The sequence below is a fragment of the Acinetobacter sp. NIPH 284 genome, from assembly GCF_000369425.1.
Lineage (GTDB): Bacteria > Pseudomonadota > Gammaproteobacteria > Pseudomonadales > Moraxellaceae > Acinetobacter.
Map to the genome: position 1 here is coordinate 30,713 of NZ_KB850009.1, position 85,594 is coordinate 116,306.

Genomic DNA, 85,594 nt, shown 5'->3' on the forward strand with positions numbered 1-85,594 from the left:
ACAAGTTGCTCTAGAAGCATGTTTAATTCGTCTGATCACAGATACTTTATAAAGTATTTTAGTACTTTTTTGAATCCGTCAATGCGTAAGTCCTAGAAATTTTACAAGAGCAAGGGGCTGCTTCTTTAGTGGAGGCTTTGCGAAATACTCCTGGGATTACCCTACAAATGGGTGAAAATGGAAATACCAGTGCAGGCGACACTTTCCAAATGCGTGGTTTTTCGACTCAAACTTCGACTTATGTAGATGGAATTCGTGATCTTGGTGCTGTAAGTCGTGATGTATTTAACTTAGAGCAAATTGAAGTTGTCAAAGGTCCTTCAGGTGCTGAAGCTGGTCGTGGCTCTGCTTCTGGTTATATCAATTTAGTCACTAAACTACCTAAAACTGAAAATAGCCGTGAAGTCTCTGCACGTTATAACACAGCAGAAAATGCGCGTTTAACGGCTGATATTAATCAGGCAATTAGCGAAAGTACCGCAATCCGCTTAAACGTAATGGGACAAGATGGTGGTGTAGAAGGTCGAAATGTTATAGAAAATAACGGTTGGGCAATTGCGCCATCAATTGCATTCGGATTAGACAGCGATACTCGTCTGTATTTGTATTCTCAACATATTCGTCAGAATAATATTCCTGATGGTGGTATTCCAACTATAGGTATGAAAGGCTTTTATGGATACACCTCTAGCTACGCAAACGATAAAAATCTTGCGTTAAGAGATCAAATCCGTGAAGCTATTAATAACTCTGCTGATATGCAGAAAGTGAATAAAGCTTTACAAAATGCGCCTGAAGTTGATCGTAGTAACTTTTATGGAAGCGTAAATGACTATGAAGATATTAGCTCGGATATGATTTCGGCTAAAATCGAAAGTGACTTTAGTGAAAATATCAAATTTACCAATATCTCTAGATTAGGTAAAACCAGCATGAAAAGAGCATTAACTGGAATTAATGCAATTAATGCTCCATCAGCTACAGTTACCGTGAATCCAGATAATAGCTATAGTTACAAATTTAACTATGGGTCATTTGACCCTGATAATAGAGATACATGGGCAATTTCTCGTTCCCATCAAGGCGTAGATCAAGAAAATAAAATCCTTGCGAATACATCAAATTTGAATATTAATTTTAAAACTGGTGCTGTTGAACATGATTTAGTTGCTGGCTTAGAATTTTTGCGGGAACAACAAATCTCTCGTACCTTATCTACCCAAAAACCAGGAACAAAAGCTCCTACAACGCCTGCTGCGAATCTCTATAATCCTAACCATGATGATGTAATGCCTGAATTGGTTTATACAGGTGCATATAATGATGGTGAAACCAAAACAGCCGCAGCTTATTTATTTGATACCGTAAAACTATTAGATAATCGTTTACAGTTGAATGGTGGCGTACGCCTTGATTACTATCATACCGATTATGAGGCTTTGGCTGTTGCAACAAATGCAACCACCCTTGCGATTACGAAAACTCCCACTCATCTCAAAGCACACGATACTTTGGTGAGCTGGAAATTAGGTAGTTTATTCAAACCAACCAAAAATAGCAGCCTTTATGTGTCTTACGCTAAATCATTGACTCCGCCAGGAAGTGCAAACTTTAGCTTATCGGACACAGGAGCTAATAGTTCAGCAGCTAAACCACAAAAAACTAATCACTATGAAGTGGGTGGAAAATGGGATGTATTAAAGAATAAATTAGCATTAACTAGTGCGATTTATCATACTGAGAATGAAAACCAGTTTACCCAAGATCCAATTACGAAAGAGTCTATTCAAGAAGGCAAAACACGTGTTCAAGGCGTAGAACTTGGAGTTGTTGGTCAAATTACAGATGCTTGGAATATTTCTGCGGGCGTTGCTCATATGAAAACTAAGCAAAAAAATCAACAAAGTTTCAATACTACGACAGGTGAAAAAACTGTCACTGATTCGGTACGTTGGTCTCCAGATTGGACTGCTTCATTATGGGCAACCTATGATATTGCAGGTTTTAAGTTAGGCCTAGGCGCACGTTATGTTGATGAACAAAAACGTGTGATCACAGATAGTACAGCGCCAGCAAATATGCCTAAAGTTCCATCTTATGTTGTCTTTGATGCAATGGCGGGGTATAGCTTGAACAAGAATGCTTCTGTGAATCTAAATGTCTATAACTTAGCTGATAAAGACTACATTAGTGCTTTAAATAATGGCGGTAGTCGTTTCGTACTTGGTCAGCCACGTTCTGCTGCTTTAACCTTTAACTACAAATTCTAAGTCATTTTATTTAATTCATCATGATTGAATAAATGAACACAGCCTGTCAAAAAAGCTATAATTTTTGACAGGTTGTATTTTTTGGAAGATTCAAAATATGATGTTGCATATCCCCCAAGTACTCAATAAGCATCAAGTTGCTGAGCTACGCGAACAAATACAACAACAATCAGTTTGGATTGACGGTACACATAGTGCAGGTCCACAAGCACAAAAAATTAAAAATAATTTACAAGTCGATATACAGAGTAATGTATATGAATCTGTTAGCCATTCTGTTTTGAATGCATTACAACAAAATCTGCTTTTGCGTTCAGCTGCCCTCCCTAAACATACGTTATTGCCAATGTTCAACTGCTATCAAAATCAAGGCAATTATGGCAACCATGTTGATAATTCGATTCAATATTCTGCAAAAACAGGGCAAATGATTCGTACTGATGTGTCTATCACCGTCTTTTTATCTGAACCTGATGAATATGAAGGTGGGGAACTGATTATCGAAGATACTTATGGCAGCCATGAAGTCAAACTCGATGCAGGAGATGCAATTGTTTACCCAGCAACAAGTTTGCATCGTGTTGAACCTGTGACACAAGGACGTAGAATCGCAGCATTCACATGGATTCAAAGCATGGTTAAAGATGACTGGCAGCGAACGATGCTATTCAATTTAGACATGACTATTATCAAACTCAGACAACAATTAGGCGATACAGAAGAAGTTGTTAGTTTAACCAGTCATTATCATAATTTATTAAGACAATGGGGGGATTTATAATGCATGACCAGATCCCTACACCCGCTTTGAATACTATTCCTTCGTATATTCAAACCATTCACGACTATCAACAACAAGCTCAGCGACACGTTTCTGAAGATGTTTGGGGATACTTAAATGGTGGAGCGATGCATGAAATTAGCGTGCAAAATAATTGCCAACAATTTCAAAATATTCAATTGATTCCTAGACATCTAAACGACTTAACACAAGGTAATACTCGTTTTCATTTATTTGGGATGGAATATCCGCATCCTATTTTTCTTGCACCGATTGGCCACCAAGCACTTTTTCATCCTCAAGCAGAAGCTGCATCTGCTCTCGCAGCTGAACTTATGCAAAGTAACTTGGTATTAAGTACATTCACAAATACTCATATGGCACAGTTGAAACCAGAAAACCCGTATAAATGGTTTCAATTGTATTGGCAAGGATGCAGAGAAAAATCATTAACCTTGATCAAACAAGCTGAACAATCAGGTTATCGTGGAATTGTGATTACGGTCGATGCTCCCCATGTGGGTATCCGAGATCGGGAACGTAAGTTATTCTTTCAGTTACCAGAAGAAATGCAACATCCACACACCCCTACCCATTTAAGTTTTCCTGATGTATCGCCATCCGAAAGCCAACTATTTCAAGGCTTAATGCAAATTGCACCTAAGTGGGCGGATATTGCTTGGGTGATTGCAAATACACATTTACCTGTAATCTTAAAAGGAATATTACATCCTGCCGATGCTCAAAAAGCCCTCGATCATGGTGTATCTGGGATTATTGTTTCTAATCATGGTGGGCGCATTGTAGATACGACTATTCCACCCTTAATTGCATTACAAAAAATTCGCGCAATTGTTCCTCCTGATTACCCTGTATTATTAGATGGTGGAATTCGACGTGGTACAGATGTCTTTAAAGCAATTGCATTAGGTGCAAACGCCGTATTGATTGGACGTCCTTATATTTATGGTTTAGCAACAGCAGGCGCTTTAGGTGTTGCTCATGTCATCCGCATGTTAAAGGAAGAATTTGAAATTACGATGGCACTCATGGGAACCGCTACCATAAAGGACATTAATCAAGACTATATTTATCAGCCTTAAGCATATTAATGGGAAATATTTTCTTTAAATTTTATTTTTATGCAAAAAATAGGAAAATATTTCCCATCCATTCAAATTAAAATAAATTATAGACCACTGCAGTCGCTTGTATTTTCACCTAGACTGATTCAAATTAGGTGATTAAGATAACTGCAAAACCCAATACTTTTGCTTTGAACGGTAGATGATGAAAACGAGTGATGATTTTAGCCATCCGTCTGATATAAAAAACCTCACTGCTCTCCTGATGCTGCGCCTCGCGCGCGTATAAATTTTTACCTAGATTTTAGGTACTCAATACATATTCTCTTTAAATTGATTCTTATAGACACCATATATATTCGTAGCACGTTGCATTTATTTTGAAGCAGCAACCATGCTACAACAAGGAGTTATCTCATGATGTTGGCTGACCCAAGCAAAAAATACCGCCGTATGTATCAACGAGTGGATTTACCAGATCGTCAATGGCCGAATAACGAAATCAACCAAGCACCGATTTGGATGAGTACCGACCTTCGTGATGGTAACCAAGCGATTTTTGAACCAATGAATATGGATCAAAAATTAAAGATGTTCCACATGTTAGTCAAAATCGGCTTTAAACATATTGAAATTGGTTTCCCTTCAGCATCTCAAATTGACTTTGACTTTACTCGCAAGTTAATTGAAGAAGATTTGATTCCAGAAGATGTGTATATCGAAGTTTTGGTTCAAGCTCGAGATCATTTAATTGCGCGTACTTTTGAAGCGTTAGTTGATGCTAAACGTGCGATCGTGCATATCTACAATTCAAACGCACCAACATTCCGTCAAAAAGTGTTGAATGTAGATGTAAATGGCGCGAAACAACTTGCGATTAATGCTGCGAATAAAGTGAAAGAATATGCAGCACAATATCCTGAAACAGAATGGATTTTCCAATATAGCCCTGAATGTTTCTCAGCAACAGAATTAGAAGTTGCCAAAGATGTTTGTGATGCGGTCACGGAAATTTGGGAAGCGTCTCCAACCAATAAAGTGATCTTAAACTTGCCTGCAACGGTTGAAGTTTCAACACCAAATGTCTATGCCGATCAAATCGAATGGATGCACCGTAACTTGGCGCGTCGTGATGGCGTGATTATCTCAGTTCACTGTCACAATGACCGTGGTTGTGGTATCGCTGCTTCTGAATTGGCGATCATGGCGGGTGCTGATCGTGTTGAAGGTTGCGTGTTTGGTAATGGTGAACGTACAGGTAACGTCGATGTTGCTGCGATTGCCTTGAACATGTATACCCAAGGTGTTGCACCAAACTTAGACTTCTCTAATATCAATGAAATCATTGCAACTGTTGAAGAATGTACAGGTTTACCTGTGCACCCACGTCATCCATATGCAGGTGATTTAGTCTTTACCGCATTCTCTGGTTCACACCAAGATGCGATTAAAAAAGGCTTCGAATTCCAGAAAAACGAAGAGATCTGGGATATGCCGTACTTACCAATCGACCCTAAAGATTTAGGTCGTGATTATGATGCGGTGATTCGTGTCAACAGCCAATCTGGTAAAGGTGGTATTGCGTATTTATTGGAATCAAATTACAACGTTGCTTTACCACGCCGAGTACAAATCGAGTTCAGCCAAATCGTACAGCAACATACTGATGAAAACGGTACAGAAATCAGTGCACATGAAATCTGGACCTTATTTCAAAATACCTATGTGGATGTGAAAAATAGCCATTACCAAACCAAACATTATCAGTTGTCTGATATCAATGGCACACAAATCATTGAATTAGATATTGAAATTAACGGTGAAGTACAACGTTTACGCGGTGAAGGTAACGGTCCAATTTCGGCGATGCTCGATGCGTTACAATTGCCAATTGATGTTGTAAATTATGAAGAACGTAGTATCAGTTCTGGTGCAAATGCTAAAGCACTTGCCTTGATTGAACTTCAAGTCAAAGGCACAGGTAAAAATGCTTTTGGTGCAGGGATTCATGACAACATTGTCACCTCATCGATTGAAGCGATTATTGCATGTACCAATCGTTTAATTGAACAAGGTGTACTTACAACTGAGCAAGTTGCTGCTGCGGCAGTTTAAGCAAAGCTGAGTTGTAATATCAGAAAAAATGACTTTTGAAAGGATACCTGAATTGGTATCCTTTTATTATTGATCAAAGATTTATACAAGGCGAATCATTCCAGTGTCTTTTCCATCGGATTCAGTGGGTTTAGTCACACCACAAAAATTTCAATTTGAGCAACCATTAGAGCTTGAATGTGGGCGTATCCTGCCACGTTTTGATTTGATGGTTGAAACCTATGGAACACTTAATGCAGATAAATCCAATGCAATCTTAATTTGCCATGCATTATCTGGGCATCATCATGCTGCGGGTTATCATCATGCAGATGATAAAAAAGCAGGTTGGTGGGATAGCTGTATTGGTCCCGGCAAAGCGATTGATACCAATCATTTTTTTATTGTTTCTTTAAATAATATTGGTGGTTGTAATGGTTCAACAGGTCCAACATCGCCAAACCCTGAAAATGAAAATCGTCCTTATGGTCCAGATTTTCCATTAGTCACTGTTCGTGACTGGGTGAAGACCCAAGCCATGTTGTCTGATCGCCTCGGAATTGATGTTTGGTTTGCCGTGATTGGTGGTTCTTTAGGTGGCATGCAAGCACTACAATGGTCATTGGACTATGCTGATCGTTTAAAAAAATGTGTCATTATCGCCAGTGCACCAAAATTATCAGCTCAAAATATTGCCTTTAATGAAGTTGCTCGCCAATCGATTCTCTCTGATCCCGATTTCCATAATGGACGTTATCTGGAAAATGACAGCTATCCAAAACGTGGGTTAATTTTGGCACGTATGGTCGGCCATATTACGTATTTATCTGAAGAAGCCATGAAACAGAAATTTGGTCGTGATTTAAAATCTGGCAAATTTATGTATGGTTTTGATGTCGAATTCCAAGTGGAAAGCTATTTGCGTTACCAAGGCGAACAATTTAGCCGCAATTTCGATGCAAATACTTACTTGATTATGACCAAGGCCTTGGATTATTTTGATCCCTCTCGTGAATATGAGCATTCATTAACAAAAGCAATGAGTCAACCAAAGTGCCAATTTTTGGTGGTTTCATTTACGACTGACTGGCGTTTTAGCCCAAGTCGTTCACAAGAATTAGTTGATGCTTTAATTGATAATCATAAGCCCGTCAGTTACTTAGATATTGATGCGGAACAAGGTCATGATTCGTTCTTGTTCCCGATCCCACTCTATGTGAAAACATTAAGAGCATTTTTAGGTGGAGAACAACAGTTGCAAGCTACACCGCAGGAGCAGCACTAATGCGAATAGATCAACGACTCGCTGAAAAATGGATCAGTCCGAACTCTAGCGTATTAGACTTAGGCTGTGGTGATGGTGAATTACTGGCTCATATGAGCAAACAGCACAATATTCGTGCTTATGGCTTAGAAATTGATCAAGAAAAGATTGCAATTGCCATCAGTCGAGGGTTAAATATTATTCAACAGGACTTAAACTTAGGTTTAAGCCGTTTTGCCGACCAATCTTTTGATTCTGTAGTCATGGCACAAGCTTTGCAAGCTGTAGATGCACCTGATGTATTACTTCGTGATATGGTGCGTGTTGGCAAACAGGCAATCATTACTTTTCCAAACTTTGCATATTGGAAGACACGTTCTTTTCTTGCATTAAAAGGTAAAATGCCTGTTTCGGAAGCTTTACCCTATATGTGGTATAACACCCCGAATATTCATTTATGTACTTTCCGTGACTTTGAAGCTTTATGTGCTGAGAATCGGATTAAAATTATTAATCGACTTGCCGTTAATGGTGACCAACAAGGTAGTATGCTCAGCAAGCATATGCCGAACCTATTTGGTGAAGTCGCAATTTATCGAGTGAGCGCTCTATGAAAAAGACATTTATCAGCACATTTTTATTTGGTCTGATCAGTATACAAGCGCATGCTGACTATGTTGCTCAACCACAGTCAGTAGCAACACAAGCAGCTAGATACTCTGTGATGAGTATTGGTGAGTTACAAAGCGCTGCAAAAGCTGGTCAAGCTGGGGCGCAGTTTTATCTAGCTACACGCTATCAATATGGTAAAGATGTCGCTAAAGACGAGAAACAAGCTTTTGCATTGTTTAAGGCTGCTGCCGATCAAGGTATCTCTGCGGCTCAACTGAATGTTGGTCGTATGTATGCAGATGGCATTGGCACAAAGAAAGATGAAGTATTGGCTCGCAAATATTTCGAAAAAGCGGCAAGTAACGGCGACAATCGTGCAAGCTTCAATCTTGCCATGATGGAAGAGCAAAAGAAAAACTACGTAGGTGCGTATCAGTGGTATGAGCTTTCAACACGTGATGGCATGCTCGATACTAAAGTGATTAGTCTTTCTGAAGGTAAGAAAACAGCTTTGGCTGCAAACTTAACCCAAGATCAAATTCGTGCTGCACGTGATCGTGCTGATAAATGGATTCAAGCACAATAGTCTTGCTTAGATCTATTGAGTGATTTAAAAACCGACTTGTAAGAGTCGGTTTTTTATTATACTGATCACATTCATATTTAATTAAGTTTATTAAATGAGCGATATAGAAAAGGCAATATTCAAAGTAAAACTAGAATTGGAAACAATAACACCAGAAGAAATCCAAAGGTGGGCAATTGAGACATTAGAAAAAAATTCATCAAATGATTTAGCTTTAGATATCTGTTTCTTATCAACCTCAGACCAAGTTACAACCTATTTTAATCAATTATCCCGAAGTCTATTTAATACAGATTTAACAAAGGAATCAGTCAATAACCTCTTAAAAGATTATATTGAAAAACATCTAGAGTTAGTAAAAAGCCAAGAGCTTCTATTTCCTTTTCTTCGGAAGCTCTTGGCTTTATCTAAGGCTATAGAGAATGAAGATTTATATGAATTATTAAACTATTATGATGATGAATTTTACTTCAGCTTTGAAGGATATTCACTTTCGGAACCAGATGAAGTTTTTAAAAGTTTCATCGAAGATTTAAGAAAATTGTATCAAAATTAGATAAAATAAAAGGAAGCGACTTTTTTAGATTTTAGAATACAACCATTAGTTCTACCCTATTCTATAAAAACACCCTAAAATTCTACTCAATCTAAGCGAATTTAAAATTTTATATGTCTACTCCATCATGGCTCAACCAAGGCAGTCTTGTCCTTGCAAGTAACAACAAAGGCAAAGTTGTCGAATTCGAACACCTCTTTAAACAACTCAATCTTCCTGTTGAAATCATTCCTCAAGGCAAACTAGATATTGAAGATGCCATCGAAGACGGTCTCAGCTTTGTGGAAAATGCCATTATCAAAGCACGCCATGCGTCTAAGCTTTCAGGCAAACCTGCACTTGCAGATGATTCAGGGATTTGTGTTCCGATTCTAGGCGGTGCACCAGGCATCTACTCTGCACGCTATGCAGGTGAACATGGTAATGATGCTGCCAATAACCAAAAATTATTGGCTGATCTCGCACCTTTCCGTAAAGACGGCGAAGTGATTGAAGGTATGTTCGTGTGTGTATTGGCTTTAGTTACGCATGCAGAAGATCCGCTGCCACAGATTTTCCAAGGCATTTGGAAAGGTGAGATTTTAGAAGCAGCGCGCGGTGAGAATGGGTTTGGCTATGATCCATTGTTCTGGCTACCAGAACTCAATCTTTCAAGTGCTGAACTGAGCAAAGCTGACAAAAATAAAATCAGTCATCGTGGTCAAGCAATGCAGCTGTTTAAAGCAAGTTTGATTTAAAGATCATTTGCTCTAGCTAAACCCTAGGGCAAATTATTTAAATTTAGATTGAATAAAAATACTGAATAATGAGTAAAAACTCACTTCAACGAAACATTGATTACAAACCAAAAAGTAAAAAATTATCTATCAACATACTTAATCTCATAATTTTTTGTCGCAAAATTGCAATATAAGTGTCACATCTTTGTCATGCCAAACTGTTGAGATATAACCAAAGTTATATAGGAATAGAATTATGGCTGGTTTATCAATTTGGCACGTCGTTATTTTTGCAATTGTGGTGATTTTACTATTCGGTACATCAAAGCTTAAAAATTTAGGCAAAGATGTTGGCGGTGCTGTTAAAGATTTCAAAAAGTCTATTAAAGAAGATGAAGTTACTGTGCCACTCAATGAGCCTCGTACCATTGATGCTCAAGTTAAAAATGCTGAAAGCTCAGTAAAAAGCTAAGCGAGCGGAATTATGCTGAACTTGGGAATGACTGAGATTTTTTGCTTTGCAGTTATTGCATTATTGGTTCTCGGTCCTGATAAATTACCTGAAGCTGCTCGATTTGTAGCAAAATGGTATGGGAAAATTAAAAAATTTATCAACAATATTCAGAATGAAATTGATCGAGAGCTCCGTCTTTCTGAGTTCCGCGAAGAAATGCAAAAAGAAATTGAAAAGATTACTGAGCTTGAACGTCGGCTACAAAAACAATTAGATGAATTAAAAACTAAAAATCATGAGGTAGAGACTGCGCCATCAGTAACTAAACCTCAAAATTCGATTCGCTATGTGCCATATCACTCAAGTTCTATTATTCCTTTTTGTGTTCAATACCAAAAATCATCTGTGATTGGTATGGAAGCATACCCATCGTTGAATCAGTTTGATAACGAATTAAAGATTGCCGTATGAGCCAATTACCATCAACTTCAGTCAGTACTGAAGAAACCCTACAACAAATGCCGGTCATGCAGCATTTAATCGTACTTCGCCAATATCTTTTTAAGATTGTTGGCGTAACAATTTTTCTGTTTTTTTGTTTATTACCTTTTAGAAATCAAACCTATCAATGGCTGTCTGAACCGCTAAGGCAGCAATTGCCAGCCACTTCAAGCATGATCGCCACAGATGTCACGGCGACATTTATGGCACCGTTTAAACTCAATTTATTCGTTGCATTTATGTTGGCAATGCCCTATATCATTTATCAAATTTGGTCATTTATAAAACCTGCGCTATATGAAAAAGAACAACATTTAGCGATTCCTTTGCTATTTGGCAGCATTATTTTATTCTACTTAGGTGTCGCATTCGCCTATTTCATTACCCTACCTGCTATTTTGCATTTCTTTATTAGTGTGTCTCCTGAAACTGTTGCACCTATGACAGATATTAATAGTTATCTGAGCTTCTGCTTAAAACTATTCTTGGTTTTTGGTTTTACCTTTGAAATTCCAATTATTACTCTAGTGCTGATTTTGATTGGTGTCGTGAGTACACAAAGCCTCATTGAAAAACGCCGTTTTATTGTTGTTGGATGCTTTTTCGTGGCGATGTTTGTTACCCCACCTGATGCTTTATCCATGATTATGCTGGCTGTTCCGATGTGGATGCTCTTTGAAATCGGTTTACTTTTTGGAAAAATATTAGAAAAGCGTAAAGCAGTTTCAGAATAATAATATCTCTGTTGAATCCCTGAATAATCTCAGGGATTTTTTTATTTTAAAATTATATTTTTCATAGATTTATAAAAATTAAATTGTCTTCAAACTGCCTTAAAAGTGTCAAAAAAATGTCATCTATCAAGCATAAAATCAATCTAGATTTATTTACCATTTATTAAAGATATGGATTTATTATGACAACCAATACAAATCAGCCAAGTCGTCGTGATATTTTAAAGTGGTTCGCGGGTGTTCCGTTTTTACCACTCGGGGCAATGGGCACAGCAGCAGCTTTAGCAGGTTGCAATGATAATAACGATACTACCGTTACCCCAACCGTACCTGCTGCAAAATTTAAAAATGCAAAATTTACACCTATGGCGGCACCTTCAACTGTACCAGAGATGGCTACAACTTCAGTTAAATCTGCTTTGACGATTACGTGGGATGACAATACAACCACCGAGTACAAACTGGGTTATCAGGAGTTTTTCCGTACAGGTGCGGAAGTTGATAACATTGATGGTGGAAAAATCATTGCAGGTAGTTATTATGATATTAATAATCAACCGATTAAAGATACTTCTGTAATCGGTCAAGAACGCCAGTTTTTCTCTGACTCTCCTGATGGTTCATCTTTAATCCACATCAATGGCGCTTCTGTATCTGGTGTGGCTAACCCTGTATTCCACGTTGTTCAATTTGAATACACGACTAAAAATCTGGCAAATCAAAATATGTACGGCAAGTTGCCATCACCAATTGCGGTGCTTACGCTGGATCAGGATCAAAAGACGGGTCATCTGGCATTGAAGAAATACCACAATGTCGATATGTCTAAAGTTCATGGTCTATGGATCACCTGTGGTGCTAGCCTTTCTCCGTGGAATACTCACCTTTCAAGTGAAGAATATGAGCCTGATGCATTTGACCAAATCGGTTCAGATCTGGCAATGCTCAAAGCATATAGTAAAAATCTATATGGCAATGAAAATACTGCAAATGCCTATAACTATGGTCATTTGCCAGAAATCATCCTTGATGGCAAAGGGCGTGCAAAAGCAGTTAAACACTACTGCTTAGGTCGTATTTCACATGAACTGATTCAAGTCATGCCAGATAACCGCACTGTAATCATGGGTGACGATTACACTAACGGTGGTTTCTTCATGTTTATTGCAGACAAAGAAAAAAACTTATCTGCTGGAACATTATATGTTGCGAAATACACATCAGAATTGAATGAGACCTCTACCGCCGCAATCAAATGGATCAAGTTAGGTCATACTGATAGTAAGACCATCGAAGACCTCGTGAATGTTCGAGGAATCAAATCTGAACACATCATGGAAAGCCTGAAAGCTGAACCTGCTGATGCAACAGGCTATACCAAGATTGTGTTAGATGGAAAATCGCTGTGGGTTAAACTGAAAGAAGCCAACAACGGCTTTAGCAAGGCTGAGATTGAGCTTGCTGCTGCATTCCTAGAAACACATCGATATGCTGCCCTAAAAGGCGGTAGTATGGCTTTCACAAAAATGGAAGGTACTACCGTAAATATTAAAGATAAAGTTGCTTACTCTGCACTTGCCAATATTCAAGAATCAATGATTGGTGGAAATGCAGCTTGGGTTGAATCACATAATGTTAAGTTTAAGAGCACGCTAAAAGCAGGTGGTGTCCTTGGACATGACCTCAAAGGTAGCCAAGTTGATCATCTTAACAATGTGATCAATAGTGAATGGACACCTTACCAAAGCCATATGGTTCTTATGGGTAAAGATATTACTGTGGATAGCTTAGGTAACACGGCAGATCCAAATAATATTGCAAGCCCAGACAATTTAAAATTCTCTGAAACTTTACGTACATTATTCATTGGTGAAGACAGTGGTAACCATACCAATAACTTCCTATGGGCATATAATGTTGATACTAAGTCTTTAGATCGTATCCTCTCTACTCCAGCAGGTGCAGAGTCAACAGGTTTACATGCGGTGGATTCGGTCAACGGCTGGACTTATATCATGAGCAATTTCCAGCATCCAGGCGATAGCTCAAAGATTCCAGCAGATGTAAAAACAGCAGTGCTAAAAAACTATAACAATGGCTTTAGCGCGTGCGTGGGCTATATCACGGCGGATGTTTTGCCATCAGTTGAGAAAAAGGCTGCAACTACAAAGTAAGCCAGATTATTCAATGCAGATGCCGACCTTATGTCGGCATTTGTTATTTCAACAAGTCAATCTTCTTTTCCACAATATTTCCCTGATCTCCACCCTGTTGGGACTTTTCCAGCCACAGCCATTGCTCAGATGTCAGCCTTAAAAAATTTGAACAGCGTGTGCCATAAATTGGGCTTTGAATAAAAGTCGAGGACAGCAACGCTTCCATTTCCACACTAATCCCTGTATCTGGCAACAAATCAGAAATGACTTTTCGTTCATCTTCCAAAATATCCCAGACTGAATATTGCAAATCAGATTCTGTAATCGTTGATTGTTGCAACATTGGTAATAATTCTTGCGTAAAGCGTTTACGTAAATGTTTGGTTTTCTCCCAATCTTCTGACATTAAACAGTTGGAAACAACATAAACACCATTCGCTAAGACTTGTGGTGCTTCCCCCCGATTACTCATATAAACCGCTTGCTCTCGATCACCAACAAACAAATTAAAACCAGCGTAGTCTTGTTGTTGCTGTTCTAATTGTTGTGCAAAACGAAAGGGGGCTAAATCACTTTCTAAAAAAGACTGGATTAAATGCCCACGTGAAGTTGAATATTGGCTCTTATCTCGTCCATTGCGAAAATTAGTCACGATTGCCCAACGCCCAGACTCAGTGACCCCCATCCATGCCCCACCTGACTGTAAATCTTGCCCAGCAATTATCGAACTGTTATCCCATCGATGTAAAACAGCACTTGGTCGATGATAAAATTCATCACGATTTGAAATTAAACACAACGGCATATCATCAAGAACATGCCATGCAAAAGCGACAATACACATTAATTCTGTTCTCACATCTTTACACATTGAATGTACAACATTTTTCACATCATTCCGCTACAATCTTCTCAAAACTTAATTTCAAATTCTAAATTGAGGAACAGCAATGCTGACCTATCCAAATATTGATCCAGTGGCACTGAGTTTAGGGCCAGTCAAGGTACACTGGTACGGATTGATGTATCTCTTGGCATTTTTATGCGCTTGGGGCTTAGCCTCTTATCGTGCTAAACAACGTGATGGTTGGACTGCCGATATGGTCTCCGATCTGGTGTTTTATGGCGCTCTAGGCGTCGTACTTGGTGGTCGTATTGGCTATGTCTTGTTTTATGAGTTTGGCAAATTCTTAGAAAACCCACTTTGGTTATTCCAAGTCTGGACAGGTGGGATGAGCTTTCACGGCGGTTTCTTGGGTGTCATGATCGCAATGCTATTCTGGTGTAAGAAATATCAGAAAACATGGTTTCAAACTTTGGACTTTATTGCACCATGTGTACCGACAGGTTTGATGTTTGGTCGTATCGGTAATTTTATTGGTGGTGAATTGTATGGTCGTCAAGTTCAAGACCTTAGCTATCCATTTGGTATGATTTTTCCAACTGATCCTTTAGGTTTAGTTCGCCATCCGTCGCAAATTTATCAAGCGCTCTGTGAAGGTCTGATTCTATTTATCATACTTTGGTGGTTTAGTGGTAAACCACGTCCCCGTATGGCGGTTTCAGCATTATTCCTGATCGGCTACGGAGTTGCACGTTTCTTTATGGAGTTCTTCCGTCAGCCCGATGCAGATCAAGGTTTTATTCTATTCGGTTGGATGACTAAAGGTCAGATTCTCACTGTACCAATGTTACTGATTGGACTGTGGATGATGTGGTATGCCTATCAGAAAAAAATCTACGATTGGCAAATTAAAAAATAAAATAATGGGAGCTGATGCTCCCATTCTTATGCGAATTCTTAGAGCAGTTTCTTAACCACTTCACCCAGACGTTTGCCCTGCGCTTCACACAGGATTTTTTCATCCTGACTTAGGCTCTGGTCATGGCAAGGCCCACTGACATGGCTTGCACCATAGGGTGTGCCGCCTGTTTTGGTATTGGATAATGCAGGGATTGAGTTGGGTAAGCCCAGTATCACCATGCCATGATGAAATAATGGCGGTAACATGCTAAGCAAAGTACTTTCCTGCCCACCATGCATCGAGCCAGAAGAAGTAAAAACACATGCTGGTTTATTATGCAAAGCACCATTCAACCATAAACTCGTGGTTTGATCCCAAAAGTATTTCATCTCGCTCGCCATATTACCAAAGCGAGTAGGTGAACCAAGTGCCAAACCTGAGCAATACGTCAAATCATCTAAAGTACAATAAACATCCCCCTCTGCAGGAATGCTCGGTTCTGCTTGGGTAACAACAGTTGCGAGATTAGGAACGGTTCGAATACGAGCTGTGATACCAGAAGACTCAATTCCATCGGCAATTAGATGAGCCATTTCTCGAGTTGAACCATATTTACTGTAATAAAGAACAAGAACGTAAGGTTGCATCACTTTAATAAATTTTGTTAAAAAGAACACTATACGACATTTTTCTTCTTTTGAGCCGTAATTAATCCTGTGCTGACACAGGATTTTATTAAAAATAACTAGGATAGAACCCATGATCTTAAATCGTTATCTAAAAAATCTGTCTTTTTTAGAAAAAACATGGTTTCAATTTATTGTATTTGTGTTACGGCGTTTCGAAGCTGATCGCTGCAGAGAACAAGCTGGAGGACTCACCTACACCACCTTGTTTGCAGTTGTTCCGATGCTGACCGTTTTCTTAGTCATTATCTCCTCAATTAAAGCTTTAGAGCCTGCTCGACAACAACTACAGCAATTGATTTACAGTAATTTTTTACCAAAAAGTACCATTGCCTTTGACAAAGCATTGAACGCATTTACAGATAAATCCAGTAATCTCACAATTATTGGGGTGCTATTTCTGTTTGTGACCACCGTACTTATGCTCACCTCAATCGAAAATGTCTTTAATCGTATTTGGCGTGTCAAAGAAACTCGAACAGGTCTTGTTGGTTTTATGCGTTATTGGACAATAATCTCTTTAGGTCCAATCATTCTAGGCAGTGCTTTTGTACTTTCATCTACTGTCGCCTCAATGAATATTCTGAGCAATAATTTTGCGGGCTATCAATTAGATGGCTCCTTCCTTTTAGGGCTTATTTCATTCCTACTTACAATTGTTGGCTTTTTCATTCTTTACTGGACCATTCCTAATCGTAGCGTCCCTATTCTTTCCGCTGTTATTGCTGCATGTTTTAGCGCAACAGTATTTGAAATTTTAAAAAATTTCTTTGGCTGGATTATGAGTAATTTCACCAGTTATGAAATTGTGTATGGTGCTTTTGCTGCTGTTCCAATCTTCCTTCTGTGGATTTATTTGTCTTGGAACATTATCTTATTAGGCGTAGAAATCAGTTATGCACTGACTGCTTTTCATTCAGATAAAGAACAAAAGCGTCATCCTATCTTAATGTTATTAGACATATTGGAGTTATTTTATAAAAAGCAACAAATTGGAGAAAGTGTCAGTGAACAAGAACTTCTTGGGATTATTGGACGTGGTGAATTAGGACGTTTACCTGCATATATCTTACAGTTAGAAAAACAGAATTTAGTCAAACGTACAGACAACGATGAGTATGTATTGGCTAGAAATCTTGCGCAAGTCGATTTCTGGAGCTTTTTTACAGCACTCCCTTATCCCCTACCATTACGTCATGATGTCGCCAATATCCATCAAGATGATGAATGGATTGAGCGTTTAGGGCCATCCCTCATCGAGAGTAATGATTATTTAGCTGCAAAACTTTCGATTCCTCTTTCGACGATCTTTGAACAGAAGTAAAAGAAAGACCTCTACTGAGGTCTTTCTTTTACTGTCTCGCTTATACGAAATTAGGTAGACGCTATTTATTAACAGCACTTGTTTTTAATCATTATGCTTGAACAAATGTATCCCAATCATATTCTCCTGATTGGGTTATTAGTTTCATGGTTAATTGATCATTTGGGTGTAATGCCCCGACGCCAGCAGGCGTACCCGTCATAATGACATCACCCGCTTCCAAACTAAATGACTGATTAATTTCAACCAATAATGCACCAATATCAAAAATCATGTCTTGGCTAAAACCATGTTGGCGTTCAACGCCATTAATCATTAAAACAAGCTCTAACTCTTGTAAATCGCCAATTTCATCTGCTTCAACCCAGTCTGCCAAGATACATGCACCGTCAAAAGCTTTTGCTCGCTCCCAAGGCTGCCCTTTCGCTTTTAAGTCATTCTGCAAATCACGTAAAGTTAAATCCAATCCTAAAGTCACAGCGCCAATCGCTTCTAAAGCTTTGCTTGGATTGGTTTCCTGCGACAATCGATGTGCGATCTGCAAACAAATTTCACATTCAAAATGACATTCACCCAAAGCCTGATTCCAACGGGCGCCTTGGGCTAAGCTACTCAAACTACTTGGTGGTTTGATAAATAAAATTGGGCGATCAGGAATTGCATTACCTAGTTCTTTCGCATGTTCAGCATAATTTCTGCCTACACAAACAATTTTTGATGGACGTGTGCCCATAAAAGCTCCTTGTTCCTTAAATCGCGAATGAAGTTATTTTTTAAAACTATTTTCAAATTTGGTTTGATCTGCTGGATCATTGAATGAACGCTTTGGAACAATAATAACGGTATGATTCTTCAGCTCTAACATATACGTGAGCTTTCCAACTGCAAAAGATTGCACCTCAGCATACTGCGCTATTTGCTTTTTACCTGTTGAATAAAGTTCAAAATGATCTTGATAAAGGTCAATTCCCTGCTCACTTTTTCCAAATTGGTAGCGAACAAATTGACGTTTAAACAACATCGGTAACAACCAATAGCGCATCAATCCTTGCATAATCAGAAAAAAAGCACCTAATGCAACGTAATAACGACCAACGTCTGAGAAACCTAAATAGATTCCCCAACCAATAATTGCAATACTAATAACAGGTGTTAGAAAACGACTAAAGGTCTTTTTACCAAAAGTGACAAGAGCAAAACCATCTTGTGATTCTTCTAAATTAAGATAATAGCGCACAGATACAGTTGGACGTTGTTCAGACATTTTTGATTTCTAAGATTTGAAAAAACTCATCTATTAGAACATAAATGACTTGAGCGTAAATCAGATTTATAGCGATTTTATACAAAATTCAAATACGGCGTAGCACTACTCTAAATTGCTTTTTAACAAAGAGATGGAATTTCTAATTCAGTAATAATGAAATTACACTTAACTGATCAACATTAACCGCTATAAGTATTTACTTGCATAGATAACGCTTTGTCTAAGGTTTCGATGCTCAAGAAAGTTTTACACAATACGACTGTTTTTTAAACAAAAAAACTTTTATTAATAGCAAGGCTCTATCATTTACTGATGAATACCACTGACTATATCACTAAGAAAAATCAAAGGAATGTGATGTTTTATTTGAATGGATTTATATTAACGACTCTTGTTTTTAGCATAACGCAAACTTGCTTTGCACAAATGCTGACTTGGAATGACAATATCCCAAGCGCTTTACAACCTTTTCAAAATAACCCCCAGCTTTTGGCAAGCTACACGCAAAATAATATTTTCATTTATGCGCATACAACAACTAAAACTAACCTCCCCACTCTCAAATCCAATTCACAACCAAACGCCAGTTTTACATCCGCAGCACTTATTGTTCCTACCAATGTACAACAGGTTAGTAAGACCCTGACTGACTTTAATCACTATGTCGGTCTATTTCCAACACTTAAATCGGCCAAAATACTAGAACAATCTGGCAATACTGTAAAAATGAAATATCGTGTCTCCATTCCAACGCCTATTCCAGTGCTCAATTTTAATGAAGACGTTACCTTACAGCATCAGATTAAATCGAACAGTATTTCCAGTTTAGTGATTGATTCTCCTATTCCATACGGTTTAGGAAAGTTTGAATGGTTTGCCTTAGATGATCATCGAACTTTAATTACGCTCACCCAGTGGGGAGATTTAAATCAACCTAAAGGTTTTATTTTTAAAAAAATTCTGAATGCGATTCCAGAGGTCAAATTAGGGATTCCAAGCTCAACCAATGCTTTTATCCTAGAATCACTTCGAACACGCTTTATTAAACAGAATATCGTTGCCTTAAATTCAGGACAAATACCAAGCCCTCAATTAAATGAAGCTCAATTGGCTAAGATTGCACAACTGAGTCAAAATGCACAGCAGCCTGTAAGCTACCTACATGCACCGACTAGCATTTTGTACACCCATGGACGTGAAGCCATGCGCTTCACCACCACCTATCAATTTTATCAACAGCCAACACAGCAATTAAATAAATGGTTAAACCCTTTAGCCTATCAAGAATTATTTCCAAGACAAATCAAGAAAATCATCACCTCTCCAATCCAAAATCAGGGTCAAGATGCAGATATTCAAGTGAATGTGGGTTTAGGTGTGATTAATATTCCTTTTGCATTTAAGCTGCATTTCAACTATCCAAATACTGTTGAAAATAACTTTTATGCCAATGGTGGTGATTTACGATTGATTAAAGGAAAAATGATTGCCTCAGAGCTTAATCAAGGTACTTTATTTAAAATCACTAGCTCAATGAAAATTGATGGAAAAGCACCCTTTTTATTAAGGGCTATGCGAAGTTTACCCTATCATGATGTACTACCCGCAGTTGGTGGTAATACTGTGTTTGTTCAGAAAATTAAAGCAAAAATGTAAGACACAAAAAAACCGCACTTAAGCGGTTTTTTTCAATCTTTATCTTTCGATAAATTCAAATTGGTGCGCTCAGAGAGATTCGAACTCCCGACCCCTTAGTTCGTAGCCAAGTGCTCTATCCAGCTGAGCTATGAGCGCATATTTGATGGAGCGCATTATACCCATTTTTTCCCTATTGATAAGTGTTTTTTAATAAAATAGAAATCAAATGCTGATAGATTGATCGTTACAAATTTACAACGAAATAGTTATTATATTTAAAAACAACATAAACAACTGATTTTATTATCAATAAAAAAATGAAGCGCCTTAATTTGAACATCAAATAGATATTTTATAGTTTAACGACTTCAACTTACAGGCACAAAAAAACCGCAATTAAGCGGTTTCTTCTATTAAGTTGGTGCGCTCAGAGAGATTCGAACTCCCGACCCCTTAGTTCGTAGCCAAGTGCTCTATCCAGCTGAGCTATGAGCGCATTACTTATATTGCCAATTTAGGCATGTGTTACTTTAAATCTTTACTTGGTGCGCTCAGAGAGATTCGAACTCCCGACCCCTTAGTTCGTAGCCAAGTGCTCTATCCAGCTGAGCTATGAGCGCTTTAAGTAAAGTGGCGGTGAGAGAGGGATTCGAACCCTCGGTACAGTTACCCGTACGCATCCTTAGCAGGGATGTGGTTTCAGCCACTCACCCATCTCACCGTAACACGAGCGCAATAATACAAACTAAAACCACATTACACAAGGGATGATCCTATTTTTTTCTGTTTTTTTAAATCAATCAAATGTTTTTTAACCAATTCTTATATTTTTTCGGCATTTTTTAGCTCAACGCTTGTTAATATAGTGTTCTCTCCTTTATTCAGATTGGACAATAAACAGAATCTTGCAATCTTTGACGTGCAGTTAAAGTTTGAATGACTTATGCTAAACCGATCTGCCAGATGTGAAATGAAACGATATGACTACAAATTGGGTTGATCCCGAAGCAAAAGCAGAAGCGCAACGTTACGATAATCCTATTCCTAGCCGAACTCTTATTCTAACTACATTAGAACAATTAAAAACTGCACAGTCTCATGCAGAACTGGTTGATCACTTTAATATCCCAGATCAAAAAAGTATTGATGCATTGAATCATCGTTTAAGTGCAATGGTTCGCGACGGTCAGTTAATGAAAGATGGTTTTAAATACCAACCTGCAACCGATTTACCAAGCCATGAAGCAACGGTTTATATCAATAGCAAAGGACTTGGCACGGCCAATATCGCAGGTCAGGATGATGTACTATTACCTGAACGTGAATTACGTCTAGTCTTTAATGGTGATCGCGTTAAAGTACGCCAAACTTCTGTTGACCGTAAAGGTAAAGCTTGGGGCTTTATTACCGAAGTCGTTCAACGTCGTGTCAAACAAATTATTGGTAAAGTCGCTGAACATGAAGGTGAATACTTTATTCAGCCAAGCAATCCAAATCAGCACCAACCAATTACCTTAGAAAAAGAATTGATTGAACATGCCAATGCCAAAGTTGGCGATATGCTGCGAGTTGCGATTGATGATTACCCGACTCGTGAAGAATTAGCGACAGGTCATGTTGTACAGTCGATGGCGGACAAAGCTGACACTGAAATTATTATTCCGCAAACCATTTTAGAATTTGGTTTACCTTATGAATTTCCAGAAGCCGTCATTAAAGAAGCTGAAAGTTTTAAAGAACCTTCAGAACAAGATCACAAAGGTCGTGTTGATTTACGCGATTTACCACTCGTCACGATTGATGGTGAAGATGCACGTGACTTTGACGATGCCGTATTCGCAGAGAAGCGTGCAGGCGGTGGTTACCGTGTTGTCGTGGCAATTGCAGACGTGAGCCATTATGTCCGTTTAGACTCACCTTTAAATGAAGAAGCTGAAGAACGTGGTACATCGGTTTATTTTCCACACTTTGTTTTGCCAATGCTGCCAGAAGCATTGTCGAATGGATTGTGTTCTCTCAATCCACATGTTGACCGTCTGTGTATGGTCTGCGATTTAAAGTTGTCTCGTGCAGGTAAAGTCACAGGTTATGAGTTCTACCCTGCGGTGATGCATTCCAAAGCACGTTTGACCTATAATCAGGTGGCTGCTTATTTTGACGGCGCAACCGATGCCATTCCACAAGATAAAAGCGTTCATAAATCGTTAAATACCCTATTCCAGCTGTATCAGACACTAAAAGAACTACGTGCTAAACGTCATGCGATGGAATTTGAAACCATTGAAACCTATATGACCTTTGATGAGTTGGGCGGCATTAAAGAAATCTTGCCACGTACTCGTAATGATGCGCATAAACTGATTGAAGAATGCATGTTATTGGCGAACGTTGCCGCAGCTGAATACTCATTAGAACATGATATTCCGATGTTATATCGTGTACATGAAGCGCCAGAATTCTCACGTATTCAAAAAGTCCGTGATTTCGTCAAATTACTCGGTTTGCCATTCCCAGAGCAACCAACCCAAGCTGATTACCAAGCCGTGATTGAAGCGACCAAAGATCGTTTAGATGCGCCAAGTATTCATGCGGTGTTATTACGCTCAATGATGCAAGCCTATTATGGTGCGAATAATGCAGGACATTATGGTCTTGCTTATGAAGCTTATACGCATTTCACTTCACCAATTCGTCGTTACCCAGATTTATTGTTACACCGTGCCATTAAAGCCTATCTCGATAAGAAAGCTTATCCATTGTCTGGTGCAGCTTTAGATGATGCAGGGGAGCATTTTTCACAAACTGAACGTCGTGCCGATGAAGCTTCACGTAGCGTCACCACATGGTTGAAATGCCATTATATGCAACAGCATTTAGGCGATGAGTTTGTTGGTATTATTAGTGCGGTGACTGAGTTTGGTCTATTCGTTACACTCAAAGATTTATATGTGGATGGTATGATTCATGTCAGCCAACTGGGTGAAGATTATTTCTTATATGATCAAGCCAGCCAAAGTTTGATTGGTCAGAATCGTGGACAGTCATTTAGTCTCGGCGATGAAGTCAAGATTCAGGTTGCAGGCGTCAATCTGGAAGAACGTAAAATTGACTTCAAATTGGTTCAACAGTTGACGCATTTGGGGCGTGTGATTCGCCATAAAGCCCCCCGCACCACATCTACCAAAGCTCTAGCTACTGAAGAGGTTTTTAGTAAACCATCCGCAACTTCTCAAATCAGTGAAGATGGTGAGAAGCCTGTACGCAAGAAAAAGGATAAGAGCAAACCAAGTTCTTATACCAAAAAGCCTGCTAAAAAAGCTTCAACCAAGCCTGAAAGCAAAGAAAAAGCCAAGAAGAAAGTAAAAAAGAAAAAGTCCAATGCGAAAGCTAAGCAGGACTAATTTAGCTCAATATTTTCCGTGTTCCACAATAGCCCTATTTTAATAGGGCTATTTTATTTGGATTTAACATCTCTCTTACTTGATTTCTCCCCCTCTAAGCCCTACATCTATACCTATGTTTAAAGATGATATGGCAAAAATACAATGACACTCCAACAAGCGACACTTCCCGTTCCTCAATTTGATCAAATTCAACTTGCTGACCTAAAACAACAAATTGAACAAACCATTCAAAACGGTCAAAACTTCTTAAATCAACTCAAGGAAGTGCCACAAAACAGCGAGGCACAATTGGCAACCTTGACCGAAGTTGATCAGCTTGAAAATAACATGAGTGAGTCATGGGGCATTTTGTCGCACCTCAATGCCTTGATGAACAATGCCGAAACCCGTGAAGTTTACCAATCACTACTCCCAAGCCTCAGTGAATACTATACACAACTGGGGCAACACACGGCGCTGTATCAAACCTATCAACAGATTCATGACAGTAGCATTTTCCAGACCCTCAGTGAAGCACAGCAAAGCGCCATTAAACTCGCGCTACGTGACTTTAAACTGTCGGGTGTTGCACTCCAAGGTGAAGCGAAAAAACGTTATGCAGAAATCTCGGCACGTTTATCACAACTGTCTTCAGACTTCTCGAACCATGTGCTCGATGCTACCCAAGCCTACTTTAAACCGCTAACAGAAGCGCAACTTAAAGGCTTACCGCAAAGCAGTGTTGAACTGTTAAAACAATACGGACAACAACGTGAGCTTGAGCAAGCCGTTGCCACACTGGATTTCCCTGCTTATTTTGCGATTATGACCTATGCCGATGATCGTGAATTAAGAGAAGAACTCTACAAAGCTTATGTGACCCGTGCATCTGAGCAGTCCGACAAGACTGAATTTGACAATACACCTGTGATGGAGGAAATCCTGAGCTTACGTCAGGAGATGGCGCAACTGCTTGGCTTTAATAACTTCGCTGAATATTCCCTTGCCAGCAAAATGGCACCTGATGTTGAAACTGTTCATCAATTCTTAGTGGATTTGGCAGAGCATGCGCGTACGCCTGCACTGGCTGAAATTGCTGAACTAAAAAGCATTGCACAACAAGATGGAATTGAGGAACTCAAACCTTGGGATGCAACCTATTATTCTGAGAAGTTGAAACAGCAGCAATTCAATCTTTCTCAAGAAGCGCTTAAACCGTATTTCCCTGCGCCAAAAGTGGTGGACGGTTTATTCCAGATCGTGCAACGTCTTTATGGTATTCAAATCATCGAACGCCAAGCCCCTGTTTGGCAAAATGATGTACGTTATTTTGAAATTGAAGATCAAGGTCAAGTGGTCGGTGGTTTCTATTTTGACTTATATGCCCGTAACGGCAAACGCGGTGGCGCATGGATGAGTGGTTTCCGTTCTCGTGTGCAAACGGTCAATGGTCTACAAAAACCAATTTGCTATATGGTGTGTAATTTTACCCCACCGATTGGCGATCAACCTGCGCTACTCACCCACGATGAAGTCATTACTTTGTTCCATGAATTTGGACATGGCTTACACCATATGTTGACCGAAGTAGATAACATCTATGTTGCAGGCACACACGGCGTGGCTTGGGATGCGGTGGAGTTACCAAGTCAGTTTATGGAATTCTGGGCATGGGATAATGAAAGTTTAGATGTACTCAGTGAACACACCGAAACTAAGCAAACTTTGCCACAAGAATTGCTATCTGCGTTACTCAATGCGCGTTTCTTCCAATCAGGCATGCAAACCTTACGTCAGATTGAATTTGCATTGTTTGACCTAAGCATTCACCGTCAGGCACCTGCCTTAAACAGTCAGCAAATCCAAGCGACACTGGACGATATTCGCGATAAATTTGCCGTGGTTCCTGCGGTACCTTATAACCGTTTTCAACATAGTTTCAGCCATATTTTTGCAGGCGGTTATGCGGCAGGCTATTACTCTTATAAATGGGCAGAAGTTTTAGCGAGTGATGCCTTCGATCGCTTCGAAAGTGAAGGTATTTTTAATACTGAGACAGGCAAAGAGTTTAGAAAGTTTATTCTAGCAGTTGGCGGAAAAGATACTGCACTTGATGCATTTCGCAATTTCCGAAAAAGAGAACCAAAAATAGATGCATTATTACGCCATCAAGGTTGGACGAACACCAATAAAACCGCTTAAACTACGCCATTATTGTTCACAGGGTGGTAATTAACTGACATGAAAAGACAGTTCATCGCGGGTGCAAAATGCCCTAAATGTGGCGCCTTAGATCGTGTGGTTAAGATCATCACTGTGGATGACGAGTGGATTGAATGTATCGAATGTGCTTATAGCGAAAAACGCCCGACCCACGTGGAAGAGCAACAAACCGCTGAGCAAGATGAAATTGGGGTGATACAATTCAAACCTCGTCATTTTGACTAGAAGGTTAAAAATGATGTCCACATACCAAACTCAAAATTCCAAATTATTATGGATGATAATTGGTGGAATTAGCGTTGTTGTGGTTTTGTTTTTTGCAATTCAATGGTTTTTATCACAAAAAGATCAGCAATCGACAAGCACAGCTACACAACCAATTGCCGAAAAAACAATTATATCCAAAGCAGAAACAACTGTTAGTCCAAATATAAATACGGCGAGCAGTGAAGTTGCTGCACCAATACAATTAGTCGAAGAGTCAATTGTCAAATCACCACTTCCGAGCAATGACAGTTTAGCCAAAGAAGAGATTGCAAAGCTAGATGATATTCAACAGCAACTGCAAGACCAACAGCGTGACTTGAAACAACAAAATAATGATGTTGATACTTTACTTAAGCTCAAAGAAGATCAAATTAAACTTTTGGAGGCTCAGATCTCCGCACAACATAAATCTTAAAACAACAAAAGCTTTAATCCAGTTTAAAGCTTTTTACTCATTGAAATATCAATCTCATATTTCTAATCGCGATTTTTCATACAGACCCTCATAAGTTTGTATTTACACTGATTGCGGTATGATGGATATAAGTCACTCAACAAATCTAAAATCCAGTTTAAAAGCACATTTCTTTCATCCGTTGAGAAGCATAGAATAACTTTAGTCTCAAAGCCTCGCGTCTAATATGAATTCACTTCAAACTAATCGTAACCTTTTACTTGCGATTGGTTGCCTAACAATCTCGGCCCTTCTCTTTTCGATCATGGGTATCTGTATTCGTTATGCATCACATACGGTTGATAACTATACAATTGTATTTTTCCGCAACGTGGTCGGACTCATCCTGTTTCTGCCTTTTATTTTTAAACAAGGTATTGGCTTTGTAAAAACAGAAAAACTATGGATGCATAGTTGGCGTAGTATTGTTGGACTTGCAGCTATGTATGGTTTCTTTTACGCAATTGCGCATTTAAAGCTATCAAATGCAATGGTATTTACCTACTCTTCCCCAATTTTTATTCCAGTTATTGCATGGTTATTTCTAAAAGAAAAAATCACCATTGCTATGCTTTGTGCCGCGGGACTCGGCTTTATTGGGGTGTTCTGTGTGGCTAAACCCGATCAAGGTCTACTGAACTGGATTTCTGTGATTGGTATCGCCTCAAGCTTACTTGCATCAATGGCTTTTGTAACCGTTCGAGCACTCACTCAAACCGAACCACCTGAACGCATCGTATTTTATTTCTGCTTGATAGGATCAGCACTTTCTGTGATTCCAATGTTTTGGATGTGGCGAACCTATCATGTAAAAGAATTATTATTTTTGATTGGCGCAGGGATACTTGCTAATGTCAGCCAAATTTTTATGTCTCATGCTTATCGACTTGCGCCAGCAGGACAAATTGCACCTGTGAATTATATGGCCATTATTTTTGCAGGTGTATGGGGATTCTTACTTTGGAATGAAGTACCTGATTTATACAGCGTGATTGGATTTTGTATTATTTTGCTGGCAATTTTATTATGTAGTCCATTGACTCAACGTCAAAAGAAAATGATTCAACGCTAAAATATTTGATCTTTAAAAATAACTTATCAACATTAATAATGTCTAAAGCATTTTAAATCTGAGAAATAAAAAAGCACCCGAAGGTGCTTTTTTATTCCAACACTTAGTGTTTATACCAACCAAACATTTGGAAGATATATGGTGCATAGGTCACCAACACTAAGGATGAGAACAATACGATAATCGGTAATAACCAACGCTCATAACGATAATAGAAACTTGTGTATTTCTCTTTTGCTTCCTTATCAGCGGCTGATACCTCTTCATCCCCGACAGAGAGTCGCGTCAACAAATGGTTTAATGCAACAGGTGGTGTTACATAACCAAATTCGAATGCAACCAATACGATCATCCAGAAGTGAATCGGATGAATACCGTTCTCATAAGCAACTGGCGCTACTGTCGCAGCAACTAAGATTACCGCACCAAATGGATCTGTAGTCATACCAATAATTGCAAGTAACATTGCAATAAAGGCAAGAGAAATATAGATATTATCCAAGTGAGTTGGTAATAACTCAACCACTTCAGCACGCTCGATTAAACCACCAACGCTCGCAGATAATGCCATCAGTAGAATCAAGGCACCGATATGACCCACTGTTTCTGAAGTTGCAAAACGTAATGCTCCACCAAAACCAAAACTCTTACCACCATGAGGATCATGGCTTTTTAAGAAGTCTGATTTCTGTTCATGTTCAAGAACTAACGCCTCATGCTTTGCATCAATAACTGGAGCTGGTGCAAGTTTTGCTGCAAACAATTTGTCAAACAAAATCATTGCAATCAACACCAATGGTAAAATCATTGGCGCTGTAAATTCATTGATTGATGTATCTAACGCAAGTTTATAGAAAATCACAACTGCAAAACCAATGATTACATAAGGAATCACAGGTACACATGCACGTAACATACCAGGTACAGCAACTTTTGGTGAAGCAACACGGAACTTTTCTTCAGCAAGAATCAATGAAACGCCAAGGAAAATAAATGCAGTTAACCAGAAAACATAGATACCATGATCAAATAATTCTGTAGACGTTACATGGCGGCTATCTAGCATTGAAATCAAAATTACAAGTAAGCATGGACGAATCACCACACCTAAAGAACCCGACATTGCCGATACAGCTAATGCATATTGACGGCGCGCACCAGAGTTCCAAACCTCTTTATAAATAATTGCACCTGCGGCAATAACGAAAATACCAGAAGCGCCTGTATATGCTGTTGGAATTGCCGCTGCAATTAAGATTAACCAAGTTAAAGTTTCAGGTGCTAGATTCCACGGACGCAGGATATTTAAGAATAAATCCATCACACGCGTTTGGGTCAGTAACATACCTGCCCAAATAAACAATGCAAGGTTTAAGAAAATACCAGAGAACTCAACAATAATTCCCAAGTAGATCCCTTGCCCCATTGGATAATCCATGAAGAAAGTAAAGATTATCCCCGTGATCAGTGACATCTGTGCATACAATGGTACGCTCAGCACCGCCAAACCAAAATTACCTTTAGGTTGCGCTGTTTTAGGAATTAAAAATAATTGCACTAAGCTGATTACGGTTAAAGAGACAAAGAGTGCTATCCATAACCATGAAATCGCCAATGTCTTCGTAGTCAATTCTACGCCAGAATTCAGCAACGAGTTATATTGACTAATTGTCGATAAACTCAGTAGAGCATTACCTACAACCATATATGCTGAATAGACACGATAGTCCATCTTCGTTTTAGGTGCACGTAAACCAATGTGGTGATAGCGTAAAGAAGCTGTGATAGATGTAAACAACACCATAATCAGTAAAAGTACAGTCTGGTTTTCAGAACCTAACTTAAAAATACCGAAGAATGTGGTTTCAACTTGACGATAAGTACGAATACTTGGATGAGCTTCCAAGTGCTTCATTGCTTTATCATAGAACTGATATTTTTCTTCACACTGTTGTTGTGCAGCTAATAAAGAAGCGCGTACATCTGATTCAGATGCTGTACCAAACATACTTGCAAACTCATCAGCAGCATTTGCTTTCATCTGCTCTTGAACTTGCGCTTCAATATTAGGATGTCGATCACAAGATGGTTTTTCAGGTTCAGCTCGTAAAAACGAATACTGCATTCCTATTTTTTCATCACCATACAAACGCTCCCCCATACGGAGCATTTGACCGTGAATCATCTCGCCAGTACCAATAAGCAAAGTCATTAGCAACAAAGCAAGAATGATGAATGTTGATATCCAATCATTCCAGATATAACCCAGTCGGGCTAATCCAGACTTTTTCTCTTGATCATTTTGCATGTATATTCCAGTTTATTGTTATCAACACCCATCCAAAGATGTTGAATCATGCGATGTCCATGGTTGATAGATAAGTGAATTTACCCTCTTCGTAACCAATCCCTTTTAACCGCCTAAATTTGCAGCAATCTTTCCCAAAAAAGAATGACTACAATCATTTTTTTGTTGGTTTTTTTTATCAACTTATATGTTCTCTCTCTATCCTTCTTAACAATAAATAACCTAACCCACAGAACAAACCACCAATCGCACCAATCAAATGAGCTTCTGTCAAAACAGGACTACCAATTAACTGTGCAGTACCCGTCTGGCCAAAAGTATTTTCCCATATTAATTTTGCTGAGATCAGCAACAAGACCAATAAGGCAAATTTTCTTTCTTTAGGATATTTCAGATACACGAGACCAACAGCAACATATAATCCATGCAACACGCCAGAAAGACCAGCATATGCATCGATATAAGGTAAGTAGAAATAAAAGATAAGACTAATAAAGGGAGGAAGGATTAAAAGCAGAACACATAAGTGCCAATTACGAGCATGAGGAAAAATAAAAGGTAAACATGCAAATGCCAGCATATTTAAGAAAAAATGCATCCATCCAACATGAACCCAATGTGCAGTCCATAAACGCCAAAACTCAGCGAATAAACTAGGTTTCCAATAAATGAAGTGATCTGCAAATACTTGCAAGCACGCTGATATAGAAACACATACAGCGATTAAAATAACTTTCGGTATCCATACGTGATCTTTCATCCATTACCACCCCATGAAAAAACTGACCTTTTACCAGTTTAAATGTTTCACTTGTAAAAGGTCGTTTAATTCAAGTTTACTCTGCTGGTGCTGATGCGCCATCTCCACCATCAAATAAAGCATCCAATTCAGATGAACTTTCTTTCTTATCGTCCCAGAAAGAAGTCAAACCTTCATCACTAGAACGTACACCTGTATTTTCAGTCCAATAACGATCAGCTATACCCTGGACCATCAAACCAGCCATCTTATCGATCAATCTAAATTGAGGATTTACTGGTTTGTCTTCACCTGTTGCAGCAGCATAAGAACGGAAAGCATCACGCAGTTTGGCATCATCACCACTTGCTTGTGCAGCAACTGCATATAATGCATGTGATAAACGAACACCTTTTTTCTCACCAATTTGCATTGATTCTTTCATGGTTGCATAAGGTTCAGGTTTACCGTCACCCGCACCTGGTAATAAAGTCCAAATCACTGCTCGCGTCGCCATCGGCGCGCCCCAGAATTTTTCATTATCCAAACAGGTCATGCCACGCTCAACAATACCCGCAATATCTTTCGGGACATTAACCGCACCACCAGAGTTAATATCATTGGTCATCGCTTGCAGACCACTTACCATCCCTAAAAGGTAAACTGTCTGATCTAAATCATTGCGCATTGTTGGGCATGAATCACCCAATTTATATTTATATTTTGATTCCCAACGATTTGCAAAAAGTTGATAACCTGCATATTGACGTTCAGCAGCAATCCCCGCCCAACGTTTTTGTTCAATACGAGCATCTTGAGCTTCAGAAACTTGACCTGCTTTCGAAGCACGCAAATAGCGGAGTTCCGCTTCTAAGGCTTTATTTTCAGCACAAATACCTGCTGAGGTATACAATAACACCGCCATACGTGTTGGATCAGCCCCCATATCCTTGGTTGACATCACCGCTGGAGTTAAGGCATTACCTGAATTACACACCATTTCGGCGTCATCCATCGCCAAAATTGGTGGAACAATATGATTTTCACTAAAACTTAATGCGACATTAGCCCCTGTTTTAATGATTTGTGAACACCCTGATAATAGTGATGTTGTGAGTAACGCAACCGCCACACCCTGTCCCATTTTTTGGAATTTAGACATTCTTCCTGTCCTCTAATTAATTTGTTTTTCCTTTTAGGCGTACCTTATCAGATGCAATACTTGAATTAAAGAGTAATTGCTCTAATTTAACATGCCCATTCTGACACAATTCACAGATAAGCGAATTGACAGAGAGTTGAAAATACAAAAATTTTAGGCAAAAAAAAGTAGCATTGCGACGGTTCAGCACATGCTACTTATTAACTGGTAAAAACCTGAAACTCTTTATCTTTTAGTTTTGTTGAAAGTAATCCTTGAGTAAAGTTCCTGCTCTTCCTATAACGATTGCGAAAACCACTGCAATCACCAGAAACGACCATGTTGGAATTTCCATCATTTTGGACCTCCACCATACTTTACGTTGGTGTTTGTACTTTAACGAAAAGAAGTATGAGTTCAGGTCTGGATTGTCTGACAATCATAATTTTCATGAATTTTTAGAGAACTTAATCTAACAATTTTACAAAATCTTATTCAAAAAAAAATTAAGCTATTGATATATTTATTTTTATTAATTTTATACAGTTATAGAATTGTCAAACAATTAGCATAGTTTTACCAGTGTTTTTAGGTTTTTCCACTGTGTAACGGGCAATTGATCCCACCAAATGATACAGTTTTTATTCTGGGACGAAGAAAAATACAGAACAATATAGCAATGATGATCGATCATTTTCACAATTTGCCAACGCTGTACAGGCAAATCTGAATTGGCAAACTCAAATGACCAATCCTGACCATCCAGATGTTCAAAACGCCTGACCTGAGGTTGCTGAAGAAACCTGAACCAGACAATGGCCATGATCGCCAGACAGAGCAACCAAATCCCCAAAGACAGTACGTGATAAAGTAAAACTGCAAGGAAGATAAAAATTAAAAGTTGCAAAACAATCATAAATCGACTGTATTGCAACTCAAAAACACGATTAGCCATGAACATAATGTTTTAATTTTAAAATAAAATCTTTTAACTCAGCACGAGGTGGCTCACCCACCTCCATAAACCAATCCAATAAATCTGGATCTTCTTGATCAACCAACTCTGCAAATAGCGCCTTTTCATCAGCATCGGCGGTTAAATAATAGTTTTTAACATAAGGATCGAAATACACATCAATTTCTTTTAAACCACGACGTGCGCGATAAACGACCTTACGCTCTTCCAAACTTATTTCATCAGACATTATTTGTTCCACTATGCAACAATTTTATAGTCATAGTGTACTCGATCCCCCATTAACTTCGCAGCGTTTTTTCTCAAGTGACCAAATACATCAATCAAATTGAGCATTGATCACATTGTTCACTATTTTCAATTTCTTGTATCGTGGCAATGAATGTTTAAATCCAACACTCTAGGGAAAAAATAACAAATGCAATCAGGTGCAATTCGTCCAATTCCAAATATGCTCCCACGTAAGCTATTTACTTCTGATCATGAAGCATTTCGTGAAACTGTACGTAAATTTTATGAAAAAGAAGTTGTGCCAAATATTGAAAAATATGAGAAACAACAACATGTTGACCGTGACTTATGGAACAAAGCAGGTGAACTAGGTTTACTCTGTACCACAATGCCAGAACAATATGGTGGCTCTGGAGTTGATCGTTTGTACAGTATGATTCTCATTGAAGAACAAGCTTATGCAATGGACTCAAGTACAGGTTTCTCATTACACTCAGACATCGTTGCCAATTATGTCAATAACTTTGGTAATGAGGAACAAAAACAACATTGGTTGCCAAAAATGGCAACAGGTGAAACAGTTACAGCGATTGCCATGACTGAACCGGGTACAGGTTCAGATCTTCAAGCAGTTCGTACTACAGCTGTGCTTGATGGCGATGAGTATGTCATTAATGGTTCAAAAATCTTCATTACCAATGGCTACCTTTGTGACATGGCAATTGTCGTCTGTAAAACAGGCAACAATGAAAAAGGCTCAGCAAATTTATCATTAATCATCGTTGAAGCTGATCGTGCTGGTTTTAGTAAAGGTAAACCTTTGAATAAAATCGGAATGAAAGGGCAAGATACTTGCGAATTGTTCTTTGACAACGTACGAGTACCTAAGGAAAACCTACTTGGTATGGAAGGTATGGGTTTCATCATGTTGATGAAAGAACTGGCTTGGGAACGTATGTTGGTTGCGATTATTTGCCAAGCAGGTGCAGAAGCAGCATTTGCGCATACTCTTCAATACACCAAAGATCGTAAAGCATTTGGCAAAGCCATTAGTACATTCCAAAATACACGGTTTAAATTAGCTGAATTACGTACTGAAATTGATTTCTGCCGTACTTATTTAGATCGTTGTATGGAATTACAACTCGAAGAAAGCCTAGGTGTAGATGCCGCAGCAGCAGCTAAATACAAAATTTCAGATATGTTCTCAAAAGTTGTAGATGATTGCTTACAGTTACATGGTGGCTATGGTTATATGTTGGAGTATCCAATTGCACGTGCCTACATCGATAACCGTGCTAACCGTATTTATGCGGGAACAAATGAAATTATGAAAGAATTAATTTCTCGTACACTTTAAACATAAATGGGAAAGTTAAAGGGATCGTGTTTAATTACACGATCCTTTTTTATTTATTTAGTTTCAGATTTTTCAGTTGTTTGAGCTGGCGTAGGCGTTGGATTCATTCGTGCCATTAGTTGCTTTACCGTTGGATTATCAATATGTTGTTGCATAGTGACATTTAAAGCAGTGCGTGCATTTTGCGTAGTGAAATGTGCAACTTCACTTCCTATCTCACTGGCTTTTTTAGCCCACGCTTTCCCTTCTGTAGATTGATAAAAGGTTAATGCGGCTTGTAGTTCCTGTTGACTGAATGTTTCAACATAACGTTGGATAATGAATTGCTTACGCTGTTCACTGTTTAAATTTTTAATCAAATCTACGTAAAAATTTTCAGGTATATCTTTAGGCAAACGCATTCGGATTTGCTCTAAAATCATTTTATCAGTGTTTTGTAAACCTTGTTCGGTTCCATCTACAGATACCAATTTTTGAGCAATAACTTCTTTCTTTTTCACATCATCAGCAAAAACAAATGTACTGAATAATAATGTCCCCAAGATTAATAGCTTTTTCACTCAGTCATCCCTGTTTTAAATGTTATTGCGCTCAATATACGCGATATTTTTTATATTTAAATAGCCACTCAAATAAAAAACCCTATGCAACTGCATAGGGTTTCAAAACATTCAAGCAAAAACTTATGATACTAATTTTGGCTTACGATTTGTTTGATCGCCACGCTTATGGAATTCTAAAACCCCATCATTAAACTTAGCATCATTCAGTTCTTTACGATCAGCTAGGTAATTATTGGTGATCTTCCACGGTGCTTGTTTACCTTGTTTAGGCATTACATCAGCTGCACGTGCGATATAACCAGAAGACATTTTACCCATGATCGTATCATTTTCACGCTGTAAAGGATCAGCATGTGCAATCACTTCATCAAAACCATTTTTATCCATATGATTGATCAAGCGACAGATATAATCAGCTGCAATATCAACTTTTAATGTCCAGGATGCGTTGATATAACCAATGATCATTGCCATATTCGGCACATCACTCACCATTACCCCCTGATACAGCATATGTTGTGAAGTGTTCATTGGCTTGCCATCAATCGAGCCTTTCACACCACCCAAAATCTGAATTTCCAAACCAGTTGCAGAAATTGCAATATCCGCTTCCAGATGTTTACCAGATTTCAGTTGAATACCATTTGCAGTAAATTTTTCAATTTGATCTGTTTCAACACTTGCCTGACCTTCACGTAATGCCTTGAACAAATCTCCATCTGGCACAACACATAAACGTTGATCCCATGGATTATAGCTTGGCGTAAAGTGTTTCATATCCACTTTACCTTTAAGCTGTAATTCAATTCCTTTCAACAATAAACGACGTACAGTTTTCGGATATTTTTGAGCTAATGCATAAATAGCACGTTGCATACCAATATTACGTGCACGAGTAAATTTATACGCCGTTTCCTCAGACATAAATTTACGTGTTTTCTCATAAATAAAGTCAATTGAAGGAATCGTAGCAATATAAGTTGGTGAACGCTGTAACATGGTGACATGCCCTGCTCCACCTTTGACCATTGAAGGTACAAGCGTAATTGCAGTTGCACCACTACCAATGATCACCACTTTCTTACCCGTATAATCTAAATTTTCTGGCCAATGTTGTGGGTGAATAAACTGACCTTTGAAATCTTCTTGTTTAGGGAATTTAGGTGCATAACCCTGATCATAGTTATAGTAGCCGGTACAACCGATGACAAAATTTGCAGACCAATTTTGTTTTTTCTTATTGTTATCTTCGATCTCAACTAACCATTTTTTCTTTGTAGAATCATAGTTTGCTGAAATAACACGATGGCCAAAGTGAATTTTATCTTTTAACTGATTTTCACTAATCACATCGCTTAAATAGCCCTTGATCTCAGCGCCACTTGCCAATACTTTATCTTTTGCCCACGGTTTAAAATTAAAACCAAAAGTCGACATATCCGAATCAGAACGAATACCAGGATAACGGAACAAATCCCAAGTCCCACCAAAGCTATCACGACGCTCTAAAATCTCAAAGTTACGTTGTGGACAGTTTTTAGAAAGATGCACGGCTAACCCAATCCCAGAGATACCAGCACCAATAATTAATACATCAACTTGCTTTTCCATTGTTTTTATACCCTGTATAAACCATGACTTTATTAAAGCACAAATTTGACAATACACAATGTCAAGTTTAGTCATTCATCGTTTTTTTTATATCACTTCGGGACATTTTGAAGAAATATGAGGTAAAAAATCTTGAGATTTTCACCTGGATTTAGGTGTTTTTAAAATATCTCTTATAACAACCTAATGCATTTTTCGAAGATCATCATGTCTTCAAATTTTTTAGTTATGGAACTCTACACAAAAGACAAGTCATTACAGTTCCAACTTTTTCATGAGCCATCTTTAGCTAAAAATTAGGATGATATACATGCCACTCGAAGACAAATGATCAATATTTGCTGTTTCAAATAGACAATAAAAAAGGTCGGAATAAACCGACCTTTTTTGGAACAACTGACTGTTCTACACGTAGAAGTATTATTTTACTTCACGGTCAACGAGTTCAACGTAAGCCATCGGTGCAGCATCACCTGCACGGAAGCCCGCTTTAAGAACACGAAGATAACCGCCGTTACGTTCTTTGTAACGAGGGCCAAGAACGGTAAATAATTTACCAACAGTTGCTGCTGAACGAGTACGAGCAAACGCTAAACGACGGTTTGCAACAGTATCGTTTTTAGCCAAAGTGATTAAAGGCTCAGCAACACGACGAAGTTCTTTCGCCTTAGGCAAAGTTGTCTTAATTAACTCGTGCTCTACTAAAGCATTTGTTAAGTTTTGAAACAACGCCTTACGGTGGCTGCTTGTACGGCCTAATTTCACACCACTATTACGATGACGCATGGTGATAGTCCTACTTAATTAACGGCTACGATAGGCAAATCGGTCATCCATACGGAGACTAGCTGGTGGCCAGTTCTCTAAACGCATGCCGAGTTGTAAACCTTTCGATGCCAAAACATCTTTGATCTCAGTTAACGATTTTTTACCTAAGTTAGGAGTTTTTAACAACTCAACTTCAGTACGTTGAACAAGATCACCAATGTAGTAAATATTTTCTGCCTTCAAACAGTTAGCAGAACGAACAGTAAGCTCGAGATCATCTACTGGACGAAGCAAAATTGGGTCAACTTCTTCGCGAGGTTCTTGAGCGACAGGAGTTTGATCTTTCTGAAGATCAACAAAAATTGCAATTTGTTGTTGCAAGATTGTTGCCGCTTTGCGGATAGCTTCTTCTGGATCAACAGTTCCGTTAGTCTCAAGATCGATCACTAACTTATCAAGATCGGTACGTTGTTCTACACGAGCATTTTCTACTGTGTAAGAAACACGCTTGATTGGGCTATAAGAAGCATCTAACTGTAAACGACCTACTGGGCGTGTTTCACCTTCTGGGAAACGAGAGTCAGATGTCTCATAACCACGACCTTGAGCTACTTTAAGGCGCATTTTCAATGAACCAGAAGAACTCAAAGTACCGATTAAATGATCAGGGTTAACCACTTCAACATTATGAGGTAAACGAAGGTCAGCTGCTGTTACGTCACCTGCACCTTGCTTCTCTAATGTTAAATATGCTTCATTTTGATCGAACAGCTTAATAGACAATCCTTTTAGGTTCAGCAAGAGCTCGACGATGTCCTGCTGCAAGCCTTCTAAAGTACTGTACTCGTGCTCGACGCCTTCTATCTCAACTTCAACCACAGCAGCGCCAGGTAAAGAAGACAATAGAATGCGACGTAAAGCATTACCTAGAGTATGGCCAAAACCACGCTCTAAAGGCTCAAGAATCACTTTTGCCGAGGTCCCGCTCACCGCTTCGACCTTGATCGCTTGCGGAGTTAGAAACTCGTTTGCAGTACGCGTCATTTATTGCTACCTCAAGGATTATTTAGAATACAATTCTACAATCAAGCTTTCGTTGATTTCAGCAGGTAAATCAGAGCGATCTGGTGCAGCTTTAAACGTACCTTCCAACTTAGAATGATCAACTTCCATCCAAGCAGGGATACCACGTTGAGCAGCTAATTCAATAGCGTTTTTGATACGCAATTGTTGTTTAGCACCTTCATGCACTGCAATTACATCACCTGCTTTTACTTGAATAGACGCAATGTTTACACGACGACCATTTAAAGTAATAGAACGGTGAGATACTAACTGACGAGCTTCTGAACGTGTAGAACCAAAACCCATGCGATAAACTACGTTATCAAGACGGCTTTCAAGCAATTTCAACAAGTTTTCACCAGTTGCGCCTTTAACACGAGCTGCTTCTTTATAGTAGTTACTAAATTGACGCTCTAACACACCGTACATACGACGTACTTTTTGTTTTTCACGTAATTGTAGTGAATACTCAGATTGCTTACCACCACGAGCCTGACCATGTTGACCAGGTGCTTTATTGTGTTTTTTGGTTTTTACATCAAACGGTTTAACGCCTGATTTAAGTTGCAGGTCTGTCCCTTCGCGGCGAGAGAGTTTGCATTTTGGACCAATATAACGAGCCATGAATGTTTCTCCTTACACGCGACGTTTTTTAGGTGGACGGCAACCGTTGTGAGGAATTGGAGTCACATCGGTAATGCTGTTAATCTTATAACCCACTGCGCCTAATGCACGAACCGCAGACTCACGACCTGGACCAGGACCTTTTACAAGGACGTCTAGGTTTTTCAAACCGTAATCTAAAGCTGCTTTACCAGCAACTTCAGCAGCTACCTGAGCAGCGAACGGAGTTGATTTACGTGAACCACGGAAGCCTTGTCCACCTGAGGTAGCCCAAGCCAATGCATTACCTTGACGATCGGTAATCGTTACAATGGTGTTATTAAAAGACGCGTGAATGTGTGCAACACCTTCAGAGACGGTACGAGTGACCTTCTTGCGTGTGCGAGTATCTTTAGCCATCTTTTAGCTTCCAGAAATCTTACTTTTTAATCGGTTTGCGCGGACCTTTACGGGTACGTGCGTTAGTTTTGGTGCGTTGTCCACGAACAGGCAAGCTGCGACGATGACGAAGACCGCGGTAGCAGCCTAAATCCATTAAACGTTTAATGTTCATGGAAATTTCGCGACGTAAATCACCTTCGGTCGGAACCTTAGCAACTTCTGCACGAATCGCATCAAGCTGAGCATCATCTAATTCACGGATTTTTGTAGTCTCAGTGATACCTACAGTCGCTAAGATGTTCTTAGCAGTGTGGCGACCGATACCAAAAATATACGTGAGAGAGATAACAGCATGCTTGTTATCCGGAATGTTTACACCGGCAATACGAGCCATTCAATTTTCTCCAAAAAGGCAGTCAAGATAATCAACCGCCCCACAAAAATCTTGAGGGGCGGATAATAACCTAATTAGCCTACTGAAATCAACAGGTCTTAATTAAATTAACCTTGACGCTGCTTATGACGAGGTTCTGCGCTACAAATCACGCGAATAACCCCATTACGACGGATAACTTTGCAGCTACCACAAATTTTCTTTACAGAAGCTTGTACTTTCATGATGAAACCTCTAAGTGCGCTTATCCCTTAGGATGAGCAGTCGTTTTTCTCATTAACGTTTGATTATCGTATTGATGCGAAGTAAGGTGCGCTTGAAGTTGCGCCATAAAGTCCATTACTACTACAACTACAATCAGTAAAGATGTTCCACCCAAATGGAATGGAATACTAAACGAACTTTGTAGCACCATAGGCATTAAACACACTACAGTAATGTAAATTGCACCAATAAAAGTCAAACGGTTAAGAATATGATCTAAATAACGAGCCGTTTGCTCACCTGGGCGGATACCAGGCACATATGCTCCGCTGCGTTTTAAGTTCTCTGCAACTTCTTTCGGGCTAAATACTAGCGCTGTATAGAAATAACAGAAGAAAATAATTAACGCACCAAACAGCATTAAATACAACGGCTGTCCAGGCGATAACACCAATGCCAGATCTTGTAGGCTACGCTTCACAATCCCTGCATTTGGATCAGCACTACCTAACCATTGTCCCAAACTCGCTGGAAATAATAACAGTGAGCTTGCAAAAATCGCTGGAATCACACCTGCCATATTAATTTTTAATGGCAAATGCGTTTGCTGTGCAGTAAAAACACGACGACCTTGTTGCTTTTGTGCATAGTTCACCGGAATACGACGTTGTGCTTTTTCAATAAACACAATCGCAGCTAAAACGGCTAATGAGAGTAAGCCAAATACAGCTAAACCAATTAAACTACCTTGACCATTATCTACAGACGTAAACGACTGTATTACAAGATTTGGCAAACCAGCCACAATACCTGCAAAAATGATCATCGAGATACCATTACCAACACCACGTTCGGTAATTTGCTCTCCTAACCACATCAGAAACATTGTTCCCGCAACTAACGAAGTAACTGCAGGAACATAGAATGCTAAGCCTGATGTCAAAGTAATACCTTGACTGATCAAACCAGCACACATCCCTACACCTTGCACGAGTGCAAGGAATAAGGTGCCATAACGTGTATATTGATTGATCTTTCGTTTGCCTTGCTCGCCTTCTTTTTTCAAAGCTTCTAACGAAGGAACAACCGTAGACATTAACTGCACGATAATCGATGCAGAAATGTACGGCATAATCCCTAACGCTAAAATCGACATGCGTTCTAATGCACCGCCAGAGAACATGTTAAATAAGCCTAAGAAGGTACCTTCATTCGCCTTAAAAAACCGTGCTAGCGCTATATTATCAATACCTGGCAACGGAATATGCGCTCCTAGTCGAAAGACCAATAACGCGCCAATCAAAAACATTAATCGACGAATAATTTCACGATATTTCACATGAAACGGTTGGCCTTTCATCATGTTTACATGACCTGAAGAACTAGGAGTCATAGACACTCGAGATTACTCCTCGACTTTACCGCCAGCAGCTTCAACAGCAGCTTTAGCGCCTTTAGTCAACACAACACCTTGAACAGTGAATGCGCGAGTGATTTCACCAGAAAGAACGATGCGAGCACGAATTTGATCACGACGAACAACGTTCGCAGCTTTTAAAGTTTCAAGGCTAATTACATCACCTTCAACTTTATTCAATTCAGACAAACGTACTTCAGCAGTTTTCAAAGCGATTTGGCTAGTGAAACCGAATTTTGGTAAACGACGATATAACGCTGTTTGACCGCCTTCAAAGCCTGGACGAGTACCACCACTTTTACGTGAGTTTTGACCCTTGATACCACGACCACCAGTCTTACCAACGCCAGAGCCGATACCACGACCTAGACGACGATTTTCACGCTTAGCACCTTCAGCAGGCGCAAGTTCATTTAAACGCAGAGTCATGGCTTATTCCTCTACACTAACCATATAGTAAACTTTGTTGACCATACCACGGTTAGAAGGCGTATCTTGCACTTCTACAGTATGACCAATACGACGCAGACCTAGACCTTGTAAGCAAAGTTTATGATTTTTTAAACGATGCGAAGAAGATTTAGTCTGGGTAACTTTAATCGTTTTCATGATTGATTACCCTTGAATTTGTTCTACTGAAAGACCACGTTTCGCAGCGACTTTCTCAGGAGAAGTCATATCACGCAAACCTTTGAAAGTTGCGTTTACTACGTTAGCAGCATTTGTAGAACCATAACATTTAGCAAGTACGTTATGTACACCTGCAGCTTCGAGAACAGCACGCATCGCGCCACCAGCAATTACGCCAGTACCTTCTGAAGCAGGTTGCATGTATACACGGCTTGCACCATGACGAGCATTCACAGGGTGTTGTAAAGTAGTCCCCGCAAGGTCTACAGTAATCATGTTACGACGTGCAGCTTCAAGTGCTTTAGAAATAGCAGCTGGAACTTCACGTGCTTTACCACGACCAAAACCTACACGACCATTACCATCACCCACAACAGTTAATGCTGTGAAAGAGAAGATACGACCACCCTTAACAACTTTGGCTACACGATCAACGGCAACCAGCTTTTCAACGAGACCTTCGTTTTGTTCAACTTTCGCCATGATTAGAACTCCAAGCCGCCTTCACGAGCAGCATCAGCCAAGGCTTTGATACGACCATGATATTTAAAACCAGAACGGTCAAATGCAACTTTAGTAACGCCAGCTGCTTTAGCACGTTCTGCGATTAAAGCACCAACCTTAGTTGCTGCATCGATATTACCAGTCGCACCACTACGCAAAGATGCATCTAAAGTTGAAGCTTGCGCTAAAACTTTGCCACCATCTGCTGAAATAACTTGAGCATAGATGTGACGCGGAGTGCGGTTTACACACAAACGAGTCGCACCCAATGCACGAATGTGCAAGCGTGTGCTTTTTGCACGACGCAAACGGGTTTGTTTCTTTTCGTTCATAAGAACCTCGCGCCTTATTTCTTCTTAGCTTCTTTACGAAGAATAACTTCATCCGAATAACGAACACCTTTACCTTTATATGGTTCAGGAGAACGATATGCACGGATTTCCGCTGCTACTTGACCTAACAACTGCTTGTTTGCTGATTTCAAAATGATTTCAGTTGCAGTTGGAGTTTCCGCTGTTACACCTTCTGGTAAAGCGTAGTCAATTGGGTGTGAATAACCTAAAGCAAGGTTAACGACAGTGCCTTTAACTGCTGCTTTGTAACCAACACCAACTAGCTGTAACTTACGTTCGAAGCCTTCGCTAACACCTTTTACAAGGTTGTTCAATACAGCGCGAGCAGTACCAGCTTGCATCCAAGCATCTTTCGACTCTTTAACTGGAGCAAGTTGAAGTTTACCTTCTTCCTGTTTTAGCTCGACCAGCGCATGCAGGTTGAAAGACAATGTACCTTTAGTGCCTTTCACTTCGACCTGCCGGCCGTTCTGAGTAACTGTTACACCATTAGGTACAGCTACTGGGGCTTTAGCCACACGAGACATGAGGAATCACCTATTAAGAAACAAAAGCAATAACTTCACCACCAACGCCCGCAGCACGTGCAGCGCGATCAGTCATGATGCCTTTGCTTGTAGAAACAATTGCAATACCTAAACCTTGCTTAACGCTTGGAAGTGCATCTTTACCGCGATACTGACGTAGACCAGGACGGCTTACGCGCTTCACAGTTTCGATAACTGGTTTGCCTTCGAAATATTTTAACGTAATAGTCAAAGTAGCTTTTGCATCTTCTTGAGCAACTTCTACATTTGAAATATAACCTTCTTGTTGAAGAACGTTTGCAATAGCAACCTTCAACTTAGAAGAAGGCATAGAAACAACTTGTTTCTTTGCCATTTGAGCGTTACGAACACGCGTTAACATGTCGGCAACGGTATCTTGCATACTCATTATAGTCGCTCCTTACCAGCTTGCTTTAACAACGCCTGGTACATCACCCTGCATTACTGTATCGCGTAATTTGTTACGGCTTAAACCGAACTTACGGAAGTAACCATGAGGACGACCAGTTAAACCACAGCGGTTACGAAGACGTACTGGAGATGCATTACGTGGTAATGCTTGTAACTTCATCATCGCTTCGAAACGTTCTTCATCAGATGCATTTACGTTTGCAATCGTTGCTTTTAATTCAGCACGTTTTGCAGCGTATTTAGCAACTGTCTTTTCGCGTTTCAATTCGCGATTAATCATACCTTTCTTAGCCATATCGACCTCTTATTTGAACGGGAAGCCGAATGCACGCATAAGCGCACGGCCTTCGTCATCGCTACGAGCAGTGGTCGTAATCGTGATATCTAAACCACGGATACGATCAATTTTGTCAAAATCGATTTCAGGGAAAACGATCTGCTCTTTTAAACCCATAGAGTAGTTACCACGACCATCAAATGATTTTGAAGAGAAACCACGGAAGTCACGGATACGAGGGATAGCGATCGAGATCAAGCGATCCAAGAATTCGTACATTTGGTCGCCACGTAAAGTAACTTTACAACCAATTGGCCAACCATCACGGATTTTAAAACCAGCGATTGATTTACGTGCAAGTGTCACAACTGGTTTTTGACCAGCAATGAGTTGCATATCAGCAACAGCACCATCTAATAATTTCTTATCAGTTGCAGCTGCGCCTACACCCATGTTAAGAGTGATTTTCGTGATGCGAGGAATATCCATCACATTCTTAACGCCAAGTTCTTCTTGTAACTTCGCTTTAAGTTCGTCGTTATAACGTGCTTTAAGTCTGGCCATCGCCTATTCAACCTATTACTTCGCTACCGCCACTGATTCACCATTTGATTTATAAACACGAGTTTTCGCGCCATCAATCACTTGATAACCAATACGGTCAGCCTTTTGGGTTGTAGCATTAAAAATTGCCACGTTTGAAATATGAAGCGTTGCCTCTTGAGTAACGATACCGCCTTCAGCGCCAGTTACACGGTTTGGCTTTTGATGCTTCTTCACTAAGTTAAGACCTTCGACCTTAACTCGATCTTCAGAAACAGACAAAACAACACCTTGTTTGCCTTTTTCTTTACCTGCGATCACAATTACTTGATCGCCTTTTTTAATCTTAGCCATGATTGCCTCTTATAAAACTTCAGGAGCCAATGAAATGATTTTCATGAACTGTTCAGTACGAAGTTCACGAGTCACTGGTCCGAAGATACGAGTCGCAATCGGAGCTTTGTTGTTGTTCAAAATAACAGCTGCGTTATCGTCGAAACGAATAACTGAACCATCTGGACGACGGATGCCGAATTTTGTACGTACAACTACAGCATTCATCACGTCACCTTTTTTAACACGTGCGCGCGGAATTGCTTCTTTTACAGTAACTTTAATAATATCGCCAACTGAAGCATAACGACGGTGTGAACCACCAAGTACTTTAATACATTGTACGCGGCGTGCACCACTGTTGTCTGCTACGTCGAGCATACTTTCGGTTTGAATCATTGCCCTACTCCAAAACCGAGCATCACCGGTCGCAATTTCGAAAGGCTCAAAGAGTACTCGAAATTGTCCGATGATGCAACAAGAACGTCTAATTACTCAGCAGCTGCTTCAACGACTTCCACTAAAGTCCAAGCTTTAGTTTTAGAAATTGGGCGGCTTTCTTTGATGGTCACTAAGTCGCCAGTTTTAGCAACATTGTTCTCATCATGAGCGTGTAATTTAGTTGAACGGCGGATTGATTTGCCGTACAACGGGTGTTGAACGCGGCGTTCAATAAGCACAACAATAGACTTGTCCATTTTGTCACTTACAACTTTGCCGGTTAACGTGCGGACTGTTTTTTCACTCATTGTCCGTTCCCCTGTTTTTCGGTAAGGAGTGTCTTGATACGAGCAATTGTCTTACGAGCAATTTGCACTTCATGCGATTTGCCTAATTGACCAGTTGCTTTCGCCATACGAAGACGGAATTGGTTAAGCTGTTGCTCATCAAGCAAAGCTTTCAACTCTTCTACCGACTTTTCACGTAGATCTTTAATTTTCATTACATCACCGTCCGAGTCACGATAGTGGTTTTAAACGGGAGTTTAGCAGCGGCTAAAGCAAAAGCTTCACGCGCTAACTCATCGCTAACACCTTCAATTTCGTACAGGATCTTACCTGGCTGGATCTGACAAACCCAGTATTCCACACTACCTTTACCTTTACCCATACGAACTTCTAATGGTTTTTCGGTAATTGGTTTGTCTGGGAATACGCGGATGAAGATTTTACCACCACGTTTAATACGACGGCTAATGGTACGACGTGCAGCTTCAATCTGACGCGCAGTCATACGACCACGTTCAGTTGCTTTAATTGCAATCGAACCAAATGATACTGTACTACCACGATGCGCTAGACCAGTGTTACGGCCTTTGTGCACTTTACGGAATTTGGTACGTTTAGGTTGCAACATGGATTATTCTCCCTTGTCAGCAGCACGGTCACCGCGACGACCACGACGCTCTTGACCTTCACCACGACCACGACCGCGTTTAGCTGGACGCTCTTCAGCAGGAGCAGGGTTCATGACTTGTTTCATGCCACCTAAAATCTCGCCACGGAAAATCCAAACTTTAACACCGATCGTACCGTATGTTGTTTCTGCACGCATAGTAGCATAGTCGATGTCAGCACGAAGTGTATGCAAAGGTACACGACCTTCACGATACCACTCAGTACGAGCGATCTCTGCACCACCTAAACGGCCAGAAACTTCAACTTTGATACCTTTAGCGCCAGCACGCATTGTGTTTTGAACCGCACGCTTCATAGCACGACGGAACATAACACGTTTTTCTAATTGAGAAGCAATTGCTTCAGCAACTAAACGTGCATCCAAGTCAGGGCGATCAATTTCATTGATGCTAACTTGAGCTGGAACACCCATAATGTTGGTGAGTTCGCGCTGTAATTTCTCAATATCTTCGCCTTTCTTACCGATCACGATACCAGGACGAGCAGTGCTAATTGTTACTTTAGCAGCACCTGTAGGACGTTCGATAAGAATATTGCTTACCATCGCATTCTTAAGTTTTTTAAGCAAAAACTCACGAACTTGAAGATCTTTAAGCAAGTATTCAGCGTATTGTTTCGGACTCGCATACCAGTTAGCGTTATGACGTTTCACAACACCTAGGCGGATACCGATTGGATGAACCTTCTGACCCATATCAAACCCCTACCTTAACGGTGATGTGACAAGTACGCTTAGTAATACGATCTGCACGGCCTTTAGCACGTGGCATGATACGTTTAAGGCTCATGCCTTCATCAACGTAAATCGTAGTTACTTTAAGGTCATCAACATCTAAGCTGTTGTTGTGTTCAGCATTCGCGATTGCAGATTCAAGTGCTTTTTTAACGAGCACAGCTGCTTTCTTGTTACTGAAGTTCAAAATGTCTATCGCACGTGCAACCGACTTACCACGGATCAAATCAGCAACTAAACGTGCTTTTTGTGCCGAGATAGCGGCACCGCGTAATTTAGCAGTTACTTCCATCATAGCACCTATTAACGTTTAGACTTCTTATCAACACCGTGACCACGATAGGTACGAGTTGGCGCGAATTCACCCAATTTATGACCAACCATGTGTTCAGTAACAATTACTGGAACGTGGTTACGGCCATTGTGAACAGAAATTGTTAAACCAACAAAGTCTGGAAGGATCATTGAACGACGTGACCATGTTTTGATCGGCTTACGGTTGTTAGCAGCAATCGCAGCTTCAACCTTAGCGAACAAATGCGCGTCGACGAATGGACCTTTTTTTAATGAACGAGGCATTATTCAGATTCCCTTACTTGACGCGACGGTCGCGAATAATCATCTTAGTCGTACGCTTATTGGTACGTGTCTTGTACCCTTTAGCTTTTTGACCCCATGGACTTACAGGTTGAATACCTTTACTACGTCCTTCACCACCACCGTGCGGGTGATCTACCGGGTTCATCGCCATACCACGAACGGTAGGACGAATACCACGCCAGCGCGCAGCACCAGCTTTACCCAATGAACGAAGGTTGCTTTCTTGGTTAGAAACTTCACCAATTACAGCACGACATTCAACGTGTACTTTACGCATTTCACCAGAACGTAAACGAACGATAGCGTAAGAACCATCACGACCCAACAACTGAACTGAAGTACCAGCAGAACGTGCTAATTGAGCACCTTTACCGATTTTAAGTTCAAGGTTGTGAAGCGTAGAACCGATTGGCATATTGCGAAGTGGCAAGCAGTTACCTGGACGAATTGGAGCATCGTTACCAGATTGTACTTTATCACCAGCACGTAAGCCTTTAGGTGCAATGATGTAACGACGTTCACCATCAGCATATTTCAATAAAGCAATATGAGCTGTACGGTTAGGATCGTATTCGATGCGCTCTACAGTCGCTGGAATACCATCTTTGTTACGTTTAAAGTCAACAATACGGTAGTTTTGCTTATGACCACCACCCACGTGACGTGTAGTGATGTGACCATTGTTATTACGACCACCAGTACGTTTTTTAGCTTCTACCAACGGTGCATAAGGAGCGCCTTTGTGAAGATGGTCATGAACCACTTTCTCTACAAAGCGACGTCCTGGAGACGTTGGCTTACATTTTTGAATTGGCATAATTCTCGTCCTTATTCCGCTGCGTTTTCAGCGGTATCGCCCAAGTCAGCCATTTCTACATCTTGGCCAGCTTTCAGGGTGACGTATGCTTTTTTCACATCAGAACGACGTCCTAATGTTTTACCAAAGCGTTTTGTTTTACCTTTAGTGATCGTTGTATTGATTTTTACAACTTCAACACCAAAGAGCTGCTCAACTGCTTTTTTGATTTCAAGTTTGTTTGCATTTAATGCAACTTTGAACACTTGAACACCAGCAGTATCACCTAAAACTTGTGCTTTTTCTGAGAATACTGGTCCTAATAGGACTTGATAGATACGTTCGTTGTTCATCCGAGTTCTACCTCAATTTTCTTAGCAGCAGCTACAGACATTACAACTTTATCAAATGCAATCAAGCTAACAGGATCAATAGCAGTAGCATCAACCACATCAACGTGTGGAAGGTTGCGAGCTGCAAGATACAAGTTCTCATCTACAGCATCTGTAATGATCAATGCACGAGTTGCATTCAAGTCTGTAAGTTTTGCAAGCAAGTCTTTAGTTTTTGGAGCTGCAACAGCAAACTCTTCAACTAATACAAGACGATCTTGGCGAACAAGTTCAGCTAAGATACATTGCATTGCACCGCGATACATCTTACGGTTTACTTTTTGAGACCAATCTTGTGGGCGAGCAGCAAAAGTTTTACCACCACCAACCCAGATAGGGCTACGAATAGAACCCGCACGAGCGCGACCAGTACCTTTTTGACGGAATGGTTTTTTACCACCGCCAGAAACGTCTGCACGTGATTTCTGAGCTTTCGAACCTTGACGACCACCAGCTAAGTAAGCTGTAACAACTTGGTGTACAAGCGCTTCGTTAAACTCACGTCCGAAAGCAACTTCAGACAATTCAACAGCAGAGCCGGAAACAGTTTTTAAATTCACAGTATTTCCCCTCAGGCCTTGATGGTAGGACGTACAATAACGTCACCATTCGTTGCACCAGGAACAGCACCTTTAACAACTAAAACAGAACGTTCAGCGTCAATAGATACAATTTCAAGACCTTGAACTGTTACGCGTTCATCACCTAAGTGACCAGCCATTTTCTTGCCTTTGAACACGCGACCAGGAGTCTGGTTTTGACCTGTAGAACCTAATACACGGTGAGATACAGAGTTACCATGAGTAGCATCTTGCGTACGGAAATTCCAACGCTTAACACCACCTTGGAAGCCTTTACCTTTTGATTGACCAGTTACATCAACAATTTGACCAACTGTGAACAAATCAACACCGATAGAAGCACCAACTTCACGGCCTTCAAGCTCAGCTTCAGTAACACGGAACTCTTTAACTAAACGACCAGCAGCAACACCCGCTTTCGCGAAGTGACCTTTCTGAGCGTTAGTTACGCGCGATTCGCGACGTTCGCCAGTAGTTACTTGGATTGCTTGATAACCATCAGTTTCAAGTGTTTTGATTTGCGTAATGCGGTTTGGATCGACTTCGATCACTGTTACTGGAACAGAAACACCTGCTTCAGTAAAGATGCGAGTCATACCACATTTGCGACCGACTAAACCAATAGCCATGTGCATAAACCTCTAAAAAAGCGGCCTAATTAACTTAGAGTTAATTAACCGAAAGCCTTAACCCAAAGCGATCTGAACATCAACACCAGCAGCAAGATCTAACTTCATCAATGCATCAACAGTTTTATCTGTAGGTTGAACGATGTCGATCAAACGTTTATAAGTGCGGATTTCGTACTGATCACGAGCGTCTTTGTTGACGTGTGGTGAAGTAAGAACGTTGAAGCGTTCGATGCGAGTAGGCATCGGGATTGGACCACACACTTGTGCGCCAGTACGCTTAGCGGTTTCTACGATCTCTTGAGCAGATTGATCAATCAGGCGATGATCAAAAGACTTCAAACGGATACGAATTCTCTGGTTAGACATACCAGTAAACTCCAAGCCAAAAATATAAAGAATCACCCATGACGCACCTCACCTTATTGGCAAGTGTCAAGGGCAGTGAAAATCACTAAGGTCATGATCGATGCCACGACTGTAATGCGTTAACTACTTTCTTCGTAGTGAACGCCCTCCATTTGAGGGTCGCCCATTATAACGATTGTTTAAGTCTTATGCAATTCTTCTTTTATTTTTTTAGTTTTATAGTTGATTAAGCATTCACCACATACTCTATTGCCCGATTTAGCAATTGATTACCCTGTTCAAACTTACTTTTAATCGTTTTTTTTAATTCTGCGATTGGCTGAACATATTCACCATTAAATACCGCACTATCTTCTTCATTTTCAATCAACAATTGCAAAGCATGTGGTGTCATTTCAGGATGAAATTGAAACCCCAGTACATTGCGCCCAATTTGATACATTTGATTTTGACAAACATTATTCTGCGCTAAACGGACTCCTCCACGGGGTATTTCGAAGGTTTCACTATGCCACTGCATAATGTTAATTTTTTCTGGTATTTGAAAGTAATTTTCGGGTACGTGTGAAACACGACCCACGTCCATCCAACCTAACTCTTGATGTTGATTTCGACTCACAGATGCACCGAGTGCATTTGCAATCAGTTGCCCCCCTAAACATAAACCAATTGCAGGTTTACCCGCAGAGAGATAACGTCTTAACCATCTTTTTTCCAATTTTAACCAAGGATAATTTGCTTCGTCATTCACACTCATGGTTCCCCCCATAATGATCAGCAAATCAACTTCATCAATATTAGGTAGGGCCTCCAATTCAAGAGATAAATCAACGGGTAAAGCAAAGAACTCTGTGGCGGTAATTTTTGCTTGATGTGCCTTTAAATAGTCATAGCAACTGCCAAAACCCTCGCCTGCAATGTGCTGAAAATAATGCACTCTTAAATGCGACTTCATGCGCGTAAACCTATTGTAGTTAGAATGATAATTAGTCTTAGCAAAAATAAAGCCAGTTTTGACTAAAAGCTTTGATTCGTAACGATTCTGTACAAAATATGCAAATGACTAGCAGGATTCGATATTTTCTCTTAACCTAAATCATTCTATTGATTTAATGTTGCCCCATGACTAAACAAAATAGCTTACAAACCACACTCATTCATGCACCACGCAAAGCTCCCCAATACATAGAAACGATTCAACCTCCCCTATTTCGTGCATCAACGATTATTTTTAAAACAACAGCGCACCTTTTTGATCGCCACTGGACTGACCCTTATGATTATAGTTATGGCACACACGGTACACCGACGACGTTTACATTAGGAGATAATATTGCTCGAATTGAAGGTGGAAATTATTGTTTACTTGCACCCAGCGGCTTATCTGCAATCAATTTAGTGAATAGTACTTTTTTAAGTTCAGGGGATGAAGTTTGGGTTGCAGACAATATTTATGGCCCAAATCTGGAACACTTAAAGAATCTGCAAGACCGCTACGGCATTCACGTCAAAATCTACAACCCAATTGATGCAAATAGCTTTCAACCGACTGAAAAAGCTAAACTAATCTGGCTTGAAGCAGCAGGTTCTGTCACCTTAGAATTTCCCGACCTCAAAAATCTGGTTAAAAAAGCACAGCAAGCGAAGGTTCTGACAGCATTGGATAACACATGGGGTGCTGGACTGGCCTTTAATGCCTTTGATTTCTCAGATGAGCATCTCTCCGTAGATATGACGGTTCATGCATTGACCAAATACCCAAGTGGTGGTGGCGATATTTTAATGGGTTCAGTGGTTACACGAGATCCGCAATTACATCATAAACTGTACCGTATGCATGCAACCCAAGGGATCTGTGTTTCAGGCGATGATACCGCACAAATTCAACGTAGCTTGGCTCATATGCCACTTCGTTATGAACAACAATCTAACAGTGCAATAGCAGTGCTTGATTGGCTAAAGCAACAATCTCAATTTTGCCAAGTTTTACATCCAAGTGATGCCAACTCAGCAGGCCATTTATTTTGGCAACAAGTCTGTGAAACAGGAAAAAGTGCAGGTTTAGTCAGTGTCATTTTCAAACCTGAATATGATCTCGCAGCGATTCGAAAATTCTGCGATAGCTTAAACTTATTTAAGTTGGGATTCAGTTGGGGCGGCCCTGTCAGCCTTGTTATGCTTTATAATTTAAAACAGATGCGAGAACTAGAAAATACACATTTACAACAAGGTTTATTGGTTCGCTTCTGCATAGGACTAGAACATCCAAACGATTTAATCCAAGATATTCAAAACGCACTAAAACAACTCGAATGAAATAAAGCATAGGTGAAGAATGAATACACCCATTATTATTGCAAAAAAAACCACAGATACAACGCAAGATATTGTTTTACATTCTCAATTTGCAAACCGCCACGGTTTAATTGCAGGTGCGACAGGCACAGGTAAAACAGTGACTCTGAAGGTATTAGCCGAAAGTTTCTCACGGCTGGGCGTACCTGTCTTTTTGGCAGATGCTAAAGGTGATGTCTCTAGTTTGGCTAAAGCAGGAAGTAGCAACCCCAAATTTGATGAGCGTTTAAAAAACTTACAACTTGCCCCCATTCCATTTGCTGCTTCCCCTGTTATTTTTTGGGATTTATTTGGGCAACAAGGTCATCCTATTCGTACCACAATTTCAGAAATTGGTCCGTTACTTTTGGCACAAATGCTCAATCTGAATGACACACAAGAAGGCGTTCTTTCGGCCGTTTTCCGCGTTGCAGATGATCAAGGGCTTTTATTAATTGATTTCAAAGACCTTAAAGCCATGCTGACCTATGTCAGCGAAAATGCAGCCGAATTAAAAGCTGAATATGGCAACCTTTCTCCAGCTAGTCTTGGGGCGATTCAACGTAATTTATTGGCTTTAGGTGATCAAGATGGAGAGCAATTTTTTGGTGAGCCTAGCCTGAATATTCTCGATTTTATTCAGACCGATACCAATGGTCATGGCTATATCAATATCTTAGCTGCCGACAAGTTGATGAATACCCCGAAGCTTTATGCCACATTCCTGTTATGGATGCTTTCTGAGCTATTTGAGCAGCTTCCAGAAGTTGGCGATATGGATAAGCCGAAACTGGTGTTCTTCTTCGATGAGGCTCATTTGTTATTTGATAATGCCAGTCCAGCCTTGCAACAGAAAATCGAACAGGTAGTTCGCCTGATTCGCTCTAAAGGTGTGGGGATTTATTTTATTACCCAAAACCCACTGGATTTACCGGAAAGTGTCTTAGGGCAACTGGGCAACCGTGTGCAACATGCCTTACGTGCATTTACTCCAAAAGATCAAAAGGCGGTTAAAACCGCAGCGGATACCTTTCGAGCCAATCCAGCATTCAAAGTTGATCAAGCGATTACAGAACTTGCTGTAGGTGAAGCATTAATTAGTTGTCTAGATGAGCAAGGGACACCGCAAATTGTAGAGCGCGGTTGGGTCATGCCACCTTACTCTTCATTTACGCCAATCACGCTAGAAGAACGCCAAATTATTATTTCGCAAAGTATTGTTGCAGGTGTTTATAATCAAGCTGTGGATCGTGATAGTGCTTATGAAATGCTGCAAAAGAAAGTGCTACAACAGTCTCAACAAAAACAGGCAGATGAATTAGAAAAGCAGCAAAGCAAAGAACAAGATGCTTTAGCCAAACAACAGGCGAAAGAACAAGAACGCTTCGCGAAAGAGCAACAAAAAACCGCAGAGAAAGCACAACGAGATCGCGAAAAACTCACCCAAGATATTGTAGGAACTTTTGCAAAAAGTGCGGCTCGTAGCTTAGGCGGCTCTACAGGTCAAAAGATCGTTCGCGGTTTACTTGGTTCATTATTTGGCAAATAAAAATCTTTATTATTTTAAAAATCAGGGGATAATCATTTATCCCCTATTTTTTTTATGGTTTTAGTCAAAACAGATCTTGCAAATAAATTTTATAAGGTATATTTTAAATATATCTTATAAATGATAGCCAAGAGAGATCACCCATGACTCCGCAGCAAATTGACCTTGTAAAAGCAACTGTACCTGTACTCCGTGAAAATGGTGTGGCACTCACTGGTTACTTTTACAACCGTATGTTAGGTAATAACCCCGAGCTAAAAGAAACCTTCAATATGGGACATCAACGTAGTGGTGCACAAGCACAAGCACTTGCGGGTGCTGTACTAGCTTATGCGGAAAATATTGAAGATCCTTCTGTACTTTTACCTGTAGTCGAATTGATTGCACACAAACATGTGAGCTTGAATATTCAATCACCTGATTACAGTATTGTGGGTGAGAACCTACTGCACTCTATCAGTGAAGTACTGAATATCTCGATGGAAGATCCATTGATTGGTGCATGGGCTGCCGCTTATGGTCAATTAGCCGACTTATTTATTAGCACTGAGAAAGCGATCTATGATCAACATCAACAAACCAAAGGCAGTTGGTTAGGTTGGCGCAATTTCAAAATTGCCAAAAAAGTCGTTGAAAGCGATGAAATTACTTCATTCTATTTAGCTCCTGTAGATGGCGGTGAGTTACCAAAATATGAAGCAGGACAATATATTTCAGTCCGTGTATTTGTTGAGGAACTAGGTTTAAGACAGCCACGTCAATACACACTATCAACAAGTCCTCAAGCAGATTACTTACGTATTTCAGTCAAACGTGAGGATGAAAAAGGTGAGTTAGCAGGTGGTTGGGTATCAAGCACCTTACATGGCTTGGCTGAGGGTTCAGAAATTGAGGTGTCTGCACCTACAGGCAATTTCTACCTGATTGATAGCAAAAAACGTAATGTGTTTATCAGTGGTGGTGTTGGCTTAACGCCAATGATTGCTATGCTGAATCAATTGGTGACTTTAGATATGCCTCAGCCTGTCAGCTTTATTCATGCCTGCCGTAGCAGCCAAGTGCATGCCATGAAACAGCATATTCATGAGTTAAAGGCAAAATATCCACGCCTGAGCACATTTACTGCCTATGAGTTCCCACATGAAAGTGATGTGCTAGGTGAAGATTATGACGTTGCTGGCCGTCTGGATTTAGCAGCGATGGATGCCGCTTTACTGCCAATCAATGCAGACTATTATCTGTGTGGTCCAATGCCATTTATGGCAGAGCAACATAAAGCTTTAGTTGCTCGTGGCATCCCTGCTGAAAATATCCATAGCGAAGCATTCGGTACGGGTGGCGTAAAACTCAGCTAATCGGCGCTGCGTTTTGCATAGGGCTAGTCCATGTTAGACTAGCCCTTTCTGTTTAAAGCAATAGATTGAGTGAAAACCCATGCAACTCAATAAGTTTACTGATTATGCACTCAGAATCTTAATGTATGTCGCTCGTCCGAGTGATGTACCGTATACGATTGCAGATATTGCACGGGACTTGCATGTATCCCAAAACCATTTAGTGAAAATCGTTCACTTCATGGGAAAACAGCATTGGATTGTAACGATTCGCGGCAAAGGCGGTGGACTTCGTTTAAATCCAGAAGCTAAAAGTTTAAAACTAGGTGAAATTGTTCGTATCTTACAAGGCAATCATCAAATCGTAGAATGTAATACACCACCTTGTGTTTTACGCTCTCATTGCGGACTGAAAAGTATTTTGGATCAAGCTTTAGAATGTTTTTATCAAAGCCTAGATCAATATACACTTGGAGAAGTGGTGCAATATGGCATTCTTCCCTCTTCTACAAATTCAAATATTGATTTTTTACAACTCGTTCAAAAAGCCTAAACATCAAGATTCGCACGAATCTCTCACATCCTTTATAATAGTCGTTGCTATTTCAATTCAAAAAGTAAGCTTCTATGCGTCGTAGTGAAAAATCGAAAGACACCAAAGCCAAACTCGCACCTAAACAAAAAATCAGTTATGAAAAAAAGACTGATCCTGCTGTAACCGCGTATGCAGTGCAGTCTTTGACTTGGTTACGCCAAGCTGAATTTTTGATGAGTGCACCTAAACTGGATTTGTGCGTAGAAGATACAGGTTATGAAATCGCATTTGCAGGTCGTTCCAATGCAGGAAAATCAAGTGCAATTAATGCTTTAACCAATCAAAAGCAACTCGCACGCGCTTCAAAAAAACCTGGGCGCACGCAAATGATTAACTTTTTTAGCTTAGGTAATCCAGATCAACGTTTGGTCGATTTACCAGGTTATGGTTATGCGGCTGTACCTGAAGCCATGAAAATCGTATGGCAGAAAGAACTTGAGAACTATCTAATCCATCGTAAAAGCTTACAAGGCTTAGTACTGTTAATGGACATCCGCCATCCATTACAACACTTTGACTTAATGATGCTGGAATGGGCACATTCACGCCATTTGTTTGTGCATATCCTGCTTACTAAAGCCGATAAATTAAACCGTGGCCCTGCCAATAAAGTACTATTAGAAATTAAGCAGCAGTTGAAGAAAATGAAACTTGATTTCTCGATTCAATTATTCTCTTCACTCAATCGAATTGGTTTAGAAGAATTGGCAAGCGTCATGGGTGGCCGTTTAAATTTCACACTTGATCAACCAGCAGAATTTGACCTTGATCAGATCCCAGAAGCTTCAGAAGTAGACGTCGAAGAATAAAAAATGCATTTTATGCAACTTGATGCATAAAATGATTTTTAATTGTCCTGTATTGCTAAACACAAGCACTAGGTAGTTTTCATATACTGCTTAGTGTTGGTTCATTGCACTATCGATTAGGACTAAACGATGAAATTACTATCATTTATGAAGAACAAAGTGCTTGGTTCTTCGATTGACTATAAAATTCTCCCACGCAAAGTGAAGTTTGACTGGAAAAAAACACCCGTAGACTGGATTCCAAACCAGCCTTATGCCAGTTATTTTATTAATGAAATTAACAATATTTTGCCTGCTGGTGAGTTTTGGTTCTGCCGCTTATACAACAAGGTGCTTCCGCAAATCACTGATGAAAAATTAAAACAAGACGTTCAAGCATTTATTCGCCAAGAAGCGATGCATGCGGTTGCACATACGTCTGCGAACAAAGAATATCTTAGCCAACGTAATATTGATATTCAGCGTAATCTCGATATTATGGATTTTTTATTTAACAAAGCTTTAGCTGATAAGCCTTTTGGTAAAGAAGTTCCTAAAATACTTGACCATCAATGGGATTTGTTCCGTCTAGGCATCATTGCAACAGTTGAACACATGACTTGTGTATTGGGTAAATACGCACTGTATAACAAACGTTGGGAAGAGCTCGGTGCCGATCCAGAAATGATTGATCTGATTAAATGGCATGGTTCTGAAGAAATCGAACATCGTACCGTTGCCTTTGATCTATATCGTCATTTAGGTGGTGGTTATATTGCACGTTATTACATGAGTGTCGCTGTAATCGTAGGTGTACTTGGTTTATGGGTTGATGGCGCGGCACATATCATGGGTCAAGATCCTCGTTTTACCGACAAAAAACCAAGTTTATTTAGACCATGGGTTTGGATGGAGTGGTACAAAATTGGTCGTCAAGATAATCAGGTTTTACCAAATCCAATTTGGTTAGTCGCTCAACAAATCGACTATCTCATGCCTTGGTATGATCCTGTGAAAGAAGGTAATACTCAAGATGCGGTGAATTATTTAAATAATTCACCGGCAGCAAAACGCGCTTTACAACAAGCTGCATAAGCATTGCAATAAAAAAGCAGGAGTCTTCTCCTGCTTTTTTTTGTTCTTAAATCGCATCAACTTGATTCAACTTCTGCTTGCTTAGCATAACGATCAACAACAACACTGATCATCATATCACCCTGTACATTCACTACTGTTCGTACAGTATCTAATACTCGATCAATCGGTAATAAAATCGCAATCGCTTCCGCAGGTAGTCCAACCGACTGCAATACCATAATCATGGTCACCATACCTGCGCTGGGAATACCTGGTGCGCCCAAAGATGCAATCATGGCGGTTAGACAGACAATAATTTGCTGGGTCAAGCTCAAGTCCAAGCCCATCAAATTTGCAATAAACAAAGCAGCGGCTGCCTCATAAAGTGCAGTACCATCCATATTTAATTGTGTTCCTAAAGGAATCACAAATCCTGCCGTCTGTGGTCGCACACCTAAATTTTCTTGTGCACATTTCATACTGAGTGGCATCGTCGCAGAACTTGAACTGGTCGCAAATCCAGTGACCAAAGCTGTGCGTGCACCTTTAAAGAAAGTGATTGGATTCATTTTTCCAAAAATCCAAAGTAATGCCGGCAAAACAACAGCACCGTGAAAAATCGTTGTTCCTGTGACAACCATTGCGAATTCCACTAAACGACTTAACACGGAAAGATCTTCGGTCGCGATCAATTTAGCAAGCAATGCAAAAATACCGATTGGGGCTAGCTTCATCACCCAACCCACAAGCATCATCATCATGACAAAGAATTGTTGGCAGGTATTGCGAACTAAACTAAAGCTTTCACCCCCTTTGACTAATGCGACTCCAAGGAATAACGCAAAGACCACAACTGCAAGTACATTACCCTCACTAAATGCTTTAAAAGGATTGATCAAGGTATTTTGGATAAAACTGGTCAGAAAACTTGAAGGCGTCAGCGTATCTGGCGTCTGATGGTTTTGCATAGCTTCTTGGAAGATTTGAATATCTACGCCTTTGCCTACTTCAAATAGATGTGCACAACTAATCCCTAAAATCAAAGCTAAGGTTGTCGTCGTGAGGCAGCTTAATGCTGTAATTTTCCAAACTCGTCCAAATTGTCCGCCAGCCTGTAAATTTGAAACACCTACAACGATCGAACTAAAAATAAGTGGGATGAGCAACATTTTTAGTAAACCAATAAAAATACTGCTTAAAATCCCCAGCCCATACAAACTATGTTCAGCAAAACTAGTCTGCGGATACAAAGTTAAGAAGAACCCATATATAACACCCAGTACGGCTGCGATTAGAATTTGTGTATTTAAATTCATTCTGATTAATAAAATATTTTAGCTTGTGGGTACTATGGCACGCTCACATTGAAGAATCGAGCAATTTTTTGTCACAACCTTATGACAAAAAAAGCCATCTAAACGATGGCTTTTTTTTGAATTTTTCAAATCTAATTTACTGGGTTTCAATTTCTCTCAATCGAATTAGACCCTCTTGCACAGTGCTACATACCAGCTGACCATTCTGCCACATGCGTCCAAAATTCAGACCACGTGAACTGGCACTAATCGTTGCTTCCATATCGTAAAGCATCCAATCATCAGCACGTAACGGGCGATGGAAGTAAATGGTATGATCAATGCTTGCACATTGTAAATTTGGCGAAATCCAAGATAACCCGTGTGGACGCAGTGCTGTGGTCATCAAAGTAAAATCTGAATAAAACGCAACGATGGCTTGATGTAATGAAACGTCATCAACATTTTCTGCAATACGATCATGGGTACGAATGTAGTGCGCATAATATGGTGCTTCAGGCTGCGGCTGAAAAGGATTAACTGGTCGAGTTGGTCTGATTTCAACATGACGTTCGCGCATAAAACTCGTACGTGCATTTTCTGGGACGAAATTGAGCATACTTTCCTTTAATTCTTTCTCAGACTTCAGCTCTTCAGGACTCGGATACTCTGGTTCTTTATGTTGATAATTTAAGCCTTCTTCTGGATTGGCAAAAGATACCATCGCCGAGAAAATTGTACGTCCATGTTGGATCGCACGCACTTGTCGACTTGCAAAACTTTTACCATCTCGCAATGGATCAACTTCATAAATGATCGGTGCATCGACATCACCACCATATAAAAAATAAGCATGCAACGAATGTGCTGGTCGGTTTGTGGTATATGATGCCGCTCTTAATGCTTGTCCAAGAACTTGCCCACCGAATACTCGTTTCCCAACCAAATTGCGACTGTTGCCTCTGAAAATATGTTCTTCCAACTTTTCCAAAGTCAAAAGCTCAACCAGTTCTTGAGTTAACGCATTCATGTAATAGCCTTCCAACATCAATGAGGAGAGATCAACTAATCCATTCAGGATTGATCATTTCGATTGTGCCACAAATTCCAATAAATATGCTCAGGATAAAATGATTCATCCGTCACATTAATCTTTATTTATAAGCGCTAAAAATACGATTTTTAACGATAAAATCTACCAAATACGCTATATTTTGTCAGAAAATAACATATCGTTTTATGTCAGAATAACGCAGAATGTCGTGCTCATCATGACTTACTGTCAGGATTATGATTTAGGAGTCTGTAATGTCCAAGACTGGATTTGGTCAAATGTATCGCCAACTTTCGAGTAAGTTACTTGACCTTGTGGTCACTCCACATGTTCTTGGTGAAGTTCCTACAGAATCCACCGCAGTAGAGCAAGAGAAACAGGATTCAAACAAGCTGGTCTGCTATGTTTTACAAAATTATTCACGTAGTAACGCACTGGTTGTAGATGGTGAAACGCGTCGCCTTCATCTAAAGCCAGCTTTGGATGCCATGAGTTTTGGAACTTATCATGAAAAAAACTCGATTCTATTTTTACATCAGAATGAAAATAACTTTTTTAATACTCAAACATATCCCCCACGCCTTCTACAGTTGATCGAAGCATTAGAACAAAATCAAGAAGTAGATGTTCAATTAGTTCCCGTTACAGTACTTTGGGGACGCTCACCAGATAAAGAGGATTCATGGTTTAAACTGTTGTTCTCCGATACTTGGGCAACGCCTGGGACAGTCAAACAACTGGTCAATATTGGTCTACATGGTCGTGAGTCTTATTTAGAGTTCCATGCACCGCAATCCTTGCGTGAACTGGTAGATTATGCCAAGAGACATCATCCAAACATCTCTCCTGCCACGTATATCGCAAGTTCACTAGATCGCTACCTAGACCAGCAACGCGAAGTGGTACTTGGGCCTGACTTGTCAGACCGCCGCAACGTGATGCAGTCTATCATTAAGGCACCCGATGTACAGGATGCCATCCGTCGTGAAAGCATTCAGCATAAAATCAGCATGTTGGAGGCAGAACGCCGCGCAATTGGCTATGTCAATGAAATCGTTTCTGATTATTCAGCGTCAGCAGTACGCTTCGCAGATATGGCTTTAACACGATTATGGACACAACTGTATGACGGCGTTGAAGTTCATAATTTCAGTACGGTTCGCGAACTTGCGAAAGATTATGAAATTATTTACACACCATGCCACCGTAGCCATATTGACTATTTATTATTGTCCTATGTGATTTATAAACGTGGCTTGATGATTCCATATATTGCTGCGGGTGATAACCTAAACCTACCTTTTGTAGGTCAGTTATTACGTGGAGGTGGTGCATTTTTCATACGCCGATCTTTCCGCGGAAATGCACTATATACATCTGTACTCAAAGAATATTTATACAGCATTCTATCACGCAATACGCCTATCGAGTACTTCATTGAAGGTGGTCGTTCACGTACCGGTCGCTTGCTACCACCGAAGACAGGCATGCTTGCAATGACCATTCATGGTCATTTACGCGGTCGCGCCAAGCCAATCGTATTCTTACCGACGTATATTGGGTATGAGCGCTTAATGGAAGGCTCAACTTATGTCGGTGAAATGCAAGGTAAGCCAAAAGAAGCAGAATCAATTTTTGGCATCGTCAAAACTTTACGTAAAATTGAAAGAATTTTTGGCAAGGTACACGTCAATTTTGGTGAACCTGTTTTCCTTGATGATATTTTAAAGCAGCATAATGCAGATAAAATTCAGATCGAAAAAAATGATGCGCCAATTCCAGCAGAAATTTCCAGTGTGGTGTCAAGCTCAGCCAACCTGATTCTGGAAAATATCAACCGTGCGGTGGTCATCAACCCTGTTTCATTATTATCTTTGATCTTATTAGCAACACCAAAACATACATTAGATGAAGAGATTTGTGCCAAACAACTTGATATTTATCGTGATTTAGCGACTCAACAACCGTATGACGAACGCACACAAGTCACTTCTTTATCAGGTAAAGAAATCATTGCTTATGGTTTAAAGCTCAAACTGATCAAACGTGTGCAGCATGTTCTAGGTGATATTATTGCCATAGAAGACAATCAAGCCGTTTTATTAACCTATTTCCGTAATAACATCTTACATGCTTTTGTCTTACCATCACTGGTTGCATCATTGGTTGAACATAACGGTAAGATTAATAAAACAGATTTAAGCAATGTGATTCGTACATTATATCCATTCTTAAAAGCTGAATTATTCATGAAGTGGAAAGCTTCTGAATTGCAACAGCACATTGATAACTATATCAACGCACTTGTTAAAATTGGTCTAATTTTCCAAGATCATGATGGCAACTTATTTAGCCCAACACCAAACAGTGAAGAACATCAGAAACTTTTGACTTTAGGCATGCCAGTTAAACAAAGCTTAGAGCGTTATTACATGACGCTTGCACTGATCACCCAACGTGGTTCTGGCAATATCTCCACCAAACAGGTTGAGGAGCTGAGTCACTTATTGGGTCAACGTCTGTCTGTGCTGTATGAATTTAACTCACCAGAGTTCTTTGACAAGGCACTGTTCCAAAGCTTTATTAAGGTGCTAACTCAGCAGAATTATATTCGCAACAATGAACAGGGCTTCATTGAATATGATGACAACTTTAGTGAGATGGCGGCAGGTGCTCAATTGGTGCTGGATGAGGCGACCTTGCAGATGTTGCAGCACATTACAACATTTACAGATAAAGAACTTGCAACCGCTTTAGAAGCAATGGCTTCTCAACAGGCAAAACGTCGTTTAAAACGCAAGAAAGCTTAATGTTTCGGTATTCACTTTTGATGGGTTAGTCAAAAAAATTGGCTAACCCAATTTATTTGCGGCATTCTAAATATTTCGGATCATCTAGACATCTGAGTCGTTTGATTAGCTCGACAAAATAGGCATCGTAGTAACCTGAATCCACATAACGATTACGAATCTTAGCAACCAGCGCCTCATAGCCCTGCTTTTCATAACCCGAAATATCAGCCCAATAATACGCTGGTAAATGATTTTCCCATTGCATTGCCTGAGCGGCCAAAACATTACTATTTTTTACAAACCAACTTCGGATTTGGTGACCAAAACCAGTGGGATAAGCTTGAGGTCGAATCACAATATTAATTGCGAAATACGCGACTGGAAAATTGACAACTTGGGTCGATTCACCAAACTCTTTTTTCAAGTTATAAGGTAATACACCATACGCAGGCGCAGCCAAAATATCGATCTTCTTTTGCTTGAAAGAATCAACTGCCGTAGTAAAATCCACATAAACAGGTTTTGCCGATACACTTTGTACCAATGCCAATTGAGGCGGATTATTTTCCAGAATACCAATGGTCTTATTCTTTAATTGTGAAACTTTCCTGATCTGCTGAGTATTCATGGTCATATATGCCGTGCCAATTGGAATCATGCCTAGCACTTCATAATTTTGATCTAGCATACGTTTTTCGACATTTGGATTGGTCAATAACTGCAACAACATACGTGCAACACGATTGTTTGAAATCAAACCAATTCCACTGGTACTTCCCATAAAATGGTTGTAACGATAGCTATGAAAATTAGATGCCACTAAACCTGAACATTTATTTTGATCAAATGCCTGAATCGCATTTTTTTCATCCTTAAAAGTATCAAACTTTAACTGAGTTTTATGTTGAAGTGCATAGAGACGAATATCTTGTAAACGACGACTAATATCGCCCTGAGTGCCCAATGGATCAAACACACACCATGTTTGTGCGCCCGCCCAACTTGTTGTTGCTACCAACCCCAGCATCATCGTAAAAATTATTTTTCTCATATCCACCCCTTAATGCCTCATCACAAACCATGTGCACAACTCAGGCAGTTCCTTTACGGAGTCTGTTGGTATTTTATCATCAAAATCTATACCAACTATTCAAATTGTCTTGCAGTTTAATCTAATTATTTTTCATTATCATGTACCGACAACAGCGCCTGATAGTCATTAAAGCAAATCTGATGTTCAAATTTAAATCCCGTTTGTGGCAATCGAGTTGCATAAATTCGCTTCCCAGTTACTTGCTCAGACATAAGTTGCAACTGAGGCAAGTTTAAATAGTGTTGAAACCAACTTAATATTTCATGCATGGGTAAAGGATTGTTATTACTGATGATATAACTTGATTCAACAACATCTATAACAGCTAATAATGCTAAAAACTTGGCTAAATCATCGATATGAATTCGATTACTAAAATGTATGGCTGGGTAAGTCAGTGTTTGTTCAGCAAGCTTTTTTAAACGAGCAATTGAGGTCCCATAAATTCCTGCTGGTCGGACAATAATGCTCTGATGAGGATAATATGATTGCCACAACAACTCCATCTTACGAAGCAGATGTCCCTGCTCATCGATGGGTTGAATGAATGATTCATCATCGATTCGCTCCCCTGCATTTTCACCATAGACTCGTGTCGAAGAAACGATGATGATACGTCGAACAGGATGATTTTTGAGAGCATTAGCAATCGGTTCAACGCTATCAACATAGGTTTGTTGATATGCTTCTATGCCGCTCTGCGAAGGTGCAAGAATGACATAAACCAAATCAATTGGATCAAGCTGAGTCAAATCTAAATAATGTATATCTTGAATATAGTGTCTTGCATAACAATCCATTTTTGCACTACGGCTAATTGTGCTAATGTGGTGACCTTGCTCAAATAAGTGTTTAGCAACGCGCTGAGATGTTTTACCATAACCAATAAATAAAATATGCATATACACCCTTGAATAGAGATGACTTCAGTCCAGCAATTACAAGGTGTTGGTGCCGCCGCAGCAACCCTATTAGAAAAGCTTCATATTTTTAGCACGGATGATTTGCTGTTTCATCTTCCTCGTGACTATGAAGATCGTAGCACCATTATTCCAATGAATCAGCTGGTTGTTGGACGAAGTTATTTGCTCGAAGGTGAGGTTCGATCCGTAGATTTTCCTCCGGGCAAAAAGAAATCACTTGCAGCCTTATTACAAGATGATTTTGGCAAGGTCACTTTACGGTTTTATCATATTTATAAGGGATTAACTGATCGCATCAAAATGGGACAACAGCTCCGAATATTCGGTGAAGTTCGTGTTGGAGCACGCGGTCTTGAAATGTATCATCCAGAAATACAAGTCATCCAACAGCATACGCCGTTACCCAAAACCCAACTCACGGCCATTTATCCTAGCACTGAAGGTCTGACGCAGCCTAAATTACGTGAATATGTTCGTCAGGCGTTACAACATCATAGCGATGACTTGGCTGAGTTATTACCGACTAAATACAGCAACGGCTATGAACTGAAACAAGCATTAGAATATATTCATGAGCCACCTGTTGATGCCAACATGCAACAACTCAATCAAGGTTCGCATCCTGCCCAACAACGATTAATTTTTGAAGAGCTAGTCGCCCATCAAATTAGCCTATTAACACGCCGTGCCTATATCCGCCAAATTGCTGCACCTCGTTTTGATAGCAGTAAAATCTTGGCTAAGGCATTATTAGATGATCTTCCTTTTCAAATGACCAATGCACAAAAACGAGTTTCTAAGGAAATCTTGCAAGATCTCAAGCAAAATCAACCGATGCTCCGCTTAGTCCAAGGTGATGTAGGAGCAGGTAAAACACTCGTTGCAGCAATTGCAGCCTGCCATGCACTAGAAGCAGACTGGCAAGTTGCACTGATGGCACCGACTGAGATCTTAGCAGAACAACATTATTTAAATTTTAAACGCTGGTTTGAGCCACTGGGCATCCAAGTGGCATGGCTTTCAGGCAAACAAAAAGGCAAAGCACGTACACAAGCTGAACAACAAATTAAACAAGGACATGCACAACTTATTGTCGGTACGCATGCTTTATTCCAAGATGCCGTGGAATTTTCTAAACTAGGCTTGGTTATTATTGATGAACAACATCGTTTCGGGGTCGATCAACGCCTTGCTTTAAGAAATAAAGGCGCTAATCAATTTACACCACATCAATTGGTGATGACAGCAACCCCGATTCCTCGCACACTCGCGATGAGTGCTTATGGTGATTTAGATACTTCAATTATTGACGAGCTCCCCCCGGGACGCACCCCAATTCAAACCGTAACAATTCCTTTAGATCGCCGTGAACAAGTCCTGCAACGGATTGCCAGCAACTGTCGTGAAGGTAAACAAGCATATTGGGTCTGCACCTTAGTGGAACAATCTGAAACCCTAGATGCTCAAGCCGCCGAAGCCACCTATCAAGAAATTAAGGAACGCTTTCCAGACATCAATATTGGTCTGGTCCACGGCAAAATGAAAGCAGATGAAAAACAAGCGGTCATGCAAGCCTTTAAAGATAATCAATCACAACTGTTAATTGCCACCACAGTGATTGAGGTTGGGGTCGATGTACCCAATGCCTCCATCATGGTCATTGAAAATGCTGAACGTTTGGGTCTCTCGCAATTGCACCAACTTCGAGGGCGTGTTGGGCGTGGTGCTACCGCTAGTTTTTGCGCTCTACTCTACAAAGTACCTTTGTCTCAAAATGGTCAGGAGCGACTGTCTATTTTACGAGAAAGTAATGATGGTTTCGTAATTGCTGAAAAAGATTTGGAAATACGCGGTCCAGGTGAACTCTTAGGAACAAAACAAACTGGGGATATGGGCTTCCGTGTGGCACGTTTAGAACGTGATGATCATTTACTCACACAAGCCCATTATGTGGCTGAACAAATTCTAAAAGATTATCCACAGCATGCTGATGGACTATTAAAACGCTGGCTACCTGAAGCCCCAAGATACGCCTATGTTTAAATTAATTCAAACATCAGCAAAACAAATCTTTGATTATCTAACGCCATGTATCCTGTGTGATATTGGGATTAGGAAGCAATACGGAGTATGTCAAAGTTGTTGGAATCAGCTACCTTGGTTAAAACAATCCATTCAACGTAATCAGCAACAAATATTCGTTGTATGCCATTATCAATATCCGATTGATCGCATCATTCAGCAATTTAAATATGAACAAAAACTGCATCATCAACGACTACTTGAAGGACTGCTACAACAACTCAAGCTTCCTAAAGTACATGCCATCGTTCCAATGCCGATTTCAACTGATCGATTAGTTGAACGAGGTTTCAACCAAACGCTGTTGCTAGCCCAAGCACTTAGTAAAAGCTTAAATATCCCTATCTGGCAACCTGTACAACGCTTGAATCAACACTCGCAAAAAGGCTTATCGCGCATCGAAAGACTAGAAAATATTGAACAGCAATTTGTGGCTGCGCCGCCCAATCATCTTCGTTATCGCAAAGTCTTGATCGTCGATGATGTCGTCACAACGGGCAGTTCAATTACCGCCTTATCTCAAGTCTTGCAACAACTTGGCTGCCAACAGGTTTATAGTATTTGTTTAGCAGCCCCTATTCGTAATAATGCTAGTTCTCTAAATTTTGCTGACACCATGGAATCACCACGTGTTGAGTAAGAGGTGCAAGTAAAGTGACTTGATCTTCCAAATCAATCCATTTCATCTCCGCAATTTCCGCAGCGATACGTGGTGTTTGTTTCAGTTTCACCTCATAAACATAACTCACTAACAGATGATCAGGCTCATTTGCAGCAGCCGTTTCAAACTGTCCAATAAACTGCTTAATCTCGCATTCACAGCCAATCTCCTCCAGAATCTCGCGCTGCATGGTCAATTCAGGTGCTTCATTCAGTTCCAGTTTTCCACCCACCTGCATAAATGCCTGCGTATTCTGTTTACGCACTAAAAGCAATTGATTTTGGTCATTTAAAATGACAGCGGCAGCCACAGTAATCGTTTTCAATACCCTTTCCTCACACTTAAATTTCAACAGATGCATTCATTACAATAGAACTAAAGAACCATAAATTCGGTATTGTCCTGCTCAGCCATGACTTATCTAGACAACGATAATTTTTTAGATGAATAGAACAGTAATCTGGCAGCCTCACACAAAAAACACATATAGAATTCATACAATTAAAACCGTTTTATATAACTGTCATGCTGATAAAGTAGGCTGTGTAACAAGATTTTTTAGAAATTAACGTTTAGGCAAGTGTTTTTCGTTTCATCCTTGTCTAAAATACACGCTGGTTTTCGGTACAATGCTGAAAATCTCACATTGGCTGCGCGAGGAAAAAAGACATGCTTGAAGCCTTTTATGCCACAGAGCGCGGTAGTCTAGAAGATGCAACAATCAATGGGAGTTTTGATCTTCACCCTGAATTGGTTTGGATTGATCTAATTGCTCCATCTCAAGAAGAACAACAGTGGGTATTTGATGCTTACGAGCGAAACCTACCAACATTAAAATCACTTGAAGACATTTCCTCATCCGCACGATTTTACCGTGATGATGATGGCATCTTGCATATCAGTACATATTTTTTAACAAAGAATAAAAATTATCAGGTCGATGGCGATACAGATGAGTCATCTCATATGCTTGCAACAGTACAAACAGTTGCCTTCATTCTGTATAAAGATCGTTTGTTTACCATGCGTGGCGAAAAATTAGTTGCATTTCGTGCCTTCCGTGCGCGTGCACGCCGTAATGATTACAATATGGACTATAAAGATCCCACTTGGATCTTGCTCGGGTTACTTGAAGCAAAACTAGATGAGCTTGCGGATATCTTGGAAGATATCCACAAAGACTTGGAAAGATACTCCACAGAGGTACTGAATAATCATCATCGTGAAACCCTGCTCGATCTTGATGACATGATTACACGACTCGCACAACAAGAAGATATGCTTGGAAAGGCGCAACTGTGTTTGATCGATTTACGTCGTGTGCTTACTTTCCTTTCTCGTCCTCGAGCTTTAGGCAGTCATATTTATGATGCTGATATTCGAGAATTAAGTGAGGATGTCCGTTCACTGGTCGAACATGATGCATTCTTATTCCAAAAAGTCCGCTTCTTACTGGATACCACATCAGGTTTTATTAACACCGAACAGAATGACACAATTCGTCGATTCTCGATCTTACCAAGTATGCTTGCCCCTCCGATGCTGATTGCTAGTATTTATGGCATGAACACTGAGGTCTTACCTTTCGCACATGGTAGTCTGAGTTTCTGGATTGTAGCGAGTATCCTGATGGCGTTCCTTGTACTCCCAATGGTGTACTTCCGCTGGAAGAAATGGATTTAATAAAAAAGCACCTTGCGGTGCTTTTTTATTACAAGACTTTTTTCATATCAATTTCAAATCATCTTGCAAATGACAGGCTTGGATGATTTTCAGCATCTTATCAGACACATTTTTAAAATGCAGCCCTTTACTTTCAGGTGTCTGACGCAGCCATTGCACCAATACCGCTAAAGAAAGGGTATTTCCTTGTTCAAGCTGACCCAGATCAACAATGAGAGGAAAACTCTTATGTTGCTGGATATGCTTTAAACCTGCTCGATAAACCTGTTCTGCATTCGAGAAATCAATTGTTTTTGAAACAATTAATTGCTGATCAATATACTGAATCACCCGTCACCTACTTATTTTTTATTAACAGCAGCATCTGCATCTGGCTTAAAGGTTGCAATCGCTTTATTCAGATCACCACCATTGCGCTTAACAGTAGCAGCAAACTGATTACGGAATTGCAAGCCTAAATCAATACCAGACACATTAATATTACGGACTTTCCACTGGTCGCCTTTATCTGTCAACTGGAACGATACAGGGATTTTCTCACCATTATGTAAGAAGTCTAATGTAACAACGGGATTCTTACTATTGGTCGACTTAAAAGGACGCATAGTATAACTTTGGTTGGTATATTTAGCGAAAGCACCACCATAGTTTTCAATAATCACCGCACGGAAATTTTGTTCAAACTGAGCACGTTGCGCAGCAGTTGTATATTGATTGTTTGCATACGTACCTAATACGATACGTGTAAATGCTTGTGAATCAACATACGGATCAAGGTTTTGACGAATAATCGATTTAACTAAAGCAGGATTACTTTGTAATTTCGCATGATCTGCTTTTAGACGTGTAATTAAACCATCAGCCACACGTTTAACAAAATCAGGTGGGGTTTCTGTTGGTGCTGCAAATGCAGCACTCGCAAGCATGGTTGATAATACACTTGCTGTTAACGTCTGTTTCAATAATGTATTCACTTCAATCTCCTAACCTGAATTACTCAACAAATGATGGTTCTGCTTCAGTAGCAACTGACTGCGATGCCGAACTCTCTGAAGTTGTTGAGCTTGATGTGGCTTTACCAGCACCACCAGTAATAAATTTACTGATCAAATCTTCTAAATCCATTGTACCTTGGGTATTTGAAACAACATCACCACGCTTTAGGTAATTCACACCACCACCTGGTACAACTTTCAAATACTTCTCACCCAGTAAGCCATTGGTTGCAACCATAATATAAGCATCCTCATCCAAACTGGTGATGGAGGTCATGTTACTGATAAGTTGCTGTTCCATTGCTTTTTGTTTCGCAGCATCAGCTTGTTGATAATCTGAGCTATAACGCAATTCTTCTAAGGCATTTTTCTGCACTTCTTTTAATTGCTCAGTATTAAAGCTGGTTAATTTACCATCCAAATCAAACTTAACTGTTGCTAAACGTGTTACTGGATCAAGCGTAATAGATTCTACACGACCAATGGTCACACCACTCATGGACACCTTTGCTCGTGGTTTTAAACCATTTACGTTATCAAACTGCGCTGTCATGCTATAGCTATCACGTAGATTTGTACCCACTAAACCACTAACTTTCATCGCAAGAAAAAATAGAGCTATACCGAAGATAATCACAAAAATACCTACGGCCAGCTCACTAGTACGTGATTTCATTAAATCCCTCCGAACATGACCGCAGTCAACACGAAATCAAAACCTAATACACAAAGTGAAGAATATACGACCGTTCTGGTCATCGAAGTCGCGATACCCTCTGGTGTTGGATCACAAGCATAACCTTGATAGACCGCAACCCATGTACAAATCAGCGCAAAAACAATACTTTTAATAATAGTGCCATTAAAAATATCATGCCCAAACTGAACTGTACTTTGCATACCACCCCAGAAAGAACCTTCATCAGCACCTAAAAAATCTACGCCAACCAACTTGCCGCCAATGATACCGATCGTTGCAAAAATCACAGTCAACATCGGCAAACTCACAATACCTGCCCACAAACGCGGAGCCACAATTTCACGAAGTGGATCAACACCAATCATTTCCATACTGGCTAATTGTTCACTCTGTTTCATTGAACCAATTTCGGCAGTGAGAGCCGAGCCTGCGCGCCCTGCAAATAGTAATGCAGCAACAACCGCAGCAAGTTCACGTAACAAAGTTAACGAAATCGCAGTCCCTAACATAGCTTCACTACCAAAAGTGACCAAAATGCTATACATCTGTAAGCCAAGGACAGCGCCAATAAACAAACCTGACACAGCAATAATCAGCAGAGACATGACCCCAACACGATGCATTTGATAGACAAAGCGTTGAAAGCCCCCCTTTGAAGGCGCTGAAAATAAAATCTGGATAAGCATAAGTGATGCTGCACCTATCCCCTTTATTCGCTCAATAACGAGTCTACCTAACCAGGCAATAGTATTCATGCACGAACCTCGTTATCTAAATATGCTTGATGAGTAAATTGATATTCAACAGGACCCTCAGCTGAGCCTGTTAAAAATTGACGTACAAATGGGGAAGCATGTGCCTGTAGCTGCTCAGGTGAACCTTCACCCTGAATTTTACCTTCAGCAACCACATAAATATAATCAGCAATCGATAATGTCTCTGCGACATCATGCGAGACAATAATTGTTGTTAAGTCTAAAGCTTCACGCAAAGAACGAATCAATCGTGTTAGAACACCTTTAACAATTGGATCTTGGCCAGCGAATGGCTCATCATACATAATCAATTCTGGATCAAGTGCAATCGCACGCGCTAAGGCAACACGACGATTCATACCTCCTGAAAGTTCAGATGGCATTAAGGGTTCAGCACCACGTAGCCCAACCGACTCCAACTTTAAAGCGACTAACTCAGCAATCAAATGTTCTGGTAATTGTGTATGCGCACGAATAGGAAATGCAACATTTTCATAAACTGACATATCAGTAAATAACGCACCACTCTGGAATAACATCCCCATACGTGCGCGTGCAGCAAACAAGTCTGGACGAGACATGGCTGCAATATTCTTACCATCGAGCAATACTTCACCATGATCAGGGATTAACTGCCCACCAATCAAACGGAGCAAAGTGGTCTTACCTGTTCCTGAAGGCCCCATAATTGCAGTAATTTGACCACGTCGAATTTTAAGACTGACATCATCATAAATGACGCGTTCCCCTCGGTTAAAGCTCAAGTTTTTAACTTCAATGAGGGCTTCAGCATCGAGAGGAGATTTGTTATTCATACTGGCATTCATTCCTGCACTTTTTATGCACGCATACTATACACTGAAAGATTAAGCGCTTGTTTTTATTTTGATATGCTACGTATGAAGATTATTAATTTATGTAATTGTTCTTTTTATCAACCTCTGTGCTCAACTCATGTTGTAAGCTTGCATTCAAAGAATCGGTATTATTGCGTGCAATAAGTGCATATGCAAAAAATAACCCATTACAAAGCATTAAAATAACAAATAGACATGGCAACCCTTCACCACAAATGAATGACCATATTTGACTTAAAAGACTTTTATTTTGTTTAAGTTTATTCATTTCTTCTATAAAATTTGAATTAGTAGGCATTTTTTTAATTTTACATGACTAATCCTAAATAAAAAAGCCAGTTTTACAACTGGCTCTTCTTTTCATCGGTTTTTTTAACGATTAAAAATCGTTTTTGCGACGACGGTCACCACCGAAGCCACCTTCACGTGCTGGACGATCACCAAAATCACGCTTTGGACGGTCTTCACCACCGAAACTACGCTTTGGACGGTCTTCACCACCGAAACTACGTTTTGGACGATCTTCACCACCGAAACTACGTTTTGGACGGTCACCAAAACCACCTTCACGTTGTGGGCGATCACCAAAATCGCGCTTTGGACGGTCGCCGAAGCTACCTTCACGACGTGGTTTGTAATCTACACGGTTACCACGATTGTCATCATTCGAATCAAAACGCGGTTTATCATTGAAACCACCTTCACGACGCGGGCGATCTGAATTGAACTCGCGACGTGGACGATCTTCACCACCAAAACTACGCTTTGGACGATCTTCAAAACCACCTTCACGACGTAGGCGATCTGAATTGAACTCGCGACGTGGACGGTCTTCACCACCGAATGATGGACGTTCACCACGTGGTTTATCATCAAAATTACGACGTGGACGGTCTTCAAAACCACCTTCACGACGTGGACGGTCAGAGTTAAACTCGCGACGTGGGCGATCTTCACCACCGAATGATGGACGCTCACCACGTGGTTTATCATCGAAGCTACGACGTGGACGATCTTCACTGCCTTCACGACGTTTGAAATTGCTCTCGCCTTCAAAACGACGACCACCGCCAAAACCACCACGACCGCCATCACGGCCGCCACGACCACGACCACCGCCATCACGACCGCGACCGCCACCATCACGACCTGAACGAGCAGGAGGTGGAGATGGCTCTAAACCTTCAATTTCAGATACATTTAAACGTGCATCTAAGTAATCTTCTAAAGCACGGATTTTGCCACGCTCGCGATAAGTCGCAAGTGTAATCGCTTGACCTGTACGACCTGCACGACCTGTACGACCAATACGGTGTACATAATCTTCGTTTTTCATCGGTAAACCGAAGTTAATCACGTGAGAAATAGTTGGTACGTCTAAACCACGTGCTGCTACGTCAGTTGCAACTAAGATTTTTGCACGACCTTCACGGATGCTGCGTAAACGACGGTTACGAACGGTTTGTGGCATAGCACCATGCAATGCAACAACTGAGTGACCTGCTTCAGCCAATTCTTCAGCAAGCATATCTGTATCTTCTTGCGTGCTTGCAAAGACAACAGCTTGATCTACTGACTCGTCAGACAACCAGTGAGTAAGTAATTTTTTCTTATGCTCAAAACCATCTGTCCAATGTAATGTTTGTGTTACATCAGTGTTAGTGCTGTGACCGGTTTCAATTGCGATACGTTGTGGATCATTCATCATACGTTCAGCAAGACGAATAATACGATCAGCAAAAGTCGCAGAGAACATTAATGTTTGATTACGGTTTGCAGCTAACTCGCCAATTGCTTCTAAATCTTCAGAGAAGCCTAGATCAAGCATACGGTCAGCTTCGTCGACGATTAACGATTCAACTTTATCAAGTTTCAATTGACGACGATTTACTAAGTCAAGCAAACGACCTGGCGTTGCAACAATCACTTGTGCGCCTTTAAGTTGTTGAATTTGCTTACCAAAAGGCATACCACCCATGATTGCAGCAATACGAACACCTTTCATATGACGTACAAATGCAATCGCATCTTGGCTTACTTGTTGAGCCAATTCACGCGTAGGACATAAAACCAAGATGCTTGGTTGAGTCACAGCTTTCATGCGCTCTTTAAATGGCACAAAAGTTTCCTGACCTGCCAAAGCATTTAATGTAGGGAGTAAAAATGCTGCAGTTTTACCAGAACCTGTCTGGCTTGAAACTAATAAATCTTTTCCATCTAACGCAGCTGGAATCGCTTGTTCTTGCACAGGAGTTGGACTTGTAAAACCTAAACCTTCTAGGGCTTGTTGTAAGGTTTCGTGCAAAGAAAATTCGGCAAAAGTTTTGCTCATAGAGAGTTTCACCCTAATGGGTGCTCCATTTTAATAAATACAAAAAATAGACATCGGCAAAAAGCGGCAAAGCGACTCAAGCTGAAAATAGATGAAGTTCAGCGGCAATCCGAATAACGACGATGTGGACTAAACGCACGCTTGATTACTGCCTCAACCTGAAGAATCGCTAAGCGATTTGGGCGCAAGATATGGTCCTCTCTATGGACAGCGTGCGCTAATATGAATAGAACTGAATGTTCAGGTAATGAACTGGAATTTAAGTGCGTGGGCGGATTATAGCAGAATAATTTTAAAAGTCACCCTTTTTAATAGGTTTTTCTACTGGATCACCTTTATTATTTTTATCTGACCGATTAAAGAAGATGAAATTATAAAAATAACTCCTTCATTATGATCAGATCATAATTAAAAACCCTCAAATTATTGAGGGTTTTTTAATCTAAAATTTATTTTGCAGCATCGCCCCAAGCTGGAACAACTGTTTGCATCAGTGGTTTTAACATTTTCAATGAGCAAGCAAGTACTTGACCATTATCAAATGATTCATTACCACCACGAGCATCCACAACCACACCGCCCGCTTCTTTTACAATCAACTCACCCGCAGCAATATCCCACGGTTTTAAGCCAAGCTCAAAGAAACCGTCAAAACGACCTGCGGCCACATAAGCCAAGTCTAGCGCAGCAGAACCACCACGACGGATTTGCGCGCCTGATTTGGTGACAGCCAACAAAGAAGCGAAATGTTGTTCTGCATAAGAAACGATTTCACCATTACGTTTCGCACGATAAGGATGACCTACCGCAAGGAATGTGCTTTCTAAAGAGTCTTTAACATTGACACGGATACGGCGTTGGTTCATGACTGCGCCACGACCACGACTTGCAGAGAATAATTCATCACGCACTGGATCATAGATCACACCGTGCTGAGTTACGCCTTTATGTTGTACAGCGATAGAAATACAGAAATGAGGGAAACCGTTGATAAAGTTTTGAGTACCATCTAAAGGATCAATCACCCAGCACCAATCTGCATCGTGACCTTTACCTTCTTGCATACCAAACTCTTCACCAAGGAAGCTATGGTTTTTATAACTTTTACGAAGCGTATCAATTGTAAGCTGTTCGATGTAACGGTCAACACGCGTTACTGGACCATCAATGCCTTTTTCTTCAACTTGTAAATCGAGTTTATGACGATTTTGATGTGCCTTTAAAAGCTCTTGACCAACTGTTTGAGCCGCACGCGCAGCCATAACCACCATAGGTTCCATTGAACACCCACTACAAATTTGAAGATTTTGACAAAGAATAATGCATAAAAGCCCTCATATTCTATCAAATATAAGGGCTTTTAGGTAAAAAATGTTTGCGAAAGATTATTTTCTAATTTACAAAGCGTTAGCGATCTATAACCAAGCTTTCTCAATTGAAGCAAAAATCCCTTGTCCATCTAAACCACAATCTGCAAGCATTTGCTGATGAGTTGCTTGATGTAAAAATGCATCTGGCAAACCTAGATTTAAAATTGGCTTAATGATTTTAGCTTGTGCTAAAAATTCATTTACTGCACTTCCCGCACCCGCCATAACCGCATGTTCTTCTACAGTCACGAAAATTTTTGTGTCTGCAGCTAAGTCACGAAGTATCTGCTCATCTAATGGTTTTACAAACCGCATGTTGACCACACGTACAGCAACCGAATGTTTACTTGCAAATAATTCTGCTGCTTCAACTGATGCTGCAACACGACTACCAAAAGCAAGGATACTGATCTGCTGATCTGCGTCCTGATTAAATTGCGCAATGATTTCAGCTTTACCAATTTCTAAAGCAGTCATTTGCTGTTGGATTTCAGCACCTGTACCAACACCACGTGGATAACGTACGGCAGTTGGTCCATTATAGTGATATGCAGTGTGTAGCATTTGACGACATTCATTTTCGTCTTTTGGCGCCATAATCACCATATTGGGTACAGTACGCATATAGGCATAATCGTATGCACCTGCATGGGTCGGACCATCTTCACCGACCAAACCAGCACGATCAATCCCAAAAGTGACATCTAGATTTTGCAAGGCAACATCATGGATCAATTGATCATAACCACGTTGCAAGAAAGTTGAATAAATCGCGACAACTGGTTTTAAGCCTTCACACGCCATACCCGCTGCTAAAGTTACTGCATGTTGTTCAGCAATCGCAACATCAAAGAAACGTTCAGGGTATTGCTTTGCAAACTGAACCATCCCTGAACCTTCACACATCGCTGGAGTGATTGCGAGTAAACGATCATCTTGCGCTGCTTCATCACATAACCATTGTCCAAACACGTCTGAGTATTTAGGCGGTGATTTTTTTGCAGGTGCAGATGCTCTAGCTGCAATTTTAGTAATCGCATGATAGGTAATCGGGTCTGCTTCAGCAGGCGCAAAACCTTTACCCTTTTTGGTATAAATATGAACTAAACGAGGGCCTTTACGTTTTTTTAGCGCATGAAAAACTTGTGTGAGTTGTTCAACATCATGTCCATCAAATGGCCCAAAATAATCAAAACCGATCGCTTTAAATAAGTTATCCGCAGCATCTGTTGCGGATTGATGCAAACGCGAATTGTATGTCCATTTTGGATGTGGCTGAACATAAGCTTCGCCCTGTTCATTTACATTGACCAATTGACCCGTTTCCCAAATCGCAGCGAGATGTTTTGCAAAACCACCCGTGCTGCATGAGATCGACATATCATTATCATTCAATACAACGATTAGATCAGCATCATGCGCAACAGCATCATTCATGGCTTCAAAAGCCATCCCTGCTGTCATTGCACCATCACCGATAATGGCAACAACTTCGCAAGGTTTTTGCTGATAACGACGAGCCAGTGCCATCCCTAATCCAGCAGAAATTGCTGTTGAAGAATGTCCTACACCGAAAGTATCAAAATCAGATTCATCACGTGCTGGAAATGCAGCTAAACCACCTTTACTACGAATTGTGGTAATACGTTCTCGACGTCCAGTCAGGACTTTGTGAGGATATGCTTGATGCCCTACATCCCAAACTAAACGATCATTTGGTGTATTGAAACAGTAGTGCAAAGCAACTGTCAGTTCAATCACACCTAAATTTGCGCCAAAGTGACCACCACTTTGTCCTGCTGCATACAAAATATATTGACGCAACTCATCTGCCACTTGAGGGAGTTGGCTTTGCTCGAGCTGACGTAATTGCTCAGGATGATCGATTTCATCCAACAATGGCGTAACAGGGCGTTGAGTTGGAATTTCGGTATACAACATAATGTGGCAAAGCCTTTTTAAGCCTGGCAAATCCGAAGCTGGGTTAAATGGGGGTGATCATACAATTAAACATGATGCACCTTCAATCAGCCACATGGGCGAATGATGTAGTGCTGAACATTCTCTTGCATACATTTACAGTATAGCCATCAGATTATCCTGAATTATGTCACTGTTTATCAACCATTATTGTGTGCTTTGTATGAAAAAGAAAAACTTGTGTGAAAAATCAGACATTCTAATTCACGCAATCTTCACACATTAGGCTATACTTTGACAGTTTTTCTGATAATAGTGAATAAATCTGTGCCGATTGAATTTATTGCAACATCAAAGCTACCAACTGCTTTCGGTGACTTCAATATTTCCGTGTTTCAAGACCCAAAGACGGGTGAAGAACATGTGGCGCTTTCTAAAGGTTTAGAAACTCCACCAAATACTCCTGTTTTAGTTCGTATTCACTCAGAGTGTCTTACGGGCGACGCTTTTGCCTCACTGAAATGTGACTGTGGTCCTCAACTGCAAGCAACCCAACATTTGATCAATGAAGCAGGTCAAGGTGTCATCCTTTATTTACGTCAAGAAGGTCGTGGCATTGGATTGACCAATAAAATCCGAGCTTATGCACTTCAAGATCAAGGACATGACACTGTTGATGCAAACCTGTTATTAAATCTTCCTGCGGATGCACGTCGTTATGATATGTGTAGCATTATGCTGGATCATCTACAAATTAAAGAAGTTAAGTTAATTACGAATAACCCGTTAAAATTAAAGGCATTGACGGATTTAGGCATTCATGTGGTTGACCGTGTACCGTTAACAGTAGGTCGTAACCCATTTAATGAACAATATTTAAAGACCAAACGTGAGCGTATGGACCATCTTTACCAGAAGGATGACTTCTAAGTCATCCTTGATTCAATCAAGCTCATGATAATTCGAAAAAAATAAGCGATTGTTTTATATCGTCATAGAAAAAATACGGTTATTGGGTATTTTGCGGCGAAGATGTAAATCAAATGCCATGCAAATATTTCTTACGAATGCTTTGCCTTGTTCGGTTACTTGGATATCCTTTGATGTCATCTTTAACAAACCGTCATTCTGCATTTCCTCTAGTTGTGCTAATACTTCAGGTAACTCTGGAAAATACAATGCTTCATTCTGCCATGAAGTACTAAAGTGACACATTAAATTGAGTATATGTTGGCGAATGACTAAATCCTCTTCTGTTAAAAGATGTCCACGATATACAGGAATCTCATTCTTCTCTAAACGTGCATAATAATCTTCTAGTGTTTTTTCATTTTGCGCAAAGCTGTACCAACTATCACTAATTGAAGACAAACCTAGGCCAATCATGACTTGCGTTTTTGATGAGGTATACCCCATGAAATTACGATGCAGATTTTCTTGTTGGAAAGCTTGATACATTTTGTCATGTTCCAAAGCAAAGTGATCCATACCAATTTCATGATAACCCTGTGCTAAAAGTTTTTTCTTTCCCTCTTCATATAACTGGCGTTTCAACTCATCTTTAGGTACGTCCTGATCTTTAAAACCACGCTGTCCATTGCCTTTAATCCAAGGTACATGAGCATAGCTATAAAATGCCAAACGATCTGGCTTTAGACTATTCGTTTGTTCAATCGTGTGTAACACATCAGTCAAGTTCTGAAATGGTAAGCCAAAGACCAAATCATGTGAAATCGAGGTATAGCCAATTTCACGTGCCCAATTTGTAACCTGTTGTACATGAGCAAATGGTTGAATACGGTGAATTGCTTTCTGAACTTTTTCGTTATAGTCCTGCACCCCATAACTCACTCGGCGAAAACCTAGGTCGTATAGGGCTTGTAAATGCTCTCGAGTCGTATTATTAGGATGTCCTTCGAAACTAAATTCATATTCATCGGATACATCTGCATTTGCCAATAACCCATTAATCAACTCGATCAAGTGTTGTACAGAGAAAAATGTCGGAGTTCCTCCCCCCAAATGAATTTCTTTAATCCTCGGTTTGTCGACAAGCAACTGGCAGTACAACTCCCATTCTTTTAACACGGCTTGAATATAAGGTTGTTCCACTTCATGGCGCTTGGTTACACGCTTATGACAACCACAAAAAGTGCACAAGCTTTCACAAAATGGCAAATGGATATATAAACTAATCCCTTCACTCGTATTTGTCTCATCAAATGCCCGTTTTAAAGTTTGCTTCCACATTTCCAAACTAAAATCTTGTTCTTGCCAGTACGGAACAGTCGGATAACTGGTGTAACGTGGTCCTGCAACATTGTATTTTTGAATAAGTGAATGAACTTGAGTCATAACGTGCCTATCTGATGTTCAGCTTGCAACAACAAGCATTATCAATACATTCTGCTGAGCTTAACCCAAGAAATCAACCAACCCTTTTAGTCGGAATAATTATTGTGAAATCGATTAGATCCTTTAAGTCGTTCAACTATCTAATTGCAGTTTGAATCATAAAATCAGCTTATTTTTTTTATGATTTCATGGTACATATCCTTCCATCTTTTTTAATGATTAGAAGGTTGAAATGCAGCATCCAACTTCAGCTGATATTCAACGTGTTCGCGAGTTTTTACTCGACTTACAAGCACGTATTTGTGCAGGATTAGAACAACAGGAACGTGCAGGCGGTGGCACCGCTGAATTTATCATTGATGATTGGCAACGAACCGAAGGTGGCGGTGGTCGCTCTCGAGTTCTGCAAAATGGTGAAGTGATTGAAAAAGGCGGAGTGATGTTTTCCCACATCAACATCAGTAAACTTCCTGCTTCTGCAACGGAACGCCATCCTCAAATCGCAGGTGCAAAAGCACAAGCGTTGGGCGTTTCTTTAGTGATTCATCCTAAAAATCCCAATATCCCAACTTCACATGCCAATGTACGTTTATTTGTTGCTGAACCTGAGGGTCAAGACCCTGTTTGGTGGTTTGGCGGTGGCTTTGATCTCACACCTTTCTATCCAGATGATCAAGATATTCAAAACTGGCATCAAACCGCTTATGACTTATGCCAACCATTTGGCGAACATGTTTATGCTGAACATAAACAATGGTGTGATGATTATTTCTACTTAAAACATCGTGATGAACAACGTGGTGTAGGTGGTTTATTCTTTGATGATTTGAACCAATGGGACTTCGAAACTTGCTTTAAATATATTCAAGCCGTTGGTAATGGTTATTTAGAAGCAATCTTGCCTATTTTTGAAAAGCATCGTGAACAACCTTATACCGAAGCTCAACGTGAATTCCAATTGTATCGTCGTGGTCGCTATGTTGAATATAATTTAGTCTACGATCGCGGTACCCTGTTTGGCCTGCAAACAGGTGGTCGTATTGAGTCGATTTTAGTTAGCCTGCCTAATCTCGCGGGTTGGTCGTATCGCCCTGAATGGGATGCCGACTCAATAGAAAAACGCTTAACAGATTATTATCTAAAACCTAGAGATTGGTTGAGTTTAAATAAATAATTGACCGTAATTATTCAAAGCACCTGAATTTAGGTGCTTTTTTTGTACCTAAAGATTATCGTATATTGTCTCAGCATAAGCATTCAAATATGTTTAATAGCCTCTGTCCCCTCTTTCAACTTTGGATAAAAGTATGACCAAACAATTTGCTGTCATTGGGAATCCGATTGAACAATCCCGCTCACCAGAATTGCATCATGCTTTTGCAGCAAAAACAGGAGTTGATTTAAACTATAAAAAAATTCTTGCACCACTGGATGGATTTGAAAAAACCACCAAAGACTTCTTTGTTCAAGGTGGTGTGGGTATGAATGTGACTGTTCCTTTTAAAGAGCAGGCCTTTGCCTTATGTGATCAACTGACTGAACGCGCCAAGATTGCCAAAGCCGTGAATACCTTATGGATGCAGGATGGCAAACTGTATGGTGACAATACTGATGGACAAGGTTTGGTTGCCGCCATTCAGGCTCTGGGCTGGAATCTTGAAAATAGCCGTATTTTAATTCTAGGGGCAGGCGGTGCGACCCGTGGTGTGATCTATCCATTGGTACAGGCAGGCGCAAAACAGATTGTCATTGCCAACCGTACACTTGCTCGAGCTGAACAATTGGTCTCAGATTTAAAAGATGCCGTGCCGCAGGCGCAACTCTCAGCGCTCAGCTTGGAGCAACTCGCTGGTGAATTTGATTTTGTCATCAATGCCACTTCTGCTAGCTTAACTGGTGATACTTTACAGCTTCCTGAATGCTTGGTTTTTCACCATGCTTATGAAATGGCTTATGGCAAACCTTCGAGCTTTTTGAATCAAGCTCAAGAGCGTCAAGTTCCATCAACAGATGGTTTTGGTATGTTGGTGGGTCAAGCAATTGAAGCTTTTTCTATTTGGAATGGGGTCAAACCTGAATTAAAAGATTTCTTATAACCCATCTATAAATTAGTAAGCAAAAAAGAACCTGCATTGCGCAGGTTCTTTTCAAGTAATCGCCAATTATTTTGCCGTTAGCATTTTCAAATACACTTCTTTAAAGATTTCATAATCAATAAATTCATTATGCTCAATCTTTAATGATTTAATGCTCTTTTCGGACAACTGATTTTTACGAGCATCGACATATACTTGTCCCAAAATCGTTGCGGTTTGTGCTAATAGTGGTTTTTCCTCACTCGAAACTCCATTAGCGCGCTCAAATTGAACTTGATACTGTTGAGCAAATAGCTGCTGTGGCTGCTTATATTGAGCTTGTAGATTTTTCCAAGCTTGACGATCTTTATCACCATGCATCGCATCATTTACAATACGATTAACAGCTTGTCCCAACTTGTCATCAAACTGATCATCTTGCTCAAGATGATGTTTCTTCTGTAATGCTTCAATGCTCTTCAACGCCTTACCTTGTGGGTTATAGATGTCATCTGTGGCATACCAATAGGCATAAACAGCCGCGATTTCCTGCAATTCCTGACTTGTATAACGTTGTGCAATTTCTGCTTTATTTTCTATCAGCTTGGCAATAAATACTGCTTTAAATGTTTGCTCATAACTGTGTGTAGCATCATATCGCTGTTCTGCAATGATTTTGAGTTGATCTTCTAAAGATAACGTATAAGGTTCAGCTGAACGCTCTTGAATGCCTGTCTGTCCCAATTTCTCTGAGAAACTACCGATTGCTTGTTCCAACATTGAGCCTTTACTTGCTTCAGCCCATGTTTTCGCTCGTTTCAATTGAGCCTGATCAATTGGCGTTGCTTGGCCATAATTGGAAATCAACATATCTGCTTTAAGATTAAAACGAGACTTGAGTTCAGGGAGTGCATAATTCAAATCATAATCAATTTTAACTGCTCGCCCTTGCGCATCTAAACCAATATCCATGGTAAATGGATTACGTTTGTCTTGAGGAGGCAATGCTTTTTCAATCTCAGCCTGATGCTTGATCCACAGCGCTTTAAATGCCTGATCATCAACAAATTGATTTTCATCATATACAGCAAATTCTTTTTCTACGCTTTGTAATTTTTCAACATAAGATAGAAAACCTGATTCGGCTTTTTTCGCATTAAAAACATCAATATCGTAAATACTTTCACAATACTGTGCATCTCCATAAGCAGCCTGTTGAGCATTCTGAAGCGCTGTACATTGGGCCTCTGTTAAACCTTGCTCATCTTCCGAGGAAGAAGCTGCATCTGCGGCAGCATCAGCTGATTCTGAATCGTCAGTGACTATCCCAGCTTTGGCAGCATCCATCGCTTGCTGCGCTGCATCGGATACCTTTGGATCAGCTTCATCTTCAACACCAAAGTGCTGATTCACTAAACGATATAATTGCTGACTGACGACACTTGCATCATCTGCGGAATCTTTACTCGCTAATATGGATGCCGCTGCATCAGGCTTGGTTTTGCTTACAGCATTGGTTTCATCAGCAATCAGCTTTTCTAAGTTTTGTTCTTTAATATTTAAAATGCTTTGCATTAAATATTTTTCATTCACTTTGCTGTACAAATTCGCTTGTAAAATTAATTCTTCAATCGATGTTTTTAAGCGAATTTTTTCGACTACTCCTAAATTTCGATCAGCAGCGGAGACAGACAATGCTTGAATGTTATTTTGATCAGCTAAACGGTAATACACAGCACTTGAAGCTTTCACATACTCTGCAAATTTTTTGTAATCCACTTGCTTAAACATTGCCTGATATTTTGAAAAATCCAAATAAGCTAAATTATTTTGATTTTCTTTGTTCACCAAATACGGCATCAAAGCAAAGTAATTGATATAAAACTTATAATTATTTAAATCTATAGGACTTACGCACTATCATTTATAGATTCTCTGTGGTAGCAGATGATTTTTATCGAGAATAAAGTCATCAATGAAGTTTTTGATCATTGGTCTAAATAATTTCTTCTGCCAACGATATATATTTTCAAAGATCCGCTCAAACTGGTTCTTTTGTATCTCAACGTAGGCCATCAAGGCTGAAAAAATATGATTCAAAATCAGTTTAGATCGTCTTACTTGAAACTTTTCAATATGACAAACCTGTTTAATCACTCGGTGATATTGCTCTATTTTCCAATGACTTGAATGTAATTCATGAAA

General features: G+C 40.1%; 88 protein-coding genes, 4 tRNA genes and 3 pseudogenes. 35 read left to right on the forward strand and 60 right to left on the reverse strand.

The genetic code is table 11. The features are described 5' to 3' along the window. Window positions 1-95 precede the first annotated feature (95 nt). The 13 genes and pseudogenes from F908_RS00935 to F908_RS00995 form a co-directional block, all read left to right on the forward strand. Window positions 96-2,270 (forward strand): annotated as a pseudogene (locus F908_RS00935) (TonB-dependent siderophore receptor); the annotation flags it as partial. A gap of 97 nt (window positions 2,271-2,367) precedes the next feature. Continuing rightward, complete coding sequence (locus F908_RS00940; protein ID WP_005156185.1) at window positions 2,368-3,051, forward strand: Fe2+-dependent dioxygenase; 684 nt, start codon at window positions 2,368-2,370, stop codon at window positions 3,049-3,051. After that, window positions 3,051-4,154 carry an alpha-hydroxy acid oxidase gene (locus F908_RS00945; protein ID WP_005156186.1) on the forward strand — a complete coding sequence of 368 codons (1,104 nt, stop codon included), beginning with the start codon at window positions 3,051-3,053 and terminating at the stop codon, window positions 4,152-4,154. Before F908_RS00940 ends, F908_RS00945 begins: the two co-directional genes overlap by 1 nt. A gap of 399 nt (window positions 4,155-4,553) precedes the next feature. After that, window positions 4,554-6,251: a 2-isopropylmalate synthase gene (gene leuA, locus F908_RS00950; RefSeq protein ID WP_005156188.1), complete on the forward strand. Its 1,698-nt coding sequence runs from the start codon at window positions 4,554-4,556 to the stop codon at window positions 6,249-6,251. A 103-nt stretch (window positions 6,252-6,354) separates the two neighbouring features. Then, a complete protein-coding gene (gene metX / locus F908_RS00955) occupies window positions 6,355-7,515 on the forward strand; it encodes a homoserine O-succinyltransferase MetX (protein ID WP_005156189.1) in 1,161 nt (386 codons plus the stop codon). Then, on the forward strand, window positions 7,515-8,108 hold the full coding sequence (metW, locus tag F908_RS00960) for a methionine biosynthesis protein MetW (protein ID WP_004660432.1): 594 nt from the start codon (window positions 7,515-7,517) through the stop codon (window positions 8,106-8,108). Before metX ends, metW begins: the two co-directional genes overlap by 1 nt. After that, window positions 8,105-8,692, forward strand: a complete 588-nt coding sequence (locus F908_RS00965) for a tetratricopeptide repeat protein (RefSeq protein WP_005156191.1) — start codon at window positions 8,105-8,107, stop codon at window positions 8,690-8,692. The genes metW and F908_RS00965 overlap by 4 nt, the downstream gene beginning before the upstream one ends. A gap of 94 nt (window positions 8,693-8,786) precedes the next feature. Beyond that, a complete protein-coding gene (locus tag F908_RS00970) occupies window positions 8,787-9,248 on the forward strand; it encodes a hypothetical protein (protein ID WP_005156193.1) in 462 nt (153 codons plus the stop codon). A 113-nt stretch (window positions 9,249-9,361) separates the two neighbouring features. Continuing rightward, window positions 9,362-9,985 carry an RdgB/HAM1 family non-canonical purine NTP pyrophosphatase gene (gene rdgB / locus F908_RS00975; RefSeq protein ID WP_005156195.1) on the forward strand — a complete coding sequence of 208 codons (624 nt, stop codon included), beginning with the start codon at window positions 9,362-9,364 and terminating at the stop codon, window positions 9,983-9,985. Window positions 9,986-10,223: 238 nt separating this feature from the next. After that, window positions 10,224-10,439, forward strand: a complete 216-nt coding sequence (tatA, locus tag F908_RS00980) for a twin-arginine translocase TatA/TatE family subunit (protein WP_005156198.1) — start codon at window positions 10,224-10,226, stop codon at window positions 10,437-10,439. 12 nt (window positions 10,440-10,451) lie between these two features. Next, window positions 10,452-10,892, forward strand: coding sequence for a Sec-independent protein translocase protein TatB (gene tatB, locus F908_RS00985; protein WP_005156214.1), 441 nt, complete (start codon window positions 10,452-10,454; stop codon window positions 10,890-10,892). After that, window positions 10,889-11,656 (forward strand): twin-arginine translocase subunit TatC, encoded by a 768-nt coding sequence (gene tatC, locus F908_RS00990; RefSeq protein ID WP_005156215.1) that lies wholly within the window; start codon window positions 10,889-10,891, stop codon window positions 11,654-11,656. Before tatB ends, tatC begins: the two co-directional genes overlap by 4 nt. Window positions 11,657-11,838: 182 nt before the next feature. Next, on the forward strand, window positions 11,839-13,830 hold the full coding sequence (locus F908_RS00995) for a PhoX family protein (RefSeq protein WP_005156216.1): 1,992 nt from the start codon (window positions 11,839-11,841) through the stop codon (window positions 13,828-13,830). A gap of 43 nt (window positions 13,831-13,873) precedes the next feature. On the opposite strand, the gene F908_RS01000 is transcribed toward F908_RS00995, so the two are convergent. Beyond that, complete coding sequence (locus F908_RS01000; protein ID WP_005156217.1) at window positions 13,874-14,656, reverse strand: NRDE family protein; 783 nt, start codon at window positions 14,654-14,656, stop codon at window positions 13,874-13,876. Window positions 14,657-14,762: 106 nt separating this feature from the next. On the opposite strand from F908_RS01000, the gene lgt reads away from it, so the two are divergent. Beyond that, a complete protein-coding gene (gene lgt, locus F908_RS01005) occupies window positions 14,763-15,575 on the forward strand; it encodes a prolipoprotein diacylglyceryl transferase (RefSeq protein WP_005156218.1) in 813 nt (270 codons plus the stop codon). Between the two features lie 38 nt (window positions 15,576-15,613). On the opposite strand, the gene wrbA is transcribed toward lgt, so the two are convergent. After that, window positions 15,614-16,204 carry an NAD(P)H:quinone oxidoreductase gene (wrbA, locus tag F908_RS01010; RefSeq protein ID WP_005156219.1) on the reverse strand — a complete coding sequence of 197 codons (591 nt, stop codon included), beginning with the start codon at window positions 16,202-16,204 and terminating at the stop codon, window positions 15,614-15,616. A 112-nt stretch (window positions 16,205-16,316) separates the two neighbouring features. Between wrbA and F908_RS01015 the strand changes: the two genes are divergently transcribed. Next, window positions 16,317-17,567, forward strand: a complete 1,251-nt coding sequence (locus tag F908_RS01015; protein WP_005156225.1) for a YihY family inner membrane protein — start codon at window positions 16,317-16,319, stop codon at window positions 17,565-17,567. Window positions 17,568-17,658: 91 nt separating this feature from the next. Here the strand turns inward: F908_RS01015 and F908_RS01020 are convergent, their stop codons facing one another. Together F908_RS01020 and F908_RS01025 are read right to left on the reverse strand one after the other, a co-directional pair. Next, the gene (locus F908_RS01020) at window positions 17,659-18,300 is read right to left on the reverse strand and encodes a fumarylacetoacetate hydrolase family protein (RefSeq protein WP_005156228.1); all 642 of its coding nucleotides are present in this window, start codon (window positions 18,298-18,300) and stop codon (window positions 17,659-17,661) included. A 33-nt stretch (window positions 18,301-18,333) separates the two neighbouring features. Beyond that, a complete protein-coding gene (locus F908_RS01025) occupies window positions 18,334-18,831 on the reverse strand; it encodes a YcxB family protein (protein WP_005156231.1) in 498 nt (165 codons plus the stop codon). A gap of 360 nt (window positions 18,832-19,191) precedes the next feature. Between F908_RS01025 and F908_RS01030 the strand changes: the two genes are divergently transcribed. After that, window positions 19,192-20,490, forward strand: a complete 1,299-nt coding sequence (locus F908_RS01030; RefSeq protein ID WP_005156234.1) for an SRPBCC family protein — start codon at window positions 19,192-19,194, stop codon at window positions 20,488-20,490. A gap of 61 nt (window positions 20,491-20,551) precedes the next feature. On the opposite strand, the gene F908_RS01035 is transcribed toward F908_RS01030, so the two are convergent. The 4 genes from F908_RS01035 to F908_RS01050 form a co-directional block, all read right to left on the reverse strand. After that, window positions 20,552-20,628, reverse strand: a tRNA-Arg gene (locus tag F908_RS01035). A 263-nt stretch (window positions 20,629-20,891) separates the two neighbouring features. After that, a tRNA-Arg gene (locus F908_RS01040) sits at window positions 20,892-20,968 on the reverse strand. A 47-nt stretch (window positions 20,969-21,015) separates the two neighbouring features. Continuing rightward, window positions 21,016-21,092: transfer RNA gene (locus F908_RS01045), tRNA-Arg, on the reverse strand. Between the two features lie 11 nt (window positions 21,093-21,103). Further along, window positions 21,104-21,193: transfer RNA gene (locus F908_RS01050), tRNA-Ser, on the reverse strand. Between the two features lie 259 nt (window positions 21,194-21,452). Here F908_RS01050 and rnr point away from each other — a divergent pair. The 5 genes from rnr (at window position 21,453) to F908_RS01075 (ending at window position 27,871) form a co-directional block, all read left to right on the forward strand. Beyond that, window positions 21,453-23,873 carry a ribonuclease R gene (gene rnr, locus F908_RS01055; protein WP_005156236.1) on the forward strand — a complete coding sequence of 807 codons (2,421 nt, stop codon included), beginning with the start codon at window positions 21,453-21,455 and terminating at the stop codon, window positions 23,871-23,873. Window positions 23,874-24,017: 144 nt separating this feature from the next. Beyond that, on the forward strand, window positions 24,018-26,057 hold the full coding sequence (locus F908_RS01060) for a M3 family metallopeptidase (RefSeq protein WP_005156243.1): 2,040 nt from the start codon (window positions 24,018-24,020) through the stop codon (window positions 26,055-26,057). Between the two features lie 39 nt (window positions 26,058-26,096). Next, the gene (locus F908_RS01065; RefSeq protein ID WP_005156246.1) at window positions 26,097-26,303 is read left to right on the forward strand and encodes a YheV family putative metal-binding protein; all 207 of its coding nucleotides are present in this window, start codon (window positions 26,097-26,099) and stop codon (window positions 26,301-26,303) included. 10 nt (window positions 26,304-26,313) lie between these two features. Then, complete coding sequence (locus F908_RS01070; protein WP_005156247.1) at window positions 26,314-26,760, forward strand: hypothetical protein; 447 nt, start codon at window positions 26,314-26,316, stop codon at window positions 26,758-26,760. A gap of 226 nt (window positions 26,761-26,986) precedes the next feature. Then, window positions 26,987-27,871 (forward strand): DMT family transporter, encoded by an 885-nt coding sequence (locus F908_RS01075; protein ID WP_005156249.1) that lies wholly within the window; start codon window positions 26,987-26,989, stop codon window positions 27,869-27,871. Between the two features lie 103 nt (window positions 27,872-27,974). Here the strand turns inward: F908_RS01075 and F908_RS01080 are convergent, their stop codons facing one another. From F908_RS01080 to F908_RS01100, 5 genes are all read right to left on the reverse strand, one after another. Continuing rightward, the gene (locus F908_RS01080) at window positions 27,975-30,179 is read right to left on the reverse strand and encodes a TRAP transporter large permease subunit (RefSeq protein ID WP_005156252.1); all 2,205 of its coding nucleotides are present in this window, start codon (window positions 30,177-30,179) and stop codon (window positions 27,975-27,977) included. Between the two features lie 178 nt (window positions 30,180-30,357). Continuing rightward, a complete protein-coding gene (gene rrtA / locus F908_RS01085; protein ID WP_005156259.1) occupies window positions 30,358-30,939 on the reverse strand; it encodes a rhombosortase in 582 nt (193 codons plus the stop codon). Between the two features lie 76 nt (window positions 30,940-31,015). Further along, complete coding sequence (locus tag F908_RS01090; protein ID WP_005156261.1) at window positions 31,016-32,080, reverse strand: hypothetical protein; 1,065 nt, start codon at window positions 32,078-32,080, stop codon at window positions 31,016-31,018. Window positions 32,081-32,624: 544 nt separating this feature from the next. Continuing rightward, a complete protein-coding gene (locus tag F908_RS01095; RefSeq protein ID WP_034602534.1) occupies window positions 32,625-33,020 on the reverse strand; it encodes a hypothetical protein in 396 nt (131 codons plus the stop codon). Continuing rightward, window positions 33,007-33,264, reverse strand: a complete 258-nt coding sequence (locus F908_RS01100; protein ID WP_005156268.1) for an FAD assembly factor SdhE — start codon at window positions 33,262-33,264, stop codon at window positions 33,007-33,009. Before F908_RS01100 ends, F908_RS01095 begins: the two co-directional genes overlap by 14 nt. A gap of 189 nt (window positions 33,265-33,453) precedes the next feature. On the opposite strand from F908_RS01100, the gene F908_RS01105 reads away from it, so the two are divergent. Further along, a complete protein-coding gene (locus F908_RS01105) occupies window positions 33,454-34,626 on the forward strand; it encodes an acyl-CoA dehydrogenase family protein (protein ID WP_005156270.1) in 1,173 nt (390 codons plus the stop codon). A 53-nt stretch (window positions 34,627-34,679) separates the two neighbouring features. Here F908_RS01105 and F908_RS01110 read toward each other — a convergent pair whose 3' ends face one another. The 31 genes and pseudogenes from F908_RS01110 to F908_RS01260 all read right to left on the reverse strand — a co-directional run bounded on the left by F908_RS01110 (window position 34,680) and on the right by F908_RS01260 (window position 51,725). Beyond that, window positions 34,680-35,186 carry a DUF2059 domain-containing protein gene (locus tag F908_RS01110; RefSeq protein WP_005156273.1) on the reverse strand — a complete coding sequence of 169 codons (507 nt, stop codon included), beginning with the start codon at window positions 35,184-35,186 and terminating at the stop codon, window positions 34,680-34,682. Between the two features lie 123 nt (window positions 35,187-35,309). Next, window positions 35,310-36,800: a flavin-containing monooxygenase gene (locus F908_RS01115; protein WP_005156276.1), complete on the reverse strand. Its 1,491-nt coding sequence runs from the start codon at window positions 36,798-36,800 to the stop codon at window positions 35,310-35,312. A 420-nt stretch (window positions 36,801-37,220) separates the two neighbouring features. Beyond that, entirely contained in the window at window positions 37,221-37,586 is a 366-nt protein-coding gene (gene rplQ / locus F908_RS01120; RefSeq protein ID WP_004641032.1) for a 50S ribosomal protein L17, read from the reverse strand. Between the two features lie 18 nt (window positions 37,587-37,604). Beyond that, window positions 37,605-38,612 (reverse strand): DNA-directed RNA polymerase subunit alpha, encoded by a 1,008-nt coding sequence (locus F908_RS01125; RefSeq protein WP_004660372.1) that lies wholly within the window; start codon window positions 38,610-38,612, stop codon window positions 37,605-37,607. 18 nt (window positions 38,613-38,630) lie between these two features. Beyond that, window positions 38,631-39,257, reverse strand: coding sequence for a 30S ribosomal protein S4 (rpsD, locus tag F908_RS01130; RefSeq protein WP_004641035.1), 627 nt, complete (start codon window positions 39,255-39,257; stop codon window positions 38,631-38,633). 12 nt (window positions 39,258-39,269) lie between these two features. Further along, window positions 39,270-39,656 (reverse strand): 30S ribosomal protein S11, encoded by a 387-nt coding sequence (gene rpsK / locus F908_RS01135; RefSeq protein WP_001040166.1) that lies wholly within the window; start codon window positions 39,654-39,656, stop codon window positions 39,270-39,272. A gap of 19 nt (window positions 39,657-39,675) precedes the next feature. After that, the gene (rpsM, locus tag F908_RS01140; RefSeq protein ID WP_000090816.1) at window positions 39,676-40,032 is read right to left on the reverse strand and encodes a 30S ribosomal protein S13; all 357 of its coding nucleotides are present in this window, start codon (window positions 40,030-40,032) and stop codon (window positions 39,676-39,678) included. 107 nt (window positions 40,033-40,139) lie between these two features. Continuing rightward, entirely contained in the window at window positions 40,140-40,256 is a 117-nt protein-coding gene (rpmJ, locus tag F908_RS01145; protein ID WP_000867907.1) for a 50S ribosomal protein L36, read from the reverse strand. A 20-nt stretch (window positions 40,257-40,276) separates the two neighbouring features. Next, window positions 40,277-41,596 carry a preprotein translocase subunit SecY gene (gene secY, locus F908_RS01150; protein ID WP_171062401.1) on the reverse strand — a complete coding sequence of 440 codons (1,320 nt, stop codon included), beginning with the start codon at window positions 41,594-41,596 and terminating at the stop codon, window positions 40,277-40,279. Between the two features lie 45 nt (window positions 41,597-41,641). Next, the gene (gene rplO / locus F908_RS01155) at window positions 41,642-42,082 is read right to left on the reverse strand and encodes a 50S ribosomal protein L15 (RefSeq protein WP_004660366.1); all 441 of its coding nucleotides are present in this window, start codon (window positions 42,080-42,082) and stop codon (window positions 41,642-41,644) included. A 3-nt stretch (window positions 42,083-42,085) separates the two neighbouring features. Beyond that, window positions 42,086-42,262 (reverse strand): 50S ribosomal protein L30, encoded by a 177-nt coding sequence (rpmD, locus tag F908_RS01160; protein ID WP_003653652.1) that lies wholly within the window; start codon window positions 42,260-42,262, stop codon window positions 42,086-42,088. 6 nt (window positions 42,263-42,268) lie between these two features. Further along, window positions 42,269-42,766, reverse strand: a complete 498-nt coding sequence (gene rpsE / locus F908_RS01165; RefSeq protein WP_004657688.1) for a 30S ribosomal protein S5 — start codon at window positions 42,764-42,766, stop codon at window positions 42,269-42,271. 2 nt (window positions 42,767-42,768) lie between these two features. Continuing rightward, window positions 42,769-43,119, reverse strand: coding sequence for a 50S ribosomal protein L18 (gene rplR / locus F908_RS01170; RefSeq protein WP_004660364.1), 351 nt, complete (start codon window positions 43,117-43,119; stop codon window positions 42,769-42,771). A 14-nt stretch (window positions 43,120-43,133) separates the two neighbouring features. Beyond that, entirely contained in the window at window positions 43,134-43,667 is a 534-nt protein-coding gene (gene rplF / locus F908_RS01175) for a 50S ribosomal protein L6 (protein ID WP_005156281.1), read from the reverse strand. A 13-nt stretch (window positions 43,668-43,680) separates the two neighbouring features. Continuing rightward, on the reverse strand, window positions 43,681-44,076 hold the full coding sequence (gene rpsH / locus F908_RS01180) for a 30S ribosomal protein S8 (protein ID WP_004660361.1): 396 nt from the start codon (window positions 44,074-44,076) through the stop codon (window positions 43,681-43,683). 12 nt (window positions 44,077-44,088) lie between these two features. Beyond that, window positions 44,089-44,394, reverse strand: coding sequence for a 30S ribosomal protein S14 (gene rpsN / locus F908_RS01185; RefSeq protein WP_004660360.1), 306 nt, complete (start codon window positions 44,392-44,394; stop codon window positions 44,089-44,091). A 9-nt stretch (window positions 44,395-44,403) separates the two neighbouring features. Further along, window positions 44,404-44,940 (reverse strand): 50S ribosomal protein L5, encoded by a 537-nt coding sequence (rplE, locus tag F908_RS01190; RefSeq protein ID WP_004660357.1) that lies wholly within the window; start codon window positions 44,938-44,940, stop codon window positions 44,404-44,406. A gap of 15 nt (window positions 44,941-44,955) precedes the next feature. Further along, on the reverse strand, window positions 44,956-45,273 hold the full coding sequence (rplX, locus tag F908_RS01195; RefSeq protein ID WP_004641054.1) for a 50S ribosomal protein L24: 318 nt from the start codon (window positions 45,271-45,273) through the stop codon (window positions 44,956-44,958). A 9-nt stretch (window positions 45,274-45,282) separates the two neighbouring features. Continuing rightward, window positions 45,283-45,651, reverse strand: a complete 369-nt coding sequence (gene rplN / locus F908_RS01200; protein WP_004657680.1) for a 50S ribosomal protein L14 — start codon at window positions 45,649-45,651, stop codon at window positions 45,283-45,285. Between the two features lie 92 nt (window positions 45,652-45,743). Continuing rightward, the gene (gene rpsQ, locus F908_RS01205) at window positions 45,744-46,001 is read right to left on the reverse strand and encodes a 30S ribosomal protein S17 (RefSeq protein ID WP_004641057.1); all 258 of its coding nucleotides are present in this window, start codon (window positions 45,999-46,001) and stop codon (window positions 45,744-45,746) included. Continuing rightward, window positions 45,998-46,195 carry a 50S ribosomal protein L29 gene (rpmC, locus tag F908_RS01210; RefSeq protein ID WP_004660354.1) on the reverse strand — a complete coding sequence of 66 codons (198 nt, stop codon included), beginning with the start codon at window positions 46,193-46,195 and terminating at the stop codon, window positions 45,998-46,000. The genes rpsQ and rpmC overlap by 4 nt, the downstream gene beginning before the upstream one ends. Then, window positions 46,195-46,608, reverse strand: a complete 414-nt coding sequence (rplP, locus tag F908_RS01215) for a 50S ribosomal protein L16 (RefSeq protein WP_004657678.1) — start codon at window positions 46,606-46,608, stop codon at window positions 46,195-46,197. Before rplP ends, rpmC begins: the two co-directional genes overlap by 1 nt. Next, window positions 46,548-47,364, reverse strand: a pseudogene (gene rpsC, locus F908_RS01220) (30S ribosomal protein S3). The gene rplP and the pseudogene rpsC overlap by 61 nt, the downstream one beginning before the upstream one ends. 1 nt (window position 47,365) lies before the next feature. After that, window positions 47,366-47,695, reverse strand: a complete 330-nt coding sequence (gene rplV, locus F908_RS01225; protein ID WP_004657676.1) for a 50S ribosomal protein L22 — start codon at window positions 47,693-47,695, stop codon at window positions 47,366-47,368. Window positions 47,696-47,706: 11 nt separating this feature from the next. Continuing rightward, a complete protein-coding gene (gene rpsS, locus F908_RS01230) occupies window positions 47,707-47,982 on the reverse strand; it encodes a 30S ribosomal protein S19 (RefSeq protein ID WP_004641066.1) in 276 nt (91 codons plus the stop codon). Window positions 47,983-47,995: 13 nt separating this feature from the next. Beyond that, entirely contained in the window at window positions 47,996-48,820 is an 825-nt protein-coding gene (gene rplB / locus F908_RS01235) for a 50S ribosomal protein L2 (RefSeq protein WP_004660349.1), read from the reverse strand. An 11-nt stretch (window positions 48,821-48,831) separates the two neighbouring features. Then, on the reverse strand, window positions 48,832-49,152 hold the full coding sequence (gene rplW / locus F908_RS01240) for a 50S ribosomal protein L23 (RefSeq protein WP_004641070.1): 321 nt from the start codon (window positions 49,150-49,152) through the stop codon (window positions 48,832-48,834). Further along, complete coding sequence (gene rplD / locus F908_RS01245) at window positions 49,149-49,751, reverse strand: 50S ribosomal protein L4 (protein WP_004660347.1); 603 nt, start codon at window positions 49,749-49,751, stop codon at window positions 49,149-49,151. The genes rplW and rplD overlap by 4 nt, the downstream gene beginning before the upstream one ends. 11 nt (window positions 49,752-49,762) lie before the next feature. After that, window positions 49,763-50,401 (reverse strand): 50S ribosomal protein L3, encoded by a 639-nt coding sequence (gene rplC, locus F908_RS01250; RefSeq protein ID WP_004777442.1) that lies wholly within the window; start codon window positions 50,399-50,401, stop codon window positions 49,763-49,765. A 57-nt stretch (window positions 50,402-50,458) separates the two neighbouring features. Next, the gene (rpsJ, locus tag F908_RS01255; protein WP_000070912.1) at window positions 50,459-50,770 is read right to left on the reverse strand and encodes a 30S ribosomal protein S10; all 312 of its coding nucleotides are present in this window, start codon (window positions 50,768-50,770) and stop codon (window positions 50,459-50,461) included. Between the two features lie 226 nt (window positions 50,771-50,996). Then, on the reverse strand, window positions 50,997-51,725 hold the full coding sequence (locus tag F908_RS01260; protein WP_005156283.1) for a type 1 glutamine amidotransferase: 729 nt from the start codon (window positions 51,723-51,725) through the stop codon (window positions 50,997-50,999). 167 nt (window positions 51,726-51,892) lie between these two features. Between F908_RS01260 and F908_RS01265 the strand changes: the two genes are divergently transcribed. The 6 genes from F908_RS01265 (at window position 51,893) to F908_RS01290 (ending at window position 58,465) form a co-directional block, all read left to right on the forward strand. Then, on the forward strand, window positions 51,893-53,086 hold the full coding sequence (locus tag F908_RS01265) for a PLP-dependent transferase (RefSeq protein ID WP_005156291.1): 1,194 nt from the start codon (window positions 51,893-51,895) through the stop codon (window positions 53,084-53,086). Between the two features lie 19 nt (window positions 53,087-53,105). Beyond that, the gene (locus F908_RS01270; RefSeq protein WP_005156294.1) at window positions 53,106-54,653 is read left to right on the forward strand and encodes a helicase HerA-like domain-containing protein; all 1,548 of its coding nucleotides are present in this window, start codon (window positions 53,106-53,108) and stop codon (window positions 54,651-54,653) included. Between the two features lie 143 nt (window positions 54,654-54,796). Continuing rightward, a complete protein-coding gene (gene hmpA / locus F908_RS01275) occupies window positions 54,797-56,008 on the forward strand; it encodes an NO-inducible flavohemoprotein (protein ID WP_005156300.1) in 1,212 nt (403 codons plus the stop codon). Window positions 56,009-56,087: 79 nt separating this feature from the next. Next, window positions 56,088-56,540 carry an RrF2 family transcriptional regulator gene (locus tag F908_RS01280; protein ID WP_004660334.1) on the forward strand — a complete coding sequence of 151 codons (453 nt, stop codon included), beginning with the start codon at window positions 56,088-56,090 and terminating at the stop codon, window positions 56,538-56,540. Between the two features lie 74 nt (window positions 56,541-56,614). After that, window positions 56,615-57,391 carry a ribosome biogenesis GTP-binding protein YihA/YsxC gene (gene yihA, locus F908_RS01285; RefSeq protein WP_005156302.1) on the forward strand — a complete coding sequence of 259 codons (777 nt, stop codon included), beginning with the start codon at window positions 56,615-56,617 and terminating at the stop codon, window positions 57,389-57,391. Between the two features lie 129 nt (window positions 57,392-57,520). Continuing rightward, the gene (locus F908_RS01290; protein WP_005156304.1) at window positions 57,521-58,465 is read left to right on the forward strand and encodes a metal-dependent hydrolase; all 945 of its coding nucleotides are present in this window, start codon (window positions 57,521-57,523) and stop codon (window positions 58,463-58,465) included. A 56-nt stretch (window positions 58,466-58,521) separates the two neighbouring features. Here the strand turns inward: F908_RS01290 and F908_RS01295 are convergent, their stop codons facing one another. Further along, entirely contained in the window at window positions 58,522-59,763 is a 1,242-nt protein-coding gene (locus tag F908_RS01295; protein ID WP_005156306.1) for a dicarboxylate/amino acid:cation symporter, read from the reverse strand. A gap of 136 nt (window positions 59,764-59,899) precedes the next feature. Beyond that, complete coding sequence (locus F908_RS01300; protein WP_004660328.1) at window positions 59,900-60,772, reverse strand: acyl-CoA thioesterase; 873 nt, start codon at window positions 60,770-60,772, stop codon at window positions 59,900-59,902. Between the two features lie 278 nt (window positions 60,773-61,050). Between F908_RS01300 and plsB the strand changes: the two genes are divergently transcribed. Further along, on the forward strand, window positions 61,051-63,606 hold the full coding sequence (gene plsB, locus F908_RS01305) for a glycerol-3-phosphate 1-O-acyltransferase PlsB (RefSeq protein WP_005156311.1): 2,556 nt from the start codon (window positions 61,051-61,053) through the stop codon (window positions 63,604-63,606). A gap of 52 nt (window positions 63,607-63,658) precedes the next feature. On the opposite strand, the gene F908_RS01310 is transcribed toward plsB, so the two are convergent. Both F908_RS01310 and F908_RS01315 read right to left on the reverse strand, forming a co-directional pair. Further along, window positions 63,659-64,639: a putative solute-binding protein gene (locus F908_RS01310; protein ID WP_005156314.1), complete on the reverse strand. Its 981-nt coding sequence runs from the start codon at window positions 64,637-64,639 to the stop codon at window positions 63,659-63,661. Window positions 64,640-64,764: 125 nt separating this feature from the next. Further along, window positions 64,765-65,583: an NAD-dependent epimerase/dehydratase family protein gene (locus F908_RS01315; RefSeq protein WP_005156317.1), complete on the reverse strand. Its 819-nt coding sequence runs from the start codon at window positions 65,581-65,583 to the stop codon at window positions 64,765-64,767. Window positions 65,584-65,601: 18 nt separating this feature from the next. Here F908_RS01315 and recG point away from each other — a divergent pair, with 18 nt between their 5' ends. Both recG and F908_RS01325 read left to right on the forward strand, forming a co-directional pair. Beyond that, on the forward strand, window positions 65,602-67,647 hold the full coding sequence (gene recG, locus F908_RS01320) for an ATP-dependent DNA helicase RecG (protein WP_005156320.1): 2,046 nt from the start codon (window positions 65,602-65,604) through the stop codon (window positions 67,645-67,647). After that, window positions 67,640-68,326, forward strand: coding sequence for a ComF family protein (locus F908_RS01325; protein ID WP_005156323.1), 687 nt, complete (start codon window positions 67,640-67,642; stop codon window positions 68,324-68,326). The genes recG and F908_RS01325 overlap by 8 nt, the downstream gene beginning before the upstream one ends. Here the strand turns inward: F908_RS01325 and F908_RS01330 are convergent. Beyond that, window positions 68,277-68,672: an NUDIX hydrolase gene (locus F908_RS01330; RefSeq protein WP_005156326.1), complete on the reverse strand. Its 396-nt coding sequence runs from the start codon at window positions 68,670-68,672 to the stop codon at window positions 68,277-68,279. The two genes, F908_RS01325 and F908_RS01330, sit on opposite strands and share 50 nt — an antisense overlap. A gap of 344 nt (window positions 68,673-69,016) precedes the next feature. Between F908_RS01330 and F908_RS01335 the strand changes: the two genes are divergently transcribed. Next, the gene (locus tag F908_RS01335; RefSeq protein WP_005156329.1) at window positions 69,017-70,030 is read left to right on the forward strand and encodes a CorA family divalent cation transporter; all 1,014 of its coding nucleotides are present in this window, start codon (window positions 69,017-69,019) and stop codon (window positions 70,028-70,030) included. Between the two features lie 42 nt (window positions 70,031-70,072). On the opposite strand, the gene F908_RS01340 is transcribed toward F908_RS01335, so the two are convergent. From F908_RS01340 to dxs, 8 genes are all read right to left on the reverse strand, one after another. Continuing rightward, window positions 70,073-70,360 carry an STAS domain-containing protein gene (locus tag F908_RS01340; RefSeq protein ID WP_005156331.1) on the reverse strand — a complete coding sequence of 96 codons (288 nt, stop codon included), beginning with the start codon at window positions 70,358-70,360 and terminating at the stop codon, window positions 70,073-70,075. Window positions 70,361-70,371: 11 nt separating this feature from the next. Then, window positions 70,372-71,004, reverse strand: a complete 633-nt coding sequence (locus F908_RS01345) for an MlaC/ttg2D family ABC transporter substrate-binding protein (protein ID WP_005156334.1) — start codon at window positions 71,002-71,004, stop codon at window positions 70,372-70,374. Window positions 71,005-71,023: 19 nt separating this feature from the next. Further along, complete coding sequence (locus tag F908_RS01350; protein WP_005156338.1) at window positions 71,024-71,701, reverse strand: outer membrane lipid asymmetry maintenance protein MlaD; 678 nt, start codon at window positions 71,699-71,701, stop codon at window positions 71,024-71,026. Beyond that, window positions 71,701-72,480: a lipid asymmetry maintenance ABC transporter permease subunit MlaE gene (gene mlaE / locus F908_RS01355; RefSeq protein ID WP_005156340.1), complete on the reverse strand. Its 780-nt coding sequence runs from the start codon at window positions 72,478-72,480 to the stop codon at window positions 71,701-71,703. The genes F908_RS01350 and mlaE overlap by 1 nt, the downstream gene beginning before the upstream one ends. Next, complete coding sequence (locus tag F908_RS01360) at window positions 72,477-73,295, reverse strand: ABC transporter ATP-binding protein (protein WP_005156344.1); 819 nt, start codon at window positions 73,293-73,295, stop codon at window positions 72,477-72,479. Before F908_RS01360 ends, mlaE begins: the two co-directional genes overlap by 4 nt. Window positions 73,296-73,716: 421 nt before the next feature. Beyond that, window positions 73,717-75,669 carry a DEAD/DEAH box helicase gene (locus F908_RS01370; protein ID WP_005156350.1) on the reverse strand — a complete coding sequence of 651 codons (1,953 nt, stop codon included), beginning with the start codon at window positions 75,667-75,669 and terminating at the stop codon, window positions 73,717-73,719. Window positions 75,670-76,118: 449 nt separating this feature from the next. After that, window positions 76,119-76,949 (reverse strand): inositol monophosphatase family protein, encoded by an 831-nt coding sequence (locus F908_RS01375; RefSeq protein ID WP_034602537.1) that lies wholly within the window; start codon window positions 76,947-76,949, stop codon window positions 76,119-76,121. Between the two features lie 135 nt (window positions 76,950-77,084). Beyond that, window positions 77,085-78,980 (reverse strand): 1-deoxy-D-xylulose-5-phosphate synthase, encoded by a 1,896-nt coding sequence (gene dxs / locus F908_RS01380; protein WP_005156352.1) that lies wholly within the window; start codon window positions 78,978-78,980, stop codon window positions 77,085-77,087. A gap of 306 nt (window positions 78,981-79,286) precedes the next feature. On the opposite strand from dxs, the gene ribA reads away from it, so the two are divergent. After that, the gene (gene ribA, locus F908_RS01385) at window positions 79,287-79,889 is read left to right on the forward strand and encodes a GTP cyclohydrolase II (protein ID WP_034602576.1); all 603 of its coding nucleotides are present in this window, start codon (window positions 79,287-79,289) and stop codon (window positions 79,887-79,889) included. Between the two features lie 54 nt (window positions 79,890-79,943). On the opposite strand, the gene hemN is transcribed toward ribA, so the two are convergent. Beyond that, on the reverse strand, window positions 79,944-81,314 hold the full coding sequence (gene hemN, locus F908_RS01390) for an oxygen-independent coproporphyrinogen III oxidase (protein WP_005156354.1): 1,371 nt from the start codon (window positions 81,312-81,314) through the stop codon (window positions 79,944-79,946). A 232-nt stretch (window positions 81,315-81,546) separates the two neighbouring features. Here hemN and hemF point away from each other — a divergent pair, with 232 nt between their 5' ends. Both hemF and aroE read left to right on the forward strand, forming a co-directional pair. Beyond that, complete coding sequence (hemF, locus tag F908_RS01395; RefSeq protein ID WP_005156355.1) at window positions 81,547-82,488, forward strand: oxygen-dependent coproporphyrinogen oxidase; 942 nt, start codon at window positions 81,547-81,549, stop codon at window positions 82,486-82,488. A gap of 133 nt (window positions 82,489-82,621) precedes the next feature. Further along, a complete protein-coding gene (aroE, locus tag F908_RS01400; RefSeq protein ID WP_005156365.1) occupies window positions 82,622-83,410 on the forward strand; it encodes a shikimate dehydrogenase in 789 nt (262 codons plus the stop codon). A gap of 66 nt (window positions 83,411-83,476) precedes the next feature. On the opposite strand, the pseudogene F908_RS01405 reads toward aroE, so the two are convergent. Together F908_RS01405 and F908_RS01410 are read right to left on the reverse strand one after the other, a co-directional pair. Further along, window positions 83,477-85,294, reverse strand: a pseudogene (locus tag F908_RS01405) (hypothetical protein); the annotation flags it as partial. A 15-nt stretch (window positions 85,295-85,309) separates the two neighbouring features. Beyond that, window positions 85,310-85,594, reverse strand: a 285-nt coding sequence (locus tag F908_RS01410; RefSeq protein WP_005156371.1) for a transposase, incomplete at its 5' end; no start/stop codon positions are given.

Excerpts from the sequence above, each read along its gene's own strand:
- F908_RS01335 (WP_005156329.1), top strand. The coding sequence starts at position 69,017 with ATGCTTGAAGCCTTTTATGCCACAGAGCGCGGTAGTCTAGAAGATGCA.
- hemF (WP_005156355.1), top strand. The coding sequence starts at position 81,547 with ATGCAGCATCCAACTTCAGCTGATATTCAACGTGTTCGCGAGTTTTTA.
- tatC (WP_005156215.1), top strand. The coding sequence starts at position 10,889 with ATGAGCCAATTACCATCAACTTCAGTCAGTACTGAAGAAACCCTACAA.
- F908_RS01325 (WP_005156323.1), top strand. The coding sequence starts at position 67,640 with ATGTTTAAATTAATTCAAACATCAGCAAAACAAATCTTTGATTATCTA.
- F908_RS00965 (WP_005156191.1), top strand. The coding sequence starts at position 8,105 with ATGAAAAAGACATTTATCAGCACATTTTTATTTGGTCTGATCAGTATA.
- rrtA (WP_005156259.1), bottom strand. The coding sequence starts at position 30,939 with ATGAAAGATCACGTATGGATACCGAAAGTTATTTTAATCGCTGTATGT.
- F908_RS01310 (WP_005156314.1), bottom strand. The coding sequence starts at position 64,639 with ATGAGAAAAATAATTTTTACGATGATGCTGGGGTTGGTAGCAACAACA.
- tatA (WP_005156198.1), top strand. The coding sequence starts at position 10,224 with ATGGCTGGTTTATCAATTTGGCACGTCGTTATTTTTGCAATTGTGGTG.
- leuA (WP_005156188.1), top strand. The coding sequence starts at position 4,554 with ATGATGTTGGCTGACCCAAGCAAAAAATACCGCCGTATGTATCAACGA.
- hmpA (WP_005156300.1), top strand. The coding sequence starts at position 54,797 with ATGACTCCGCAGCAAATTGACCTTGTAAAAGCAACTGTACCTGTACTC.
- rplO (WP_004660366.1), bottom strand. The coding sequence starts at position 42,082 with ATGACTCTGCGTTTAAATGAACTTGCGCCTGCTGAAGGTGCTAAGCGT.
- F908_RS00945 (WP_005156186.1), top strand. The coding sequence starts at position 3,051 with ATGCATGACCAGATCCCTACACCCGCTTTGAATACTATTCCTTCGTAT.
- yihA (WP_005156302.1), top strand. The coding sequence starts at position 56,615 with ATGCGTCGTAGTGAAAAATCGAAAGACACCAAAGCCAAACTCGCACCT.
- F908_RS01065 (WP_005156246.1), top strand. The coding sequence starts at position 26,097 with ATGAAAAGACAGTTCATCGCGGGTGCAAAATGCCCTAAATGTGGCGCC.
- rpsJ (WP_000070912.1), bottom strand. The coding sequence starts at position 50,770 with ATGTCTAACCAGAGAATTCGTATCCGTTTGAAGTCTTTTGATCATCGC.
- recG (WP_005156320.1), top strand. The coding sequence starts at position 65,602 with ATGACTTCAGTCCAGCAATTACAAGGTGTTGGTGCCGCCGCAGCAACC.
- rpmD (WP_003653652.1), bottom strand. The coding sequence starts at position 42,262 with ATGAAAACGATTAAAGTTACCCAGACTAAATCTTCTTCGCATCGTTTA.
- rpmC (WP_004660354.1), bottom strand. The coding sequence starts at position 46,195 with ATGAAAATTAAAGATCTACGTGAAAAGTCGGTAGAAGAGTTGAAAGCT.
- F908_RS01360 (WP_005156344.1), bottom strand. The coding sequence starts at position 73,295 with ATGAATAACAAATCTCCTCTCGATGCTGAAGCCCTCATTGAAGTTAAA.
- rplN (WP_004657680.1), bottom strand. The coding sequence starts at position 45,651 with ATGATTCAAACCGAAAGTATGCTCGACGTAGCAGACAACAGTGGTGCA.
- rdgB (WP_005156195.1), top strand. The coding sequence starts at position 9,362 with ATGTCTACTCCATCATGGCTCAACCAAGGCAGTCTTGTCCTTGCAAGT.
- F908_RS01115 (WP_005156276.1), bottom strand. The coding sequence starts at position 36,800 with ATGGAAAAGCAAGTTGATGTATTAATTATTGGTGCTGGTATCTCTGGG.
- F908_RS01095 (WP_034602534.1), bottom strand. The coding sequence starts at position 33,020 with ATGTTCATGGCTAATCGTGTTTTTGAGTTGCAATACAGTCGATTTATG.
- F908_RS01375 (WP_034602537.1), bottom strand. The coding sequence starts at position 76,949 with ATGGAACCTATGGTGGTTATGGCTGCGCGTGCGGCTCAAACAGTTGGT.
- rpsM (WP_000090816.1), bottom strand. The coding sequence starts at position 40,032 with ATGGCTCGTATTGCCGGTGTAAACATTCCGGATAACAAGCATGCTGTT.
- rplE (WP_004660357.1), bottom strand. The coding sequence starts at position 44,940 with ATGGCCAGACTTAAAGCACGTTATAACGACGAACTTAAAGCGAAGTTA.
- rnr (WP_005156236.1), top strand. The coding sequence starts at position 21,453 with ATGACTACAAATTGGGTTGATCCCGAAGCAAAAGCAGAAGCGCAACGT.
- F908_RS01015 (WP_005156225.1), top strand. The coding sequence starts at position 16,317 with ATGATCTTAAATCGTTATCTAAAAAATCTGTCTTTTTTAGAAAAAACA.
- rpsS (WP_004641066.1), bottom strand. The coding sequence starts at position 47,982 with ATGCCTCGTTCATTAAAAAAAGGTCCATTCGTCGACGCGCATTTGTTC.
- F908_RS01020 (WP_005156228.1), bottom strand. The coding sequence starts at position 18,300 with ATGGGCACACGTCCATCAAAAATTGTTTGTGTAGGCAGAAATTATGCT.
- aroE (WP_005156365.1), top strand. The coding sequence starts at position 82,622 with ATGACCAAACAATTTGCTGTCATTGGGAATCCGATTGAACAATCCCGC.
- F908_RS01080 (WP_005156252.1), bottom strand. The coding sequence starts at position 30,179 with ATGCAAAATGATCAAGAGAAAAAGTCTGGATTAGCCCGACTGGGTTAT.
- rpsD (WP_004641035.1), bottom strand. The coding sequence starts at position 39,257 with ATGGCTCGTTATATTGGTCCAAAATGCAAACTCTCTCGCCGCGAAGGG.
- F908_RS01370 (WP_005156350.1), bottom strand. The coding sequence starts at position 75,669 with ATGAGCAAAACTTTTGCCGAATTTTCTTTGCACGAAACCTTACAACAA.
- rplX (WP_004641054.1), bottom strand. The coding sequence starts at position 45,273 with ATGGCTAAGATTAAAAAAGGCGATCAAGTAATTGTGATCGCAGGTAAA.
- plsB (WP_005156311.1), top strand. The coding sequence starts at position 61,051 with ATGTCCAAGACTGGATTTGGTCAAATGTATCGCCAACTTTCGAGTAAG.
- F908_RS01000 (WP_005156217.1), bottom strand. The coding sequence starts at position 14,656 with ATGTGTATTGTCGCTTTTGCATGGCATGTTCTTGATGATATGCCGTTG.
- rpsN (WP_004660360.1), bottom strand. The coding sequence starts at position 44,394 with ATGGCTAAGAAAGGTATGATTAATCGCGAATTGAAACGCGAAAAGACA.
- rpsK (WP_001040166.1), bottom strand. The coding sequence starts at position 39,656 with ATGGCTAAAGATACTCGCACACGCAAGAAGGTCACTCGTACCGTCTCT.
- rplB (WP_004660349.1), bottom strand. The coding sequence starts at position 48,820 with ATGCCAATTCAAAAATGTAAGCCAACGTCTCCAGGACGTCGCTTTGTA.
- rplC (WP_004777442.1), bottom strand. The coding sequence starts at position 50,401 with ATGGCTATTGGTTTAGTCGGTCGCAAATGTGGTATGACTCGCATCTTT.
- F908_RS01100 (WP_005156268.1), bottom strand. The coding sequence starts at position 33,264 with ATGTCTGATGAAATAAGTTTGGAAGAGCGTAAGGTCGTTTATCGCGCA.
- rpsE (WP_004657688.1), bottom strand. The coding sequence starts at position 42,766 with ATGGCGAAAGTTGAACAAAACGAAGGTCTCGTTGAAAAGCTGGTTGCC.
- secY (WP_171062401.1), bottom strand. The coding sequence starts at position 41,596 with ATGAAAGGCCAACCGTTTCATGTGAAATATCGTGAAATTATTCGTCGA.
- rplV (WP_004657676.1), bottom strand. The coding sequence starts at position 47,695 with ATGGAAGTAACTGCTAAATTACGCGGTGCCGCTATCTCGGCACAAAAA.
- F908_RS01265 (WP_005156291.1), top strand. The coding sequence starts at position 51,893 with ATGACTAAACAAAATAGCTTACAAACCACACTCATTCATGCACCACGC.
- F908_RS01105 (WP_005156270.1), top strand. The coding sequence starts at position 33,454 with ATGCAATCAGGTGCAATTCGTCCAATTCCAAATATGCTCCCACGTAAG.
- F908_RS01030 (WP_005156234.1), top strand. The coding sequence starts at position 19,192 with ATGTTTTATTTGAATGGATTTATATTAACGACTCTTGTTTTTAGCATA.
- F908_RS01295 (WP_005156306.1), bottom strand. The coding sequence starts at position 59,763 with ATGAATTTAAATACACAAATTCTAATCGCAGCCGTACTGGGTGTTATA.
- mlaE (WP_005156340.1), bottom strand. The coding sequence starts at position 72,480 with ATGAATACTATTGCCTGGTTAGGTAGACTCGTTATTGAGCGAATAAAG.
- F908_RS01060 (WP_005156243.1), top strand. The coding sequence starts at position 24,018 with ATGACACTCCAACAAGCGACACTTCCCGTTCCTCAATTTGATCAAATT.
- F908_RS01090 (WP_005156261.1), bottom strand. The coding sequence starts at position 32,080 with ATGTCTAAATTCCAAAAAATGGGACAGGGTGTGGCGGTTGCGTTACTC.
- F908_RS01300 (WP_004660328.1), bottom strand. The coding sequence starts at position 60,772 with ATGAATGCGTTAACTCAAGAACTGGTTGAGCTTTTGACTTTGGAAAAG.
- rplQ (WP_004641032.1), bottom strand. The coding sequence starts at position 37,586 with ATGCGTCATCGTAATAGTGGTGTGAAATTAGGCCGTACAAGCAGCCAC.
- rplW (WP_004641070.1), bottom strand. The coding sequence starts at position 49,152 with ATGAACAACGAACGTATCTATCAAGTCCTATTAGGACCAGTATTCTCA.
- rpsQ (WP_004641057.1), bottom strand. The coding sequence starts at position 46,001 with ATGAGTGAAAAAACAGTCCGCACGTTAACCGGCAAAGTTGTAAGTGAC.
- wrbA (WP_005156219.1), bottom strand. The coding sequence starts at position 16,204 with ATGCAACCTTACGTTCTTGTTCTTTATTACAGTAAATATGGTTCAACT.
- F908_RS01070 (WP_005156247.1), top strand. The coding sequence starts at position 26,314 with ATGATGTCCACATACCAAACTCAAAATTCCAAATTATTATGGATGATA.
- F908_RS01290 (WP_005156304.1), top strand. The coding sequence starts at position 57,521 with ATGAAATTACTATCATTTATGAAGAACAAAGTGCTTGGTTCTTCGATT.
- rplR (WP_004660364.1), bottom strand. The coding sequence starts at position 43,119 with ATGAACGAAAAGAAACAAACCCGTTTGCGTCGTGCAAAAAGCACACGC.
- F908_RS01350 (WP_005156338.1), bottom strand. The coding sequence starts at position 71,701 with ATGAAATCACGTACTAGTGAGCTGGCCGTAGGTATTTTTGTGATTATC.
- F908_RS01260 (WP_005156283.1), bottom strand. The coding sequence starts at position 51,725 with ATGAAGTCGCATTTAAGAGTGCATTATTTTCAGCACATTGCAGGCGAG.
- F908_RS00970 (WP_005156193.1), top strand. The coding sequence starts at position 8,787 with ATGAGCGATATAGAAAAGGCAATATTCAAAGTAAAACTAGAATTGGAA.
- F908_RS01270 (WP_005156294.1), top strand. The coding sequence starts at position 53,106 with ATGAATACACCCATTATTATTGCAAAAAAAACCACAGATACAACGCAA.
- dxs (WP_005156352.1), bottom strand. The coding sequence starts at position 78,980 with ATGTTGTATACCGAAATTCCAACTCAACGCCCTGTTACGCCATTGTTG.
- rpmJ (WP_000867907.1), bottom strand. The coding sequence starts at position 40,256 with ATGAAAGTACAAGCTTCTGTAAAGAAAATTTGTGGTAGCTGCAAAGTT.
- F908_RS01125 (WP_004660372.1), bottom strand. The coding sequence starts at position 38,612 with ATGACGCGTACTGCAAACGAGTTTCTAACTCCGCAAGCGATCAAGGTC.
- tatB (WP_005156214.1), top strand. The coding sequence starts at position 10,452 with ATGCTGAACTTGGGAATGACTGAGATTTTTTGCTTTGCAGTTATTGCA.
- rplF (WP_005156281.1), bottom strand. The coding sequence starts at position 43,667 with ATGTCTCGTGTGGCTAAAGCCCCAGTAGCTGTACCTAATGGTGTAACA.
- F908_RS01075 (WP_005156249.1), top strand. The coding sequence starts at position 26,987 with ATGAATTCACTTCAAACTAATCGTAACCTTTTACTTGCGATTGGTTGC.
- F908_RS01025 (WP_005156231.1), bottom strand. The coding sequence starts at position 18,831 with ATGTCTGAACAACGTCCAACTGTATCTGTGCGCTATTATCTTAATTTA.
- metW (WP_004660432.1), top strand. The coding sequence starts at position 7,515 with ATGCGAATAGATCAACGACTCGCTGAAAAATGGATCAGTCCGAACTCT.
- F908_RS00995 (WP_005156216.1), top strand. The coding sequence starts at position 11,839 with ATGACAACCAATACAAATCAGCCAAGTCGTCGTGATATTTTAAAGTGG.
- rpsH (WP_004660361.1), bottom strand. The coding sequence starts at position 44,076 with ATGAGTATGCAAGATACCGTTGCCGACATGTTAACGCGTGTTCGTAAC.
- F908_RS00940 (WP_005156185.1), top strand. The coding sequence starts at position 2,368 with ATGATGTTGCATATCCCCCAAGTACTCAATAAGCATCAAGTTGCTGAG.
- rplP (WP_004657678.1), bottom strand. The coding sequence starts at position 46,608 with ATGTTGCAACCTAAACGTACCAAATTCCGTAAAGTGCACAAAGGCCGT.
- F908_RS01280 (WP_004660334.1), top strand. The coding sequence starts at position 56,088 with ATGCAACTCAATAAGTTTACTGATTATGCACTCAGAATCTTAATGTAT.
- hemN (WP_005156354.1), bottom strand. The coding sequence starts at position 81,314 with ATGACTCAAGTTCATTCACTTATTCAAAAATACAATGTTGCAGGACCA.
- F908_RS01315 (WP_005156317.1), bottom strand. The coding sequence starts at position 65,583 with ATGCATATTTTATTTATTGGTTATGGTAAAACATCTCAGCGCGTTGCT.
- lgt (WP_005156218.1), top strand. The coding sequence starts at position 14,763 with ATGCTGACCTATCCAAATATTGATCCAGTGGCACTGAGTTTAGGGCCA.